We start from the raw sequence: 82,489 nt of genomic DNA, 5'->3' as shown, positions 1-82,489 counted from the left end.
CTCGCCCATACATAAGGTATCACGACAATGAGTTTCTGGACGGCCGTGGTGGTCATGTTCGTCATCGGCTGCATTACCTGGCTGCGCGCCAAGAAGCTGCACCTGCCCTCCGAACGCTCGGACCATGGCCGCACCATCGGCCGCCGCGATCCCCACGAACAGGAACTCGAGGACGAGATCGCCCAGCTGCGCGAACGCATCAACGTCCTCGAACGCATCGCCACCGACGAACGCCGGGGCAAGGATCTTGCAAAAGAGATCGAGAGTTTAAGGGATTGAATAAGTCCGAGGGCCATCGCCCTCGGGCTCCCATAACTGTCTGGGGCCGTTCATGCCGCCACGTGGCGTAGGAATGGTGAGGTCGGGAACAAGATGTTGGGGGCGAAGCCCCCTTTTTTTATCCCGTGGCTTCGTCTTTCAACGCATTACTGCCTGCAGAAGCCACCCTCACCGATTCCGGGAGCCCGAGGGCAATGACCCTCGGAACCTCCCTTTTCTTCATTATCCCTCCAGAGGCACCTTCGCATCCAGCTCCGCCAGCCACACCTCGGCCCGGGCATCCGACGGCGCGCGCCAATCCCCGCGCGGGCTGAGCGCCCCGCCCGAGGAGACCTTGGGTCCGTTGGGGATCGCCGAGCGCTTGAACTGGCTGAAGGCGAAGAAGCGGCGCAGGAACTTCTCCAGCCACGCACGGATCACCGGCAGGTCATAGGCCACGCGCCGGTCGGCGGGATAGCCGTCGGGCCATTGGCCCTGCGCGGCGTCGTGCCAGGCGTGCCAGGCAAGGAACGCGACCTTGGAGGGCGTCTGGCCGTAGCGCATGATGTGGTGAAGGAAGAAGTCGTTGAGGGCGTAGGGCCCGATCTTCTCTTCGGTGCTCTGGATCGCGCCGTCCGCGCCGGCGGGCACGAGTTCGGGCGAGATCTCGGTGTCGAGGATGGCGTGGAGGATCGCCCCGGCCTCGGCCGCGAAGTCCTCGCCATCGGCGCACCAGCGGATGAGATACTGGATCAGCGTCTTGGGGACGCCCGCGTTGACCGCGTAGTGGCTCATCTGGTCGCCCACGCCGTAAGTGCACCAGCCCAGCGCCAGTTCGGACAAATCCCCGGTGCCGATCACGAAGCCGCTGTGCTGGCTGGCAAGGCGGAAGAGGTAGTCGGTGCGAAGCCCCGCCTGGACGTTCTCGAACGTGACGTCGTAGACCGGCTCGCCATCGGCAAAGGCGTGGCCGATGTCTTCCAGCATGCGCGTTGCGGCCGGGCGAATGTCGATTTCCTCGGCCGTGATGCCCAGCGCATCCATCAGCTTCCAGGCGTTCGACTTCGTCCCCTCGCTCGTCGCGAAGCCGGGCATGGTGTAACCCCGGATAAAGGTGCGCGGCAGGCCCAGGCGGTCGCAGGCGCGCGCGGCAACGATCAGCGCGTGGGTCGAATCGAGCCCGCCCGAAATCCCGATGACCATCGACTTCGAGCCCGTCGATTCCAGCCGCCGCATCAGGCCATCGACCTGGATGTTGAACGCCTCGTAGCAATCCGCGTCGAGCTTTTCCGGGCGGTTGGGCACGAAGGGGAAACGGCGGATCGGGCGCTGGAGGCCGATATCGCCGCGCACCGGCGCATGGCGGAAGGGGACGGTGCGGAAGGTCTGCGCGGGCGATCCGGCAAGTTCAGCCGCATCGGCAAAGGTCGGCAGGCGCAGCCGGTCGCCGACGATACGTTCGCAGTCGATATCCGCGATGCACAACTGGGGCTCGAGCGCGAAACGCTCGGACTGCGCGAGGCACTCGCCCAGTTCGTAGACGATGCCCTGACCGTCCCAGGCCAGGTCGGTCGTGCTCTCGCCATGCCCCGCCGCGCAATAGACATAGGCTGCGGACGTACGCGCGGACTGGGCCTTGCACAGCGCGTGGCGTTCGTCCGACTTGCCGATAGTGATGTTGGAGGCCGAGAGATTGCACAGGATCGTCGCCCCGGCGAGCGCGCCCAGCGTGCTGGGGGGCGTGGGCGCCCAGACATCCTCACAGATCTCGACAAAGAAGCGGAAATCCTTGAGCACTTCGGATGCAAAGACGAGATCGACGCCGAACGGCACGTTTTGTCCGGCCACCGTGATCGACTGCCCGCACACCGCCTTGCCGCTTGCGAACCAGCGCTTCTCGTAGAACTCGCGGTAGTTGGGGAGGAAGGACTTGGGCACCACACCCAGGAGCTTGCCGTGTGCGATCACCACCGCGCAGTTGTAGAGGCTGGAGCCGTGGACCAGCGCGGCCCCCACCAGCAGCACCGGCGAAAGCGAGGCGCTGGCCGCGACAAGCTCGGCGAGTGCGGCATCCACCGCCGCGATCAGTGCGCCCTGCAAGTGGAGGTCATCGATGGCGTAGGCCGAAAGGCACAGCTCGGGAAAGACGAGAAGATCGACATGCGCGTCATGCGCGCGCCGCGCTTCCGCCAGGATCGCATCGCGGTTGAAGGCGACATCGGCGGGCCGCACATGCGGGGTCGAGGTCGCGACGCGCACGAAACCATGCTCGTGCAGCGAAAAGAAGGGATGGCTGCGGTCGGCGGCGGCAGAAGCGTTCATGGCCTTTTCCCTGACAGGAACCGCGCGCAGGTGCAATTGGCGTGATGCGTGAGGCCGAAAAACAGGAGGAAGCAGGAAGAAATTTCCGAGGGCCATCCCCCTCGGGCTCCCCAAAACGGGCGACCTCACCTTTCTCAGCCAGGGTGGCGCGCGGAAGGTGAGGTCGCCCGTTTGGGGGTCAAGGGGTGATGACCCCTTGAATCCGTCTTTTCTTCGTCTCTGACTGTCTCTTTATTTCGATTGCAGCGCTGTCGTGCCGCGCCGCTCGCCCAAGCCCCCTTGCCCTGTGGCGACAGGGCCCTAAATGACGTTGCATGCGCAGCCTTGATGACATCCGCGAAGAGTATGAATTCCTTGAGGGCGATGAACGCTATCGCCTGCTGATCGAGCTGGGGCGCGAGCTGGACCCGATGCCCGACGCGCTCAAGACCGACGCAACCAAGGTGCGCGGGTGTTCGGCCTCGGTCTGGGTCTACCCCACCGAAGCGGAAGGCGGCACGCTCCACTTTCTGGCGGACAGCAACGCGGCGATCACCAAAGGCATCGTCGCGCTCGTCATTGCAGGCGTGCAGGACAAGCCCGCCGCCGAGGTTGCCGAGACCGACATCGTCGCCGCGCTGGAACCCTTCGACCTCAGGAACCAGCTCTCCTCGAACCGCACGCAAGGCGTTCCCAACATGATCGCGCTGATCCGGGAAACTGCGGCGCGCTACGCGGACCCGCAGTCTTGACCCATCCTTCATCCGACCCGGGCGCGCGAGCTTGAAAAAGGTCAAGCGCTCGGTCTGGATGCTTGGCGGCGTGCTGTTCGTGGCGCTGGGCACCATCGGCATCTTCCTGCCTGTCATGCCCACGGTCGTGTTCTACATCGCGGCCGCCTGGTGCTTCTCCAAGAGCCACCCGGAATGGGCCGAGCGGCTCTACAACCACCCCAAGCACGGCCCCCATCTCGTTGCCTGGCGCGACCGGCGGGCAATCAGCCGCAAGGGCAAGGTCTCGGCCATCCTCGCGATGAGCGCGAGCATCCCCTTCACCTGGTTTGTCGTGGGTTTCCCGCTGGCCTTCATCCCGGTGGGCGTGCTCGCCGTGCTGGGCCCATGGATCTGGACCCGGCCCGAATAGCCTCTCAGGGTCCCTGACGCGTCTTCAGGAATTCCTCTTCCTCGTGCGTCGATGAGCGCTGCAAGGCCGCGTTGCGATAGGGAAAGCGGCCATAGGCGGCAATATCGGCTTCGTGCGAGCGCGCAAAGGCGAGAAGCTCCCCGGCAAAGCGATGCAAGTCTTCAAAGCATGCCACGCTTCGGGCCTGAAGCGCTGTGTCTTCGGCGTGCATGAGCGGCATGTAGAAGAAGTGGCGATGGGCAAACCCGAGCTGCGCGTCCACCCCTGCCTCCAGCCCCTCCAGCACGAGCTCCTGCGCCCGGCGATCTGCGGCAAAGGCCTGCGCGGTGTCGCGGTGAATGTGGCGCGAGAACTGGTCCAGCACGATCACCAGCGCCAGACGCCCAAGAGGGGTCTCGGCCCAGCCATCACAGGCGCCTTCCAGCGCCTGCGCATGGACCGCACCAAAGCGCGCGCGCACCTTTTCATCGAGCTGCACACCGCCCCCGAACCAGTCGCCGGGGGTCAGTTCGCGAAACCAGAAGTCAAGAACGCGGGTCGCCCCGGCGTCGAGCGGAGGTGTGCGCGGCGTCATGTGCGGCCTCAGATCTCGGCGTGGATCTGGCCGTAGGAGAGCATCGCGAAAAGTCCGGTGCCCCCGATCACGTTGCCCGCGAAAGTCGGCAGGAGATAGCCGGTAAAAGCCGCCTCGATGGACTTCTGCCCGTCAATGACAAGCATGAACATCTCGGTCGAGCCCGCAATGACGTGGGTAAAGCCGCCCGCCGCGATGAGCGCGGTGAAGACCATGATGACCCACAGCTCGAAGCCCTTGGAACTGGGCAGCATCCACACCAGCCCCGCGATGAAGAAGCCTGCCGGAATGCCCTTTACCAGCGCGGTCCAGCCTTGCGACTGCGCGGCGTGTTTCGAGACCTCGAGCATGGCGGTCACATGGCTGCTCGCCTCGGCATCGCCTCCGTCGGACATCACCATCACGAAGAAGGCGGTGAGGAAGGTGCCGATGAAATTGGCGGTGAGGACGATGGTCCAGAGCCGGGCGGAGAGGCCCAACTTGCCCCAGCTCGGCTCGGACAGCATCGGCAGGACCACGCTCAGCGTGTTCTCGGTGAAAAGCTGGAGGCGCGAGAGGATGACGAGGATGAAGCCCACCGAATAACCCAGGCTCGAGACGACCCAGCGGTTCGGACTGCCTTCCAGCGCCTCGTAGAGAAGCGCCTGTGCGAAGACCGAGGTCGAAATGCCGATCCCGGCGGCAATGCCCGACCACCACAGCGAGGAGGTCGGACGGCGCAGTTCCTCCTCGCCCTCGCTGCGGATGATCGAAAAGACGGTGAGTGCGGACAGGCGGCTGTGCGCGGACACACGGCGGCGTTCGCGGCGGGTCAGGGTGGAATTGCCGCTTTCGATTTCACGCTCGACGTTCTCACGCTCGGCCTTCTGTTCGGCGCGGCGCAGTTCCTCCTCGCGTTCTTCCTCGGTTTGCTCCGCCTCGGCAGGACCGGAAGAGGTCCCTGCACCGGAGCCGGCGGTATCGATCACGTTCGGATGTCTCCTGAAAGATCTGGAACGCCTGTAACGCGCCAGATCGTGGCAGGTTGCCGTTTGTGTGACCTTTTGCTCAGTCCTCCACCGCCTCGCGCACCACCGCGATGCCCCGGCGGCGCTGCTCCTTGAGCTCCTGCTTGAGCCGGACAGGGTCGCGCGCCACGACGAAACCGAAGCTGACCCCACCCTCCTTGCCGATCGTCGCATGGTGCAGCTTGTGCGCCTGAACCAGACGCTTGGCGTAGCCGCGCTTGGGCACCCAGCGGAAATAGCGCTGGTGGACGAGGCCATCGTGGATCAGCGTATAAATGATGCCATACACGAGGATGCCAAGGCCAATCCACGTCCCCGGCCACCAGGCGTGCTGGCCCATGACCAGCGGCGAGCCGAGCGCGAACATCGAGATGCTCATCCCCGCGCCTACCAGCGCGTAGAGGTCGTTCTTTTCCAGCAGCTTGTCGTGCGGCTCGTGGTGGTCGCGGTGCCAGCCCCAGCCAAAGCCGTGCATGATGTACTTGTGGCTCGACCAGGCGACCAGCTCCATGGCGGCGGCGCTCGCAAGAACGATGAGAATGGCGATAAGAACAGTCACTCCTTTCTCCTAGACCGATGCAGCGCCCGTGTCAGCGCCTGATCTCATGCCGTTCATCGCATCTTCGTGGCGCAACTTGTCCCCTTAGCGGGTTGAAAAATACGCCGTTCGTCCTCCTGCCGGATAAATCAAACACATGGCCTGCGCTGTACTGCTTGAATTGCAAAGCGCAGGGGCCTAATCGGCTCGCATCATGACCACACAGCCGCGCACACTTTACCAGAAGATCTGGGACGCCCACGTTGTCGACACCCGCGACGACGGTACCTGCCTCATCTACATCGACCGGCACATCGTGCACGAGGTAACGAGCCCGCAGGCCTTCGCGGCGCTACGCGCGAACGGGCGCAAGGTGCGCCGTCCGGACCTGCACATCGCGGTTCCCGACCACAACCTGCCGACCACCGCGCGCCGCGATGCGGCCGGCAACCGCGTTCCCATCGCCGACCCGCAGAGCGCGCAACAGCTCGACATGCTGGAAAAGAACGCGCCTGAATTCGGCATCCGCTACATCGGCGATGCCGATCCCGAACAGGGCATCGTCCACGTCGTGGGGCCCGAGCAGGGCTTCTCGCTGCCCGGCGCCACGATCGTGTGCGGCGACAGCCACACCGCCTGCAACGGCGGCCTGGGCGCGCTGGCCTTCGGCATCGGCACCAGCGAGGTCGAGCACGTCATGGCGACGCAGACCCTGCTTCTCAAGCAGTCCAAGACCTTCCAGGTCAATGTCGAGGGCACCCTGGGTGCAGGCGTCTCGCCCAAGGACGTGATCCTGCACATCATCGGCCAGGTCGGCACCGCAGGCGGCACCGGCTACGTCATCGAGTACACCGGCAACGTGTTCCGCGAAATGTCGATCGAGGGCCGCCTGACGGTCTCGAACATGTCGATCGAGGCGGGCGCGCGTGCGGGCCTGATCGCGCCCGACGAGACCACCTTCGCCTACGTCAAGGGACGCCCCTATGCGCCCAAGGGCGCGGACTGGGACAAGGCCGTTGCCTGGTGGAAGAGCCTGGCGAGCGATCCGGGTGCGACCTACGACAAGTCGATCCACATCCGCGCCGAGGACATCGAGCCCACCGTGACCTGGGGCACCAGCCCCGAGGACACCGCCCCCATCGGCGCGGTCGTCCCCTCGCCGGACGATTTCGCCGACGCCTCCAAGCGCCAGGCCGTCGCGCACAGCCTTGAGTACATGGGCCTGACGCCCGGCACCAAGCTGACCGACATCGAGGTCCAGAACGTCTTCATCGGCTCGTGCACCAACAGCCGCATCGAGGACATCCGCGCCGCCGCGCAGGTCCTCAAGGGTCGCAAGAAGGCCGACAACGTGACCTGGGCGATCGTCGTGCCGGGCTCGGGCCTGGTCAAGGCCCAGGCCGAAGCCGAAGGACTCGACAAGATCATCATCGAGGCGGGCCTGGAATGGCGCGAACCGGGCTGCTCGGCGTGTCTTGCGATGAACCCCGACAAGGTGCCCGCCGGTGAGCGCTGCGCCTCCACCAGCAACCGCAACTTCACCGGGCGCCAGGGTCCGGGTGCGCGCACCCACCTCGTCAGCCCCGCCATGGCGGCCGCGGCCGCCGTCACCGGACGCCTCGCCGACGTGCGCGAGCTGGCCGAGAACGCCTGAAGGACGAACGCAAGATGGCAGATGAACCCGATACCTCGCTCGCCGGACGCGCCGCGATCGCGGCCGGTGCGGCCATCGGCTCGGCGGCGGTTGCCGCCGCGCTGCTCTTCGTGAAGCGCCGCAAGTCGCGCGCCGAGACGAACGCGCCTGCGCACCCCGAACAGGCCCCCGAGACGGATTGAGACGAGCACACCCATGAACCCGATTTCCCAGGTTTCCGGCCGGGCCTACCCGTTCGGCCGCAAGAACGTCGACACCGACGTCATCATCCCTGCCCAGTGGCTCAAGACCGTGACCCGTGAGGGTCTTGGCCAGGGCTGCCTCGAATCGGTCAAGGCCGAGCCGGGCAACGTCTTCACCGACCCGACCTACGAAGGCGCGCCGATCCTGATCGCGGGCGACAACTTCGGCTGCGGTTCGAGCCGCGAGCACGCGGCCTGGGCGCTTCTGGACATGGGCGTGACCTGTGTCATCGCGCCCAGTTTCTCGGACATCTTCTCGGGCAACGCGTTCAAGAACGGTATCCTGACCGTCGCGATCCCGCAGGAGGCCATCGACCGCCTGATGGAAGTCGCCACGACCGACCCGATCAGCGTGGACCTGGAAACCCAGACGGTGACCACGCCTTTCCAGGACCGCTTCACCTTCGAGATCGACCCGTTCCGCAAGCACTGCCTGCTGAACGGCCTCGACGAAGTTGGCCTGACGCTGGCGCAGGACGCCGAGATCGGCACTTACGAAGCCAAGGCGCGCGAGGATCTGCCCTTCCTCGCCAGCCCGAAGCTCGCCGAGGCCTGAGCGCTTCACATCCCCTTTGGGATACTTTTTCCGGCCCGGCGGGACCCTCCCGCCGGGCCGGTTGCCTCTGGGCCCCGCGCGCGATGCCGGAATCGGGATTGAACCCAGCCCCGCTCGGCCCTATCGCAATGGGAACGAACCGTGACACGGTGCGCAGGTGCGCCGGGCTCACGCTTTTGCGGGATTGTGTGATGAAGAGTTTCAGCAGCAAGGGGCACGGCGCAGATGGCGGCGAGCCGACCGGGCTCGAGCATGACGCCGAGGTGCTTTTCCGCATCCAGGCGCGCCGCAACCGCCTCGTGGGCGAATGGGCCGCCGCGCGCATGGGCCTTTCCGAGGCCGAGACCGAAGCCTACGCCAAGGCGGTGGTCCAGGCCGACTTCGAGGAAGCGGGCGACGAGGACGTGATCCGCAAGCTCCTGGGCGACATTACCGCGGCCGGGGTCGACACGACCGAAGGCGAAGTGCGCGCCGCCCTGGAAGCCAAGCAGGTCGAAGCGCGCCGCGCTTTTCTCGGCGCGGCCTGACCACGCCGCCCACCTCGCAAGCGCCGCGCCCGAAACGGCTCGAAACCGTGCGCCAGCGGTGCTAGGGGAGGCGCAAGACCAAGGTGCCGGCCGCACCCTGCCCCCCAACGACGGCCATAGGAGAAGCCCAGATGGCGATGCCCGCCAGCGAAATCGAGCGCCTCATTGCAGAGGCCCTGCCCGGCTGCGAAATCACGATCACCGACCTTGCCGGCGACGGCGACCATTACGCCGCGCACGTCATCGCGCCCCAGTTCGCGGGCAAGATGCGTGTCGCGCAGCACAAGATGGTCTATGAAGCGCTCGGAGGCCACATGGGCGGCGAGCTCCACGCCTTGCAACTCACCACCGCCGTTCCCAAGTGACGCGCATACGCTTTTGAGGATTTGAATCAGATGTCCGACGTTAACGCCCGTATCGGCGACCTCGTGAAGGCCAACGATGTTGTCCTGTTCATGAAGGGCACGCCGCTCTTCCCGCAGTGCGGTTTCTCGAGCCGCGCCTGCGCCATTCTCGACCACATCGGCGTCCCGTTCGAATCGGTTGACGTCCTGCAGGACCAGGAAATCCGCCAGGGCATCAAGGCCTACTCGGATTGGCCGACGATCCCCCAGCTCTACGTGAAGGGCGAGTTCGTGGGCGGCAGCGACATCATGATGGAGATGTACGAGGCCGGCGAACTGCAGCAGCTCGTCACCGACGCGGGAATCGCGCCTCAGGCCTGATTCGCTGGCGCGAGCCACGTCACCCGACGCACGAAGGGCCCGGAGACCACTACGGTGTCCGGGCCCTTCGTGCGTCTGTCGGGGAGGCAGGGCCAGGAGACATGATGGCCCTGCCCCATCGAGACTGCTTTGGGTACAATGGATACAAAGCATGGACCGTGCCAAACTTCCAAAATTACGCAAAACCCGCATTCGCACGTCCGACGCGGTTCCCCCCCAAGGCCAGCATGTAAAAAATCTCGACACATTCACGCCTGCACCAAGGCCCTGTTCTGGCTTCGGGAGGCGCATCGGGACCAACGCACCTGCGGCCAGCGCCGCCCCCTTCTCCCTGGGGCCCGAAGGGCGTCAGCCGTGCGCGTGTCTTACCTGCAAGGCAACCGCCCTCTTGCCCCCGGCGGCACGGCGCGCGAAAGCGGTCCCATGACCGCGTCCCACGCTCCCACCGACCCGCCCAAGGACATGGTGCCCGCCGCGACCGTCGTCATCTTCCGGCGCAACCCCAGGCCTGGCGCCCCCCCCGAACTGCTGATGGTCAAGCGCGCCCCGAAGATGCGCTTTGCCGCGGGCGCGCTGGTCTTTCCGGGCGGACGCGTCGATGCCGAGGACACCGCCCTTGCCCGCCGCCTGCTTCCCGATGAGGACACAGCGCTGGGGGCGGCCCGGATCGCCGCCATTCGCGAGACACTGGAAGAGACCGGCCTTCTCATCGCCAACCCGGTCGCCGTCTCGCCGCAGGCGGTGCGCGAGGGCCGCGAACTGCTGCTGCGCGAGGGCGCTCTTGCCCCGGTGCTCGAACGGATGGGCTGGGCGCTCGATCCCAAACGCCTCACCTTCTACGCCCACTGGTGCGCGCCAGGTGTCAGGCCCTTCGACACCCGCTTTTTCCTGACCGATCTGGGCAGCGGACAGGTTGATATCGCGGTCGACGAGACCGAAAACACGCATCTGTTCTGGGCCAGCGCGCGCGACACCCTGGCGCTGTGCGACCGCGGCGAGGGACGGGTCATCTTCCCCACCCGCCGCAACCTGGAGCGTCTCGCCAGACACGCCTCCTTCGCAGACGCCCGTGCCGACGCGCAGGCCCATCCCCCACGCCGGATCCGGCCCGTGATCGAGAAACGCGAGGATGGCGACTGGCTGACAATTCCGGCGGACATGGGCTACCCGGTCTGCGCCGAGGCCATGGCCAGCGTCCAGCGCGGCTGAACGCAGCTGCCTTATACGCGATTCAAAAGCCGCGCGGCATGCCCTTGGAGGGGTTGTGCAGCGCCAGGTGATCGACCACCGGGCCATAAAGCGGCCGGTCGAACTCGACCCCGGCAAAGTCGCCGCTGATCCAGCGCACGACCCCGCTGAAGGCTTCCAGCCCGGCCGGGCGCAGCACGATGCGGCCACCCACCTTGAAGAACATGCCCGTGATCTGGATACAGCACCCCTCGGGCGAGAGATCGTAGATCTCGCCTGTGTCCCGCAGACCGCTGTGGGTCCGGCACTGTACGGTCATGGAGACCGGCTTGCGCACGGAGCGCCGGGGGATGATCGGACGGCTCATTCAGGTATCAATAGCCCTGTTTTCTTGACCTTTCATTAACCTCTTGCGGCACGCCCGGTTCAGGCCGGGCGGCGCGCGTAGAGGCCAAAGCCCGCGATCACCGCATAGCACAGCGCCGGGATGATGAAGGCGATCGAGAGGTTGCCGCCGGTCGCATCGGCCAGCGCGCCGGTAAGGACCGGGATCACGGCCCCGCCGCAGATGGCGACATTGATGATGCCCGAACCATCGGCCGCGCGCGTGCCCAGCTTCTCGCAGGCGAGGCTGAAGATGGTGGGGAACATGATCGAGTTCATGAGGCCCACGGCCAGGAGGGTGTAGCCCGCCATCGGTCCGGTCCCGGTGGTCGAAACCGCGATCAGGACGATGGCCGCGCAGGCGTTGAAGGCCAGCACCTTGCCCGGACTGACGAGGCGCAGCACCGCCGAGCCGAGGAAACGGCCAACCATCGCTCCGCCCCAGTAGAAGCCCAGGAGCTTGCCCGCGCTCGCCTCGGGCAGCGCCATCACGTGGTCCTGCATCAGGTAGTTGACGATGAGCGAGCCGATGGTGACCTCGGCGCCGACGTAGAGGAAGATGCACAGCGCGCCGTAGCCGAAGCGCAGGCGCGAAAGCAGGTCGAGCCCGAAGCGTTCCAGCACGCCCTTGGTCGCATGCGCCTCGTGCTTCTCGGCAGGAAGGCGGTTGCGGAACATCCAGACCGCAAGGGCAACAAGCGCCAGCGCCGCGGCAATGCCGAGATAGCCGTGGACGATCGCCTGGCTTTCCTGGCGGCGGTAGGTGTCGAGCGCCGCGCCGGTCAGCTCGCCCGCCGAGACATTGGCGAGGCTGCCCAGAATGAGGACCGAACCGGCAATGGGGAAGAGCGTGGTGCCCAGCGAGTTGAAGGCCTGCGCGAACGTGAGGCGCGAGGACGCGGTCTTGCGCGGCCCCAGCAGGCTGATCAGCGGGTTGGAGACGACCTGGACAATCACCACGCCCGCGGCCAGCACGAAGTAGGCGGCCAGGAACAGCGGGTAGTAGGCCGTCTGCGAGGCCGGAATGAAGGCAAGGCAGCCCGCGATCATCACCACAAGCCCCACCACGGCACCGCGCATGTAGCCCAACTTGCGCACCAGCATCGCGCCCGGGATGCCGATCACCGCATAGGCGGTGAAGAAGCAGAACTGCACCAGCATCGCTTCAGTGAAGCTGAGCGTGAACAGCTCCTTGAGCTTGGGAATGATGACGTCGTTGAGGCTGGTGATGCCCCCGAAGATGAAGAACAGCGCGAAAACGAAGTAGCGCAATTCAGGCGCATCGACGTGACCGCCCGGGACTTCCTCCCCGAACGTTTCGGCATCGCCACTGGGGCTGGTATCGATCATTGCGGCCACGGTGCTCTTCTCCCGGTGGGGTGGCTGTTCAGGGCGCAACGATCTGGTGCATTTTTTCACTCAGGGCAAGAAATTGCGCGTCCTTGCGAGATACATGCCGTGATGGCTCATTTCGGGCCAGATCATTTCGAGATCGTGCGGCGCACAGCATCTTTCCAGCCAGCGGCAAGATCGCGGCGGCGCTCGGCCTTCATCGCCGGGCGGAACAGTTCGCCCTGCCGCCAGGTGCGCGAGAGCGCGTCGAGATCGCTCCACACGCCCGTCGCAAGGCCTGCGTGGAAAGCCGCGCCCAGCGCTGTCGTTTCCAGGTGCACCGGACGCTCGACCGGCACGTCGAGCATGTCGGCGAGGAACTGGCACAGCCAGTCATTCGCCGCCATCCCGCCATCGACGCGCAACCGCTCGGGCGCGCGGCCACCGTCAGCGACCATCGCGTCGGCCAGATCCATGGTCTGATAGGCGACCGCCTCCAGCGCCGCGCGGGCAAGATGCGCCTGCCCGGCCCCCAGCGTCAGGCCATAGATCGCGCCGCGCGCGTCCGGGTCCCAGTGCGGCGCGCCCAGCCCGACGAAGGCCGGGACCATGTAGACGCCATGGTTATCGGGCACCTGCGTCGCCATGTCGTTGGTCTCGCGCGCATGGGTGATGACCCCGATGCCATCGCGCAGCCACTTGATCGCGGCACCTGCCACGAAAATCGAGCCTTCCAGCGCATAGGTCATCTGGCCATTCAGGCGATAGGCGGGCGTCGTGATCAGGCGGTTGTCCGAGGCCAGCGCCTCCTCACCCGTGTTGAGCAGCATGAAGCAGCCCGTGCCGTAGGTCGACTTGGCCATGCCCGGCGCGAAACAGGCCTGCCCGAACAGCGCGGCCTGCTGGTCACCCGCCATCCCCGCGATGGGGATCTCGGCCTCGAACAGGTCGGGCGCGGTGGTGCCGAAGACGTGGCTGTTGTCGTGGACCTCGGGCAGGATCTGCATCGGCACGCGAAACAGGCGGCACAGGTCCTCGTCCCACCCTTGCGTGCGGATGTTGTAGAGCATCGTGCGTCCGGCGTTGGTGACGTCGGTCGCGTGGACCTTGCCCCCGGTCAGACGCCACAGCAGGAAGCAGTCGATGGTCCCGAAAGCAAGCTCACCGCGCTCGGCCGCGGCGCGGGCGCCCGCCACGTTGTCGAGAATCCAGGCCAGCTTGGTCGCCGAGAAATAGGGATCGACAAGGAGCCCGGTGCGCGCCCGCACGTCGGCCTCCACCCCATCGGCCTTGAGATCGGCGCACAGCCGCGCGGTGCGCCGGTCCTGCCACACGATGGCCTTGTGGATCGGCGTGCCCGTCGCCTTGTCCCACACCACCACGGTCTCGCGCTGGTTGGTAATACCGATCCCGGCGATGCCCTGCGGCGCGACGCCGCTCTTGCCCATCGCCTCACGCGCGGTCTTCACCACGTCGCGCCAGATGTCCTCCGGGTCGTGCTCGACCCAGCCCAGCTCGGGGTAGTGCTGTTCGAACTCGCACTGCGCGGTTGCCACCGCGCGCGCCTCGGCATCAAAGACGATGGCGCGGGTCGAGGTCGTCCCCTGGTCGATAGCAAGTACGTGACCGTGAACAGGGCCGGACTGGGACATGCGGGAACTCTCCGTCGGGGTAATAGGGGCGCTCGACGCGGCTTATTCGGCGCCGGTTTCGACCGTGGTTTCGTTTGCGTTTTCGGCTTTCGTCTCGGGTCGCAGGTAGGGCTTGATCGCGAAGTGATAAAGACCTGCGCCAACAAGGCCGCCCACGAAGGGCCCGGCAATCGGCACCCAGAAGTAGAAGCCCGCGCCCGGCAGTGCCGAGGCCCCCCAGCCGGTGAATGTCGCGAAGAGGCGCGGCCCGAAATCGCGTGCAGGGTTGATCGGCCAGCCTTCGAGATAGCCGCCCGAGGCACCGATGGCCGCGACAAGCAGGCCGATCATGAACGCGCCCGAGTTCGCCCGCGGTGCCATCTCGTTGTACTCGTCGGTGATCGCAAAGATGCCGAGCAGCAGGAACGCGGTCAGGATGACCTCGTCCCAGAAGGCGTGCCAGGGGGTGATGTGTGCGCCAGGCAGCGTGAAGAAGACCCCCGCCGCGCCGCCTTGCGCGCGGGTAAGACCCTGCGCGGCGTTGAACGCATCGATCACCGGATGCCAAAGCTGGAGGACGAGCGCGGCGCCAATCACGCCGCCTGCGACCTGCGCAGCGATATAGGGGAGAACCTTGCGCCGGGGAAAGCCGCGATAGACCATCAGCGCCAGGGTCACCGCCGGATTGGCGTGGGTCCCCGAAACCGAGCCGGTCACGTAGATTGCCAGGGTCACCGCAAGCCCCCAGGCGATGCACACGCCCCAGTAAGCCTGCGCATAGGGGCTGGGATCGTAGAGCGTGATCATGGCCGCGGCGGAATCGCCCAGCGTCACGATGATCATCACCGCGATCATCTCGGCAATCAGTTCGCCGCGCAGCTTGCGCGAATCTTCGGTCCCGGCAGGCACGATCCGAGATCTCCCCTCTATCGGTCTTCGTTTTCCGGCTCTCCCTGCACGCACCTTCATACGAAGGTCAAGACTTTCGTTTGAATTTTCGTTTATGCCAAACTATAGCGCGAAACGAAATTCACCGGGATGTGTTTCCCTACCAAGCCACCCTGAAGGGAGTTCCCACCGTGTCGTCCGCAACGCCTCATTCCACGCAAGAGCCCACCTACGACCTGCTGATCGTGGGCGGCGGCATCAACGGGGCTGGCATCGCGCGCGATGCGGCCGGGCGCGGGCTCTCGGTGCTGCTGGTCGAACAGGACGACCTTGCCAGCTACACCTCCTCCTCCTCGACCAAACTGATCCACGGCGGGCTGCGCTACCTCGAATACTACGAGTTTCGCCTTGTGCGCGAAGCGCTGATCGAGCGTGAGCGCCTGCTGTCCATGGCCCCGCACATCATCTGGCCGCTGCGCTTCGTCCTGCCCCAGTCGCAATCTCCCCGTCCGGCCTGGATGGTGCGCCTCGGCCTCTTCCTCTACGACCACATCGGCGGACGTAAGACCCTGCCCGGCACCGAGACGCTCAACCTCGACACCGCGCCGCAGGGCCGCGGCCTCTCTCCAATCGCGGACACGAGCAAGGGCAAGGCCTTCGTCTATTCCGACTGCTGGGTCGAGGACAGCCGCCTCGTCGTCCTCAACGCCATGGACGCAGCCGCGCGCGGCGCGCGGATCGAGACCCGCACCCGCCTCACCGGCGCAACCAGCCAGAATGACACCTGGACCGCGCAGATCGAAGGCCCCGATGGCGCGCGTGAGGTGCGTGCAAAAATGCTCGTCAACGCGGCGGGTCCCTGGGTCGACAAGGTGCTCCAGCGTCTGGGCCGCGCGAAGAACGATCGCGGCGTACGCCTCGTCAAGGGCAGCCACATCGTCGTGCCCAAACTCTACGAGGGCGATCACGCCTTCATGCTGCAGAACCCGGACCGCCGCATCGTCTTTGCCATTCCGTACGAACGCGACTTCACGCTCATCGGCACCACCGACGAACCCTGGACGCAGGAGCCCGGCAAGGCCGAAATCAGCGAGGCCGAGACGGCCTATCTATGCGAGACCGCCAACCGCTATTTCGATCGCACCACTACTCCCGCCGACATCGCCTGGAGCTATGCCGGCATCCGCCCGCTCTATGACGATCACGCCGCCAACGCCTCGGCGGTGACCCGCGATTATGTGCTCGACTTCGACCGTCCGGACACCGGCGCACCGATGCTCAGCATCTTCGGCGGCAAGATCACCACCTTCCGCAAGCTCGCCGAGCACGCGCTGGAGCACATCGCGCACGTCTTCCCGCAGGCGAAGGCCGCCTGGACCGGCGGTGCGATTCTGCCCGGCGGCGAGATACCGGGAGGCGACTTCGCGCGCTTTGTGCAGGACCTTACCCGCCGTTTCCCGCAGATGCCCGGCGCCCTTCTCCACCGCCTCGCGCGCGCCTATGGCACCTGCGCGGAGACGATCCTGTCGGGCGCGCAGACGCCAGCGGACCTGGGCGAGGATTTCGGCGGCGGCCTCCACGCCGCCGAGGTTGACTATCTTGTCACCCACGAATGGGCCCGCAGCGCTGAGGACATCCTCTACCGCCGTTCCAAGCTGGGCCTGCATGTACCTGAAGGTACCGCTGCCAGGCTCGACAGCTACCTTTCGCACAGCGCCTAAGCGCCTGCGCTTTGCACAGCGCGCGCGCGCGGCTAGGGTGACGCCATGACGGGGGCAGCAGGCGCATGAGCGCGCACACGAGCATCGAGGACGGCCAGGGCGATATCGTGACGCGTCGGCGCACGCGCATTCTGGAGATCGCGCGCGGCGCGGGCCGCGTCGAGGTCGATGATCTGGCCACGCGGCTCGACGTCACCCCCCAGACCATCCGCAAGGACCTCAATGTGCTGGCCGAGCAGGCGCTGCTTTCGCGCGTGCACGGGGGCGCGGTGGTCACCTCGGGCGTCATCAATCTGGAATACGAGGCGCGGCGCTCGGTCGCCTCGGACGCGAAGGCCCGGATCGGCGCGGCGGCGGCGGCGCTAGTCCCAGACGGCGCCTCACTGTTCGTCAACATCGGCACCACGACCGAGGCGGTGGCCGCCAATTTCGGCAACCACCGCAATCTCATGGTGATCTCGAACAACCTCAACGTGATCGATACGCTCTCGGCCCACCGGTCCATGGAACTGGTGTGTGTGGGCGGCAAGGTGCGCACCGCCGACCGCGCCGTGGTGGGCGCTCTTGCCATGCGCTTCATCGAGAGCTTTCGCGTGGACTACGCGCTCATCGGCATCTCCGCGCTCGATCCCGACGGCAGCCTGCTCGATTTCGCCATCGACGAGGTAGAAGTCTCGCAGACGATCATCCGCAACGCGCGCAAGGTGATCCTCGTTGCCGACAGCTCCAAGGTCGGCCGCTCGGCCCCGGTACGGGTCTGCGGCATGGAAGCGATCGACTACTTCGTGTGCGACACCCTCGCCGAGGCGGACCTGCGCCAGGCCTGCGCAGCCCATAACGTCACCCTGATCGAGACTCTGGCGAACCCCTGATCCAAGGCGCAGCCGAGCTCGCGCCCTCCCTTGCCCCTACAAAACGACGGCGGTGAGGGGCTCGAATTCTAACATCAAATTATTATGAAATAACGATTTCTGTAATCACAATGCGCAAAGCACCCCCATTCATACCCCCAAATCCATGAAGTGGCGCCGACGCCCGTCAAAGGCCGAAGCCACCACATTGAAGGTCTGATACATAAACGAAGGGAACAATGGGAGATTGGGAACAGGGCTCACAACACCTTGCTACGTAACCATAACTTGTGTTCCCAGGCTTCGCAGAGCCTGTTCCCTTGCTTCGACGTGCGGGAACAAGCCAGACGATAGATCGCCTGCAAAGGAAGGCTTGCGACTGTACTTGGGACTTTCCTGCCGTTGCCTATCGATGTGTCGAACGGCATCGCAGACGAGCAAAAAGTGGACCGCAAGCGGACGGGCAGCTTGTGAAAGCTGAATTGAGCAAAGCAGCCCCTAAAACGTATGCGACGATGCTATAGTTGAGTGCTTTGCTCTGCCGCTGAGCGCAAAATGCCCCGAGGTTTGGTTGCCGCCCGTTTCGCGCCGGGAGGAGCTTCTCGACTATGCAACTTCGAAGCGTTCCCACATTTGGTCAACTAGCAATTCGGCCGCCGCAGCCGGCACAAACCTGGTCCAGGAAGGGTTGCTTGAACGAATGAGCCTGCGTATCTCGGTCCTCGTGTGATGACCCGCATATTGTCTGGCACTGACACTCCGCTAATTTACGCCGCGAGTTGCGCCAAATGTTCTGGCGACGGACACGGTTGCCTTGCTTGGTTTCCCGATGTGCAAAACGCCATGAGATAAACAGATAAATCCTTGCGTAGATTAGAGTATCGTAACACACGTGCAGGGAACGATCGCGTAGCGAAGAGGCATTGGGGGCACAGCGCGGATGTCGAAATTCAATCCACACCACGAGACTGCACGCCTGTACGAAGCAGCTGATGCCTGCCGTCAGCGCTCGCTGATCAAAGAAGAGAGCCTCTTTTCTCCAGGCGAAGCGCTTTGGACAGTCGAAAACCTCGACGAACTCGACGAAAAATTTGTCCAGAACCCCGACGAGGGAGGCGCTAATTTTCTGGACAAGCTAAGAACCCAGCTCGTCGGTGCAACGCCCTCTGCCTTGCGATTGATGGCAGAGCTCTTGTGGCTTCTGAGTCTTTTCCCATCCAACATCGGCGCCCCGAAAAAGAGAGAGAACGTAACTGAAGTCTGGTCATGGTCCGGCAATGCCTTGTCGGCGACGGAGCCATACCTTGCCGATAACGTCCTAGGAGGCATTGGCTCGGCCGGCACCGCATACAATACGCATCGATGGCGCGAGCTCGTCTTCCTAATCACAAGTTTGCGGATGATAAGGGCACTTCCGTCAGATCGACAGCGCAACATTCTCGAGGACGGGCAAAAATTCGTTGAATGGCTGGATGAGCAAGAGGGCGCCAACAATCGCCAACTGCTAAATATATTACCCCATTTGTTCTTCCCGGACGAATTTGAGCGGATCAGCTCGCGGGGCGATAAGGAAGCCATTCTCGCGAGTTTCACGGACGAGGATAGACGTCACTGGAGGAAGCGAAGCGTTCCTGAGCTCGATCGAGCGCTATTTGATCTTCGCAGAGACCTCGAGGACGCCAAAGGCGCACCGGTCGATTACTATCTTGATGACCTGAAAACGCGCTGGAAGCCATCAGGCGGGGTGGAAACACAAGCGGGTGATCGCCCCAGTTTCGCATCTGTGCTGACCGCATTCCTTAAAGCCTTTGAAGCCAGCCGCACCTCACAGTTCACCACTGCTGGCGAGATGGGCGAGGCTAAGCGCGCCTTAGAGGCATGGCTCGAAACTTGCCCGCTGATCGCCGCGCACAAGAATCTGAAGGTTAGGGCAAGCGTTGGCCAGGGCGGTTGGACCAACACACCTTGGATTGCGATCCTCGACGATCGGCTCACCAACTCTACCCAGCGCGGCATCTACATCGTATTTCTTGTCGCCGAGGATCTGTCGGTCACCTATCTCACGCTAAATCAGGGCATGACCGACCTGGTCAATTCGTTCGGACAGCGCGGTGCTGCCGAGGAAATGGTGAAGGTAGCCGCAGCAACCCGTCCGCAAATTGCGGATTTGCTATCTGAGCCATTCGAGCTCGATAACACGATTGATCTTAAGTCAGGTACAAACGCAGCGCGCAATTATGAAGTCGGGACAATCGCGCATGCCTCACTTGCTAGCGATGAGCTGCCCAATGACGAGCAAGTCACAGCACTGCTCGCGGATTTGGTAGAAGCCTACCAACGTATAGTGGTGTCAAAGGACAACGCAGTAGAGGAGCCAGCCGAAGTCGATCAGGATGTCGCGGAAGCGCCTGCTTTCAGTCTCAATGATGCGCTAAAGGATCTATTTCTTGAGCGCGAAGAGGCAGAGCAACTCCTCCTTCTATGGAAGACGAAAAAGAACCTCGTGCTGCAAGGCCCGCCCGGTGTTGGCAAGTCCTTTGCAGCAAAGCGCCTGGCTTATGCGCTTATTGAGGCGGCCGATCCGCGCCGGGTCGGATTTGTCCAATTCCACCAATCTTATTCGTACGAAGATTTCGTTCAGGGATATCGCCCCTCCGAAGAAGGATTTTCGCTTCGCCAGGGTAAGTTTGTCGCCTTCTGTAAACAAGCGATGGCCCATCCAGGCAAACGGTTCGTTTTCATTATCGACGAAATCAATCGCGGCAATTTGAGCCGAATTTTGGGCGAGCTCATGCTGCTCATCGAGCCCGATAAGCGGCAAGCCGACTGGGCAGTGCCTCTCGCTTACGATGACACTCTCTTTCATGTCCCCGACAACGTGTTCCTCCTCGGCTTAATGAATACTGCCGATCGATCGCTTGCGGTTGTCGACTATGCACTGCGTCGCCGGTTTGCATTCATCGACCTGCCACCACGGATCGACACGCAAAAGTTTGAGACGCAGCTTGTCGCATCGGGAGTGCCAACAGAGATTGTCCGTATAATCCGCGACCGTGTGGGCGCGCTTAATTCAGCTGTCATCGACGACGTTGCCAATCTGGGCCCCGGTTTTGCGATCGGTCACAGTTTCTTTTGTTCTGGCCTAGCCGACGGTGAGACTGGTGCGGAATGGTATCGGCGCGTCATCACCACGGAAATCCTGCCGCTGCTCAGGGAATATTGGTTTGATGCGCCGGCCAATGTTGAGACTTGGACCGAACGGTTATTGGGCTAACGCCATGTCAGATCCGCGGATACCCATCGCCAATATCTATTACATGTTCTGTTATGCCTGGGACCGCTTTGAGCAGGCAAAGGCGACCGATGTCGGCGCCGAGCCCAGCCCTGACCTACCTAATCTGCTAGCTCGGGTGCTGCTTGCGGGCGTCCGAAATCTGATACGTCGTGGCCTCGATCGAGGCTACCAACCTAAGGTGGAAGAGCTCGCGACCGTCAGGGGGCGCATCGAGATTGATGCCAGCTTGTCTCTTCAGGCTCAGCGCATTCGCCGACTTGCATGCGAGTTCGATGAGCTCAGCCACGATGTTCTACACAATCGGATCATCAAAGCGAGCATGCTTCGGCTCGCTGGCGTTCGCAGTCTTGAACCCGATCTTGCACACGAGCTACGTGCTGCATCCAGAACTTTGCGCGATGTGACCGACATGCGCCTAACGGGGGCAGACTTCGCGCGCGTTCAGCTCCATCGCAACAACGCCTACTATGACTTCCTTCTGCGCGTGTGCCGGCTTGCCTTTGATTTAATGCTACCGAATGCCGATGGCAACGGATTTCAGTTTCAAGATATCTTGCGTGATGAACGAAAAATGGCGCTCGTTTTCGAGAGCTTCGTCCGCAACTTCTACCGCACCGAGCAAACAGCATTCCGCGTTTCGCCTTTGCAGCTCCGCTGGGATGCTATTCCTATCTCGCGTGATCAGACCATCGTTTTGCCACAGATGCGGACCGACATCTTTCTGAGCTCTCCTACACGACGGATTATCATCGACACAAAGTACTATCGCGATGCGCTCCAGGAGCGGTTTGGTTCGAAAACCTTCCGCTCCGAAAACCTCTATCAGCTGTTTTCCTACCTTAAGAATGCCGAAGCAATTGGTCCTGAGTTCGCGGGAGTGGAAGGGATGCTGCTGTACCCTGCAGTCAATCACAGGGTAGATGCGCAATACCAGATCCAAGGCCATGCTGTGCGGATCGTGACGATCGACCTCGACCAAGAATGGCCAGGCATCGAGGAGGGATTACGGTCACTGTTGCAGCCGCCGCCGACTGCAGCGGCTGCATAGGTAGGCGGACGGAGAAAGGCTCCACGTTGTCGGACGCGTGTCCGTCTGCTGCCCAAGCACTTCCGGTCAAAGGCCGTCATCACCCCGCCCACGCCTGCGCCACCACGCCGGCGCGGGCGGCCACCGAAAAATGGAGCCGCCGATCTGCACGCCGGGTGATTTCCGGCAGCCGCAAAGTGGGGAATCTCACCTCGACACAACCGGGGAATCTTATCGTGACGTTGACAGTAGGTCCGCCAGGCGCCCTAGTTGGTCGTTCAGGAGCCAATTTGATGCTCCAGAAACCTGCCGGTCCGGTCTCCCGCGCCGACCTGAGCGCTCGGCGCTGAAGAGGGGTGGAAACTGGACGTCTTAAGGGGCTTTGCTGGTCATCTCTCGGCTTCATTTCCTGCCGCTGGATTACAGGTACGCCAGTGGCTTCACGAAGAATGCCTGGGAGCAAATCGGTGCGGTATGGAGGCCAATCAGATGCGCTTGCTGGCAGAAGCCTTTTGCGTTGAATCAATCACGATGATCTTCGAAGCGCGCTCACCAGTATCAATACGAGCCTGACGTATTTCGTTGATAGCATCCAGCTTACGGCCCAAGTCACCAAAATCCATGATCACAAAGACGCCTAGATTGGTTCGAGCGGCATCAAGATATATCTCTAGCTGCTTCTCATAACCATGCTTCACCTGCCCCCCTGAGCGCTTCATTTCGACAAGGACGCGGACGTCGTATCCGACCGAAAATTTGAAATCGATCGGCCCTCCGCCCATATGGGCCTCTGGCGAAATGTCCACATTGTTTGCCCTGCAGTACGCATCTGCGATTGCAAAGTAGATCAACTGCGCCGCACGCTCACGCTTGGGCTTTCCATCAATCCAAAGCTCCTCCCAGAGATTGCCCCTTTCGACATGGTGAGCAAAAAACTCAATTGTGTCGATCACAAGGCGATAAACCTCATCGGGCCCCTTGCTTAGATCATAACCGCCATCACCGGGAAGGTCGGGAAAGCCATGCGCAACGATGTCTTTGAGCTTAAAGTAAGCGAACATGTCATCGTTTGGATCGTAATTATCCGCGTGTGCCTTAACCGCTGCCAAGAATGCTTCGAAGGTATCCTTATCGGCTAGCGCAGCAGCCTTGGTAGCGGACTTTCGATCCTCGACGGTGTTCGAGGCGACCTGACCAAGCAAGGCGTTGACACGATCCCGTACCTCTTGGTTCGCATTAACAGCATCTTCCAGATCAGACCAATCGTTCGCCAGTGGCAGATCGCGAACGATATCCCGAGGGACGAGAACCATAAACCTCTCTCGGCCATTTGCGTCCACAACGCAGGGAAGCTCTCCTCCATTGGCACCGGGCATCGGCCGTACAGGCACATTGTTGGCGTCGCAAAATTGCTTGGTGAGCTGCAACAACTCCGGCATAATTACTCGGGTCGTAAAATCACTAATTGTGTCAGGTCCGACCCCCTCCTCGAAGAAGCCCATCAATGATATCATTTCTGGGTCATCAGCCCCCAAGGCAATGATCAACTTGGTCGTCCGCAAGATTGCAACCTGAATGTCTTCCGGTCGCGAACTTCCAGACCTACCACTACCTCCAAACCCTAGTCCATTTTCCGGCGGCTCATCGAGGTCAAGCAACTTCGCGGCTGCTTTCCATGCCGGATCACCCTCATTCTTAGACAGGGCTAAAAGCCGGACATATCTTGAAAAGTGCTCGCGGAAACGAGCGATTGCGGAAGTTCTTATCAGCTCGACATTGGACTTCTCAAGCAACACCGGATCAACAAAGAGCGGTGTGTCGATGTTTGTGAATGGGTCCAGAAACCCGGCATCATTTAATACGTCCGGATCTACGCCAAAGTACGTAGAAAACAAAATCGGCTTGTAGATCGTTGCAGTCATCAATCATCCCTCGCGCCCTTGCCCAGAGAGGAAAGTGGGATTTTTCTTATTACTTTGCAACCCCTTAAGCCACTTTGGCGTATGCCCCATTGATTCAAGCTGTGAAACGCGAAATCTCGTCCCAACTGAATTGTTAAGTCACCGCCCCCAACAGCAGTTATCGTCGCTTCCCGCTCCAAACTCAACCTTCCGCAACCGGCCCGGCATGCGCGCTCCGACAAGACAAGCGGAACGTCCGCACCTGGGAACGCGAAATCGGCGGCTGAGTGACTGAGAAGGGTCGGCAACCGACATCGCGTGAGCGGCAGCTATCCTATCCTGCGCCCTTCTCCTACGCAGCAGTTTTTTGCCGCTCCGATCGAGGCATTCACCAACAATCGGGATCAGCGTCAAAAGGATCAAGGCCGCTCCTATCCGGCGTGGCTGGAGCTGCCTCACTCGGCCATGGCCCCGCCCTGTCAGACGCACTATCGGACGCGGGCCCGCGCTCGTCAGGCTTGCCCAGGTCGCTCGCGTCCCATTCCAGAATGGTGGCACGCACCGTGTAGAAGCGCAGGCTTTGACGCCCGACACGCTGTTTACGCTTGGGCCGTCCGCCGTCACCGGGAACCAGGAACCCATGTTCCTGCAGGACGGAGGCGGCTTCCCTTGGATCGCAGCCAGTGAGGACCTCATTCCAGCCGCTGTCGTGAAACAGGTAGCAGGACTTGCCTGGCTCAATGTCATGAAGATAGCCCAACGTTGTAAGCGAACGTGCTTCGCCCTCCCGGTTGCTGATGGTCGCGCCATCATCGTCTGAGCCGCCCCCGTATGACGAATGCTCCTTCGCTCTGGGAACACTCCCAAAGCGTGATTGCCCGGCCTGTATGGCGTTGCGCACCCGTTCCAGGATCTGCCGATGCTCTCGCAGGCCCGTGCGTCCGAAGCCTGCCGCCCAGGCATTGAAACAGGCCAGTGCCGCCATCTCGGCCTCACCCGCTCGCCACGGCACGATGCCAAGCGCTGTTGCCATTTCGCCAGCCGCTGCGACGGCCGCGAAGCGCAAAGCGCCGCGGTGCACCTGCCCGCTATCCCCCTCTTGCCTGGCCTTCTCGGCGAAAGCCTTGGCCAGCCGCTTAACCTCGCGCTCCCAATAAGCAGGATCAGTCACAAGCCCGCGAATGAAGGCTGGCCCCGCATGGCCATAATGCGTGGCACAGACCGCCTTGATCGCATCGGAAAAGGCGGCTGGGCTGGCCATGTGGTGCAGAGCCTCCCAGGCGCCAAAGCCCGCCCCGGCGTCGGCTGGCAGGTCGAGCAAGCGCAACTCCTGCCCCGCCATTGTGCGTTCGCCTCGCTTGGCGGCGCGCATGTGATCGGCAAGACCAATTTCGCCTGTGCTGCATACCATCACACGCCACTCGGCACGGCGGCGCAAGGCCCCGCTCTGCTGCGCCCGTGCCTTCCCCTGGCCGCTGGCGAGCGCATAAGCAGCGCTGCCTGCCTCCTGCGGATCGACAAGGGCCAGCTCATCCAGGATCAGCAGTGTTTCGGTATGACCATGGGCAACGCCCTCCAGGGCATTGCCGGTCGCCCGCCAGCTTGACGCAAAGCCCAGCGAACCGCCTCCGCCCCACACGCTGCCCGCCGCCATGGCGAGCGACGTCTTGCCGGTGCTGGACGATCCGCGGAAGTGAAAGCCGCCCCCCTCCATATCAAGCCAGCGCATGATCGGTCCGACGAAAGCCAGTGAAATGGCGAAGGTCAACCGGCTATTGCCCGGCGCAAGTGCAGCCATGTCGCGCTGCCAACCGCCGAGACTGCCGCACTTACGATAGTGCAGGGCTGATGCGGCCCCATCGAAGTGCACCGGCTCTGCGCCCGGCGGCGCAATGACGGCATGGGGCAAGACAAAGCGGCTGCGATCCACCCAGCCGGTCCGTTCCGCCAGTGTCAGCCGGGCGCTATGTGTCACCGCCCGCAGGAAGCGAATGAACCGATCACCCTGGCCTGTCGCGGACAGGATCAGCATTCCCGCGGCCGCCAGCTCAGCCCGCACCGCGCCTGCATCGCACGCAAGGGCCGCTCGCTTGACGGTCTTGCGCTTCTCCACGCCGTCGCGGTCCCGAAACCGGATCAGCAAACCCCAATCACCCCCTTCACCGTCACGCGCCTCGCCCATGACGTCGAACGGATCGGACAGGCGCACGGCCCGCGCTTCTGCACCATCCTTGCCCGGTTCCAGCCAGTACAGGCCACCGTCATCAAACGTGTAGCCCGGGGGCATTTCCAGTTGGCCGGAGCTGGCGACCTCCAGCGCATCTCCTATCAGGGCCAGCATGTCGGCTGGGGCAAAGCCAGGCGGGAATGGATCGGCGCAATCCCATGCGGCTGGCAGCGAGGCGGGAAGCTGGACAATAGCCGCACCCTCTGCGCCAGCCGCCAAAGCCGCTTTGTGAATAGCTTGTGCCGCTTCGCGTCCCGGCGTGTCGGCATCGGGCAGGATCGCCACCTTGCGTCCTGCCAGTGGCGCCCAATCGGCCTTGTTGACGGCTTTTGATCCGCCAGACCAGGACACGACTGCGAAGCCTGAGAACAGGCTCGCGGCTGCGTCTGCTGCCTTTTCACCCTCAACAATGAGTACAGGCGCAGTTGGAGCCAGAGCAAGCCGATCCAGCCCATAGAGCGGGCGTGGGACCGGAGGCGCACCCCAGCGCCAGCTCAGCCGCCCGGCGTCGCGCCAAAGCGTTTGCGGCAGGATTTCCTTTGACCCGTCCGGCTTGTCGAAACGGCAGATCCAATGAATCAGTCGGCCCTCTGCATCGCAATAAGGCCATGATGCGGAAGGCCTCCCATGGCGGTTGTGCGAAGTTCGGGCTTCCGGTGCATCAGCAGGCACCGGGCATACCCATTCGCCCTTGGGCCTGGGCACGCTCCCGCGTTTCATGGCCGGCACGTCCCCGGCTGGTAGATCGCCACCAGTCGCGATAGTCCTGGAGACATTGGCGAATGGATCATCGGTCCGGTTGTTCACGCCCATGGGGAAACTCCCATGACTTCGGCCAGCCTGATGGCCGCTGTTCGCTGAGGCAGGCCTGACACGAACGCGGCAAGGCTTACCAGGTCGCCGCCGCCATCGCCCGTGGCGAAATCAGCCCATCGCCCGGTCGCGACATTGACCTTGAAGCTGCCAAGCCGCCTGTCAGGGCGCAGCGGGTTGCGGGCAACGTACTCGTTTCCCTCCAAGCGACCTCCCGGCAGCAAGCCGCGCACGACCGCAACCGCGTTGGCCAGTGCCGCGCGGTTGACCCGACCGAAATCTATCCTGCCAAAACGCACAGCTGAGCTCTCGCCGATCATCGAGCGCCCTCCAGCAGCTTGTGCAGGGCACGGGCGGGGATCAGCGTGCGGTTACCGATCTTGACGGCATCCAGCTGCCCGGCAGCAATCAATTGATAGAGCCGTGTGCGCCCCAGCGACGTGGCGCGGCAAGCCTCTTTGATCGAATAGGCGAGAGGCGCGCCAGACGGGGTATCGTTCATTCTCGAACTCCCTTGTTTGTGGGAGTCCGGATCAATACGCACAGATTTGCAGCCTGCTACAAATTCTGCCTGAACCTAATTGTCCGAATTACGTTCACGCCTCGGCCGACGTGGGGATTGTTCGATCTGGGCGCGTCTTTTCCGGTACCAACCGGCTACCGTAGAATCGTTCAAGCCCAATCGCTTCGCAACCTTGCCGACTGCAACTTTCAGCAAGTCCCCATCCTGCTCGATCAGCTCTTCGACTTCTTTCGCGACATACCACCAGCCAAGCTTCTCAAGACCAGATTGTGGCCGAGCTGGGCGGCCACGGGCTCGTTTCAATTCAGCGGAGTATATGAACACCGCGGATTCGTCAGGTAGCACGGCATCGTCACAGAATAGCTCTGCAACCATCTCCAAGAGCATCCTCGCATCATCGATTGCCACCGACGCTGCGACGGATGGCAATCCATTGCTGTCGTCCATTCCGGGGGCCTGGAGCTGCGATGCGATGAGCTTGGCCGCCCAGGCCACAGTTTCGGCAGCTCTCTCCTGACCTCCGCTCAACGCACCCGACAAGGCATGATGAGCCATCATTGCAGGCCCCACATGTTCTGGATCCGGCTCGAAAGAGGCCGGGCCTTCCCATTCACCGAGATCAGCCTTGTTCTTGTTTGGCATTACCGCTGCTCACGGGCTGGAGGGGGGGGCAAGGGGGAGCCACACGCGCGCGGATTTTGTCGCCAATTTCTGTTCCCATGTTCCCAAAGCAGCCACGGGGCGTGGGAACAGGCTTGCCGTCTCTGGAAGGAACGATTTCTGCTTGTTTGAGATAGCGTGTTCCCATGTTCCCAACGTTCCCTTGTAAAACATAGCGCTCCAGAAGCCGTCCGAACAATGGCAAAATAATCCGTCGAAAACCGCCTCTCGGTGCCTGATCGCAAACCGACTTCGTAGGCGTGCCCGGATTGAGCAGGAAGGGGCGTCGCGACAAGGCTGCGCCGCGTTTGGATTGGCGGCCACCCAACAGACCGGATGAGCTCTCCACGCGAGCGTGCCCTCTCCATGCTGCGCTGCTCGCCCGGGAAATTCACCGGTCGAAAATAAAATCTGCCGATGGGAGAGACTGCGGTCCTACCCCAGGCACGGCTCTAGACTTTTGACCACCCCCCTATCCAACACAGCTGGCATGGCGCTTGGCACGACTGCCTCGGAATGCAGCGCGCGTGTGGCTCCCTACCCCTCACCACTGGCGCCGACGACCGGGCGAACCGTTAGCGAAGAGAACCCATTTATCGTTTCAAGGGACATAGCCCGAACGTTCATGCCCTCGCCAAGGTATCAAGAAGTGCCTGCTCACGTCCCTCCAACACGATTGAGCTGAACAACATCAGCACCGTTGCGCAGGTTGTCGAGATGGTCGCTCCACCATTGCGCCATCTCCACACGCTCTTTCCAATGTGCGCCGCGGTGATAGGCCGCACGCACACGGTCAGCATCACCATGCGCCAGCGCGCGTTCAATCGCATCAGGGCTCCACTTGCCGCTTTCGTTCAACAGTGTCGACGCCATTGCGCGGAAACCATGAGCGGTCATTTCGTCGCCTGAAAACCCCAGCCTCCGCAGCCCTGCATTGACGGTATTTTCGCTCATCGGCCGGGCACGGGTGCGGATGGAAGGAAAGACGTAGCCAACCGGCCCGGTAATCGCGTGAAGCTGTCGGAACAAAGCCACTGATTGCCGCGACAATGGCACTTGATGCGCCCGGCGCATTTTCATCTTCTCTGCGGGAATGATCCACAATGCCCCATCAAGATCGATTTCGTTCCACTCGGCATGGCGAAGCTCTCCAGGCCGAACAAAGACGTGAGCGGACAACTGCATCGCGAATTTAGTCAGCGACTGCCCTTCGTAACCGTCGATGGCACGTAGGAGCTCGCCCACCCGCTTCGCCTCAATGATTGCGCCATAATGCTTGGGCTGCGGCGCAGTGAGGGCACCGCGTAGATCGCGGCTGGGATCTGACGTTAGACGCGCCGTTGCTACGGCATAGCGGAAAACGCGGCCAGCCAATTGAAGTACCCGCCGCGCGGTCTCGTAATTGCCTGTTGCTTCGATCCGACGCAGCACGGCCAACAAATCTGGCGCATTGATCTCAGCGATAGGCATTCGGGCAATCATGGGGCCCATGCGCTTGATGTAGTATTCGCTCTTTTCGGCAGTGGACGCGCTCATCCCTTCACGCCTGCGCTTGTCTATGAACTCTTGCGCAATCTCTCCGAAGCTATTGGCCGCAGCGACCTTGGCCAGATGCTTGGCTTGCTGCTTTTGCCGTGCCGGATCATCTCCAGCCGCTAGCGCTTCCCGCGCCTTGTCCCGTTCCTTGCGCGCATTGGCCAGGCTCAATTCCGGCCAGCCTCCAAGTGACAGAAGCTTTTCCTTCCCGGCGACACGAAACTTGACGCGCCAGAGCTTTCCTCCTGCCGGAGTGATCAACAGGAACAGCCCGCCCGCATCGCCCATCTTGTAAGGCTTGCTTCGAGGCTTGGCGTTCCGGATTGCAACATCGGTAAGCGGCATGGCCAGGATACCCCTTGTTAGGTGGGGGTATCTTGTGGGGGCATTTTCAAGATACCCCACATCATACCCCCATTTAGGGCTGGCTCTGAGCGAACGCGGCTGAACGCCTCTGGCCAGATAGAGGCTGAATATCTAGGTTTTCCGGGGGATGTCCAGACGAATGCGAACGTCAATGGACTGAAAAATGGTGGGCGGTGAGGGGCTCGAACCCCCGACCCTCTCGGTGTAAACGAGATGCTCTACCAACTGAGCTAACCGCCCGCAGGCGCTGGTGCGCCGCAGAAGAGGTGCCCATTACGCCATTTTGCGAGGGCGTCAAGCTCTCTTGCGAAGAGGGGCTGTTCGGCTGCGCGAAAGGTTCTCCACGGTATCGCGCGAGACGAGGTGGTGCGCCTGCACGCCCGATCGTGTATTCGTGACGAGGCCATGTTCAGATTCAAGCGCGCTCCCGAACCGACTGAGCCGGTCACGGACACCCAGCCTCTTTCCGACAATGCCCCGGGCGTCGAAGCTGCGCCCGAAACGCCGCGCGCCGGGCGTTCGCGCTGGTGGTGGATTTCGCGCGGGGCCGCCGCCATCCTCTTTGCCTTCCTGCTCCTGATCGGCTGGCTGGCCTTTACCGCGCCGCTCTCCAAGTCGCTCCAGCCCGTCTCGCCCCCGCAGATCACGCTGCTGGCCGCCGACGGCACACCGATCGCGCGCAACGGGGCGATCGTCGCGGCGCCCGTGAAGGCCGCCGACCTGCCCGACCACGTCAAGCAGGCCTTCATCGCGACCGAGGACCGGCGCTTCTACGAGCACTGGGGGATCGACCCCTACGGCATCGCGCGCGCGGCCTGGACCAACCTCACCACCGGGACCACGCAGGGCGGCAGCACGATCACCCAGCAGCTCGCCAAGTTCACCTTCCTCTCCCCCGAACAGAGCCTGACGCGCAAGGCGCGCGAGGCGCTCATCGCGTTCTGGCTGGAGGCCTGGCTGAGCAAGGACGAGATCCTCGAGCGCTACCTTTCGAACGCCTATTACGGCGACAACACCTATGGCCTGCGCGCGGCCTCGATGCACTACTTCCACCGCCGCCCCGAACGCCTGCTCCCCGGGCAGGCGGCGATGCTGGCCGGGCTGATGAAGGCGCCCTCGAGCCTTGCGCCCACCAATCACTACGAGGCCGCGGAAAAGCGCATGCGCGTGGTCCTCGCCGCGATGGTCGATGCCGGTTACATGACGCGCGAGGAAGCTGCCGCCATTCCCCCTCCCCCGCTCGACGTGCGCGACGGCAACGACCTTCCCACCGGCACCTACTTCGCCGACTGGGCGCTGCCCCAGGCGCGCAGCATGACCGAACAAGGCTACGCCGCGCAGACCCTGACGACGACGCTCGATGCGCGCCTGCAACGGGCCGCCCGGCGCGCCATTGACGGCGCCGCACTGGGCTCGGCGCAGGTTGCGCTTGTTGCCATGCGCCGGAATGGCGAGGTCGTCGCCATGATCGGGGGCAAGGACTACGCCAAGAGCCCGTTCAACCGCGCGACGCAGGCCAAACGGCAGCCCGGCTCCACCTTCAAGCTGTTCGTCTATCTTGCCGCGCTCCAGGACGGCTGGAGCCCCGAGGACACGATCTCGAACGCGGCCATCGAAACCGGCGGCTACCGCCCCAAGAACTCAGGGGGGCACTACTCGCCCACGATCACGCTGGAGGACGCCTTCGCACGGTCGAGCAATGTCGCGGCCGTGCGCCTGTTCCAGCAGGTGGGCGATGAGAAGGTGATCAAGACCGCCCGGCGCCTGGGCGTCACGGAAGACCTCCCCGAAGGCGATCCCAGCCTGGCGCTGGGGACCGCGACGATGCCGCTGATCGAACTGACGGCCGCCTATGCCGGCGTTGCCGCCAACAGCTTCCCGGTCGAACCGCGCGCCTTCCCGGTCGAGGAGAAGGGCTGGTTCGCGCGCCTGCTCGATGGCAAGCACAGCCTCTCCAAGTCGCAGCACGCGGCGATGGAGAAGATGCTGCGCGCCGCGGTCAACCGGGGAACGGGGCGCGCGGCAATGCTGCGCTCGCCCAACTATGGCAAGACCGGCACGAGCCAGGAAAACCGCGACGCGCTGTTCGTGGGCTATGCGGGCGATTACGTGGTGGGCGTGTGGGTCGGCAACGACGACAATTCCCCGCTCGGGCGCGTGTCGGGCGGCTCGACCCCCGCGCGCATCTGGCGCAGCTTCATGCAGCAGGCGCTGGGCGAGCGCGCCGCTCCCGCAGCGCCCAAACCCCGCCCCGAAGGCCCGGTGCAGCCACTCGACATCGAAGGGCTCGACCAGATTCCCGACGGCGGCCTGCCACTGGGCGAAGGCAACCGCCTGCGCATCGAGGATGGAACCGCAATCATCACCACCGACCTAAACGGGTTGCCGCTCGATATCCAGCTCGACAGCGAGGGCCTGCGCTTTCAGGGCGAGCGGACGCTGGAGGAGGCACGCCGGAGGATCGAGCGGGAGGCCGAAGCTCCGCCGCCGGAAGGACCATGAAGGAGTGATTCAAGGGGCCATCGCCCCTTGACCCCGGAATTGGCGACCTCACCGCTGTCCGCCACCGTGGCGCGCGGAAGGTGAGCTCGACAGTTTGGGGAGCCCGAGGGCGATTGCCCTCGGAAAACTTCATGCACCCCTTAGTGATGCGTGGTGATCGCCGCGCCAACGCGCGCCTCGATCTCGGCTCGGGGCAGGCCCGGCTCGATGCGTTCGCCCAGCGTATAGGTGATCGTTCCCGCCTTCTTCCAGACGCGGTGGTAGAGCCGCCCGCTGTCGACCGCGACCGGCACGACCGGAAGGCCGAGCATCTTGTAGGTTCCGGCAAAGCCCGAACGCAGCTGCGCGGTGGCGCCGGTCGGCATGCGCGTGCCTTCCGGGAAGATCACCAGCTGACGCCCCCTGGCCGCGAACCCGCGCGCGGTCGAGATCATCCGGCGCAGCGAGGCCGCGCCGCCCGCGCGTTCGACCGCGACCACTCCAAAGCGCGAGAGAGCCCAGCCCCACCCCGGAATCTTGAGAAGTTCGGACTTGGGGAAAGGTGTGGGCCAGGGCGTCAGCAACGGCAGTTCGATCGCCTCGAAGAAGCTCTCGTGGCGCATCGCCACCAGCACGCCGTCTTCGGGAAATTCCCCCTTTATCTCCACCCGGATGCCCAGCAGCCAGCGGCAGCAGAAGCGGTGAAAGGCGCTCCAGCTGTACGCCAGCAGCCAGATCTGGCGCTCACCCAGCGCCGCGAACGGCAGGGCCAGGAAAACCATGATCACCGAGCCGGGATAGAAGATGGCGTAGAACGCAAGGCTGCGCACGACGTCTGCGAAACGGGTCTCCATCACGGGCTCCATTGCTCCCACAGGTTGCTGGCGAGGCGCCAGAGGAGCTTGTGATATTCGAGGAACAGGGCGCTGAAGCTGGGGCGCGAGCGAACCGCATCGCGCCGCACCTCGACGCCCTCGGGCAGTTCGCGCAGCAATTCCAGTTCGGCGCGGCGCATGTGCCAGTCGGCCGTCACCAGGCGGATCGTGCGCACCTTGTGCCGCTCCACCCAGCGCGCGGTCTCTACCCCGTTCGAGCGGGTGTCATAGGCCTCGAAACCCAGGTCCACGCAGCACGCCATGGTGCGCGCAGGCACCTTGAACTCGGCCGCGAACTCGACCGGGCGCACCTCGGGATCGACGCCGGAGACGAACAGGCGCGGCGCAGCGCCCTTCTCCAGCACCTCGAGCGCATGTTCGATGCGCCCCTTGCTGCCCGTCAGCACGATGATCGCGTCGCTCTTGAGCGCACCCGCCATCGGCCCGGGCAGCGTCACGGCGAACCAGACGAAGCCGAAGAACCAGACAAGCACGACAAAGGCGGCGGTGCGACGAAACATGACCTTGTTGGAAATAGCGGAAGAATGCTTTCGCGGGCCTTATGGCGACACTTGCCCGCGTGTACCAGTGCTCTTTGCCCTAGAGCATCTTGCGCAGGGCGTGAAGCACGGTGAAACGGGCCGTGATCATGGCGAGAAGCGTGGCGAGGATCGGTACCAGCGCGAGCAGCAGCCAGTCGCTCCAGACCAGCGCGCCGTTGTCGACAAGGCCTGCCCCCAGCCCCTCGAATCGGCGGGCCAGGAGCACGATGACGACCAGCGCCAGCGCCAGCCCGACGGCGCCGCCGCCCGCGGCATCAAAGCCGATCGAACGCTGGAACACGCGCGCCACCTGCTTGTCGGTTCCGCCGAGGAGATGGACGATCTCGATCACGTCGCGGTTGGCGCCGAGCGCCGAACGCGCCGCGAGAAGCACCGCGGCGGCCAGCGCCAGGGTGAGCAGCGCGACGAGCGCGATGGCGAGGATCTGGAGCGAGACCATCGCCTCGAACACCGGGCGCAGCCAGCTCGACTGGGCATCGACGCGGGCCGCCTGCGTCACCTTGCGCGCGGCGGTGCGGATCGTCTCGACCCGCTGCGGCGTCGCGCCAGTGGCGAGGCGCACGTCGATCAGCGCAGGGACAGGAATGGCCGAGCCGGTCGCCTCGGCGATACCGCTGCCCAGCCAGGGCTCGATCAGGCTGTCGAGTTCCTCGCGCGGCACGATGCGCAGGCCGCTGACGCCGGGAAGCTGCTGCACGGCCTTCGCCACATCGCGCGTCTGCCGGTCGCGGGTATCCTCGCGCGGCTCGATGATCTGGATGGTGACGCCGCCCTCGATCTCGGCTTTCGCGGCCGAGACCGCGTTGCCGATGGAAAGCCCGGCGGCCAGCGCGATCGCGGTCAGGGCGACCATGATCGCGATTACCCAGGGCATGGGCCCGGACATGCGCCCCTGCGGGATCAGCTCGGCGCCGCCCCCGCCCAGACGCCGCATACCGTGCAGCATCGAGGGGCCCAGGCGCCGCTCGCGCCGTGTCGTCCCATCGCGGCTCATGCGCATGCTCCGCTCATGTGCGACGGGCCGGAGGATGGCGCAGCGCGCCGGTCGGATCGGCCAGCCGCCCGCGCTCCAGGCGCATGATGAGGCTGTCGGGCACCTTGCGCAGGAGATCGAGATCGTGGGTGGCGACCACCACGGTCGTGCCCTGGCGGTTGAGCATCTCGAACAGGCGCAGAAGCTTGAGCGCCATCTCGGGATCGACGTTGCCGGTCGGCTCGTCGGCGACGAGGACGGCGGGGCGCCCGATCACCGCGCGGGCAATGGCGATGCGCTGCTGCTCCCCGCCCGAAAGCGTGGCGGGCACCGCGTCGATCCGCTCGGAGAGCCCCACCCATTCGAGGATGTCGCGCACGGGGCCCGCGATGTCCTTCTCCCCATGGCCCGCCACGCGCAGCGGCAGGGCCACGTTGTCGAAGGCGGAAAGGTGGGGGACAAGCCGGAAGTCCTGAAAGACCACGCCGATCCGGCGGCGCAGCGCGGGCAGGCTCGCGCGGGAGAGCGTGATCGCATCGTTGCCGAACATGCGCACCGCGCCGCGCGAAGGGCGCTGGGCGAGATAGAGAAGTTTCAGCAGCGACGTCTTGCCCGCACCGCTGGCGCCCGTCAGGAAGTAGAAGCGCCCTGCATATAGGGTAAATGTCAGGTCGCTCAGCACCTCGCGTTCGGTGCCATAGCGCAGCCCGACATTGTCGAAGTGGATGATTTCGCCCTCGGCAGTCATTCGTCTTCTGGTGAATAGTCCTGGCAGGGCCGAAAAGATGCGGCCACGCGCGCTATAGCGAGCAATCCATGTGGAAAAAAGGGCAATACGCCCCGTACCCACAAGTCGGGTGCTTGTCGTCCCTGCGCGAATGGTGCTTATGAGGTACTCATATGATTATCGCCTGCCCTGCCTGCTCTACGCGTTACGCCGTACCGGATAACGCCATCGGCGTGGAAGGCCGCACGGTCCGCTGCGCCAAGTGCAAGCACAGCTGGTACCAGGACGGCTCTTCCCCCGAGGAACTGGCCGCGCCTGCTCCCCAGCCCCGCCCGGCACCGCCTCCCGCTGCCCAGCCCCCGGCACCTGCGCCGAACCCGCAGCCCGCGCCGGAACCCGAGGCTGCGCCTCCCCGGCCCGCCCCCGAGCCAGTTGCCGCAGAGCCCACACCGGCTCCTGCACCCGCCCCGGCACCACGCGCAGCCCCCAGGCCAGCCGCGAAGCCCAAGGTCCGGTCTGATGCGGAACGCGCCGAGATGGCGACGCCTGCTTCGCTGCGAAAGCCCCCGGCAGCGGTCTACGACGACACCGAGAACACGGTCCACTACGCCGACGAGCGCAGCTCCAGCTTCGATTTCGCGCCGCCCTTCCAGCCCCGCCGCAACTGGGCCAAGATCGGCACCTACGCGGCCTCGATCTTCGCGGTGGTAACGCTGGGCCTGACCGGCGCCATTGCCTGGGGCGGCCTGCCCAACTGGATTCCCACCCCGCACGAGACGTTCCGGCAGGGCGAGCCCGATCTTCAACTCGACTTTCCGCGCAAGCGTCAGGATCGCCAGCGCCTCGCCGATGGCAGCGACTTCTTCAGCGTCAGCGGCACGATCGGCAACATCGGCAGCGAGACGCGCTACGTGCCCTCGCTCTTGGTCGTCCTGCGCGACGCGCGCGAGCGGATCATCTACGAAAAGGAAATCGTGCCCCCCACGCGCAAGCTGGCGGCAGGGGAAGTCATCACCATCAACGAGGCCCTGACCGACATCCCCAAGGCCGCGACCAGTGCCGAGATCGGCTGGAAGCCGGACTGAGCGCGCGCAGGCGCTCGGATCCGCCAGCTCAGCAGGTCACGCCGCTGTCATACGCCCGCGCCATAGGGGCCGGGCATGCCTTCCCATCCCCCACACCCGACGACGGTGGCCGAGACCGGCCCTGTCCGCCTGATCGTTCTGGCCGGGCAGCGCTGCCCGTCTTCCGACCCGCTGTCCGAGCGCTTCGGCGTCAGCCACCGCAGCCTGATTCCACTCGCCGGACGACCGCTGATCGCCCATGTCCTGCAGACCGGCGCGCAGCACCCCAAGATCGGAAGCCTCGCCATCTGCATCGAGCAGGAGGCCTTCGATCCGGTCTGGGACGTGCTCACGCGCCTGCCCGGCCGGGGCGCGGTCACTCTCGTCGAAGCGCGCGAGGATGTTGCCCAGAGCATTCGCGCCGCCGCGCAAGGCTGGGATGGCCCGCTTCTCGTCACCACCGCTGATCATGCGCTCCTGAGCGGCGAGACCATCGACCAGCTCGTCACGGCTCTGGAGAGCGCCGACATCGCGCTCGCGCTCGCCCCGCGCGAGGCGGTCGAGGCGGTCCACCCCAGCGGATCACCACATTACCTGACCTTGCGCGACGGACATCTGGCCCCCTGTGACCTCTACGGCGTGCGCAGCGCCGACTTCCTGGGGGCCGCCACGATCTTCCGGGGGCGCCGCGCCTCGGTGCGGGTGGCCTTGCGCATTGCCCGCGCCATGGGCCTTCTGGGGCTTCTCCTGCTGGCATTGGGGCTGGAGACGCGCAGCGGCGCTCTTGCCCGCGCCTCGCGTCGCCTGAAGGCCCGCGTGGAGGCGGTCATCACGCCGGACGGCACGCAAGCCATCGATGTCGGGAACGAGCAGAGCTACGCCATCGTGCGCCACCAGCTTGAAGCGCGCGCGCGCGAGGTGGCAACGGTTCAGGACACCGCCCTCAGCGCCTCCTGACGCCGCCTGCGCGCACCACGCAGACACGCCGAAAGGCACCGGCCTTCCGGTCTCCCGGGAGGGGTGCCCGAAGGCTTTTATCCGTTTCTTTTCAGAAATCTGCCTGGTGCGGTCGAGAAGACTCGAACTTCCACGGGCTTTCGCCCACAACGACCTCAACGTTGCGCGTCTACCAATTCCGCCACGACCGCTAAATCAGAGGAGCTTTTGAAAGCGTCCCTCGGCAGGAGCGCGCCCCTAGCAAGGCTTTCCGGACCCGGCAAGTGATTCGTTTCGATTATTTTTGCGCCCCCCACGCCCTTCCTTCGCGAGCACGGCAAAAATACCTGCATTTCCGCCATTTCGAGACAGAATCGCCGACCAAAAAAAGTTTTGGGCAGACCCGGCGGTGCGGACCAAAGTGCAATATCGGGCGCCGCGCCTTCCATGCGAAACCCTGCGCAAAGATCATGAACGGGGAGAATTTTTTACCATGCGCCATCCACGCGCCCATTCGCGAGGCCCTGTAACCTCGTCCATCGCCCTTGGCCTTGGTCTTGCACTGGCCCTCTGCGCCTGTTCGGGCGGTCAGGAGGGCGAGGCTCCGACCACGCCGGAACCCAGCGCTAGCGCCGCCACACCCGAAATTTCAGCCGAACCGGAAAGCCCGCCCACCAGCGCGCCAAGCGAAAGCGCCGCCCCGCAAGCCGAGGCCAGCCCGGAGCCCAGCCCAACTCCAACTCCAACACCAACTCCCACGCCCACCGAGACCAAGGCCGCCCCGGCTTCCAAACCCACACCGACACCGATGCCCACCCCTGAACCTGTGGCCGCAGCGGGGCCGCCCGCCGCCTTCGGGCGCTGCGCGGTATGCCACAACGCGGAAAAAGGCGCGCCCGACAAACTGGGCCCCAACCTCTTCGGCACCTTCGGCCACCCGATGGGCCAGGGCAGCTTCGGCTATTCCGACGCGCTCAAGAACGCCGGGCTCACCATGGACGAGGCCACCTTGCACCAGTGGCTGGAGAACCCGCGCAAGCTGGTCCCGGGCAACCGCATGAGCTTCCCCGGCATCAAGGACGCCGCCAAGCGCCAGGAAATCATCGACTACCTCAAGAAGCAGCGCTGAGGAGAAAGCAGCGCGGGAAAGGTGAGGTCGCCTGGTTCGGGGAGCCCGAGGGCGATGGCCCTCGGACCGACCTTCCTGCGCCCTTTCAAATCAGGGCCGCACGGTCACCGGCGCCACTTCCACCAGCTCACGGCCTGCCGCGTGCCAGCCCTCGATGCCCTCCTCGTACCAGTAGACCTGTCCCACGCCCTCGCGCGCGAGGCGGCGGGCAACGTTCCAGCTCATCCAGCAATCCGAGCGGCAGAACACGATGACGGGCAAGTGCACGTCCTCGCGGCGCGCCTCTGAGATGGTGTCCCGCAGAGCACCCCATAACCGCACATCGGGCGGGCTCCACCCCGTCTCAGGATGCCAGAGCGCGCCGGGCACAGTGCGGTGGGTTTCGGAAAGGTGCCAGCGCCCCGTCGCCGGATCGCGCCAGCCGCTCGCCACGGGCAGCACATCGAGGAACAGCGCATCGCGCCCAGGCTGCAACGCCAGCACCTCAGCCTGTGCCATCTGCCGTGCCGGAGCGGGAGCGCGCGCGACCGGGGCTCGGAAGCGCGCGATGCGGTAGCCTTCCCCATCGAAAAGGCCCTCTTCGGACAGAGCACGCTCGGGCGAAGGCCGACCGGGCAAGGGCGTACAGGCCAGCGTCAGCAGGGCCGGGGCGAGCGCGCCCAGTGCCATTCCCCTTTGCCACGTGCGCCTTGCCATCGTGCCTCCCGTCTCGGTCCAAGGTGCAATATGGGAAGGCCCGGCGCCTGCCTACATTGCCCATTGGTATGAAGCGCCTTGCTCTTTTCTCGGCCCTCATGGGCCAGGTCGCCCCGGCCCGTGCGGCAACGGCAACGGACCTGCCCACAGATCCGCTCGGCTCGCCGATGTGGAGCTATCATGCCGAGCGCCTTTTCGCAGGCGCGCGTGTCGTCTTCGATGAACAGGTGGGACTCGCGATACCGAGCATTGCCGAGAACCAGCGCGTCTTCCCGGTCATGGTCGATGCGCGCGGCGTGCCCGATGTCACCCGCCTCTTGATCTTTGCCGATCTCAACCCGATCCCGCTCGCCATCGACTACCGTCCGCTGTCCGGGCACGCCTTCCTCGCAACGCGCATCAAGCTCGACCAGCGCACTCCGGTACGCGCCGCGGTGCAGGCCACGGACGGCACCTGGCATGTCGCGGGGCAGTGGATCGATGCCGCAGGCGGGGGTTGCTCCGCGCCACCTGTCAGCCGGGTGAAAGGCGACTGGGCCGAGCACCTGGGCGACATGCGTGGGCGCACCTGGGCCGAAGGAGAAGACACGCGCCTGCGCCTGACCTTGCGCCACCCGATGGACACAGGGCTTGTCGAGAACATTCCCGCCTACAACCTGGAGACGCTGCGCGTGCTGGGCGAGGACGGGTGCGAACGTGCCCATGTCGCCGTCTCGGGCGCAGTAGCCGAGGACCCGGCCTTCACACTGCTCCTGGCCGGGCGCGAGGCGCGCTACCGGGTCATTGCGCGCGACACCTCGGGCCGCGAGTTCGAGGCCCTGATCGCGGGGTCCACGCCATGACCCTCTCTCGCCGCCACGTGGTGACAGGGGCCATGGCGCTGCCCGCGCTTGTCCCTGCCCTTGTCCCCACTCTTGCCGGGGCCGAAGTGTTCGCCGGGAGCTATGCCCCCCGGGCCGAGGCCCTTGGTGAGGGGATCTGGATGGTGCGCGGCGCCGACGCACCGATCCTGTTCGAGAACGGCGGCGCCATTGCCAACAGCGCGTTCCTGGCAACCGATGCGGGGACCGTGCTGTTCGATCCGGGTGTCTCGCTCGCCCATGGGACGGCGCTTGCAGAGCTTGCGCGGCGCACGACCGGGCGCGAGGTCGCACGTGTCTATGTCAGCCACCTCCACCCCGACCACGCGATGGGCGCGGCCGCGTTCGATCCCGCCATCGTCCATGCCCTTCCCGCCACGCGCGAGGGCCTGCTGCGCGACGTGGAGGGGTTTTCCGATGCGATGTACCGCCTGCTTGCCGACTGGATGAAGGGCACCCAGATCGCGCTGCCCCGGGGCGATGTGACCGCAGGCGAAGCAACCTTTGGCGGGCGCACCTTCCAGCTTCTGGCGCTGGACGGGCACAGCGGAGGCGATCTCGCCCTGCTCGACCATGCCACGGGCACGCTGCTTACCGGCGATCTCGTCTTCCACGACCGTGCGCCGTCCACGCCGCACGCCGACCTTGGCCGCTGGGGCCGTGCGCTGGAGACACTGCAGGCGCTCCCCCACCGGCAGCTCCTGCCCGGGCATGGCCCGCCCGATACGGGCGCACGCGCCATCGCGCAGACCTGGGACTGGCTGGACTGGCTGGAGACCTCCTTACGCGAAGCCGTGACCAGCGGCCTGTCGATGGTCGAGGCCGGACGCGCGGCGATCCCGCCCCGCTTCGCCCCGCTCAAGGCCGCGCGCTATGAACTGGAGCGCAGCGTCAGCCACCTCTACCCCGCGCTGGAAGCCGAGCTACTGCCTGCCCTCTGAAAAGTCCCGGCCATGGCCCTGACGGGCAGTCGTCAATCGCAGGCGAGGACTTCGTTTTGCGTGGTGCTGTCGAGGCTGGTGAGGAGAAGCTCGTCGAGGAACGGCTTGTGGCCCACCCCGATCAGGACGACCATCGCCCCGCCGACCGCCGAGGCGCTGGCGTGGCGCACATGCGCGGCGATGCGGTGGTTCCGCTCATCCCAGGCGGCCTCCCGAATACGCCCCATATCGCCCTCGAACTCCATGCGATTGGGCAAGTCGAACTGGCCGCGCACATCCGCAGCACCAAAGCTGGGCGCGTTGATATGGCAATAGAGAGGCAGAAGGTCGCCCTTTGCGATAGCGCGGTTCGTGATCTCTTCCTGTTCCACGAAATGCGGCATCTGCGTGACCGGCGGCGCCTTGGCAAAGGCGGCCTGGAGCTCCTTCATTCGGGGCAGGATCAGGCGCTTGTCCAGGTGCGAATCGATCGACCAGAGTTTCACAAGGCCCAGCCTCCTGGCCGCGGCCAAGGCCACGCTCACCCGCTCGTTCATCGAGGTACGGTGCGTGTCGAGATAGCGCGCCGCATCCTGATCAATCGCATTTGCAGGGAGGTGCTCTCGATAGAGCAGGGCCGTTTCAGGCTGGTAGGCAGCCAGGGCGATCTCCAGCCGCTCCAGGCATTCCTCCTGGGTCAGACCTTCAGACCCGCTCGTCCACGCAGAGGTCACCTCTGCGGCTTCGAGAGCGCCCATGCCCGTGCGGGACTGGGCGGCAGCGGCGATTTTCAGCAATCTGGGCCCCACGAACTGCTCGAGGGCCGGTGCGAGGACAGGGCTGGCCTGCATGGTCACGATCTCAAGCGCGGAGAGGCGCTCTATGCCGATGACGCGCGCCTTCGCGGCCACAATCTGGTCGACGACCGTTTCGACGTGCGAGGGCGTGACATCCTCAAGAGCGCTGAGATGCGGCGTTCCCAGGACCATGATGGATGTCAGGTTTTCGGGCGGAACCGATGAATAGCTGCGGATATCCTTGATCTGCGCAAAGGCCGTCATGGGCACCAGGGCAGCCAGCACGGCCGCAGTCATGGCCTGGAAAATCATGTCCTCGCACTCTCCTTGTCGCTCACCGGATCCCCGCGCGTCCCACGCGCGCGCCATCGATGACGCGGCGCGTCGATCAGGTCACGACCGGCACCGTTGCGACACCCTAAGTCAGTGCCACCGGAGCAGACAAGAAAAGTTGATATGCAATCACTTATGCAATCGCTTACATACGGATCGCCGTTCAGAGCATGCGCTTGAGGATATCGTCCTTGAGCATGAAATGGTGGCGCAGGGCCGCAAGGGCGTGGCCGGCGACAAGCGCGATCAGGAGGTAGCCGCCGATCTCGTGCGCTTCGTGGCCGAGCCCTGCGAGCAGGCTGTCCTTCACCACCGGCAGGCGCGGGATGTCGAACAGGCCGAACCAGGTCAGCGGATAGGGGCTGGCCGAGGACATGATCCAGCCCGTCAGGGGCATCGCGATCATGAAGAGGTAGAGCACGACGTGGACCAGATGCGCGAGGCCGACTTCGGCCCGCGTCATCGTCGCGGGGTAGGCGGGCGCGGTCCAGGCCATGCGCCAGCCCAGCCGCACCAGCGAAAGGACCAGAACGCTCATCCCCACCGCCTTGTGCAGCGGCATGATCGAGATGACCCCGTCCAGCGCCTCATGCAGCAGGCCGCCGGCTATGTTACCGATAATCAGCAGCGCGATCAGCCAGTGCAGCGTGCGCGCACCCGCGTTGTAGCGTACCGTCCCCATGGCCTCACATCCCCCATCGCAGCCCCGCCCACAGCGTGCGGGGCACCCCCAGATCCATAGACCCTCCCTGATTGCGCGTCACGATGGTTTCGTCGATCACGTTCTCGGCGCGCAGCACCAGACTGGCCTTCCCGCCAAGCGGAATCTGCGCGAAGAGGTCGAGCGTGGTGACGGCGGGCAGCACGTTGCTTTCCCGGTCATCCTCGTACTGCGCGCCGACATGGCGCAGCGTCGCCGCGAGGCGCCACCCCTCACCCGGCACCAGTCCGAGTGTGGCCGAAGCGGCGAAGTTCGGGGTCTGCGAGGGGCGAAAGCCATCCAGATCAGCCGAGGCGCCCTGCCCATCCACCTTGCTCTCGTTCCACAGCAGCGAACCGTCGAACCGCACGATCCCGTGCGCGATATGGGCGCCCAGCTCGATTCCCTGCGAATCGATGGCGGGCAGGTTCTGGCGCTGGCGCAGGTTGGCCTCCAGCGTGACGTTGGCGATGGCGTGCTTCACCCGGTTGTCAAAGGCCGTCAACGTGAACGTCATCCCCGACATGGGCGTCAGATCGAGACCGGCCTCGTAGCCCTCCAGCTTCTCGCTGCGCAGCTGCGCATTGGCCTGGGTCACGACCGGGAAGACCACGAAGGGCCGGTAGAGTTCATTGAGCGTGGGCATGCGCAGGCCCGAATAGGCCGCTCCGCGCACGGCCAGCGCCTCGCTCAGCGCCAGCCGCGCGCCGCCGCGCCAGGTCACCGTCCAGTCGGCCTGTCTGGCATAGTCGGTGCGCCCGGTCGGCGTTCCTTGCGCATCGCGCGTCGCGTAATAGCCGCCTGAGATGACCGTGCGGTCGGCGCGCACGCCGCCAGTGAGGGTGAGCGCGCCAAGGCGCCAGTCGTCCTCGGCGAAGAACCCGAGGTCGCTGTTCACCCCGCCCGCCTGCCGCCGCTCGGTCACGTTGCCCGAAAAGGCGCTGATCGCGATCTCGTTCATCGTGCCCGAGGAGCGCCGCCAGTCGGTGCCAAGACGCAAGGTATGCGCATCGCCTATGGGCGGGCGCAGCTCGAACTTGCCGCCGATCCCCGCCGCGGGGGTCTTGTACTGGTCGAGCACGGGGGTGAAGCGGCTCGACGAAATGACCGTGTTGGCGAAATTGCGCGCCTGGACATAGGCCAGCGCGTCGAACTGCCAGGCGCCGCGCCCGACGAGGCGCAGGCTCGCGTCCTGCCCCTCACTCGCGCTGTCAGCGCCGGCAAAGCGCAAGGTGCGATCGTCGCGGAAGATCAGGCCGCGCGCCTGCAGCTCCACGTCCTCGCTGATGGGGGCGACGGCGCGCAAGGACAGCGACCAGGATTCGTAGCGGGCCCGCACGCTCGCCTCGGCGCGCTGGTCGCGCGGGGTCGTCCAGAAGCCCTTGCCCCGGTCCCAGCGGCCGGAGAGGACCGCAAAACCGCGGCCCAGCTGGGGCGCAACGGCCGCGCTCAGTTCGCTTTCACCGCGCTGGTTGCCAAGGGCACTGGCGGTGAGGAGGCCCAGTTGCTCTGCTCCTGCGCTTTCCAGTTCGATCGTGCCCGAAAGCGCGCCGCCGCCAAAGGGGCCCGAGCCCCCGCCCCGCGTCACCCGCACTGTGCCCAGCGTGTCGGGCGAAAGCGCGGTGAGCGGAATATACCCGAAGAAAGGGTCGGCCATCGGCACCCCGTCCAGGAGGACAAGCGCGCGGCTGGTGGCGTTGCCCCCGAGCGCGCGCAAGGTCACCCCTTGCGCGGACGGGTTGGACGAGCGGCTGTCCGAGCGGCGGAACTGCTGAAAGCCCGCGACCGAGGAGAGCACGTCCTCGACCCGGCCCGAGGCCGACGAGATGATGTCCCGGCGTTCCAGGGTGCGAGCCGAGTAGGCCGGGCGTCCAGGCGTCTGGGAAAGACCACGCCCGGTCACGAGGATCTCGCCCGCGAACGCGGCGTCGTCCGCATCCTCGGCGTGGGCGGGGGATGCAACGAGAGTGGAAGAAAGCAGGGCCAGCGCCAGCGCGCCGACAGCCGTCTGCGCAGCGCAGGCGCGCCGCTTGGGGGTGAAGTCATCCATGGCTGCGACCTTTTCCGGGTGACGAGGTGGGGTATGTCTGGGCAATGTGATCCCGGAAGGCCTGTCATGAGGACAACCGGCCTTCCGGGAAGATACCGGGGACGCACAGCGCCCCCGGTTCGGTGGTGCCTCGGGGAAAGCGCCTAGAAGAAGAGGATGCCGCCCATGGCGAGCGCATCGCTTTCGGCCTCATTGCCCGAATGGGCTTCGGCCTTGGAGTGGATATACTCGCCGATCAGCGTCACCCAGCTGGTCAGGCTGTAGCGCACCTGGCCTACGTAGCTGGAGTTGGTCTTGACGAGATCGGGGTTGGCGAGCGCATCGGCCGGGTTGGCGAAGTCAAGCGAGCTCTCGCCATAACTTCCGCCCACCGCGAACTTGCCGAAAGTGGCCAGTCCCTGGACGTAGAAGCCATCGCTTGAACGCGGATTACCTTGCGCATCGGTGTCGAACAGGCCCAGCACGGTCGTGCCCAGACCCTTGGCGGTGTAGTAGTAGCCGGTCACCGCGATGGGGCCTGCCGTGACCTTGGCGCCCATGTCGAGCCCGCGCCCGGTGTAATCGCCGCCGGTCAGCATGTCGTGCTTCTGGGTGATGCCGGAGGCCCACAGGTGCGCCGCCACACCGCCGAACTGCCCGTCATACGTGAGCTTGCCCTGGAAGCCGGGCTCGGAGTTCGCCTGCGCCGGGCCGGTCAGCGAGGAGAGCGGCTGGAACACGCCGACCGCGGCCTGGAAACCGCCCAGCTTGGGGCTGGTATAGGTGATCTGCGGCTGGAAATCGGTGTAGATGTAGCCCGAGCCGATGCGGCCCAGCGTCGTGTTGGCGGGCGCCACGTTCCCGCCGGGCGAGCCCGAGGAGAGCAGCGTGATGTCGTTGAGGATCGCGTCGGAACCGAACAGGCCGATATCGCGGCCCAGCTTGACCGTGCCGAAGCTGGCCTTGCCAAAGCTCATATAGGTCTGGCGCGCGTCGATGCCCGAGGTGGCGAGCGCGGTGGGCTGGCCGCCGTTGTTGGCGCCCAGCGTCCCCCAGGCGGCCGAGTTGATGCCGGGATAGAGGCCGAAGAAGGCGTTGATGTCCCAGCCCGCCTGCTGGGTGGAGACCGAGACCGTCAGGAAGCCGGGAAGAAGGCCGTTGCGCACCGCGCTCGAATTCTTCGTGCCCACACTGGCGATGCCGCCCACGACCGACGTGGTGGCCGAGGGCGTATCGGGATTGTCGTGGACGTAGAAGCCGTTGACCGAGCCTGCGAACTGGATCGTGGCCGGGCCGACTTCGAAGCCTATACCGCTTTGGGTCCGCTTGACGAGAAGGCCGGTGTCGACCTCGCCGCCCTGCACCGCCACCGCCGGAGCAGGCGTGGCTTCGGCCTCGGCGGCCTCTTCGGCGAGGAGTTCGTTGTACTCCTCGTCGGTCAGGATACCTTTTTCGTGCAGACGCTTGAGCAGGGTCTCGCCCGTACCGGCGAAGACCGGCGTCGTGGACATGGCGATAGCCCCCAGCGCAGCCGTGCTGCGCAGCATGATCTTGCCGATCATCGTTCATCCCCTCCTGAGGTTTATGTGTCGTCTATTCCTGCGACTGTTCTCAGCATGGGAGCGGATGGAAATGTGCGAAATTGGACTTTGGGACGAACTGCCCCGCTTCGGTGCGAACCGCGCCCTCAGTGACCCAGCGCGACGCCCCAGGGGCCCTTGCCTGCCGGGATCGTGGCGATGACCTCCCGTGCAGCAATGTCGATGAGCGAGAGCGTGTCGCTTGCCCCGTTGGCGACAAGCGCGCGCGCGCCATCGGGCAGGATCGCCAGATGCCAGGGCCGTTCGCCCACGGGGACATAACCGCGCACATCCCCGCTCGCGACATCGACCACCGCCACCGCGTTCGCGCGTCCCAGCGCGACCAACGCGGTCCTGCCATCGGGCGTGAAGCGGATGCCGCAGGGCATGACCTTGTAGGCCGGGACACCGGGCGGCGCGAAGGCGATGGTGCGCGTAATCGTGCGCGTTGCGACATCGGCGATGTGGACCGTGCCCGCCATTTCCGCGCCGATCCAGACCTGCGCGCCATCGGGCGTGAACTCGACATGGCGCGGGCGCGCGTCGGTCTCCATTTCCAGGCGGACCTCGTGGCTGGCGACATCGACCCAGGCGACGGTGTTATCCTCCTCGCTCGTCACCAGCAGCCAGGAGCCGTCCGGGCTCTGCGCGATGCCTTCGGGCTCCTCGCCCACCGCGACCTGCCAAGCGACCTTGCCTTCCACCAGATCGACCGCGGTGGCCGCCGCGTTGTCCTCGTTGGCGACGAACAGGTAGCGCCCGTCGAAGGCCGGGAAGAACTGCTCCGGGTCCGCGCCCGAGGGGAGCGTGCGCAGAAGCTCACCCGTCGCCGGGTCGCGCACTTCCACCGCGTTGTCGAGGCTGGCGCAGATGAGGAGGTACTTGCCATCGCGTGTCAGCGCGATCCCGCGCGGGCGCTGGCCGACCGGCCATTCGGCCACGACCGCGCGCGTCTCCAGATCGACGACCGAGACCGTCGAGCTGCGCTCGTTACTGATATAGGCGCGCGTGCCCGCGCTGGCCGGGGCGCTTGCCACAAGCGCGGTTCCAAGGGTCAGAAACGCTGTGAACGCGCGGCTCGGTGACATGTCCATGTTCCTCTCCATTAGCCGTGCAAACCTAGGCATTTGCGCGCTCCGGGCCCATTGCACCTTGGTCTTGTACCATGGTCCAATTGGGGAAAGTTAAAGGCTTGCGCTAGATCATGGACAGCATTCGGGGACGCTTGACCGAGCCCTGAGGTCGCAGAGGATGACTGACACCATGACGATACGTACAGGCCGCGCGGCCCTGGTCGCGGCGGCGGCCATTGCTTCGCTCACCGCGGGCACCAGCCTGCTCGCCCACGGCAACGTGACCCCCCAGGCGGTCGACACCTCCGCCCTGCCCGACATCGAGGGCGGCAACGACACCTGGATCGCCGAGAACCCCTATTCGGGCAACGCCAAGGCCATCGCCATCGGCGAGAGCGCCTATGGTCAGAACTGCGCGCGTTGCCATGGCCTCGAAGCCATTTCGGGCGGCATTGCGCCCGACTTGCGCTACCTCGAACTCGGCCCTTCGGGCGATGAATGGTTCGTCGAGCGCTACCGCAACGGCTCCAGCCACGACGGCAAGGTCTACATGCCGCCCTTCGGCGAGGTGCTGGGCCAGAAGGCAGGCTGGGCGATCCGCGCCTGGCTCGAAACCAAGTACACCGACGAGTAAGCCAATGGAGAGTGGTCGCAGGACTCTCCTGAAGAGCCTTTTCGCCGCCGCAGGGGCGCTGGCCATGCCAGCGGCCCTGCGGCCTTCGTCGCTTTGGGCCGCCCCGCTTGCCAAGGTGCGCGAGGCTGGTGTGCTGCGCGTCGGGCTCTACACCGACAACCGGCCCTGGTCCTGGGATGACGGCGGCAAACCTGCCGGGATCGACGCGGACCTTGCCCGCGCGCTTGCCGAGAGCCTGGGCCTTCGCGCCGACATCGCGCTGTTCATTGCCGACGAGGAAGTCTCCGACGACTTGCGCAACGTGGTCTGGCGCGGAGGCCTCCTCGGCTTCCAGCCCTGCGATGTCATGCTCCACGTCCCCTTCGACCGCACCTTGATGCAGCAGGAGGACAACGTCGTCTTCATGGCCCCCTACTACCGCGAGAGTTTCGGTGCGGCCTGCAGCCCGGATGCGGGCAACTGCGAGGTCGTGCCCGCGCAGTTCAAGGGCCACCCGATCGCGGCGGAACTCGATTCGATCCCCGATTTCTACCTTCTCGGCCATGCCGGAGGGGTCCTGACGCGCGACCTCGTCCACAAACGCACCGGTTACGAGGCGATCTCCGCGCTCGGCACTGGCGAGGCCGACTTCGCGGTCGCCAGCCGCGCGCAGATCGAGGCCGCCATGGCCGACGCGCCCGAGGCGGGCATCCGCAAGCGCCATGGGCCCCTGCCCATGATGCTCTCTCCGGGTTGGGACATCGGCATCGCGGTCAAGGAGAACTCGCGCTCGCTCGGCTTCGCGCTCGAGGACGAGATGAACGCGATGATCGCCGATGGCCGCATGGCCGCCCTGTTTTCCAGGCACGGTGTGAACTGGCAGCCCGCATTGGCGAGCCAGAGCGCAGCGTGAACGGGGGGACGGGGGTGCCGACTGCGACCGGCGCCCCCCGAACCGTCCCCTCCCGTGCCTGTCCCGGAACCCTCCCACACACCACCTGGCCGCTTTGGAATCGGGACTTTCCCGGGACTTGGCGCACACCCTATCGCCATACCCCTCATCCCAAGGTGCAATTGTTTGCGCCCCTGCGAGGTCTAGGCTGACCGCCGACGACCGGAGATCATGGGGGCACATCCCGAGCAACGAATCCCCGGCGAGGTCACCCCAATAACGGAGGGATAGGATGAAGCGGCGTTTTTCACATTTTCTGGCCGGCCTTGCGGCCGCCACCGCACTGGTCGCAGCCCCGGCGCTGGCCGACCACCATGGGCCCACCAGCTCCGACCTGATGAACGACGCGGCCAGCGCGGGCGACGTTCTGAGCTACGGCATGGGCCCCTGGCAGCAGCGCTTCTCCGGCCTCGACGCGCTCAATTCGGACAACGTCAGCAAGCTCGTCCCCGTCTTCGCCGCCTCACTCGGCGGGGAGAAGCAGCGCGGGCAGGAAGCCCAGCCGCTGGTCTATGACGGCACGATCTACGTCACCGGCTCCTATTCGCGCCTCTTCGCCTTCGACGCGCGCACCGGCGAAAAGAAGTGGGAATACACCGCGCGCCTCCCCGACGGCATCATGCCCTGCTGCGACGTCGTCAACCGCGGCGCCGCGATCCACGGCGAGAAGATCATCTTTGCCACGCTCGACGCGCGCCTGATCGCGCTCAACCGCGAGACCGGCAAGGTCATCTGGAACAAGAAGACCGCCGACTATCAGGAAGGATACTCGGCCACCGCCGCCCCGCTGATCGTCAAGGACATGGTCATCACCGGCAACTCGGGCGGTGAATTCGGCGTGGTCGGCGCGGTCCAGGCCCGCAACGTCGACACTGGCGAGCTGGTCTGGGAGCGCCCCGTAATCGAGGGCCACATGGGCACCTTGAACGGTGCGCCCAACGGCATGACCGGCAAGCTCAACGCGACCTGGGAAGGCGATCTGTGGAAGACCGGCGGCGGCGCCACCTGGCTGGGCGGCACCTATGATCCGGGCACCAACCTCCTCTACTTCGGCACCGGCAACCCGGCCCCCTGGAACAGCCACCTGCGCCCGGGCGACAACCTCTACACCTCCTCGACGCTCGCCATCGATGCCGACACCGGCGTCATCAAGTGGCACTACCAGACCACTCCGCACGACGGCTGGGACTTCGACGGCGTGAACGAGTTCATTCCGTTCGACGCAACGATGAACGGCAAGCCGATGAAGCTGGGCGCCAAGGCCGACCGCAACGGCTATTTCTACGTACTCGACCGGACCAACGGCAAGCTGCTGGGCGCGCACAAATTCGTCATGCAGACGACCTGGGCCGACGGCATCAACCTCAAGACCGGCCGCCCCAACTACATCGGCGAGGGCCGCCCCGGCGCCCCCAATGGCGCGGAGAAAGGCAAGGTCGTGTTCTCTTCGCCCTCGTTCCTGGGCGGCAAGAACTGGATGCCGATGGCCTATTCGCAGGACACCGGCCTGTTCTACATCCCCAGCAACGACTGGGGCATGGACATCTGGAACGAGCCCATCGCCTACAAGAAGGGCGCGGCTTACCTCGGCGCAGGCTTCACCATCAAGCCGATCGCCGACGACCACATCGGGGCCCTGCGCGCGATGGACCCCAAGACCGGCAAGATCGTGTGGGAATACAAGAACGCAGCCCCGCTCTGGGGCGGCGTCCTCACCACCAAGGGCAACCTCGTCTTCACCGGCACACCCGAGGGGTATCTCAAGGCCTTCGACGCCAAGACCGGCACCGAACTGTGGAAGTTCCAGACCGGCTCGGGCGTGGTCGGCTCGCCCGTCACCTGGGAGCAGGATGGCGAACAGTATGTCGCGGTGATGTCGGGCTGGGGCGGCGCGGTGCCGCTGTGGGGCGGCGAAGTCGCCAAGACCTTCAAGGACATCAGCCAGGGCGGCATGCTCTGGGTGTTCAAGCTGCCCAAGTAAGACGCAACAGAACGGTAACCGGAGCGCTGGCACAAGGGATCATCCCGAGGCTGGCGCTCCCTCCCTCCCCGGGATAGGAACATGAACGCACTGGCAGGAATGGAACGCGCAATGGGCGAACTGACGAGCCCCGACAAGGTCCTGATCGTCGACGACCATTCGCTCGTGCGCGATGGCCTGCGCTCGATCTTCGACGACGCCTTTCCCACCTGCGAAATTCTGGAGGCCGACAGCCTGCAGAGCGCGCTCGAGGCGCTGGACACAGCCGACGATGTCGACCTTGTCCTCCTCGATCTCAACATTCCCGATGTCTCGCATCTCTCCGGCCTCGAGGCGCTGCGCGACCGTTTTCCGGCCACCCCCGTGGTCATGGTCTCGGGCGTCACCGACCGCAACGTGGTGCGCGACGCACTCGCCGCAGGGGCCGCCGGGTTCGTGCCCAAGTCGCTCAAGCGCACGGCCATCGTCGAGGCGCTGCAACTCGTCCTCTCGGGCGAGATCTACATGCCCGAACTCGAATGCGACGAGACCCAGGCCGCCGAGGAAGACATGATCCGCGCCCGGATCGAAACGCTCACCCCCCAGCAACGCGTGGTCCTGGGCCACCTTGTCGCCGGCCGTCTCAACAAGCAGATCGCCTTCGAACTCGACGTCTCGATGACGACGGTGAAGGCGCACGTTTCCGCAATCCTGCAGAAGATGAACGTCTTTTCGCGCACGCAGGCCGTGATCATGGCCGGAAAGATCGGCTTTCGCGGGTAGTAAGAAGAAGATTGATTCAAGGGGCCATTGCCCCTTGACCCCAAACTGGGCGACCTCACCTTTCTCAGCCAAGGCAGCGCGCGGAGCGTGAGCTAGACAGTTTGGGGAGCCCGAGGGCGATGGCCCTCGGAAAATTCCTTCTGATCCTCTTTTTAAGTACCCGCTTCGCGGGAAAGCCGCAGCCTTCCGCAGGGCGACAAGCGGCCTTGCGTCTCTTTGCGTTGGACAGATTGGCTGGTAGCCCCCTCGCATGAGCCGTGAACCCTTGCGCGAACGCGCCTATTACCGCGCCTTTGTCCCCGTCGCCACGCGCTGGCGCGACAACGACATCTATGGCCACGCCAACAACGTGGTCTACTATTCGTGGTTCGACACGGTGGTGAACACCTGGTTGATCGAGGCGGGCCTGCTCGACCTCGAAAGCGAGGCGCCGACAGGGCCCATCGGCCTCGTCGTGGAGACGGGGTGCCGCTACGCCGTCTCGGTGCAATTTCCGCAGAAGCTGGAGGTGGGCCTTCGCGTGGCGCGGCTCGGTTCCTCCAGCGTCACCTATCACCTCGGCCTCTTCGTCGCAGGCGAGGACGCGCCTGCCGCCGAGGCGCACTACACCCACGTCTATGTCGACCGGGACAGCCGCCGCCCGACCCCGCTGCCCGAAGACTGGCGCACCGCCTTCGCCGCGCTGAGCTGAGCGATCAGAGCACGTCGAGCTGGCGCAGCAGTGCGCGCAGGCGTGCTGGCTTTACCGGCTTGTTGAGCACGGGCAGCCCTTGCGCTGCGGCCAGTTCGGCCACTTCGTCGCCCCGGTCGGCGGTGATCAGGATGGCCGGAATTTCGCGCTCGGTCTGGCCGCGCAGGATCGCCACCGCCTCATCGCCCGTGCGCCCCTCGTCGAGGTGAAAGTCGACGATCATCAGGACCGGCCCCTGCTCCAGCGCGGCGACAGCCGCCGGATCGCTCGGATCCGGGACCGCCACGACATCAAGCCCCCAGTTCTCCAGCAGGGCCTCCATGCCGCGCAGGATCGCCGGGTCATTGTCGACAACAAGCACCAGCCCGCCTTCTTCCGCGCGCGAGCCTTGCGCGCTGGCGGGCAATTCGGGCGCACGCGCTTCGGGCGCGCAGCGCGGCGCGCGGATCGTGAAGCAGGCCCCTTGCCCAGGCGCGGTTTCCAGTTCGATGGCGTGCCCCAGCACCGCCGTCACGCGGCGCACGATGGCCAGCCCCAACCCCTTGCCCGGGATCTTCTGCGTCTTGCCGACCCGGCGGAATTCCTCGAAGATCTGCGCGCAGTCCTCTTCGGCGATGCCCGGCCCGGTATCGCGCACGCGCACGCTGACCTCATCCTTGGTGTGCGTCACCTCCACGCAGACGCGCCCTTCCTCGGTGTAGCGGATCGCGTTGGAGACGAAGTTCTGCAGCACCCGGCGCAAGAGGCGCGGGTCGGAACGCACCCACAGGTCGGTCTCGGGGATGGCGAAGTCGAGCCCCCCGGCCTGGGCGAGCGGGGCGAACTCGATGCGCAGCGCCGTCAGGATCGGGTCGAGCGCGAGCGGCTGGATCTCGGGCTGGACGGCCCCGGCATCAAGGCGCGAGATCTCGAACAGGGCTTCCAACAACTCTTCCACCGAATCGAGCGCGGTCGAGGCCTGCTGGACAAGGCTCGCCGCGCGTTCGGGCATGGCCATACCGTCCATCGCCGAGACGAACAGGCGCGCCGCGTTCAGCGGCTGGAGCAGGTCGTGGCTGGCCGAGGCGATGAAGCTCGTCTTGGAGCGGTTGGCGGTCTCGGCCTCGTTCTTGGCATCGACCAGCTGGCGGTTGACCTCGACCAGTTCGGCGGTGCGCTCCTCCACCCTCCGTTCCAGCGTCTCGGCGGTCTCGGTCAGCGAGCGCTGGAAGCGGACATGGTCGGTGACATCATCGAAGGTGAAGACCATGCCCCCGTTCTTGAGTGGCACCGAGCGGATCACCACATGGCGCTCGCCCATCATGCACATCGTTTCGAGCTGGCCGAGCGAGCGCGCCTCGCCCTCTTCGCGCCAGTCGAGCGCCTCGGCCCGGTCGAGCCCCTGGCGTTCGAGGCACCAGCTGCGCAGCATTTCGTGGTTCTCGATCTCGGGCGCCCCTTCGCCGGCTTCGCCTTCGAGGCCCAGCATCGCGAGGACGCCCTCGTTCCAGGCCTGAAGATGCCCGGTCGCATCGAACAGGCATACGCCTTCGGACAATGTGTCGAGCGTGGCCTGCAGCGCGAGGTTGCGTTCAGCCAGTTCGCGCGCGCGCTGGCGCGCGTCCTCGGCCTTTACCGAGGTGATGTCGGTGTAGATCCCGACGGTCCCGCCCTGGCTGGTGCGCAGCTCGTTGATCTGGATCCAGCGTCCGTCCGAGAGTGCCTGGACATGGGCTCCCTGCGCGCGGCGATGCTGCGCAACACGGTCCTTCAGCCAGCGCTCGGGCGCCACGCGCGAGGCCACTGTCGCGCCTGAGCGCGCGAGCCGCGAGGCCAGTTCGGAAAATTCCGGCGCGCGGTCGGAGATCGCCTCGAAATAGGGGAAGATCTTCAGGAAGGCCCGATTGCACAGGATCATCCGGTCTTCATCGTCGAACAGGGCAAAGCCATCTGAAAGCGATTCGATGGCATCGCGCAGGAGGACACGCGCGGCCGTCGCGTCGGCATGGGCCTGCGCAAGTTCAGCGTTGACCGTGTTCAATCGCTCCAACGCGATCTCGAGCGCACCGGTGCGGTCGCGCACCATCGCTTCGAGCGAGATCGCCGTCTCGAACATCGAGAAGGCCCCGCCCTGCAGGTCGGTCGAGCGCTCCACCCGGTCGATCAGCGCGGCGTTGATCTTTTCCAGCTGCTTCACGCGCGTGCGCAGCCGTTCGAGCTCGGCGTCCCGGTCTTCGGTCGGCTCCTCCGGGGCCTTCGCCCCTGTCGCCGGTGTCTCCCCCGCCTTTTCGCGCAGCATGGCCGGTCTCTCTCCCGCTCCTGTGTCTCCCGTCCCGGGTCAGCGCCCTATCGCCAGACCACTGAAGGTCTGGTTCATGTGCGCTGCGAGGAATTGCTCACCATAGGTGTTGAAGCCGATGATCTTGTTGTCGACGTAGAGCCGGGAGAGTTCGCGCACGATCTGCCGGTCCTCGGCGTCCAGACGATTGAGCACGCAGTCGAAGCCGATGACGTGATCGATCGTGCCGATGCGCTGGGACACCTTTCCGATCAGTTCGTTCATCCAGGCGATGCGCTCGATCGGCTCGCCGATGGTGAGGACGACGCCGGTGTCGATGGCGCAGTAGAAGGTGAGCGAGCCGTCCGGGTTGGCCGACTGGATCGAGCGCACGTGGTACTGCCCGCCGGTGCGCACCATCGGCGGGTGCGCGGCGAAGAAGTGCGCGTCCAGCGTCTCCGGCGCCTGCCCGGTGAGGCGCACATATTCCTCGGCGGCGGGCGCGGCGTTGATCTCGTAGACAGTGCGGGTCTGGGGATCGGCCTCGGTGATGACCATACGCGCGGGGCCCGGCCGATAGGGGCTTTCGCAAAAGACGTGCATCGGCCGGCGGCTGGTAAGCACCGCGATCACGGCGCAGTCGCCATGGAAGCGACCTTCGTGAAGGACCCCGGTCTGGCTGAAGGAGAGGCCATCCCCGCTCGAACCGCCGATCAGCTGGATATCGCCCAGAGCGTGCTGCGCGGTCATCGTCAGCAGTTCCTCGCGGTGCGAGAGGCCATCGACGAAGAACAGCGCGACCTGATGCACGTCCTGGACCGCAGCATGATCGAGCCGTGCCCCAGCGACAAGCTGGCGGATCGCGCCCTGCGCTTCCTGCGGGTCGAAATGGTCGAGCGCGTCGAAGCGCAGCGAGACCATCGAGAAACTCTCTGCCGGAAAGCCGACGAGCACCACCGTCTCGGTGTCGTAGCCCCGGTCGGTAAGCTCGCCCGCGCTGGTGCAGCCAATCAGCGGCACGCCGGGCAGCCCTTCGCGCAAGGCCTTGGCAAGTTCATCGCGCGGGAAACGGTTGGAGCAGAACAGGAGCGCGCCCGCCAGCTCCATCGTGCCGACAGCGGCGGCAAGGTCAGCCACGACGCTGGCGACATCGGCCGCGCGCGAAGAACAGGTCAGAAGGGGCGTATCGCCATGCTCCAGCTGGATCTGCATGCCTTGACTATCTCTCCCATCAGGCCTCCTCGTTCGGTGGGAGGCCCTTGCAACCCTGCGCGGCCTGGAAAGAACCGTGCAATCGTTTTGCAGAGCTTAGTCTTACGCCGGGAAAGCCCGCAGGCCAAGGGATTTGCGACATGGCGCAGACGCCCGCATGGCGATGCGTCAGGGCACCGCCGCATCGCCGCGCGGCGGCTCACCTGCCGCCTCCAGCGCAGCGTTCTCCGCATCGGTAAAAACACGGCTGCGGATCACGAAGCGCACCCCCTCGGGCGCCTCCAGACTCATGCCCGAACCACGCCCGGGCACGACATCGATGGTCACCTGCGTGTGGCGCCAGTACTCGAACTGCGCCGCCCCGATCCAGACCGGGGTATCGCCCACCAGCGTGCCGAGACGCACGTCCTGGCCGCCCACGCGAAACTCACCCGCGACAAAGCACATCGGCGCCGAACCGTCGCAGCATCCGCCCGACTGGTGGAACATGAGAGGGCCATGCTGCGCGCGCAGCCGCAGGATCCAGTCCTCAGCCTCAGGGGTTGCGCAAATGCGCGGGGGAGGTGTCGTGTCGCTCATCGCTGCGCTCCCTGAATATCAAAGAAGACGATTTCCGAGGGCCATCGCCCTCGGGCTCCCAAAAATGTCGACTTCACCTTACGCACGCACTGGCAGTGGAGAGGGGTGAGGTTGCCCGGTTTGGGGGTCAAGGGGCGATGGCCCCTTGAAAAATCCCTATTCTTCTTCGCCTCTAAAAAAAGACGGTGGATGACCCGAGGGCCACCCACCGACCCGAGAGACCCGGCGCCACTGGACTGGTGGAGTGAGAGATGGGCGCCGGGAGCGGAGCTCTGCAGGGCTCCTTGGGGGGCTTGCCCAGAACGTTCGGATCAGAAGAAGCCGAGCGCCTTGGGGCTGTAGCTGACAAGCAGGTTCTTGGTCTGCTGGTAGTGGTCCAGCATCATCTTGTGGTTTTCCCGCCCGATGCCCGACTGCTTGAAGCCGCCGAAGGCCGCGTGGGCGGGGTACATGTGGTAGCAGTTGGTCCACACGCGCCCGGCCTGGATGCCGCGGCCAAAGCGGTAGGCGCGCGTACCGTCGCGGGTCCAGACACCGGCACCGAGGCCATAGAGCGTGTCGTTGGCGATGCTCAGCGCCTCTTCCTCGGTCGAGAACTTGGTCACCGACAGCACCGGCCCGAAGATCTCCTCCTGGAAGATGCGCATCTTGTTGTGGCCTTCGAGCACGGTGGGCTGCACGTAGTAGCCTTGCGCCATGTCGCCCTCGTGAAGCGCACGCTCGCCGCCGGTGAGGACCTTGGCGCCCTCATCCTTGCCGATCTGGATGTAGGAGAGGATCTTCTCCATCTGGTCGTTCGAAGCCTGCGCGCCGATCATCGTGGCGGGGTCGAGCGGGCTGCCCAGCTTGATCGCCTCGACGCGCTTGATCGCCTTCTCGATGAAGGCATCGTAGATCGATTCGTGCACCAGCGCGCGGCTCGGGCAGGTGCAGACCTCACCCTGGTTGAGCGCGAACATGGCGAAGCCTTCAAGCGCCTTGTCGAGGAAGTCGTCGTCCTGCGCCATCACATCCTCGAAGAAGATGTTGGGGCTCTTGCCGCCCAGCTCCAGCGTGCAGGGGATGAGGTTCTCGCTCGCGTACTGCATGATGAGGCGGCCAGTGGTCGTCTCCCCGGTAAACGCGATCTTGGCGATGCGCTTGTTGGTGGCGAGCGGCTTGCCCGCCTCGACGCCAAAGCCGTTGACGATGTTGAGGACGCCTGCGGGTAGGATGTCGGCGATCATCTCGGCGAGCACCAGGATCGACATCGGGGTCTGCTCGGCGGGCTTGAGCACCACGCAGTTGCCCGCCGCCAGCGCCGGAGCAAGCTTCCAGGCCGCCATCAGCAGCGGGAAGTTCCACGGAATGATCTGGCCCACAACGCCCAGCGGCTCGTGGAAGTGATACGCGACGGTGTCGTGGTCGATCTCGCCGATGGAGCCTTCCTGCGCGCGTACGCAGGCCGCAAAGTAGCGGAAGTGGTCGATCGCCAGCGGCACGTCGGCGGCGGTCGTCTCGCGGATCGGCTTGCCGTTGTCGATGGTCTCGACCAGTGCGAGCTTGTCGAGGTTCGCTTCCAGCCGGTCGGCGATCTTCAGGAGCGTGTTCGAACGCTCGGTCGAGGAGGCTTTCCCCCAGGCATCCTTCGCCGCGTGCGCGGCATCAAGTGCAAGCTCGATGTCCTCGGCCGTACCGCGCGCCACCTGGCACACCACCTGTCCGGTGACGGGAGAGACATTGTCGAAGTACTGCCCCTTTACAGGCGCGACCCATTTGCCGCCGATGAAATTGTCGAACTTGTCCCGGATAAGCGTTGCGCCCGAGAACTTGCTCATGGCCTGTTCCAGCATCCCCATATCTCCAACTTGACCGCATCGCTCTTGCGCGATTTTTCGAAGGGCACATTGGGACGCGAGGCGCCATGCGCCAATTGTACCATGGGACGATAGACCTTGGTCGGGGATCGGGGGTCGGGGGCAGCTGCCCCGCCCTTCAAAGCCTCTCGGACAGGACGCAGACCGGGCAGGCTTCCTCGGGCAGGTCGGCAAGCGCATCGACCATCGCGCGCACGGCGGGCAGGCGCGCCGTCTGCGCCGGGCACGGTGTCCCTTCGCGCGCCGCGTCCACGGCCCGCCGCGCCGCCTCGGCCAATGGATTGATGACCGGGACCGGGGCCCCCTCGGCCAGCCGTGCCGCGATCGGCGACATGCAGGTGCAGCCCAGGAGGATCGCCTCGGCCCCGTCTGTCACCGCGCGCGCCATGGTGGAGCGGACACGCGCAAGGATATCGCCTGCGCCCTCCCCGATCCGGCCAAGATAGCCACCGGGGCCCGAGAGATCGGCCAGGTCGGCCTCCTCGCCCACGTTGTAGATACCCGTGCAGGCCCCGGCATGGCCGTAGAGCCGCAGCAGGTCGCAGGGGATGAAGTTCATCGAGGCAGGCCAGACCGTCACGATGGCAAAGCGCTCCAGCGTCGCCGCGCGCGCCATGCCCGCCTCGCCCGCGCCGACGACGGGCACGCCGGCACCCGCGCGCAGGGCGGCCAGGCCATAGTCACCCAGCGTATCCAGCACGAGCGCATCGGCGCCTGCTTCCACCGCAGTGAGCCCTGCCTCGAAGTGCCCGATTGCCTGCATGTCGCGCGCCGCCGGATCGGACGGAAACACTCCCACCCGCGAGGGAAAGGCGATCCGCTCGACATCCTCGGGCAGGAGCGCACCCAATTCCGGGCGCACCGCCCCCAGGCTGCGCGGGGTTCCGATCAGAGCGAGGCGCATGGCGTTCCTTTCCGGGTCGGTGGGCCCATGGGGCTTACGCCCCGAACCAATTGATCCATTTTTATGTCAAAACAAATCCTCGCCCGCAAGAAACCGCCGCTCTTCTGGAAAACCGCGCCAGCGCCCCTTGCCTCCCCCCACCCGCATTTGCCAATAGGGCTTCCGTGAGCGCGAATATCGTCATCGGCGACGGGCCACACGGCCAGCCGACAGAGATCGACATCAAGGAACTTCTGGCGACCCGCCTGCTGGTGCAGGGCAATTCCGGGTCCGGAAAGTCGCATCTGCTGCGCCGCCTGCTCGAAGAGAGCGCCAGCCTTGTCCAGCAGATCGTGATCGATCCCGAAGGCGACTTCGTCAGTCTGGCCGAGGAATTCGGCCACGTCGTGATCGACGGCGCGGCCTATGGCGAGGCCGAGATCGTCAAGCTCGGCGCGCGCATCCGCCAGCACCGCGCCTCGGTCGTGCTCGCGCTCGACGAACTGGAAATCGACAGCCAGATGAAGTGCGCGGCGCAGTTCCTGAACGCCCTGTTCGATGCCCCGCGTGACCAGTGGTACCCCGCGCTTGTCGTCGTCGACGAAGCGCAGATGTTCGCTCCTGCCGCCGCAGGCGAAGTCTCCGAGGAGGCGCGCCGCATTTCGTTGGGCGCGATGACCAACCTCATGTGCCGTGGGCGCAAGCGCGGCCTTGCGGGCGTCATCGCCACGCAGCGCCTTGCCAAGCTTGCCAAGAACGTCGCGGCCGAGGCGTCCAACTTCCTGATGGGCCGCACTTTCCTCGACATCGACATGGCCCGCGCGGCGGACCTGCTGGGCATGGAGCGCCGCCAGGCCGAAGAAATCCGGGACCTGGGACGCGGCCAGTTCCTGGGCCTGGGCCCGGCGATCTCGCGCCGCCCGGTCAAGACGCAGATCGGTTCGGTCAAGACCGGCGCCAAGTCGGTGACGCCCGGTCTCATGCCGCTGCCCGAAGCCTCGACGGAGGATATGCGCGAGCTGCTTCACGACAACCTCCACGTCGAACCGGAAAAGCCCGACTTCGTGCGTCCGGTACGCCGCCGCATGGAAATGGAGGAGCTCGACGAGAGCATCGCGTCCGGCCCCGCCGCCGAGGCCCTGCCCCCGCGTGCCGAACGCCCCGAGCCCGAGCCGGAGGAAAATCGCGCCGCCATGCTCGAGATCCTGAACGAGATGGCCAAGGACGAGGACAGCCTGTTCCAGTCCTCGACCACGCTGTTTCAGGACTTCACGATCCGCTGCCGGATGAAGGGCATCTCGGTGCGCAGCCTTGATGCGACAATGTTCCGCCGGGGCTTTGCCGCCGCTGTCGCGGGGATCGAGGACCCCGAGGACGAACGCTGGTTCGACCTTGTGAACCTGGCCAAGCACGTCCCGGACGACGCGCTTGCCCCGTTCTACGTGATCGCCCGCGCGGCCATGGACAACGAGCCGTGCCCCGACGATGACCGGCTCGCCAAGATCTACGGCACCAGTTCGCCGCGCCGCATCCAGCGCCTGCTCGATTACCTCGAAAAGGACGGGCTGATCGTGGTGCGCACCGACTTTGCCGGCAAGCGCTCGGTCGGCGTGCCCGATCTGGGCGTGACAACCGCCGCCGTCGAGGCGTAAAAGCCCCCCCTAACATGGCCGAGATCGTCAACCTTCGCATGGCCCGCAAGGCGAAGGCCCGCGCCGATGCCCGCGCGCAGGCCGAGGAAGCGCGCGCCCGTCATGGCGCCAGCAAGGCCACGCGCGAGAAGACCTCCACCGAAATCGCCCGGCTCGAGCGCACCGTCGAGGGTGCCCGCCGCGAAAAGGACACCGACTGATGCGCACGACCTACCTCGAGGCGACCGTGCGCCTCTACCACCTGAGCGATGCGATGGAGGGCGGCGCGGCCGAAACGCTGTTCTACGGCACTTTGACCGAGGCCATGCAGATCGCCGCGCAGCAGGACGAGGCGACGCAGGAAGGCCTGTTCATCGCGACCGACAACGACGTCGTTGCCTATCTCGACCTGCTGGAAGGTTGAACGATATTTCAAGGGGCCATCGCCCCTTGACCCCAGAATCGGGAACCTCACCATTCTCGACCAACGCCGCGCACGAAAGGTGGGGGTGACAGTTCGGGGAGCCCGAGGGCGATGGCCCTCGGAAACCTTTCTTCTACCTGCCCCACCCCGCAAGTGCCTCGGTGGCCGCGCGCGGTGGGACAGGCAGTTCGCAAGAACCGGAAGTTCCGGTCCCTATCGTGTTCTTAGAAGCGCGCCTGCAGGCCGCCTGCGACATAACCGTCACCCACGTTCACCTTGGCATCGAGCATCGGCATGACCGGCATCGAGGCCGTGCCGTAAGCGCGCACCGAATCGCCCATGTAGCGCGCGCCCACGCCCAGCGTGACCATCGGCAGACTGTAGCTGGCTTCCACGCGGCCATAGGCCTTGAGGCCGGTGCCGTCGCAATGGTCGTCGTTCACCGCGACATCGTCGATGCGGCGGTAGCACACGCCATCGTCCGAGGTGTAGCGCGGGTGGTCCTTGTCGTAGATGAAGGCGCCGACCGAGGGCGTCACCGCGAAGCCGCCGTCGCGCAGGATCGGGTAGCCCACGCCCAGCTCGCCGCCCCACTGGCCCTTCCACTTGGCGACATTCGCCTCGGCGGTGACCTGCGCGGCAGCGGGCGAGGCGGCCAGCAGCGATCCGCCCAAGGCTGCAGCAGCTAGGGCGAGGATGTGGCGGTGCGACATGGTTCGTATCCTTTTCGGGTATGCACAAAGAGGCACACACGGCCTCCCCCGCGTATGCTGGCGGCCCTGTTGCGCATCGTGCCCCGCAGCGACAAGCAGGGCGCACGCAGTCCGTCCCGCCCCCCCGTCACCTCACCGCTATCCCGTATGAAAAACGCGCCGGGCTGTGGGTTTAGACAGGGGCAAAACCCCGGTCAGACCATTGCGTCGAGCGCGTCGCCCACCGGCGTATCGCCATCGGTCAACTCCAGGATCGTGCGCGAGAGCTGCGGGCGTTCGAGGATGCCGGCCAGCACCTGCGCCACGTGGTCGCGCGACACGTTGCCATAGGGAAGCGCGAGGCCCAGCGCGATCCTGCCATCGCCGCCCTCGGAACTGAGCGTGCCCGGGCGCACGATCACCCAGTCGAGATCGCTCTGCGAGAGATGCGCGTCGGTCAGCTTCTTGATGCGCATGTAGTTCTCGAACCCCTCCTTGGGCTCGGCATCGCGCCCCGCCTCAGGGAAAGCCGAGACCAGCAGGAAGCGCGTCGCACCTGCCTTGCGCGCCGCTGCGACCGCCTTGACCAGCCCGTCACCGTCCACCGCCTGGGTAAGCTCGTAGCTCGCCCCGCCCGCACCGGCCGAGAACACGACCGCATCGGCACCTTCCATGCGCTCGGCCAGTTCATCGACGCTGAGCGCGGTGATGTCACCCGCGACCGGCTTGCCGCCCTTGTCGGCGAGGATCTGCGCCTGTTCGCTCTTGCGGTGCATGGCGAGCGGCACATGACCCGCCTCGGCCAGCAGGGGGACAAGACGCGAACCGACCTTGCCGGCGGCACCGATGATGAAGACGTTCATTCTGTTCGTTCCTGTTCTGGTGCGACAGGCAGGCGCAGGCCGCCTGCCTTTTTCCATGTCCTTGCCAACCCATGTCGGAACGCGGTGTTCCGATGACAACCACTTGGGACGACGCGATTTCACGGTCCCTACGCGGCCGCGATGCCTGGCCGCGCAACAGGAAGTTCCGCCCGCGCCATTGTCTCTTGGGCCTGCTTGCCATAACCGGCACCGAGGATGACACGGCTCGACCCCTTTCTGACACAGGCCCTCGCGCGGATCGACACGGCCGGGCAGCGCCGCACCTTGCGCCCGGCCCATCTCGAAGCCGCTGGCCGGATCGTGCGCGAGGGGCGCATCCTCGTCGACTTCTCCAGCAACGACTACCTCGGCCTGGCCCGCCACCCCGAACTGAGCGCACGCGCCATCGCCTGGACCCAGCGCCTCGGCACCGGATCGGGTGCCTCGCGTCTCGTCACGGGCACCAGCGCCGAGCAGCTGGCCCTGGAAGCGCGCATCGCCCGCTTCAAGCACACCGAGGCCGCGCTCGTCTTTGCGAGCGGCTGGCAGGCCAATGCCACCGTCATCCCCGCGCTGCTGGCCGCAGTGCCCGGCTGCATGGTCTTCACCGACCGGCTGATCCACGCCTCGATGCACGCAGGACTGGCCAGTGCAGGCGTGCGCCAGGTGCGCTTTCGCCACAACGATCTCGACCACCTCGATACGCTGCTGGAGAGCAAGGGCCGCGAGGCACCTGCCCGCCTGATCCTGACCGAGAGCGTGTTCTCGATGGACGGCGACCGCGCGGACCTCGCTCGCCTGGCCGACATCGCGCAGCGCCACGAGGCCGCGCTCTATGTCGACGAGGCCCACGCGACCGGCGTGCTGGGTCCCGGCGGCGCGGGTCTTACAGGCGACGTACCCGGGCGTATCGATCTCGTCATGGGTACCTTCAGCAAGGCGCTCGGCGGCTTTGGTGCCTATGTCGCGGGCTCGCGCGTGCTCATCGACTACCTCGTCAACGCGGCGAGCGGCTTCATTTTCACCACCGCGCCGCCCCCTGCGGTGCTCGGCGCCATCGACGCCGCGCTCGACCTCGTGCCCTCCATGGACGCCGAGCGCACGCATCTCGCCGATCTTGGCGAGCGGCTGCGCGAAGGGCTCGGCGCGCTTGGCCTCGACTGCGGCGCTTCCAGCACCCAGATCGTGCCTGCCGTGATCGGCCCGGAGGCCGAGACCCTCGCGCTCTCGGCCCGGCTCGACGCGGCCGGGTTCCTCGTCTCGGCGATCCGCCCGCCCACCGTCCCCCCCGGGTCGAGCCGCTTGCGCATCGCGCTGCGCGCCGCCCATTCTCCCGACGACATCGACGCGCTGCTCACCGCGCTCAAGGACGCCTTGTGAACCTTCTCTTCGCCCATGGCTGGGGCTTTGACGCCGCCTTCTGGGAGCCGCTCGCCGCCCTCCTGCCCGAGCACGCGCACGTGTTCGACGACCGAGGCTACTTCGGCGCGCCCACCCCGGCCGAGATCGAAGGCCCCTGCCTTGCCGTGACGCACAGCTTCGGCACCATGCGCGTGCTGACCAATCCGCCTCCGGGTCTTGTCGGCATCGTCGCCTTCAACGGCTTCGACCGTTTCAGCGCGCGCACCGGACGCGCCGGTATCCCTGTACGCGTGATCGACCGCATGCTGCGCCGTTTCACGCAGAGCCCCGAGACCGTGCTGGCTGAATTTCGCGCAACCTGCGGCGATACCGCGCCGGTGGCCACACCCGCCCCCGATCGCTTGCGCGAAGACCTGCTGCGCCTGCGCGACGGCGAATGCCCGCCCCCTGCCGTCCCGCTCACCTCGGTCCAGGGCCGCACCGATCCGCTCCTTCCTCGCGAGATGCGCGAAAGCGTCTTTCCGCGCGGCGAGGTGCGCCGGGTGAGCCATGCAGGCGGCCATCTCCTCCCGGTCGAGGACCCGGCCTTCTGCGCCGAGACGGTGCGCGCCATGGTCGGCGCGCTGGTCGCCTGAAGCCGGCCTTGCGCGTCCCCCGCGACCAGATCGCCCGCGCCTTTTCGGGTGCCCATGGCTACGAGGCCCACGCCCCGGTCCAGCGCGAGGTCGCCCGTGCATTGGCCGCCCGCATCGCCGCGCTGGATCTGCCCAGTGACTTTCGCGGGCTGGAAATCGGCTGTGGCACCGGTTTCCTGACCCGCGAACTGCAGGCTGCCGGCGTCACCGGGGACTGGCTCGTCACCGACCTTTCACCCGAAATGGTCGCACGCTGCCGCGCGGCGCTGGGCGAAAGCGACCGCCACCAGTACGCCGCGCTCGACGGTGAGAGCGGAACACCCGAAGGCGGCCCCTTCGATCTTCTCTGCTCCAGCCTGGCCCTGCAGTGGTTTGCCGACGCACCCGCAGCGCTTGCCCGCATGGCCGGATGGCTGGCGCCGGGCGGCCATCTTGTCGTCACCACGCTGGGGCCCGAGACGTTTGCCGAGTGGCGCGCTGCGCACGAAGCGCTGGGCCTGGTCCCAGGAACCCCCGCCTTTCTGCCGGCAGAAGCTTACACGCAGCTTCCCGGAGCCGACGTCACCGTCACGCGCCATGTCCAGCGCAGCGCGGACGCACGCGCCTTCCTGCGCAGCGTCAAGGCGATCGGCGCAGGCACCGCGCATGGCGCCCACACCCCGCTCACCCCTAAGCAGCTTCGCGAGGTCATGGCGCAATTCGACATTAACGGATCCACGGCCACCTACGAAGTCGTGACGATCCACCTGACCCGCCCCCCGATCCGGACAAGGTGATTGTACCGATGACCGACCTGCCTTCCGCCCCCCACACCCTGATCGTCACCGGCACCGACACCGAAATCGGCAAGACGGTCTTCGCCGCCGCGCTGGCAGGGGCCCTTGGCGCGCACTACTGGAAACCGGTGCAGGCCGGGGTCGAGCCCGAGGACGCATTTGGCGAAACCGATGCGCTGCGCGTCGCGGGGCTCGCCGGCCTGGCGCGCGAGAAAATCCTGCCCGAAGCCTACCGCCTCGCCACCCCCTGCTCCCCACACCTGGCCGCCGAGATCGACGGGGTGGAGATCGACCCCGCGCGTCTGTCGCTCCCCTCGGTGTCCGGCCCGCTGGTCATCGAGGGCGCGGGCGGCGTCCACGTCCCCATCTCGCGGCGCGAGACCTACGCCGACCAGTTCGTGCGCTGGGGCGCGCCGGTGATCCTGGTGGCGCGTACGCAGCTGGGCACGATCAACCACACGCTGCTCTCGCTCGAGGCGCTGCGCGCCCGCGCTATCCCCGTGCTCGGGGTTGCCTTCGTGGGTGAGGAAGTGAAGGACAGCGAGGACATCATCTGCGCCATGAGCGGCGCGAAGCGGCTGGGCCGTCTGCCGCGCCTCGATCCGCTCAGCCCCGAGGCGCTCGCTGCCGCCTTCGCCGCGAACTTCAACCTGGAGGACTTCGCCCCATGAGCTCCACGCCCCCTGCATCGTCGATCTGGCACCCCTTTACCCAGCACGGCCTTGGCGAACCGATCCCCGAAGTCGCCAGCGCGAAGGGCGCCAGACTGCATCTCGCCGACGGGCGCTCCATGATCGATGCGATCTCATCCTGGTGGGTGACGACGCACGGGCACTGCAATCCCAGGATCATGGCCGCAATCGCCGAGCAGGCGGGCAAGCTCGACCAGATGATCTTCGCAGGCTGGACCCATGGCCCCGCCGAAGCGGTCGCCCGAGGCCTTCGCGAGATCATGCCCGAGAGCCTGACGCGCGTATTTTTCTCGGATTCGGGATCGACCAGCGTCGAGGTCGCGCTCAAGATGGCGCTCGGCTACTGGCACTGGCAGGGCGAGGCGCGCTCGCGCATCCTGGTCATGGAAAATTCCTACCACGGCGACACCATCGGCGCGATGTCGGTGGGTGAACGCGGCGTGTTCAACCAGCCTTACGACCCGCTGCTCTTCGATGTCGGCCGCATTCCCTTTCCCGCCGCGGGCCACGAAGACGCCACGCTCGAAGCGCTCGAACGCTACTGCGCGATGGGCGACACCGCCGCACTGATCGTCGAGCCGCTCGTGCTGGGGGCTGGCGGCATGCTGTTCTACAGCGCCGAGGTTCTGGCCCAGATGCGCGCGATCTGCGCAGAGCACGGCGTGCTCTTCATCGCCGATGAGGTGATGACCGGCTGGGGCCGCACCGGCACGCTGCTCGCCTGCGAACAGGCGGGTATCGAACCCGACATCCTGTGCCTCTCCAAGGGCTTGACGGGCGGCGCGGTGCCGCTGGCGGTGACGATGGCGAGCGAGGCGATCTACGAGGCGCACCTCTCTACCGACCGCGCGCGCATGTTCTTCCACTCCTCCAGCTACACCGCCAATCCACTCGCCTGCGCCGCGGCCGCCGCGAACCTGGCGATCTGGCGCGAGGAACCCGTGCGCGAACGCATCGCGCAACTCAGTGCCAAGCAGGCATCCTGGCTCGACAAACTGGGGCAGGTCTACCACTTCAACAACGCACGAAGCCTTGGCACGATTGCCGCGCTCGACCTCAAGAGCGACGGGGCGACCGGCTACATGAATGACCTCGCGCCCCGGCTCATGGCCTTCTTCCGCGAACGCGGCGTGCTGCTGCGCCCGCTGGGCAACACGGTCTATGTGATGCCCCCCTATGGCATCACCGACGAGGAACTCGCCACCGTGTGGGATGCCATCGGTGAGGCCGTGCTGAGCTTCTGAAGCCTGGGAATTGGGCTGCGGGACAAGAAAAAAGATGATTCCGAGGGCCATCGCCCTCGGGCTCCCCATAATGTCTGGCTCACCTCCCGCGCGCCGCCGTGGCTGAAAAAGGCACGGTCGCCGATTTTGGGGTCAAGGGGCGATGGCCCCTTGAAAAAGGCCTTCCTTCTGCCCCGCTCGTCTTCAACTCTCCGCCTTGCGCAGCAGCCCGGATACGGGAATCGCAACGCTCGCGCCTCCCGCCAGTGCCTCGCCCTTGAATGTCGCCTCCGCGCCGTCCGGCGCGGTCACGGTGATCGCATCGCCGTTGCGGCGGAAGGTCAGGTCTTCGCCAGCCAGGCTGGTGATGGTGACAGAGTCCTCGTCGCTGCGTTCGATTGCGCTCTCGATGTCGCGGGGCATGAGGTAGCCCGGCAACAGGTGCTGCTTGAGGAGCGCGGCCATGGCTGCTTCGTCCTCGCCGTCCGTAAGGGCTTTGCCCCCGTCACCCAGCGCGGCGAAGCTGGCGTCGTCGGGCGCCAGCAGGGTGTAGCTGGCGTTGCCCTCGAAGATACCCGCAAGGCCGGTATCCTCCAGTGCATCGTCCACGGTCTCCATGCCGTCTGTATCGTCCAGAAGTTCGGGCACGGGGTCCGAGGCCGGCTCGGCGAGCACAGCCGCGCCGGTTTCATCAGACGCCGGAGTCTCGCCCGAGCAGCCCGCCAGGGCCAGCCCGCAGGCGCCGATCAGCGTGAGCGTCCCGGCCCGAAGGCCGGACACGCGGTGCGAAATCTGTGTCATCTTGGGGGTCTCTCCTCGGGGGCTCAGACGAGCAGTTCGATGGCGGCCTGAACCATGCGCGAGGTCGGATCGAGCTGGTAGATATAGCCGTCGCTGTAGCGGTAGAGCGCGTCGGGGGTGTCGTAGTACTGGTCGCGATAGCCGTAGGGGACGTTGTAGACGTCATAGCCGCGCGGCATCGGCTGGCCGACCGCGATATCGCTGCCCATCAGGAGCCCCGCGATCGAATCGATCCGCGAGGAACCGGGATTCACGCGATAGAGCGTGTCGTCGTAGTAGCGGTACGAATTGCCACCGCCCAGGCCATAGTAACTGTTGTAGTAGTCGGGCATCGCCACACTGTCGTAGGAGCCCGGCCAGACATTGCCGATCGCCAACGCGCCCGCGAGCAGCGGGATGTAATCGAGGATCGAGGAGCCCGAGCCCATGCGCACCATGTAGCCATCAAGATAGCGGTAGTTGCCGCCGCGGTTGAAGCCGCTCCAGTACCAGTCGGGGCGCGACCACGACCTGCGTGGCCCACGGTCAAGCCCGGGAGGGGTGCAGCCGTTATACTTCTTGGCGAGCCCCGGCGGGCAACCGTCGTAGACCCGGCGCCGGTCGATCCGGCCCCAGTCGATGGTGCGGTCCCGCGTGAGCACGCGCACTCGGTCGTTGGTCGGCACGATGAAGTCGCGTCCGCCCGGCCCGCTGTAGTTGACACGGCGAATGTCGCCGCGCTCGGGCCGGTGCGCCACGTTGGAGGGATGGGCATTGCCGCGCAGCCGCGCATCGCTGTTGCCGTTCCCCGGCGCGCCAGCCATGGGCGGGGCTTTCCCGTTGCCCCCGCCCCCGCCCCCGCCATTGCCATTGCCGTTTCCGCGCGCAGGGCCGTTGCCCGGTCCCTTGGCAATAGCATTGCCGTTGCCGCCTCCGTTACCATTGCCCGGACCGCCCCGACCGTTGCCTTGCGGTCCCTTGTCGGCGCGGGCGTGCTGGCCGCCGCCGCCCGGTCCCTTTCCGCCGCCGTTGCCCTGCCCATTGCCAGCGCTCCGGTCGGGACCGCCGCCCCGGTTCTGGGCCTTGGCCGGACCTGCGCCCTTATTGCCGCCGTTGTTGCCTGGCCCGCCACCGCCATTGCCGCCGCCGTTACCACGCTCCTGCGCGGCGGGCGGACCGCCGCCGTTGCCGCCGCCATTGCCCTTCCCGTTGCCATTGCCATTCCCGGGCTGGGCGAGCGCCGCGCCCGCCACGAGGGCGAGCCCCGCAACCGTTCCGGCCAAAATCGTTTGCGCCTGCCGCATCGAAAATCTCCTTTCGGGGCCTTTCAACGCGGCGATCGCCGTGCCTGTTCCCCGCAAGGTCGCGATGCACGCTCGCTCCGGCCCTCTCCATGTCCCGAAACGGCATGCAAAAAGGGCGCCCGGATTGCTCCAGGCGCCCCACTCGGCGAACCGATTTTCCCCTGCCCCGAAGGGCAGGGAAACGCGCGATCAGGCGCTGTAGTACATGTCGAATTCGACCGCCGAGGGCGTGGTTTCCCAACGCAGCACTTCGGGCCACTTGAGTTCGAGGTAGGCTTCGACCTGGTCGGCGGTGAACACGTCACCTTCGAGCAGGAAGGCGTGGTCGGCCTGCAGGGCTTCAAGAGCCTCACGCAGCGAGCCGCACACGGTCGGAACTTCGGCGAGCTCTGCCGGCGGCAGGTCGTAGAGGTTCTTGTCCATGGCTTCGCCGGGGTGGATCTTGTTCTTGATGCCGTCGAGGCCGGCCATCAGCAGCGCCGAGTAGCACAGGTAGGGGTTCGCCATCGCGTCGGGGAAACGGAATTCCACGCGCTTCGACTTGGTGCCGGCACCGTAGGGGATGCGGCACGAGGCCGAACGGTTGCGCGCCGAGTAGGCGAGCAGAACCGGAGCTTCGTAACCCGGGACCAGACGCTTGTAGCTGTTGGTGGTCGGGTTGGTGAAGGCGTTGAGCGCCTTGGCGTGCTTCACGACACCGCCGATGAAGTACAGGCAGGTCTCCGAGAGGCCAGCGTAGCCGTTGCCCGCGAAGGTGTTGTCGCCATCGTTCCAGATCGAGATGTGCGTGTGCATACCCGAACCGTTGTCGGTCTGGATCGGCTTGGGCATGAAGGTAGCCGACTTGCCGTAGGCCTGCGCAACCATCTGCACGACATACTTGTAGATCTGCATGCGGTCAGCGGTGGTGGTCAGCGTGCCGAAGGTCAGGCCGAGCTCGTGCTGGGCAGCCGCCACTTCGTGGTGGTGCTTGTCGCAAGGCAGGCCCATTTCGAGCATGGTGGTGACCATCTCGGCACGGATGTCCGAGCAGCTGTCGACCGGAGCGACGGGGAAGTAACCGCCCTTGGCGCGCGGACGGTGACCCAGGTTGCCGGTGTCGTAGTCGCGGCCGGTGTTGGTCGGCAGCTCGACGTCGTCGATCTTGAAGCCGTTGCCGTCGTAGCCGTCGTAGAACTTCACGTCGTCGAACATGAAGAACTCGGCCTCGGGGCCGACGAACACGGTGTCGCCGAAACCGGCCGACTTGACGAAGGCTTCCGCGCGCTTCGCGGTCGAACGCGGGTCACGAGCATAGAGTTCGCCGTTCGAGGGCTCGACGATGTCGCAGAACACGATCAGCATCGGGGTGGCCGAGAACGGGTCGGTGTAGACGGCTTCAAGGTCGGGCTTGAGGATCATGTCCGACTCGTTGATCGTCTTCCAGCCCTCGATCGAGGAACCGTCGAACATCAGGCCGTCTTCGAGCTCGTCTTCGCCCAGGACGCCCGCACACATCGTCAGGTGCTGCCACTTGCCCTTGGGATCGGTAAAGCGCAGATCAACCCATTCGATCTCCTCGTCCTTGATCTTGGCAAGGACGTCCTTTGCAGTAGCCATATGTGTGGTTCTCCAATCTTACTTTTCCGCCTCGGGAAAAGGCATAGGGGTGGATGCGCTGTCCGGGAACGCGCCGGGCCCCCTGCCGGTAGCTTTCCCGAGTATCCGACCGGCGAACCGGCCCAGAATGGTTATGCCCGGAACCTGGTGGTCCGGACGGTGTGGTTCGTGGCGCTCACAGAGCCTCGTCGTCGCGCTCCCCGGTGCGGATGCGGATCGCGGTCTCGACGGGAACGACGAAGATCTTGCCGTCGCCGATGCGTCCGGTTTGTGCCGCATCGGCAATGGCTTCGACCACCCGCTCGGCCAGCGTATCCGAAACGACGACTTCCAGCTTCACCTTGGGCAGGAAATCGACGACGTATTCCGCGCCGCGGTAGAGTTCGGTGTGTCCCTTCTGACGGCCAAAGCCCTTGGCTTCGGTCACGGTGATCCCGGATACGCCCACTTCGTGCAGCGCCTCCTTGACCTCGTCGAGCTTGAAGGGCTTGATGATAGCTTCGATCTTCTTCACGCCTGACTGGACCTTCTTGCCTTTGCGCCCGGACTGCATTCACGAGGATCCCGTCCGGGACCCAGATTCCTCGCTGCCGATCCTAACAAGAATCGTGCCATTGGATATCATACAGTCGTAGGACAACTGCGCAGGCGCGAAAAGACCGGATTTGCATGATTTGCCCTGCAAGGGTGGCTTTTTCGCAAAGTTTTAACAGCAAGGCCCGCAAGAGTGTGTGCAAGTTTCGGGCAATCGCTGCCTGAAAATTGTGCAATCGCACATCGTCGCAAAGAGAGGGGCGCTCGGCGCACGCACGTGCCCCCGGCACCAGCGCGCACGAAGGTTAACGCGCAGAGCCCTGTCGGCCGCGCTAGATGCTCTTTTTCCACAAAGGTCCCCGAGGGACCCGGCGCCGATGTCAGAGACGCAAGGCCGCGGTCTCGTCGAGACCGGCCATGATATTGAGATTCTGCACCGCAGCCCCGCTCGCCCCCTTGCCCAGGTTGTCGAGCATGGCGGCCATGCGCGCCTGGCTGCCGTCCGCCGCGCCAAAGACACGCAGGGTGAGCGCGTCGCTCGGCTCCATTGCGCTGCGCAGGAGCAGTTCGCCCGGCTCTTCGTCGAGCACCGAGACAACCGGGCTACCGGCGTAGAAATCGGCCAGCGCGGCGCGCAGGGTATCGGCGCTGCCCGCCTTGTCCATCATGGCAAGGTGCAGCGGAACTTCGACCAGCATGCCCCGGTGCGCAGGCACCACGGCCGGCGCGAAGACGGGATCGTGGGTGATCCCGGAATGCGCCTTCATCTCGGGCAGGTGCTTGTGGCCCATGGCCAGGCCATAGGCGCGAAAGGCGATGTCGCCCTCTTCCTCGAAACGCGCGATCAGCGCCTTGCCGCCGCCCGAGTAGCCCGAGACCGCATGGCAGACATAGGGCCAGTCGGCGGGCAGCAGGCCTGCGCGCACGAGCGGCGCGACGAGGCTGAGAAAGCCGGTGGGGTAACAGCCCGGATTGCTGACGAAACGCGCGCCCGCAATCGTCTCGTGCCCGACAAGCTCCGGAAAGCCGTAAGCCCAGCCGGGCGCGGTGCGGTGCGCCGAAGAGGCATCGATCACACGCGTGGTGTCGTTGCGGATCATCGCAACAGCGGCCTTCGCCGCCTCGTCGGGCAGGCACAGGATCACGAAGTCGGCATCGTTGAGCGCCTCGGCGCGCGCGGCATCGTCCTTGCGGCGCGCATCATCGAGAATGACCAACTCGAACTCCGGGCGGGCGCTCAGGCGATCGGCGATCTCCAGACCCGTGGTTCCGGCCGCGCCGTCGATGAAGACCGTCTGTGCCATCTGCGCTTATTCTCCTGCCTCAGGCGCTTCGATCTGCTCGAGCGCCACGTAACCGACGAGGCCGTCCTCACCGATCTGGCCCCAGCTCCAGACGCCTGCAATGTCGAGCACGTTGAAGACCGCGCCTTCGTCCAGCTCGGCCAGGACCTCGCCCGTCGTGGTGGGCGCCGAGACCAGCTGCGCGCCCGCCTTCGCGGTGTAGGCCACCGGCACCGCGTAGTGCGGCACGAAGCACAGCCCCGCGAGCTTGATGTGCGCAAGATCGCCGCGCACCGGCAGACAGCCCGGTTCGGCGGTTACCGAAGGGCCGGTCATCGCCAGCATGCCATCAAGCGGGAGGGTGCGTGTATAAGTGTCGTGTTCGGTCACGTTGAGGCCATCGGTGAAACGGAAGATTGGGGCGCTTATCCCGCTCATCGCAAATACGCAAGTTTCACAGGACCCGCAGGGCAAATCGCCCCTCGCCGGGCTTGGGCCTTCAAACGGTACAGCATGGGGATCGGCTCTCCTTCGTTGCGTGCGCGCCGGGCTGGAAGAGGAGGATGCGACCAGCGGCCGCAAGGCGCAAACCCGAAAAGGGCAAGAACGGAAGTAGAGGAACTTTTCCAAGGGGCCATCGCCCCTTGACCCCGGAACTGGCGACCTCGCCTGTCTCAGCCACGGCAGCGCGAGCGCCTTGAGGTCACTGGGATGGGGAGCCCGAGGGCGATGGCCCTCGGATACATCTTTTTGCTGAATCCTGTCCTTCTCGAAACCTCACCAACGCCGAACACAAGTCGGGGGCCGCATGTCCAGTCATGCGGCCCCCTCCCTCACGCAGGGACGCGTGGCCCGGCGCTTCTGAAGAGCGCCGGGCGGTTCGGTCAGGTTCAGATCGCGAGTTCGGCTTCAACCGAGCGCAGCTTGATGCGGGCAAGCGCGAGGTTGGCTTGTTTGCGGTCGAGCAGCAGGTAGGCGAACAGGCCCGCGCCCGAATCGTCCGTGAGCGGGCGGATCAGCTGGTAGTGCTCGCCCAGCGTGATGAGCATGTCCTCGACCGGGTCGTTGAGCTTGAGCAGGTCCTGCACGTTCATCTGCGCGCGCATCACCTCGCTGCTGCCCGCCGCGGCAAGGTCGAGGTCCCCGCCGTCGCGCATTTCGCCGACGGTGGCGATGGTCATGCCGCTCGCGCTGTCGACGAGGGCGGCCGCGATGGCGCCGTTGATGGTCATGAGTTCAGCGAGCTTGGCTTCGAAATCCATGGTGTAAATCCTTGAAAGCTGTGTCTCGGCCCGGCTGCGCGCACTGTCAGGGGCAGCGCTCGGCGCGAGAGATGGTTCGGTGGGGGAATGGTCGGGCCCGAGCGTCTCAGGCGGCAACCGTGTTGAGCGAGAGAATCGTATCGAGGCTGCGCTGAAGTTCGGCGCTCTCGAAGGCCACGACGCCGCCTGCGAAGGCTTCGGCGGTATCGTGAAGCCCCGCCAGTTCATCGACAAGACCCGCCAGCGCGTCGTCGAGGACCGGGAGAAGGGCTTCCATTTCATGGCGAATGTCCGACTTCTCGATCAGGCTGCGCCACTTGCGCAGCAAGAGGGTGGTGACCTTGAGCGTGCTCTCGGTGGCCTTGATCTGCGCGCTCATGTGCCGGGCCTGGTCGCGGTCATCATCGAGGCTGGTGTGCATCGAATCGATGCCGTTCTCGAGCGCCTGGACAAGGGCCTGGGTGGCCGCGCTCGAGGTTGCCGGGTCCTCGCGACCATCGATGGTGTCGGCGGCGAAGCGGCAGACCGATTCGGCCTGGAGCTGCGCGATGCTGACCGACGCGCGCAGGCCATGACGCTGGACGCAGGTCTGGTCGACCGCATCGAGCACGCCCTGCATGGTGGCAGCGACCTTGTGGCACTGGTCCTCCAGCGCCGGCGCGGCCTTGGCGACGTGCGGCTCGACCTTGGCATTGCCGGTAACGACGAAGCGCGCATTGGCGACCGCCTCTTCCAGCCGTCCCAGGCAGTTCACCGCCTTGGCAACCCGTGCGTCGAGCGCTTCGGCCAGATGGTCGGCGTTGGCGAGGCCATCCGCCAGGTTGCGCACTTGCCCCTCGATCGCGGTCCCGGCGTCGAGCAGCGCACGGGCGCCGCCCTTTGCGGACGGGCGGGTCGGAATGGTGACGCCGGCCTGGAAGCGCAGCTCCAGCTCGCGCGGGAGAAAGGCGTTCTGGAACGCCTCGTAGCTCGGGTACCCCAGCTTCTCGAGTTCGGCGAGGATCACCTCTTCGCCGATGCGCGCCGCGCGGCCCGCGCTCTCGCCCTCAGCCATCGCCTGGACCTCGGCTTCGCGAGCAGCTTCGTAGACGGTGTGGACCGCATCGCGAATGCCCAGGTCAATCGGACGCGCGCGCACCGAGATATACCCCTTGCCGAGCGGCGAGACGGTGGCCAGCGCCCAGTAGCTGCTGCCGTCACCCGCCAGGTTGAAGACATAGCCGCTGAATGCGCGGCGGGCCCCGATCGTCTCCCACATCAGGCGGAAGACGCCGCCCGGCATGTCGGGATGGCGGATGAGGTTGTGCGGCGCGCCGATCAGATCGTCGCGATCTAGACGCGCCATTTCGACGAACACCTGGTTCGCCTGCTCGATGACCCCCTTGGAATCGGTCGTCGAGAAGAACAGGTCATCGAGGGCGACCTCGTGGAATGCTCCTGTCGGTTCGAATGTCATGGATGGCTCCTAGTCCCTGCGTGTTGGACACGCGGGGACTAGTCCGATTCGCCATCTCCTGACTTTGATCTCACATAACTAACGAAGTGGTAACCACGTCTGGAAACATCTGCTAAACAGAGAGTTACACGCCGTTAACCGGCCTCCTCATAGCGATTGCGGAGCATCTGCCAGGCCGCGCGCAGGCCCAGTGCCGCGCCGCCCTTGCTGCGGCCGGGCTTGGCCGAAGGGCGCCAGGCGAAGGTGTCGAAGTGGACCCAGTCCACGCCCTTGGGCACGAAACGGTCGAGGAACAGCGCAGCCGTGGTGGAGCCTGCAAAGCCGCCGCCCGAACCGGCGTTGTTGATGTCGGCAATGTCCGACTTCATGTATTCGCGGTACCCTTCGTGGAGCGGCAGGCGCCAGCAGGCATCGTCGGTGGCGATCCCGGCTTCGAGGAGAGCATTGGCGGTGGCATCCTCGCGCGCGAAAAGCGCGGGCAGGTCCGGGCCCAGAGCCACGCGGGCAGCCCCTGTGAGCGTCGCAAAATCGATCACCAGTTCGGGCTCGTTCTCGCCCGCGCGCGCCAGCGCATCGCCCAGGACAAGGCGCCCTTCCGCATCGGTATTGCCGATCTCGACCGAGATCCCCGCGCGCGACTTCAGGATATCGCCCGGCCGGAAGCTGTTGCCCGCAATCGCGTTCTCGACCGCCGGGACCAGGAGGTGCAGGCGCACCGGCAGCTGCGCCTGCATGACAAGGCGTGCCAGTGCGAGCGCGTGCGCCGCGCCGCCCATGTCCTTCTTCATCAGCAGCATGCCCGCACTGGGCTTCACGTCGAGTCCCCCTGAATCAAAGCACACGCCCTTGCCCACGATGGCAATGCGCGGGTGCCTGGGGTTGCCCCATTCCAGTTCGATCATGCGCGGCGCATGGCTGCGCGCCGCGGCACGTCCCACGGCGTGGACCATCGGGAATTCATGTTCGAGCATGTCGCCCCGGGTCACGCGGATCTCGGCGCGGTAGGCCTTGTGCAGGTTCTCCGCCTCGGCCTCGAGCTGGGCGGGCCCCATGTCCTCGGCGGGCGTGTTGACGAGGTCGCGCACCAGCATGACCGCCTCGGCTTCGGCGAGGATCGGCTCGATCGCCTTGACTTCGCCGGTGAGGAGCACGCGTGGGCCCTCGTCCTTGGGTTCGGAGAGGTAACGCTCGAAGCGGTACTGGCCCGTGACCCAGCCGAACATCGCTGCACCCGGCTCGCCGGCGATGCGGCGATAGGTGCCTGCGGGCAGCGTCTCGGCCAGCTTCGCCATGCACCAGCTGGACAGCTTCTGGACATCGGCGACACCGGCCACGGCCATCCAGCCCTCGCCGTCGGGAAGAATGGCATGGCTGCCCGCATCGCCCTCGAAACGCTGCGCCTCGAGCGCGGTGCGCTGGGCCGCGTTCAGCCCCTTGCGGAAGGCGTCGAGCCCGTCCTTGTCGACGAGGTGGAGGGAAACCGCGCTCTGGCCGCGGTCGGGCTGGATCAATGCGTTCTTGTCGCTCATGGCGCATATCTAGACCGCAGGTCCGGCAAAGGGCAATTGCCCAATGTGCGCCCGGGCATGCAGCCGCCCCCTTCGCCAACGAACTAGGTTCCCCCGCACCAACGCTCAGGCTGGATTCAGATGGCCGCGTGCTTCATGGTCCCTCTCCAGGGCGTTGACGGGCGCCACGAACACCGGACAAGGGCAGGAACGAGGGACAATGCGCGCGAAGCTGGCACTGGGATGCGCAGGAGCGCTGGCACTGATGGCCGGCGGATGCAGCGGGGCCGCGGCCCCGGACACGGAATCGACTGCACGCCCGCCCGCCGCGGACGCCAGTGCCCCACCGGCGCCTCCCGAAGCGCCCCCCAGCGCCGCAGCGGCCGAGGTGGAGAGCCCGCTCGTCGAGGCCGCAGACCTCGCCATCGAGGAAGAGACCGACACCTACGAGTTCCAGTTCGCCTACCCGGCGGCGGCCGCCGCCATCCCCGAGCTCAAATCCTGGTTCGAGGCGCGCCGCGAGGCCGCGCGCCGCGAGCTTGCAACCGCGTCCAGGCGCGACCGCGAGGAGGCGGAAAAGAGTGGCTATCCCTTCCGCCCCCACAGCTTCGGGGCGAACTGGCAGGTGGTGACCGACCTGCCCGACTGGCTGTCGCTGTCTTCGGAGTTCTACACCTTTACCGGCGGCGCCCACGGCATGAGCGGCTTCGATGCCCGCGTCTGGAACCGCAAGACCGAAACGCTCCAGCGCGCGACCGACCTGTTCACCAGCCCGGAGGCGCTTTCAGGCGCCTTGCGCAAACGCTTCTGCACGGCGCTCGACGACAAGCGCATCGAGAGGCGCGGCGGCCCGCTCGATCCCGAGGGCACTTTCAGCGAGTGCATCGACCCGGTGCGCCAGACGGTGCTGCTCGGCTCCTCCAACGGCGCGACCTTCGACCGCATCGGCTTCCAGATCGCGCCTTACGAGGCGGGGCCCTACGCCGAGGGCAGCTACGAGATCACCCTGCCCGTCGACGGCGCGGTGATGCGCGCGCTCAAACCGCAGTACCGCGCCAGTTTTTCGATACCCCACTGAGATCTTCTCGCATTTCGCGCCCCCTCCCGCTATGGGAGGGGCATGACCGAATACCAGACTGTGGAACCTGACGACCAGGCCGTCCTGCGCGACGGCACCATCAAGCTGCATGGCGCAGAAGCATTCGAAGGCATGCGCAAGGCCGGACGACTCGCCGCCGAGATCCTCGACGAGATCGCCGACATGGTGCAGCCGGGCGTGACCACCGCCGCGATCGACGACAAGGTGCGCGAGATGACCCTCGATGCGGGCGCGGTTCCCGCAACGCTCGGCTACCGCGGCTACCAGCATTCGTGCTGCATCTCGATCAACCACGTGGTGTGCCATGGTATCCCGTCGGACAAGACGCTCAAGGACGGCGACATCCTCAACATCGACGTGACCCCGCTGCTTGACGGCTGGCACGGCGATTCCAGCCGCATGTACTTCTCGGGTGAGCCCTCGCTCAAGGCGCGCCGCCTGGTCGAGGTCACCTACGAGTGCCTGATGATCGGCATCGAACAGGCAAAGCCGGGCAATCACATCGGCGACATCGGCGCGGCCATCCAGCACTACGCCGAATCGCACCGCTACGGCGTCGTGCGCGAGTTCTGCGGCCATGGCCTGGGCCGCCTGTTCCACGATGCCCCCGAAGTCGTGCACGCTGCGCGCGCGGGCACCGGCGCGGAAATCCGCCCGGGCATGCTCTTCACCATCGAGCCGATGATCAACCTCGGCAAACCGGCGGTGAAGTTGCTCAACGACGGCTGGACCGCGGTGACCCGCGACAAGTCGCTCTCGGCCCAGTTCGAGCACTCGATCGGCATTACCGAGGACGGCTGCGAGATCTTCACGCTGAGCCCGCGCGAACGCCACAAGCCGCCTTACGCCTGAGGCGCGCCTTCGGCGGCCTGTGCGCCGCCAACCAGGAACACCACGTAGCCGCGAAACCCCGCCCCGGCCTCCAGGCCCGGCGGGGCGCGCCACGCGCCGCCCTCGACCAGCCCCACGCGGTAGGGCAGGCCCAGGCGCTCGAGCGAGGCCAGGTAGCGTTCGTAGCCGGGGATCGTCGCGCGGCCCTGGTAGGTCTGGACCACGATCTCATCGACACAGTCGGCGAGGCTGGAGAGCCCATCTGCCGCACCTCCCGCGCTCCAGTCCATCAACCCGGTGATGCCCAGCTTGAAGCGCACGGGCAGACGCGCCCGCAGACCTTCAAGAAACTGCGCGTACCCGGCAAGCCCGTGCGTCGCGGCGTCGAAGTCGATCTGCAGGCCCTCCACCGCATTGCCCGCCGCCGCCCAGCGTGCAAGCTGGCCCAGCACTGCGGCGTAGTGCCCCTCCTCCCAGTCGAGCCGCTCGACGCGCACACACATCCAGACGCGCGGCGCTGAGGTTCGCGGTACGGCACGCAAGGGAACATAGCCGCTGGCGCGTACGGCGCGCACTTCGCCCGCCAGCAGATAGACCAGAGACGCCTCTTCCAGCCAAGGCGGAGGAGCGACGCCCGCCCACAGGAAAAACGCCTCGTAGGCGCGCGCGCGGACAGGACTGTCCCGGCGTGTCCCGCAGGCCGCCAGCGCGAACGCCGCGACGCCTGCGCCCAGCAGCGCGCGGCGGCTTACCAGTAGAACTTGAGCTTCGTCGCCCATCGGCTCTTGGGGTACTCGCGCTTGAGGCGCTGGAACCAGGCCTTGCGCTGGCTTTCGGGGACATCGGTCGCGCTGCACGAATTGTTGCCCGAAGGCGCGTAGCACATGACCGAGCGGTAGAGCGCATAGGCGCGTTCCTGCGCGCTCGCCCGCGACCCCGCCAGCACCTGCGCATAAATCGCCGCGCGGTCCGTCAATTCGCCTGCAAAGCGCGAGGGCGTGCCGCCCAGTTCCTCGCGCCCGCGCCAGCGCTCGCCCGCCATGTAGCTATCGAAATTGTTGAGCCGGTAGAAGTCTGCGAGGCACAGGAGTGCGCCCGGATCGGACCCATCGCGCGCGAGCCTCTGCGCTGTATCGGCCAGCGCGGGACAGGCGAAATCCTGTTGCCAGCGCCCCTTCGTGAAGCTGCCGAGCGGCACTTGGCGGGCCGCATCGCGCAACCACCCCCCAATCCAGCCCTCACGCCCTGCGCTCTGCGGCACCAGCGCCCGGTCGCGCCCAAAGTCAGCAAAGTGCCCGCGCGTCAGGTCCTTGTAGAGGAGCGTCATGGTCGCGACCTCGCGTTCCAGCGTGCTGGTGCCGCCCTTCGCCTGCGCGCGCAGCGTCGCCCCGTCGGCGACATGTTCCAGGAGAATGGCCCGGATCTCGGGCACCTGCACGGGGCTGTTCGCGGCAAAAACCTTCGCCAGGTCCCCGCTGCGCTCCCAGTGGTGGGCGAGCGCAAGTTCGATGGCCGGACGCTGGAAGCGCGGGTCCGCGCCCTTCGCCAGTTGCTCCCAGAAGCCGACCGCGTTGGAATCGCCCAGGGCCTCCAGCGCAAGGCCGCGCAGCATCTGCGCGCTGAAGGCCAGCGGCGTGTACTGCGTCTGGCGCGCATCGTCGGGCAAGAGCTTCAGCACCGCGGCATAGTCGCGCTGAACATGGAAGGCCTGCGCGGCCTGGAGATAGGTGTAGAGCTTGGGATGCCCGGCAAAATGGGGCGCCTGCGCAGCAAGTTCCGCCGCGTCCAGCCGCGCGGTGCGCCGCTCGGACATCACCGGCTCGCTTGCCCGCAGGCGCAGCAGGTCCCAGGTCGCGAGGCTCAGCGCGCTGTCGATGTCCCCGTTCCCGGCCGCCTCGAAGAAGAGCTTGGTGTCGATCTCCTCGATCAGGTCGGCCGCTGCCGGATCGGCGGCGCTCTCCCGCTCCAGCAGCGCGCCATAGGCGCGGGACAGTTCGGGCCGCTGGCCGCGAAGCCAGAAGGCGCGGCGCGTGAGCCCACGCGCGGAGGCCGCGTAGCGCCCTTCGGGATAGGTGCGCAGGTAACTCTCAAGCGCGACCTGTCCTTGCGCCGCCAGTGCGGCATCGGTCTTCGTGTTGTCGTACCAGCCCCATTCGTCGATGGCGGGCACCTGCGCGGCCGCGAGCGCGGTGCGCGCCTGCATGTACCGCGCGGTTTCGGCGACCCAGCCCCGCCCGCTGTCTTCCAGCGTCGCGAACGTGGTGCGCGCGGCGGCGAAGTCCTCGGCGTAGAAGGCCCGCGCGCCCTTCAGGTAAGCGAGATACTCGCGCCCTGCCGGGCTGGTGACGGAGGCAGGCCAGGAGGGCTCCTGCTTCGCCCCGTCACACGCCGCCTTCAGGTTGGTGCGCGCGCCAACAAGCGCTCCGCGTTCGGCCCCGGAAACGGAGGGCGTGTCGGCCAGGGCGGCGGCGAAAGCCTCGCCACCACTCGCCAGGGTCTGGCACAGGGTGCCGCTGTAGGCGGGGAGCGGCCAGGTCTCTTCCTCGGCCTGCGTGCTGGGCCAGAAACCGCTGCGCATGGCCTCCCAAGTCAAGAAGACATGGCCGAGCGGCGCCATTTCCCAGGAGTTCGCGGGGTATCCGGCCTCCTTCGGGATACCGCCCCCCGCCTCCATCATCAGCCAGGAGAGGTTGGTGCGGGTGTCGTTGCGAGCCGACAGGAAAGGCACGCCTGCGCATTCATAATCGGAGAGGCCCAGACGCCAGCTCGGCGCGCAACCGAAGTCCCCGCTTGCCCCCGCACCGCTCGCCAGTCCCAAAGCCAGTGCAGTCCCTGTCGCCAGCGCCAGAGCCCTGTGCCTGATCTTTCCGCGCATCTGCGTTGTGCCCCTACCTACCTGCCTGGTGTCCCCACTCGGGTGAATACCCTGCCGGGAACGCCCCTCACAAGTCCATAGGACAAAAGAAAAGGCCCCGCTTTCGCAGGGCCTTTCCATGTTCATTCGGACAGGTCCGAGGTGCTGATCAGTCTTCCTTGAGGAAGGCGGGCATGTGGCCCGGATCACCGCCCTCGTTGCCACCGCGCGGACCGCGGTCGCGGCCGCCATCACGGCCACCACGGCGCGGGCCACGGCGATCGCCGCCAC

At 65.7% G+C, this 82,489-nt stretch carries 77 protein-coding genes and 2 tRNA genes; 35 read left to right on the top strand and 44 right to left on the bottom strand.

The window, feature by feature from the left end; translation table 11 throughout:
* Positions 1 to 27 precede the first annotated feature (27 nt).
* Entirely contained in the window at positions 28 to 279 is a 252-nt protein-coding gene (locus tag MTR65_RS15490) for a hypothetical protein (protein WP_039390519.1), read from the top strand.
* Between the two features lie 222 nt (positions 280 to 501).
* Here the strand turns inward: MTR65_RS15490 and MTR65_RS15485 are convergent, their stop codons facing one another.
* Positions 502 to 2,580, bottom strand: a complete 2,079-nt coding sequence (locus MTR65_RS15485; RefSeq protein ID WP_243801752.1) for an NAD(+) synthase — start codon at positions 2,578 to 2,580, stop codon at positions 502 to 504.
* A gap of 314 nt (positions 2,581 to 2,894) precedes the next feature.
* Here MTR65_RS15485 and MTR65_RS15480 point away from each other — a divergent pair, with 314 nt between their 5' ends.
* A complete protein-coding gene (locus MTR65_RS15480) occupies positions 2,895 to 3,311 on the top strand; it encodes a SufE family protein (RefSeq protein ID WP_039390515.1) in 417 nt (138 codons plus the stop codon).
* 31 nt (positions 3,312 to 3,342) lie between these two features.
* Positions 3,343 to 3,702, top strand: a complete 360-nt coding sequence (locus MTR65_RS15475) for a YbaN family protein (RefSeq protein ID WP_226635165.1) — start codon at positions 3,343 to 3,345, stop codon at positions 3,700 to 3,702.
* Between the two features lie 4 nt (positions 3,703 to 3,706).
* Here MTR65_RS15475 and MTR65_RS15470 read toward each other — a convergent pair whose 3' ends face one another.
* The 3 genes from MTR65_RS15470 to MTR65_RS15460 all read right to left on the bottom strand — a co-directional run bounded on the left by MTR65_RS15470 (position 3,707) and on the right by MTR65_RS15460 (position 5,842).
* The gene (locus MTR65_RS15470; RefSeq protein WP_243801750.1) at positions 3,707 to 4,276 is read right to left on the bottom strand and encodes a DUF924 family protein; all 570 of its coding nucleotides are present in this window, start codon (positions 4,274 to 4,276) and stop codon (positions 3,707 to 3,709) included.
* Between the two features lie 8 nt (positions 4,277 to 4,284).
* Complete coding sequence (locus MTR65_RS15465; protein ID WP_226635169.1) at positions 4,285 to 5,244, bottom strand: formate/nitrite transporter family protein; 960 nt, start codon at positions 5,242 to 5,244, stop codon at positions 4,285 to 4,287.
* A 79-nt stretch (positions 5,245 to 5,323) separates the two neighbouring features.
* Positions 5,324 to 5,842: a sterol desaturase family protein gene (locus MTR65_RS15460; RefSeq protein WP_039390512.1), complete on the bottom strand. Its 519-nt coding sequence runs from the start codon at positions 5,840 to 5,842 to the stop codon at positions 5,324 to 5,326.
* A gap of 193 nt (positions 5,843 to 6,035) precedes the next feature.
* On the opposite strand from MTR65_RS15460, the gene leuC reads away from it, so the two are divergent.
* The 7 genes from leuC to MTR65_RS15425 all read left to right on the top strand — a co-directional run bounded on the left by leuC (position 6,036) and on the right by MTR65_RS15425 (position 10,734).
* Positions 6,036 to 7,475 carry a 3-isopropylmalate dehydratase large subunit gene (leuC, locus tag MTR65_RS15455; protein WP_243801748.1) on the top strand — a complete coding sequence of 480 codons (1,440 nt, stop codon included), beginning with the start codon at positions 6,036 to 6,038 and terminating at the stop codon, positions 7,473 to 7,475.
* A 14-nt stretch (positions 7,476 to 7,489) separates the two neighbouring features.
* The gene (locus MTR65_RS15450; protein WP_243801746.1) at positions 7,490 to 7,657 is read left to right on the top strand and encodes a hypothetical protein; all 168 of its coding nucleotides are present in this window, start codon (positions 7,490 to 7,492) and stop codon (positions 7,655 to 7,657) included.
* A 13-nt stretch (positions 7,658 to 7,670) separates the two neighbouring features.
* A complete protein-coding gene (leuD, locus tag MTR65_RS15445) occupies positions 7,671 to 8,273 on the top strand; it encodes a 3-isopropylmalate dehydratase small subunit (RefSeq protein WP_039390510.1) in 603 nt (200 codons plus the stop codon).
* Between the two features lie 191 nt (positions 8,274 to 8,464).
* The gene (locus MTR65_RS15440; RefSeq protein ID WP_243801744.1) at positions 8,465 to 8,800 is read left to right on the top strand and encodes a DUF1476 domain-containing protein; all 336 of its coding nucleotides are present in this window, start codon (positions 8,465 to 8,467) and stop codon (positions 8,798 to 8,800) included.
* 131 nt (positions 8,801 to 8,931) lie between these two features.
* Positions 8,932 to 9,165: a BolA/IbaG family iron-sulfur metabolism protein gene (locus MTR65_RS15435; RefSeq protein ID WP_243801742.1), complete on the top strand. Its 234-nt coding sequence runs from the start codon at positions 8,932 to 8,934 to the stop codon at positions 9,163 to 9,165.
* A 30-nt stretch (positions 9,166 to 9,195) separates the two neighbouring features.
* On the top strand, positions 9,196 to 9,525 hold the full coding sequence (gene grxD / locus MTR65_RS15430; protein WP_039390507.1) for a Grx4 family monothiol glutaredoxin: 330 nt from the start codon (positions 9,196 to 9,198) through the stop codon (positions 9,523 to 9,525).
* A 423-nt stretch (positions 9,526 to 9,948) separates the two neighbouring features.
* Positions 9,949 to 10,734, top strand: coding sequence for an NUDIX hydrolase (locus MTR65_RS15425; RefSeq protein WP_243801740.1), 786 nt, complete (start codon positions 9,949 to 9,951; stop codon positions 10,732 to 10,734).
* Positions 10,735 to 10,756: 22 nt separating this feature from the next.
* On the opposite strand, the gene MTR65_RS15420 is transcribed toward MTR65_RS15425, so the two are convergent.
* From MTR65_RS15420 to MTR65_RS15405, 4 genes are all read right to left on the bottom strand, one after another.
* Complete coding sequence (locus MTR65_RS15420) at positions 10,757 to 11,080, bottom strand: PilZ domain-containing protein (protein ID WP_084592033.1); 324 nt, start codon at positions 11,078 to 11,080, stop codon at positions 10,757 to 10,759.
* 59 nt (positions 11,081 to 11,139) lie between these two features.
* Positions 11,140 to 12,447: a sugar MFS transporter gene (locus MTR65_RS15415; protein WP_243801738.1), complete on the bottom strand. Its 1,308-nt coding sequence runs from the start codon at positions 12,445 to 12,447 to the stop codon at positions 11,140 to 11,142.
* Between the two features lie 131 nt (positions 12,448 to 12,578).
* A complete protein-coding gene (gene glpK / locus MTR65_RS15410) occupies positions 12,579 to 14,081 on the bottom strand; it encodes a glycerol kinase GlpK (protein ID WP_243801735.1) in 1,503 nt (500 codons plus the stop codon).
* 42 nt (positions 14,082 to 14,123) lie between these two features.
* A complete protein-coding gene (locus tag MTR65_RS15405; protein ID WP_243801733.1) occupies positions 14,124 to 14,969 on the bottom strand; it encodes an MIP/aquaporin family protein in 846 nt (281 codons plus the stop codon).
* Between the two features lie 170 nt (positions 14,970 to 15,139).
* Between MTR65_RS15405 and MTR65_RS15400 the strand changes: the two genes are divergently transcribed.
* The 4 genes from MTR65_RS15400 (at position 15,140) to mcrC (ending at position 21,863) form a co-directional block, all read left to right on the top strand.
* Entirely contained in the window at positions 15,140 to 16,669 is a 1,530-nt protein-coding gene (locus MTR65_RS15400; RefSeq protein ID WP_243801731.1) for a glycerol-3-phosphate dehydrogenase, read from the top strand.
* 65 nt (positions 16,670 to 16,734) lie between these two features.
* Positions 16,735 to 17,541, top strand: coding sequence for a DeoR/GlpR family DNA-binding transcription regulator (locus MTR65_RS15395; RefSeq protein WP_243801730.1), 807 nt, complete (start codon positions 16,735 to 16,737; stop codon positions 17,539 to 17,541).
* A 919-nt stretch (positions 17,542 to 18,460) separates the two neighbouring features.
* On the top strand, positions 18,461 to 20,794 hold the full coding sequence (locus MTR65_RS15390; protein WP_243801728.1) for an MrcB family domain-containing protein: 2,334 nt from the start codon (positions 18,461 to 18,463) through the stop codon (positions 20,792 to 20,794).
* A 4-nt stretch (positions 20,795 to 20,798) separates the two neighbouring features.
* The gene (mcrC, locus tag MTR65_RS15385; protein WP_243801726.1) at positions 20,799 to 21,863 is read left to right on the top strand and encodes a 5-methylcytosine-specific restriction endonuclease system specificity protein McrC; all 1,065 of its coding nucleotides are present in this window, start codon (positions 20,799 to 20,801) and stop codon (positions 21,861 to 21,863) included.
* Between the two features lie 464 nt (positions 21,864 to 22,327).
* Here the strand turns inward: mcrC and MTR65_RS15375 are convergent, their stop codons facing one another.
* The 7 genes from MTR65_RS15375 to MTR65_RS15345 form a co-directional block, all read right to left on the bottom strand.
* The gene (locus tag MTR65_RS15375) at positions 22,328 to 23,764 is read right to left on the bottom strand and encodes a hypothetical protein (RefSeq protein ID WP_243801724.1); all 1,437 of its coding nucleotides are present in this window, start codon (positions 23,762 to 23,764) and stop codon (positions 22,328 to 22,330) included.
* Between the two features lie 367 nt (positions 23,765 to 24,131).
* Positions 24,132 to 26,783, bottom strand: coding sequence for a DUF927 domain-containing protein (locus MTR65_RS15370; RefSeq protein ID WP_243801721.1), 2,652 nt, complete (start codon positions 26,781 to 26,783; stop codon positions 24,132 to 24,134).
* A complete protein-coding gene (locus tag MTR65_RS15365) occupies positions 26,774 to 27,103 on the bottom strand; it encodes a hypothetical protein (protein ID WP_243801719.1) in 330 nt (109 codons plus the stop codon). The genes MTR65_RS15370 and MTR65_RS15365 overlap by 10 nt, the downstream gene beginning before the upstream one ends.
* Positions 27,100 to 27,285, bottom strand: a complete 186-nt coding sequence (locus MTR65_RS15360; protein WP_243801717.1) for a helix-turn-helix domain-containing protein — start codon at positions 27,283 to 27,285, stop codon at positions 27,100 to 27,102. Before MTR65_RS15360 ends, MTR65_RS15365 begins: the two co-directional genes overlap by 4 nt.
* Before the next feature lie 75 nt (positions 27,286 to 27,360).
* Positions 27,361 to 27,948, bottom strand: a complete 588-nt coding sequence (locus MTR65_RS15355) for a hypothetical protein (protein ID WP_243801715.1) — start codon at positions 27,946 to 27,948, stop codon at positions 27,361 to 27,363.
* Positions 27,949 to 28,623: 675 nt separating this feature from the next.
* Complete coding sequence (locus tag MTR65_RS15350; protein WP_243801713.1) at positions 28,624 to 29,847, bottom strand: tyrosine-type recombinase/integrase; 1,224 nt, start codon at positions 29,845 to 29,847, stop codon at positions 28,624 to 28,626.
* 185 nt (positions 29,848 to 30,032) lie between these two features.
* Positions 30,033 to 30,108 (bottom strand) — tRNA-Val (locus MTR65_RS15345).
* A gap of 165 nt (positions 30,109 to 30,273) precedes the next feature.
* Here MTR65_RS15345 and MTR65_RS15340 point away from each other — a divergent pair.
* Positions 30,274 to 32,370 (top strand): transglycosylase domain-containing protein, encoded by a 2,097-nt coding sequence (locus MTR65_RS15340; protein ID WP_243801711.1) that lies wholly within the window; start codon positions 30,274 to 30,276, stop codon positions 32,368 to 32,370.
* 140 nt (positions 32,371 to 32,510) lie between these two features.
* Here MTR65_RS15340 and MTR65_RS15335 read toward each other — a convergent pair whose 3' ends face one another.
* From MTR65_RS15335 to ftsE, 4 genes are all read right to left on the bottom strand, one after another.
* The gene (locus tag MTR65_RS15335) at positions 32,511 to 33,203 is read right to left on the bottom strand and encodes a lysophospholipid acyltransferase family protein (RefSeq protein WP_243801709.1); all 693 of its coding nucleotides are present in this window, start codon (positions 33,201 to 33,203) and stop codon (positions 32,511 to 32,513) included.
* Positions 33,203 to 33,745, bottom strand: coding sequence for a YdcF family protein (locus MTR65_RS15330; protein ID WP_243801706.1), 543 nt, complete (start codon positions 33,743 to 33,745; stop codon positions 33,203 to 33,205). The genes MTR65_RS15335 and MTR65_RS15330 overlap by 1 nt, the downstream gene beginning before the upstream one ends.
* Before the next feature lie 79 nt (positions 33,746 to 33,824).
* Positions 33,825 to 34,733 (bottom strand): cell division protein FtsX, encoded by a 909-nt coding sequence (locus tag MTR65_RS15325; protein ID WP_419145054.1) that lies wholly within the window; start codon positions 34,731 to 34,733, stop codon positions 33,825 to 33,827.
* A 61-nt stretch (positions 34,734 to 34,794) separates the two neighbouring features.
* On the bottom strand, positions 34,795 to 35,508 hold the full coding sequence (ftsE, locus tag MTR65_RS15320) for a cell division ATP-binding protein FtsE (protein ID WP_039390437.1): 714 nt from the start codon (positions 35,506 to 35,508) through the stop codon (positions 34,795 to 34,797).
* 152 nt (positions 35,509 to 35,660) lie between these two features.
* Here ftsE and MTR65_RS15315 point away from each other — a divergent pair, with 152 nt between their 5' ends.
* Together MTR65_RS15315 and MTR65_RS15310 are read left to right on the top strand one after the other, a co-directional pair.
* Positions 35,661 to 36,572 carry an MJ0042-type zinc finger domain-containing protein gene (locus MTR65_RS15315; RefSeq protein WP_243801701.1) on the top strand — a complete coding sequence of 304 codons (912 nt, stop codon included), beginning with the start codon at positions 35,661 to 35,663 and terminating at the stop codon, positions 36,570 to 36,572.
* 75 nt (positions 36,573 to 36,647) lie between these two features.
* Complete coding sequence (locus MTR65_RS15310; protein ID WP_243801698.1) at positions 36,648 to 37,508, top strand: NTP transferase domain-containing protein; 861 nt, start codon at positions 36,648 to 36,650, stop codon at positions 37,506 to 37,508.
* Positions 37,509 to 37,612: 104 nt separating this feature from the next.
* On the opposite strand, the gene MTR65_RS15305 is transcribed toward MTR65_RS15310, so the two are convergent.
* Positions 37,613 to 37,699, bottom strand: a tRNA-Leu gene (locus tag MTR65_RS15305).
* A gap of 281 nt (positions 37,700 to 37,980) precedes the next feature.
* On the opposite strand from MTR65_RS15305, the gene MTR65_RS15300 reads away from it, so the two are divergent.
* Entirely contained in the window at positions 37,981 to 38,616 is a 636-nt protein-coding gene (locus MTR65_RS15300) for a c-type cytochrome (RefSeq protein WP_243801696.1), read from the top strand.
* Between the two features lie 90 nt (positions 38,617 to 38,706).
* On the opposite strand, the gene MTR65_RS15295 is transcribed toward MTR65_RS15300, so the two are convergent.
* Complete coding sequence (locus MTR65_RS15295; protein ID WP_243801694.1) at positions 38,707 to 39,285, bottom strand: rhodanese-like domain-containing protein; 579 nt, start codon at positions 39,283 to 39,285, stop codon at positions 38,707 to 38,709.
* Between the two features lie 95 nt (positions 39,286 to 39,380).
* On the opposite strand from MTR65_RS15295, the gene MTR65_RS15290 reads away from it, so the two are divergent.
* Together MTR65_RS15290 and MTR65_RS15285 are read left to right on the top strand one after the other, a co-directional pair.
* On the top strand, positions 39,381 to 40,154 hold the full coding sequence (locus tag MTR65_RS15290) for a quinoprotein dehydrogenase-associated SoxYZ-like carrier (RefSeq protein ID WP_243801692.1): 774 nt from the start codon (positions 39,381 to 39,383) through the stop codon (positions 40,152 to 40,154).
* The gene (locus MTR65_RS15285) at positions 40,151 to 41,113 is read left to right on the top strand and encodes a quinoprotein relay system zinc metallohydrolase 1 (protein WP_243801690.1); all 963 of its coding nucleotides are present in this window, start codon (positions 40,151 to 40,153) and stop codon (positions 41,111 to 41,113) included. Before MTR65_RS15290 ends, MTR65_RS15285 begins: the two co-directional genes overlap by 4 nt.
* A 32-nt stretch (positions 41,114 to 41,145) precedes the next feature.
* On the opposite strand, the gene MTR65_RS15280 is transcribed toward MTR65_RS15285, so the two are convergent.
* The 5 genes from MTR65_RS15280 to MTR65_RS15260 form a co-directional block, all read right to left on the bottom strand.
* On the bottom strand, positions 41,146 to 42,201 hold the full coding sequence (locus tag MTR65_RS15280) for a DUF5694 domain-containing protein (RefSeq protein ID WP_243801688.1): 1,056 nt from the start codon (positions 42,199 to 42,201) through the stop codon (positions 41,146 to 41,148).
* A 184-nt stretch (positions 42,202 to 42,385) separates the two neighbouring features.
* Positions 42,386 to 42,904 carry a cytochrome b gene (locus tag MTR65_RS15275; protein WP_243801686.1) on the bottom strand — a complete coding sequence of 173 codons (519 nt, stop codon included), beginning with the start codon at positions 42,902 to 42,904 and terminating at the stop codon, positions 42,386 to 42,388.
* A 4-nt stretch (positions 42,905 to 42,908) separates the two neighbouring features.
* On the bottom strand, positions 42,909 to 44,972 hold the full coding sequence (locus MTR65_RS15270) for a TonB-dependent receptor plug domain-containing protein (protein ID WP_243801684.1): 2,064 nt from the start codon (positions 44,970 to 44,972) through the stop codon (positions 42,909 to 42,911).
* A 143-nt stretch (positions 44,973 to 45,115) separates the two neighbouring features.
* Positions 45,116 to 46,513: a porin gene (locus MTR65_RS15265; protein WP_243801682.1), complete on the bottom strand. Its 1,398-nt coding sequence runs from the start codon at positions 46,511 to 46,513 to the stop codon at positions 45,116 to 45,118.
* Between the two features lie 125 nt (positions 46,514 to 46,638).
* Positions 46,639 to 47,619 (bottom strand): PQQ-dependent catabolism-associated beta-propeller protein, encoded by a 981-nt coding sequence (locus MTR65_RS15260; protein WP_243801754.1) that lies wholly within the window; start codon positions 47,617 to 47,619, stop codon positions 46,639 to 46,641.
* A gap of 175 nt (positions 47,620 to 47,794) precedes the next feature.
* Here MTR65_RS15260 and pedF point away from each other — a divergent pair, with 175 nt between their 5' ends.
* The 5 genes from pedF to MTR65_RS15235 all read left to right on the top strand — a co-directional run bounded on the left by pedF (position 47,795) and on the right by MTR65_RS15235 (position 52,603).
* Entirely contained in the window at positions 47,795 to 48,238 is a 444-nt protein-coding gene (pedF, locus tag MTR65_RS15255) for a cytochrome c-550 PedF (protein WP_243801680.1), read from the top strand.
* 64 nt (positions 48,239 to 48,302) lie between these two features.
* Positions 48,303 to 49,130 (top strand): substrate-binding periplasmic protein, encoded by an 828-nt coding sequence (locus MTR65_RS15250; RefSeq protein WP_243801677.1) that lies wholly within the window; start codon positions 48,303 to 48,305, stop codon positions 49,128 to 49,130.
* A 271-nt stretch (positions 49,131 to 49,401) separates the two neighbouring features.
* Complete coding sequence (locus MTR65_RS15245) at positions 49,402 to 51,150, top strand: methanol/ethanol family PQQ-dependent dehydrogenase (protein WP_243801674.1); 1,749 nt, start codon at positions 49,402 to 49,404, stop codon at positions 51,148 to 51,150.
* A gap of 81 nt (positions 51,151 to 51,231) precedes the next feature.
* The gene (locus MTR65_RS15240) at positions 51,232 to 51,912 is read left to right on the top strand and encodes a response regulator transcription factor (RefSeq protein ID WP_243801672.1); all 681 of its coding nucleotides are present in this window, start codon (positions 51,232 to 51,234) and stop codon (positions 51,910 to 51,912) included.
* 250 nt (positions 51,913 to 52,162) lie between these two features.
* Positions 52,163 to 52,603 carry an acyl-CoA thioesterase gene (locus tag MTR65_RS15235; RefSeq protein WP_243801670.1) on the top strand — a complete coding sequence of 147 codons (441 nt, stop codon included), beginning with the start codon at positions 52,163 to 52,165 and terminating at the stop codon, positions 52,601 to 52,603.
* Positions 52,604 to 52,607: 4 nt separating this feature from the next.
* On the opposite strand, the gene MTR65_RS15230 is transcribed toward MTR65_RS15235, so the two are convergent.
* From MTR65_RS15230 to MTR65_RS15210, 5 genes are all read right to left on the bottom strand, one after another.
* The gene (locus MTR65_RS15230; RefSeq protein ID WP_243801668.1) at positions 52,608 to 54,881 is read right to left on the bottom strand and encodes a hybrid sensor histidine kinase/response regulator; all 2,274 of its coding nucleotides are present in this window, start codon (positions 54,879 to 54,881) and stop codon (positions 52,608 to 52,610) included.
* Positions 54,882 to 54,920: 39 nt separating this feature from the next.
* On the bottom strand, positions 54,921 to 56,072 hold the full coding sequence (locus MTR65_RS15225) for an FIST N-terminal domain-containing protein (protein WP_243801666.1): 1,152 nt from the start codon (positions 56,070 to 56,072) through the stop codon (positions 54,921 to 54,923).
* A 168-nt stretch (positions 56,073 to 56,240) separates the two neighbouring features.
* A complete protein-coding gene (locus tag MTR65_RS15220; protein ID WP_243801664.1) occupies positions 56,241 to 56,651 on the bottom strand; it encodes a DUF779 domain-containing protein in 411 nt (136 codons plus the stop codon).
* Positions 56,652 to 56,962: 311 nt separating this feature from the next.
* Positions 56,963 to 58,483: an aldehyde dehydrogenase gene (adh, locus tag MTR65_RS15215; RefSeq protein WP_226637574.1), complete on the bottom strand. Its 1,521-nt coding sequence runs from the start codon at positions 58,481 to 58,483 to the stop codon at positions 56,963 to 56,965.
* Between the two features lie 142 nt (positions 58,484 to 58,625).
* Positions 58,626 to 59,411, bottom strand: coding sequence for an aspartate/glutamate racemase family protein (locus tag MTR65_RS15210; RefSeq protein ID WP_243801661.1), 786 nt, complete (start codon positions 59,409 to 59,411; stop codon positions 58,626 to 58,628).
* Between the two features lie 164 nt (positions 59,412 to 59,575).
* Here MTR65_RS15210 and MTR65_RS15205 point away from each other — a divergent pair, with 164 nt between their 5' ends.
* From MTR65_RS15205 to MTR65_RS15195, 3 genes are read left to right on the top strand one after another with little or no spacing between them, the layout of a single operon-like run.
* Positions 59,576 to 61,042 (top strand): helicase HerA domain-containing protein, encoded by a 1,467-nt coding sequence (locus tag MTR65_RS15205; RefSeq protein WP_243801659.1) that lies wholly within the window; start codon positions 59,576 to 59,578, stop codon positions 61,040 to 61,042.
* 14 nt (positions 61,043 to 61,056) lie between these two features.
* Positions 61,057 to 61,242 carry a DUF4169 family protein gene (locus tag MTR65_RS15200; protein ID WP_243801657.1) on the top strand — a complete coding sequence of 62 codons (186 nt, stop codon included), beginning with the start codon at positions 61,057 to 61,059 and terminating at the stop codon, positions 61,240 to 61,242.
* Positions 61,242 to 61,445, top strand: coding sequence for a hypothetical protein (locus tag MTR65_RS15195; RefSeq protein ID WP_243801654.1), 204 nt, complete (start codon positions 61,242 to 61,244; stop codon positions 61,443 to 61,445). Before MTR65_RS15200 ends, MTR65_RS15195 begins: the two co-directional genes overlap by 1 nt.
* A 224-nt stretch (positions 61,446 to 61,669) precedes the next feature.
* Here the strand turns inward: MTR65_RS15195 and MTR65_RS15190 are convergent, their stop codons facing one another.
* Positions 61,670 to 62,158 carry a hypothetical protein gene (locus tag MTR65_RS15190; RefSeq protein ID WP_052322158.1) on the bottom strand — a complete coding sequence of 163 codons (489 nt, stop codon included), beginning with the start codon at positions 62,156 to 62,158 and terminating at the stop codon, positions 61,670 to 61,672.
* A gap of 194 nt (positions 62,159 to 62,352) precedes the next feature.
* Complete coding sequence (locus MTR65_RS15185) at positions 62,353 to 63,000, bottom strand: NAD(P)H-binding protein (protein WP_226637587.1); 648 nt, start codon at positions 62,998 to 63,000, stop codon at positions 62,353 to 62,355.
* Positions 63,001 to 63,216: 216 nt separating this feature from the next.
* Between MTR65_RS15185 and bioF the strand changes: the two genes are divergently transcribed.
* From bioF to MTR65_RS15160, 5 genes are read left to right on the top strand one after another with little or no spacing between them, the layout of a single operon-like run.
* Positions 63,217 to 64,380: an 8-amino-7-oxononanoate synthase gene (bioF, locus tag MTR65_RS15180; protein ID WP_243801651.1), complete on the top strand. Its 1,164-nt coding sequence runs from the start codon at positions 63,217 to 63,219 to the stop codon at positions 64,378 to 64,380.
* Positions 64,377 to 64,997, top strand: coding sequence for an alpha/beta fold hydrolase (locus MTR65_RS15175; protein ID WP_243801650.1), 621 nt, complete (start codon positions 64,377 to 64,379; stop codon positions 64,995 to 64,997). Before bioF ends, MTR65_RS15175 begins: the two co-directional genes overlap by 4 nt.
* An 8-nt stretch (positions 64,998 to 65,005) precedes the next feature.
* The gene (locus MTR65_RS15170) at positions 65,006 to 65,773 is read left to right on the top strand and encodes a methyltransferase (protein ID WP_243801648.1); all 768 of its coding nucleotides are present in this window, start codon (positions 65,006 to 65,008) and stop codon (positions 65,771 to 65,773) included.
* 8 nt (positions 65,774 to 65,781) lie between these two features.
* Complete coding sequence (bioD, locus tag MTR65_RS15165; RefSeq protein WP_243801646.1) at positions 65,782 to 66,444, top strand: dethiobiotin synthase; 663 nt, start codon at positions 65,782 to 65,784, stop codon at positions 66,442 to 66,444.
* On the top strand, positions 66,441 to 67,709 hold the full coding sequence (locus MTR65_RS15160; RefSeq protein WP_243801644.1) for an adenosylmethionine--8-amino-7-oxononanoate transaminase: 1,269 nt from the start codon (positions 66,441 to 66,443) through the stop codon (positions 67,707 to 67,709). Before bioD ends, MTR65_RS15160 begins: the two co-directional genes overlap by 4 nt.
* Before the next feature lie 183 nt (positions 67,710 to 67,892).
* On the opposite strand, the gene MTR65_RS15155 is transcribed toward MTR65_RS15160, so the two are convergent.
* The 9 genes from MTR65_RS15155 to MTR65_RS15115 form a co-directional block, all read right to left on the bottom strand.
* The gene (locus MTR65_RS15155; RefSeq protein ID WP_243801642.1) at positions 67,893 to 68,489 is read right to left on the bottom strand and encodes a fasciclin domain-containing protein; all 597 of its coding nucleotides are present in this window, start codon (positions 68,487 to 68,489) and stop codon (positions 67,893 to 67,895) included.
* 23 nt (positions 68,490 to 68,512) lie between these two features.
* Entirely contained in the window at positions 68,513 to 69,772 is a 1,260-nt protein-coding gene (locus MTR65_RS15150; protein WP_243801640.1) for a hypothetical protein, read from the bottom strand.
* 189 nt (positions 69,773 to 69,961) lie between these two features.
* On the bottom strand, positions 69,962 to 71,371 hold the full coding sequence (gene glnA / locus MTR65_RS15145; protein WP_148627682.1) for a type I glutamate--ammonia ligase: 1,410 nt from the start codon (positions 71,369 to 71,371) through the stop codon (positions 69,962 to 69,964).
* A gap of 175 nt (positions 71,372 to 71,546) precedes the next feature.
* Entirely contained in the window at positions 71,547 to 71,885 is a 339-nt protein-coding gene (locus tag MTR65_RS15140) for a P-II family nitrogen regulator (protein ID WP_039392137.1), read from the bottom strand.
* Positions 71,886 to 72,285: 400 nt separating this feature from the next.
* Complete coding sequence (gene argC / locus MTR65_RS15135) at positions 72,286 to 73,209, bottom strand: N-acetyl-gamma-glutamyl-phosphate reductase (RefSeq protein ID WP_243801638.1); 924 nt, start codon at positions 73,207 to 73,209, stop codon at positions 72,286 to 72,288.
* Between the two features lie 6 nt (positions 73,210 to 73,215).
* Entirely contained in the window at positions 73,216 to 73,626 is a 411-nt protein-coding gene (locus MTR65_RS15130) for an SH3 domain-containing protein (protein ID WP_243801635.1), read from the bottom strand.
* 452 nt (positions 73,627 to 74,078) lie between these two features.
* Positions 74,079 to 74,450 carry a roadblock/LC7 domain-containing protein gene (locus tag MTR65_RS15125; protein WP_039390392.1) on the bottom strand — a complete coding sequence of 124 codons (372 nt, stop codon included), beginning with the start codon at positions 74,448 to 74,450 and terminating at the stop codon, positions 74,079 to 74,081.
* 106 nt (positions 74,451 to 74,556) lie between these two features.
* Positions 74,557 to 75,906 carry a PAS domain-containing protein gene (locus MTR65_RS15120; RefSeq protein ID WP_243801633.1) on the bottom strand — a complete coding sequence of 450 codons (1,350 nt, stop codon included), beginning with the start codon at positions 75,904 to 75,906 and terminating at the stop codon, positions 74,557 to 74,559.
* 134 nt (positions 75,907 to 76,040) lie between these two features.
* Entirely contained in the window at positions 76,041 to 77,435 is a 1,395-nt protein-coding gene (locus MTR65_RS15115; RefSeq protein WP_243801631.1) for a leucyl aminopeptidase family protein, read from the bottom strand.
* A 199-nt stretch (positions 77,436 to 77,634) separates the two neighbouring features.
* Between MTR65_RS15115 and MTR65_RS15110 the strand changes: the two genes are divergently transcribed.
* Together MTR65_RS15110 and map are read left to right on the top strand one after the other, a co-directional pair.
* Complete coding sequence (locus MTR65_RS15110) at positions 77,635 to 78,492, top strand: DUF3298 and DUF4163 domain-containing protein (RefSeq protein WP_243801629.1); 858 nt, start codon at positions 77,635 to 77,637, stop codon at positions 78,490 to 78,492.
* 42 nt (positions 78,493 to 78,534) lie between these two features.
* Complete coding sequence (gene map / locus MTR65_RS15105; protein ID WP_243801627.1) at positions 78,535 to 79,365, top strand: type I methionyl aminopeptidase; 831 nt, start codon at positions 78,535 to 78,537, stop codon at positions 79,363 to 79,365.
* Here the strand turns inward: map and MTR65_RS15100 are convergent.
* Together MTR65_RS15100 and MTR65_RS15095 are read right to left on the bottom strand one after the other, a co-directional pair.
* Entirely contained in the window at positions 79,356 to 80,123 is a 768-nt protein-coding gene (locus MTR65_RS15100) for a DUF3142 domain-containing protein (protein ID WP_243801625.1), read from the bottom strand. The genes map and MTR65_RS15100 overlap by 10 nt on opposite strands.
* Positions 80,093 to 82,219 (bottom strand): PA5441 family protein, encoded by a 2,127-nt coding sequence (locus tag MTR65_RS15095; RefSeq protein ID WP_243801623.1) that lies wholly within the window; start codon positions 82,217 to 82,219, stop codon positions 80,093 to 80,095. Before MTR65_RS15095 ends, MTR65_RS15100 begins: the two co-directional genes overlap by 31 nt.
* Positions 82,220 to 82,489 lie beyond the last annotated feature (270 nt).

The sequence above is a fragment of the Novosphingobium mangrovi genome, assembly GCF_022818885.1.
Taxonomy (GTDB): domain Bacteria; phylum Pseudomonadota; class Alphaproteobacteria; order Sphingomonadales; family Sphingomonadaceae; genus Novosphingobium; species Novosphingobium mangrovi.
The sequence above is the reverse complement of the archived record's forward strand: the minus strand, read 5'-3'. Positions and strand labels throughout refer to the sequence as shown.

Excerpts from the sequence above, each read along its gene's own strand:
- MTR65_RS15260 (WP_243801754.1), bottom strand. The coding sequence starts at position 47,619 with ATGTCACCGAGCCGCGCGTTCACAGCGTTTCTGACCCTTGGAACCGCG.
- MTR65_RS15355 (WP_243801715.1), bottom strand. The coding sequence starts at position 27,948 with ATGCCAAACAAGAACAAGGCTGATCTCGGTGAATGGGAAGGCCCGGCC.
- MTR65_RS15220 (WP_243801664.1), bottom strand. The coding sequence starts at position 56,651 with ATGAGCGACACGACACCTCCCCCGCGCATTTGCGCAACCCCTGAGGCT.
- MTR65_RS15225 (WP_243801666.1), bottom strand. The coding sequence starts at position 56,072 with ATGCAGATCCAGCTGGAGCATGGCGATACGCCCCTTCTGACCTGTTCT.
- MTR65_RS15390 (WP_243801728.1), top strand. The coding sequence starts at position 18,461 with ATGTCGAAATTCAATCCACACCACGAGACTGCACGCCTGTACGAAGCA.
- MTR65_RS15310 (WP_243801698.1), top strand. The coding sequence starts at position 36,648 with ATGCCTTCCCATCCCCCACACCCGACGACGGTGGCCGAGACCGGCCCT.
- mcrC (WP_243801726.1), top strand. The coding sequence starts at position 20,799 with ATGTCAGATCCGCGGATACCCATCGCCAATATCTATTACATGTTCTGT.
- MTR65_RS15195 (WP_243801654.1), top strand. The coding sequence starts at position 61,242 with ATGCGCACGACCTACCTCGAGGCGACCGTGCGCCTCTACCACCTGAGC.
- leuC (WP_243801748.1), top strand. The coding sequence starts at position 6,036 with ATGACCACACAGCCGCGCACACTTTACCAGAAGATCTGGGACGCCCAC.
- MTR65_RS15160 (WP_243801644.1), top strand. The coding sequence starts at position 66,441 with ATGAGCTCCACGCCCCCTGCATCGTCGATCTGGCACCCCTTTACCCAG.
- pedF (WP_243801680.1), top strand. The coding sequence starts at position 47,795 with ATGACGATACGTACAGGCCGCGCGGCCCTGGTCGCGGCGGCGGCCATT.
- MTR65_RS15480 (WP_039390515.1), top strand. The coding sequence starts at position 2,895 with ATGCGCAGCCTTGATGACATCCGCGAAGAGTATGAATTCCTTGAGGGC.
- MTR65_RS15100 (WP_243801625.1), bottom strand. The coding sequence starts at position 80,123 with ATGGGCGACGAAGCTCAAGTTCTACTGGTAAGCCGCCGCGCGCTGCTG.
- MTR65_RS15130 (WP_243801635.1), bottom strand. The coding sequence starts at position 73,626 with ATGAGCGGGATAAGCGCCCCAATCTTCCGTTTCACCGATGGCCTCAAC.
- MTR65_RS15280 (WP_243801688.1), bottom strand. The coding sequence starts at position 42,201 with ATGATTTTCCAGGCCATGACTGCGGCCGTGCTGGCTGCCCTGGTGCCC.
- MTR65_RS15415 (WP_243801738.1), bottom strand. The coding sequence starts at position 12,447 with ATGATCGATACCAGCCCCAGTGGCGATGCCGAAACGTTCGGGGAGGAA.
- MTR65_RS15450 (WP_243801746.1), top strand. The coding sequence starts at position 7,490 with ATGGCAGATGAACCCGATACCTCGCTCGCCGGACGCGCCGCGATCGCG.
- MTR65_RS15315 (WP_243801701.1), top strand. The coding sequence starts at position 35,661 with ATGATTATCGCCTGCCCTGCCTGCTCTACGCGTTACGCCGTACCGGAT.
- glpK (WP_243801735.1), bottom strand. The coding sequence starts at position 14,081 with ATGTCCCAGTCCGGCCCTGTTCACGGTCACGTACTTGCTATCGACCAG.
- MTR65_RS15230 (WP_243801668.1), bottom strand. The coding sequence starts at position 54,881 with ATGCTGCGCGAAAAGGCGGGGGAGACACCGGCGACAGGGGCGAAGGCC.
- MTR65_RS15330 (WP_243801706.1), bottom strand. The coding sequence starts at position 33,745 with ATGTTTCGTCGCACCGCCGCCTTTGTCGTGCTTGTCTGGTTCTTCGGC.
- MTR65_RS15420 (WP_084592033.1), bottom strand. The coding sequence starts at position 11,080 with ATGAGCCGTCCGATCATCCCCCGGCGCTCCGTGCGCAAGCCGGTCTCC.
- MTR65_RS15250 (WP_243801677.1), top strand. The coding sequence starts at position 48,303 with ATGCCAGCGGCCCTGCGGCCTTCGTCGCTTTGGGCCGCCCCGCTTGCC.
- glnA (WP_148627682.1), bottom strand. The coding sequence starts at position 71,371 with ATGGCTACTGCAAAGGACGTCCTTGCCAAGATCAAGGACGAGGAGATC.
- MTR65_RS15290 (WP_243801692.1), top strand. The coding sequence starts at position 39,381 with ATGAAGCGCCTTGCTCTTTTCTCGGCCCTCATGGGCCAGGTCGCCCCG.
- MTR65_RS15265 (WP_243801682.1), bottom strand. The coding sequence starts at position 46,513 with ATGATCGGCAAGATCATGCTGCGCAGCACGGCTGCGCTGGGGGCTATC.
- MTR65_RS15275 (WP_243801686.1), bottom strand. The coding sequence starts at position 42,904 with ATGGGGACGGTACGCTACAACGCGGGTGCGCGCACGCTGCACTGGCTG.
- MTR65_RS15325 (WP_419145054.1), bottom strand. The coding sequence starts at position 34,733 with ATGCTGCACGGTATGCGGCGTCTGGGCGGGGGCGGCGCCGAGCTGATC.
- MTR65_RS15110 (WP_243801629.1), top strand. The coding sequence starts at position 77,635 with ATGCGCGCGAAGCTGGCACTGGGATGCGCAGGAGCGCTGGCACTGATG.
- MTR65_RS15295 (WP_243801694.1), bottom strand. The coding sequence starts at position 39,285 with ATGGCACTGGGCGCGCTCGCCCCGGCCCTGCTGACGCTGGCCTGTACG.
- MTR65_RS15115 (WP_243801631.1), bottom strand. The coding sequence starts at position 77,435 with ATGAGCGACAAGAACGCATTGATCCAGCCCGACCGCGGCCAGAGCGCG.
- MTR65_RS15490 (WP_039390519.1), top strand. The coding sequence starts at position 28 with ATGAGTTTCTGGACGGCCGTGGTGGTCATGTTCGTCATCGGCTGCATT.
- map (WP_243801627.1), top strand. The coding sequence starts at position 78,535 with ATGACCGAATACCAGACTGTGGAACCTGACGACCAGGCCGTCCTGCGC.
- bioF (WP_243801651.1), top strand. The coding sequence starts at position 63,217 with ATGACACGGCTCGACCCCTTTCTGACACAGGCCCTCGCGCGGATCGAC.
- MTR65_RS15270 (WP_243801684.1), bottom strand. The coding sequence starts at position 44,972 with ATGGATGACTTCACCCCCAAGCGGCGCGCCTGCGCTGCGCAGACGGCT.
- MTR65_RS15440 (WP_243801744.1), top strand. The coding sequence starts at position 8,465 with ATGAAGAGTTTCAGCAGCAAGGGGCACGGCGCAGATGGCGGCGAGCCG.
- MTR65_RS15335 (WP_243801709.1), bottom strand. The coding sequence starts at position 33,203 with ATGGAGACCCGTTTCGCAGACGTCGTGCGCAGCCTTGCGTTCTACGCC.
- MTR65_RS15350 (WP_243801713.1), bottom strand. The coding sequence starts at position 29,847 with ATGCCGCTTACCGATGTTGCAATCCGGAACGCCAAGCCTCGAAGCAAG.
- MTR65_RS15235 (WP_243801670.1), top strand. The coding sequence starts at position 52,163 with ATGAGCCGTGAACCCTTGCGCGAACGCGCCTATTACCGCGCCTTTGTC.
- MTR65_RS15285 (WP_243801690.1), top strand. The coding sequence starts at position 40,151 with ATGACCCTCTCTCGCCGCCACGTGGTGACAGGGGCCATGGCGCTGCCC.
- MTR65_RS15360 (WP_243801717.1), bottom strand. The coding sequence starts at position 27,285 with ATGAACGATACCCCGTCTGGCGCGCCTCTCGCCTATTCGATCAAAGAG.
- MTR65_RS15190 (WP_052322158.1), bottom strand. The coding sequence starts at position 62,158 with ATGTCGCACCGCCACATCCTCGCCCTAGCTGCTGCAGCCTTGGGCGGA.
- ftsE (WP_039390437.1), bottom strand. The coding sequence starts at position 35,508 with ATGACTGCCGAGGGCGAAATCATCCACTTCGACAATGTCGGGCTGCGC.
- leuD (WP_039390510.1), top strand. The coding sequence starts at position 7,671 with ATGAACCCGATTTCCCAGGTTTCCGGCCGGGCCTACCCGTTCGGCCGC.
- MTR65_RS15150 (WP_243801640.1), bottom strand. The coding sequence starts at position 69,772 with ATGCGGCAGGCGCAAACGATTTTGGCCGGAACGGTTGCGGGGCTCGCC.
- MTR65_RS15120 (WP_243801633.1), bottom strand. The coding sequence starts at position 75,906 with ATGACATTCGAACCGACAGGAGCATTCCACGAGGTCGCCCTCGATGAC.
- MTR65_RS15485 (WP_243801752.1), bottom strand. The coding sequence starts at position 2,580 with ATGAACGCTTCTGCCGCCGCCGACCGCAGCCATCCCTTCTTTTCGCTG.
- bioD (WP_243801646.1), top strand. The coding sequence starts at position 65,782 with ATGACCGACCTGCCTTCCGCCCCCCACACCCTGATCGTCACCGGCACC.
- MTR65_RS15210 (WP_243801661.1), bottom strand. The coding sequence starts at position 59,411 with ATGCGCCTCGCTCTGATCGGAACCCCGCGCAGCCTGGGGGCGGTGCGC.
- MTR65_RS15425 (WP_243801740.1), top strand. The coding sequence starts at position 9,949 with ATGACCGCGTCCCACGCTCCCACCGACCCGCCCAAGGACATGGTGCCC.
- MTR65_RS15095 (WP_243801623.1), bottom strand. The coding sequence starts at position 82,219 with ATGCGCGGAAAGATCAGGCACAGGGCTCTGGCGCTGGCGACAGGGACT.
- adh (WP_226637574.1), bottom strand. The coding sequence starts at position 58,483 with ATGCTGGAACAGGCCATGAGCAAGTTCTCGGGCGCAACGCTTATCCGG.
- grxD (WP_039390507.1), top strand. The coding sequence starts at position 9,196 with ATGTCCGACGTTAACGCCCGTATCGGCGACCTCGTGAAGGCCAACGAT.
- MTR65_RS15155 (WP_243801642.1), bottom strand. The coding sequence starts at position 68,489 with ATGACACAGATTTCGCACCGCGTGTCCGGCCTTCGGGCCGGGACGCTC.
- MTR65_RS15240 (WP_243801672.1), top strand. The coding sequence starts at position 51,232 with ATGAACGCACTGGCAGGAATGGAACGCGCAATGGGCGAACTGACGAGC.
- MTR65_RS15435 (WP_243801742.1), top strand. The coding sequence starts at position 8,932 with ATGGCGATGCCCGCCAGCGAAATCGAGCGCCTCATTGCAGAGGCCCTG.
- MTR65_RS15370 (WP_243801721.1), bottom strand. The coding sequence starts at position 26,783 with ATGGGCGTGAACAACCGGACCGATGATCCATTCGCCAATGTCTCCAGG.
- MTR65_RS15365 (WP_243801719.1), bottom strand. The coding sequence starts at position 27,103 with ATGATCGGCGAGAGCTCAGCTGTGCGTTTTGGCAGGATAGATTTCGGT.
- MTR65_RS15395 (WP_243801730.1), top strand. The coding sequence starts at position 16,735 with ATGAGCGCGCACACGAGCATCGAGGACGGCCAGGGCGATATCGTGACG.
- MTR65_RS15470 (WP_243801750.1), bottom strand. The coding sequence starts at position 4,276 with ATGACGCCGCGCACACCTCCGCTCGACGCCGGGGCGACCCGCGTTCTT.
- MTR65_RS15200 (WP_243801657.1), top strand. The coding sequence starts at position 61,057 with ATGGCCGAGATCGTCAACCTTCGCATGGCCCGCAAGGCGAAGGCCCGC.
- MTR65_RS15375 (WP_243801724.1), bottom strand. The coding sequence starts at position 23,764 with ATGACTGCAACGATCTACAAGCCGATTTTGTTTTCTACGTACTTTGGC.
- MTR65_RS15245 (WP_243801674.1), top strand. The coding sequence starts at position 49,402 with ATGAAGCGGCGTTTTTCACATTTTCTGGCCGGCCTTGCGGCCGCCACC.
- MTR65_RS15300 (WP_243801696.1), top strand. The coding sequence starts at position 37,981 with ATGCGCCATCCACGCGCCCATTCGCGAGGCCCTGTAACCTCGTCCATC.
- MTR65_RS15340 (WP_243801711.1), top strand. The coding sequence starts at position 30,274 with ATGTTCAGATTCAAGCGCGCTCCCGAACCGACTGAGCCGGTCACGGAC.
- MTR65_RS15125 (WP_039390392.1), bottom strand. The coding sequence starts at position 74,450 with ATGGATTTCGAAGCCAAGCTCGCTGAACTCATGACCATCAACGGCGCC.
- MTR65_RS15185 (WP_226637587.1), bottom strand. The coding sequence starts at position 63,000 with ATGAACGTCTTCATCATCGGTGCCGCCGGCAAGGTCGGTTCGCGTCTT.
- argC (WP_243801638.1), bottom strand. The coding sequence starts at position 73,209 with ATGGCACAGACGGTCTTCATCGACGGCGCGGCCGGAACCACGGGTCTG.